Genomic DNA, 115,343 nt, shown 5'->3' on the forward strand with positions numbered 1-115,343 from the left:
AAGATGAGACTTATTTCTTTAAGGTGTTTCATGCTTGCTTTGCGAATAGACGTAAAACGATTTTAAATAATCTAGTGCATAATTTAGGCCCAAAAGAAAAAAAGCAAGAAATTGAGGCTGCTTTACAAGAAGCAGACGTTGACCCGAAGCGAAGAGGAGAGACACTTTCTTTAGAGGAGTTTGCCAAGCTGAGTGATGCATTGTTAAAAAGATTAGCGTAATCTTCGCACATTAGCCCTCCTTTCCACATATTTTAAGTGGAGAGGAGGCGTGACAATGAAGCTGAAAAAAGGGGATCTAGTGGCTCGCCCTTCATATCAATGTGATTTGTTGTTTAGGGTAGTGGAATTGTATTCAGACTATGTTGAACTAGTTGGAGAAGATATGCGTTTAATTGCTGATGCGCCACTTGATGATGTCGTGCTCGTATCAGAGAAAGATCGATCAGAACACGAACAAAAAGCAAGGGAAATAGAGGAGAACTCCTATAAATTGTTTCGCCAAGATGCAAAGTTAATGAAACAACGAGGAGAGTATGAAGTAACGTCTGGTTATAAAAGTGAGATTGATTACTTTGAATTAAGAGGGCGCGTTCTCCACATTGATGGTGATCCTTTATATTTAAGAAAATGTACTGAGTTATATAATAAGTTGGGTGTACCCGTCTATGGTGTCCACCTCCACGAAAAAGAAATGCCAGAACAAATTGGTTCGTTGCTTGAAATGGTACAACCGGATATTGTCGTTGTAACGGGACATGATGCTTATTTAAAGGGAAAAGGGTCAGAAGATGATGCAAGATCGTACCGTCATACTAAATACTTTGCTGAGTGTGTTAGAATAGCGAGAAAGCATGCTTGGCATCGTGATGAACTTATTGTGTTTGCAGGTGCCTGCCAGTCGCATTTCGAAACATTAATAAAAGCCGGAGCCAATTTTGCTAGTTCACCTGATCGAATAAATATTCATGCCCTAGATCCGGTCTACATTGCTGCGAGGGTTAGTTTAACGTCGTTTATGGACCGTATAAGTCTTTCGGAAGTGTTACGGAATACGATTACAGGGGAAAAGGGCTTAGGTGGTATCGAGACAAAGGGTGTTATGAGACGCGGCATGCCGTTCAAATACGAAAAATAGAAGAGGGGAATTGAAAAGTTTGTGTGAAACTTTTCAATTCCCCTCTTTTTACTGTTTGTATAATTGTACAAAACAAAAAATACATAAAATTTCCCCTTTTTGGCATACTAATTTTGAACTGACGGGTATACTTTTATTTTTTTGTCATCAAATCCATTGACAAATTTCTTGTCCTCTTGATATAATTTTAAATTTGTTTGACGAAAAATGACGAATGTGGTATACTACATATAGTGAGGTGGGGTGTAGTAATGGCAAAAACGTTAATAGACATTAAGCGTGCATTAGATGCTAATGTTGGTAAAAGAATTACGATTAAAGCAAATGGTGGTCGTCGGAAAACGTCGGAGCGTTCTGGTCTGCTTGAAGAAACATACCCTTCAGTGTTTATCGTGAAATTGGATGAACAACAAAATGCATTTGAACGAGTTTCTTACAGTTATGCTGATATCCTAACGGAAACAGTAGAATTAATGCTTTGCGAAGAAGGCACAGATTCAACAGCATTAAAAGCGTAATGTATGGACTAGATATAGACACAGACATAACCTTCTGATGGAAAATCCTTCAGTGGGTTATATTTGTGTTCACCAAGTAAATACTAATGAAGCTAGGACATAACTAGAGTGTTTTATTGGAAATTTCAACCGTGATGACTTCAACGGGGCGGGTGCTATATGCACCTACCGTCATTACGTTCAAATTTTGTTAATAAAGATTCTTTTGTCCTGGCTTCATTTTTTTCTGTACACAATTAAAGGAGTTGTTGCGACATGAGTCGGAGAAGAAGAGGGATCATGTCTGATGAGTTCAAAGAAGAGCTGGCAAAAGAACTTGGCTTTTACGGTACGGTTCAACAAGAGGGTTGGGGCGGTATTCGTTCAAAAGATGCTGGAAACATGGTGAAGCGGGCCATTGAGCTAGCAGAGCAACAATTAGTTCGTGAACAGAAGCAAGCAAGGAAAATAAAGTAAACGGACAAAACCGGTGCTAAGATGCCCGGTTTTTTTAGTTTTCAAAAGGAAAGCGTTCGGAATTTATTAAATGATGTTTGTTTTGATAGACAATTGTTAATAGTGAAAGGTAAGAGAATAAATAGGTTGACGGGTTAACATGAGATGTTTGGTTGAAGTAGATTCAAACTTTCTGCTAATTTCCGCTCTCCGTTTGAGTGAGAAGAGGCATGAGTTAAGGAAGTGACCTTTTATAAGGTGGCTAGCAAGAAGCAAGTTTTTCTAAATCTATGGTATGTTTGTGAGACTAGTGATAAAATAGCGTAAGCAAATGGATGTATAGAAGGTGACGAGTGTGAAATGTTCTGTGAAAGCGCCGGCGAAAATTAATTTGTCGCTTGATGCGGTAAAAAAGCGAGATGATGGTTTTCATGAAGTAGAGATGATTATGACAATGGTAGATTTAGCTGACCGAATTGATCTCACAGACACAGATGACGGACAGATAACAGTGGATGTTTCTGAAGGATTTGTTCCTAATGATCAGCGAAATTTAGCATATCAAGCGGCTTCTTTGTTGAAAGAGCGCTTTCAAGTGGAGAGAGGCGTGCATATTTACATTACAAAAAGGATTCCTGTTGCGGCTGGTTTGGCAGGAGGAAGTAGTGATGCTGCTGCGACGTTGAAAGGCTTAAATCAATTATGGAATCTAGGGTTAAGTCTCGATGAGTTAGCCGAGATGGGCGCTCAAATTGGTTCAGATGTTTCATTTTGTGTCTATGGTGGAACAGCTCTAGCAACAGGAAGAGGAGAAATCATTAAACCGATTGCATCTCCACCGGCTTGTTGGGTTATATTAGCGAAGCCTCCAATTGGTGTATCTACAGCTGAGGTGTACAAGCGTCTGAGGGTAAATGATGTAGAGCATGCAAATACTCAAGCAATGGTACAAGCAATTGAACAACAGAGCTTTGTTGATATATGCAGTAATTTACATAATGTTCTTGAAACTGTAACGTTAGAAATGTACCCCGAAGTGAAACATATTAAAGATCAGATGATTCGATTTGGTGCTGATGGTGTATTGATGAGTGGAAGTGGGCCTACAGTGTTCGGGTTAGTTGAGCATGAGTCTCGCATGCATCGAATTTACAATGGTTTACGTGGATTTTGTCAGGATGTTTATGCGGTAAGACTAATTCGAACGAGAGACTCTTGATAAAAACCGAACAACCATGTTATATTTAATGAAAATATTCGGTTTTTTGGAGGTAGCATGAAAAAGCTAAAGCGTAGTGGACGTCTAGTAGATATGACCCATTTCTTACTCCAACATCCCCATGAAGTTATCTCTCTTACCCATTTTTCTGAGCGATATCAATCAGCGAAGTCATCAATTAGCGAAGATTTGGTGATTGTTAAGGAAATTTTTGAAGATGAAGGGTATGGATCCCTTCTTACTATTTCAGGAGCAAGTGGTGGGGTTAAATATATCCCACGTATACACCAAGAACAAGTAGAGAACTTTGTAAAGGATGTTATTGAACAAATAGCAGTACCTGAGCGTATTTTGCCAGGTGGATACTTATATATGATGGATTTGCTCGGCAATCCAAAGTTCATTCAAAGGCTAGGTCAAGTATTTGCTTCTGTGTTAGCTAATCAACAAATTGATGCAGTTATGACTGTTGCGACAAAAGGAATTCCTCTTGCTTATGCGGTCGGTCAATATTTAAATGTACCTGTTAGCATCGTACGAAGAGACCATTTAGTTACAGAAGGTTCGATGGTAAGCATTAATTATGTATCTGGATCGTCAAAACGTATTCAAACGATGACACTAGCTAGACGAAGCCTGGCACCTGGATCTCGAGTCTTTATCATCGATGACTTCATGAAAGCTGGTGGGACAATTAGAGGGATGATTGATCTCCTTGAAGAGTTTCAAGCTGAGTTAGTCGGAATTGGTGTGTTAGTTGAAACAATTGGAGTAGAGGAAAGGTTAATTGATGAGTATATGTCGATTACTCGTCTGTCCGAAGTTGATGTTCGAAATAAAACGATTAAAGTAGAACCAGGTAATGTGTTAGACTTATTAGAAAATATGAAACAGGGGGATTAACATGAAAACTGTTTATACAAAATCAGCACCAGATGCGATTGGACCATACTCACAAGGGATTGTCGTTAATAACCTTTTTTACAGCTCAGGACAAATTCCTCTTACAGCCGAAGGAGAGCTTGTAAACGGAACAGTAGAAGAACAAACTCATCAAGTATTTAAAAACTTAGAAGCGGTTCTAACTGAAGCAGGAGCATCTTTCGAAACAGTTGTAAAAGCCACAGTCTTTATTAAAAACATGGATGACTTTCCACGCATTAATGAAGTATATGGTCAATATTTTAGTGAACACAAACCGGCACGTTCTTGTGTAGAAGTAGCTAGATTGCCTAAAGATGTACTCGTTGAAATTGAAGTAATTGCTTTAGTTAAATAAAAAAAGTCTTATCTAAGGGTGATTTCAAAAGTAATTTTTATTGAAATCACCCTTAAGCTTTATCAATTTAAGCCTCTTCGGATACGAAAAAAACGTTTGAAAAAAAGATGACGCTTACACTTATGTAGGTATATGATTTAGCTGTGAAAGGATAATGGTTTCACTGTATCAGCCCAATCGTTTACAGCAACAATCTCTTCGTAAAAACCGCTTTTTTAATAAATAAAGAAAAAGTTGAAAAAATTTTTTGACTAAAGAAGGAATTATCATTCTTATAGAGAATTGATAATGTATGACAAACACAATTATTAGGTGGTGACCAGCATGCAAGTAACAGATGTGAGATTACGTCGAGTTAATACAGAAGGACGAATGAGAGCGATTGCCTCGATTACAATCGACCATGAATTTGTGGTACATGATATTCGTGTAATTGATGGGAATAACGGGTTATTCGTTGCAATGCCAAGTAAGAGAACACCAGATGGAGAATTCCGTGATATTGCACATCCGATCTCTTCTTCAACGAGAGAAAAAATTCAAAGTGCTGTATTAACAGAGTATGAAAAAGCCGGCGAATTCGAAGAAGTTGAATTCGAAGAAGCAGGAGCATCTTAATCGACGAGTTGGACTTTTTGTTTATTAAAAACAGATAAGTTATTGTAGGAATGTCAGAGAAGGATGTGTTGAAAGGGGTGTTTCTCCTTTCAACACATCCTTTTCTAGTTTTACTAGCTAGAACCTTTTATAAATATGTCAAAATGGTGTCATTGTATGAACATGTGAGATTTCCTTGAAATACCGGCAATTTTAAGATATATTCGTAAGGGAAAAAGGACTCTGGAGGGGAAAAATGAGCAATCGTTATGCGGTTATATTAGCAGCAGGTCAAGGGACAAGAATGAAATCTAAATTATATAAAGTTCTGCACCCAGTATGTGAGAAACCAATGGTTCAACATGTTGTTGACCAAGTTTCAAGCTTGGGTTTTGAAAAAAAGGTTGCGGTCGTTGGGTTTGGAGCTGAAACCGTTCAAGATCAATTAGGAGACCAAGTATCATATGTCATCCAAGAGGAGCAATTAGGAACCGGTCATGCAGTAATGCAAGCGGCAGACCTTTTAGCTGATAAGGAAGGAACAACTGTCGTACTTTGCGGCGATACCCCACTTTTGACAGCTGAAACAATTAACCGTTTACTTACTTGTCATTCGGCTGAAGGGGCAAAAGCAACTATTTTAACAGCTGTAGCTGAGGATCCAACGGGATACGGTAGAATCATTCGTAATGAAGAGGGACTTGTTTCGCGAATTGTTGAACATAAGGATGCAACAGAAGAAGAGCGTAACGTTCAAGAAATTAACACAGGAACTTATTGCTTTGATAATGCTGCTCTTTTCGCTGCTTTAAAACAGGTTGGAAATGACAATGCTCAAGGCGAATATTATCTTCCAGATGTAATTGAGATATTGAAAAATAATAGAGAAACAATTTCAGCCTATCAAACACCGATCTTTGATGAAACGATTGGAGTCAATGATCGTGTAGCACTAGCTGAAGCAGAAGTTATTATGAAGCGTCGAATCAATGAACATTGGATGAGACAAGGTGTTACAATTGTTGATCCGGTTAATACGTATATTTCTACAGAAGCAGAAATTGGTCGTGATACGGTAGTGTTACCTGGTACGTTCATTCAAGGTTCGACAATTATTGGAGAAGACTGTGTAATTGGTCCACATTCTGAAATAAAAGATAGCAAAATTGGTCGTGAATCATCAATAAAACAATCAGTAGTGTATAATAGTCAAGTTGGAGATAATGTAACTATTGGACCTTTTGCACATATTCGACCAGACTCGACTATAGGAAATGATGTAAGAATCGGGAATTTTGTTGAAACGAAAAAGGCAACTCTAGGTAATGGAAGCAAAGCATCTCATTTAAGTTATATTGGTGATGCCGATATTGGCGAGGATGTAAATTTTAGCTGTGGAGCGGTTACAGTAAATTATGACGGCAAAAATAAATTCCAAACCAAAATTGAAGATGGTGCTTTCATTGGTTGTAATGCAAACTTAATTGCGCCTGTTACTGTAGGAAAGAATGCTCTAGTAGCAGCAGGTTCGACAATTACAGATGATGTACCTGGAGAAGCACTTTCGATTGCACGAGCAAGACAGACTAATAAAACAGACTATTTAAAGAAAAAATAAGGCAATTAAATTACCGGAGGGAAAAAAAGTGGCTAAATACGGCGATCCAAGTTTAAAGGTTTTCACACTGAATTCTAATAAGGGGCTAGCTCATGAAATCACAGAACATATTGGCGTATCCATGGGGAAAAGCTCGGTTACTCGTTTTAGTGATGGTGAAGTACAAATTAATATTGAAGAGAGCATCCGTGGCTGTGATGTGTACTTGATTCAATCAACATCAGCACCAGCGAATGAGCATATTATGGAGCTCTTAATTATGATTGATGCATTAAAGCGAGCTTCCGCTAAGACGATTAATGTTGTAATGCCTTATTACGGCTATGCACGTCAAGACCGTAAAGCGCGTGCTCGTGAACCGATTACAGCAAAACTTGTAGCAAACTTAATTGAAACAGCGGGAGCAACGAGAGTCTTAACTTTAGACCTTCATGCAACGCAAATCCAAGGGTTCTTTGATATTCCGGTAGATCAATTAATGGGCGTGCCGATCTTAGCTGATTATTTCTCTCAAAAAGAATTAGATGATATTGTCATTGTGTCTCCTGACCATGGTGGAGTTGTACGTGCTCGTAAAATGGCTGACCGCCTAAAAGCTCCAATTGCAATTATTGACAAACGCCGACCAAAGCCAAATGTTTCTGAAGTTATGAATATTGTTGGTAACATTGAAGGGAAAACAGCGATTATTATTGATGATATCATTGATACTGCAGGTACGATTACACTTGCCGCTAATGCACTTGTAGAACATGGAGCAAAAGAAGTTTATGCATGCTGTACACACCCTGTCTTATCTGGACCAGCAATGGAACGCATTAACAATTCAAAAATCAAAGAGTTAGTCGTTACAAACTCAATTGTACTTGAAGACGAAAAGAAAAGTGAGAAAGTAACCGAACTATCCGTAGCGGCCTTACTCGGAGAAGCCATCATCCGCGTCCACGAACATCAATCTGTAAGTAAATTATTTGATTAAGATCTAAAGAAAAAAAGGTTGCACTTTACCTTTTTTTCTTTAGATCGAAGCAATGAGCGGATCCGCCGCAAACGAATTTAAGTCTTTTTTGGCGGTCTTCCCAAAAAGACGCGCGGCGAGAGAAGCCATTGCCACCAACCAAACATCAAGCACTGATAGAGTGTGAAGGTATGAGGAAAGGTTACAAAAAAAGGTTGCACTTTACCTTTTTTTCTTTAGATCGAAGCAATTTCTATTTCACTTCAAAAGGTTTAAAATTTCTCTATAAGGGAACATATGTATAGGGAGAACTTTAAAACTATTATGAGGTGATATTCATGGCTACAGTTTTAAAAGCTAGTCCAAGACAAGATTTAAGAGGATCTGCTACAAGGAAAATTCGCAAACAAGGTCTTGTTCCTGCGATTTTGTACGGAAATAAAATTGAAAGTCAGCCAGTTTCAGTAGAAGGAGCCGACTTCTTAAAGACAGTTCGCTCTGTAGGAAAGAATGGCTTGTTTTCTCTTGAGATAGCTGGAAAGAAAAATCATCAAGTAATGATTCATGACATTCAAATTGACCCTTTAAAGAATGAATATACACATATTGATTTCTTTGAGGTAGATATGACTTCGGAAATTGAAGCAAATGTACCAATTCGTTTAGAAGGGGAAGCTCCTGGATTAAAAGAAGGTGGCATGTTATCACACCTCCTTTATGAAATGAGTGTAAAATGTTTGCCAGCAGATATTCCTGAAGAAATTCAGGTTGATGTATCGAATTTGAATGTTGGTGATTCCATTCAGGTTGCTGATATTAGATCAAGTGTTTCTGTCGAAATTACAAATGAAGATGATGAAACAATTGTGACCGTTCAAATTCAAGCGGCTGAGCAAGAGAATGGTCAAGCTGGTGATGAAGAAGTAAGCGGAACAGAAGAAGCTGAAGGAACTGCAGAAGAATAAACTAGATAAAAGAGGGGGCGACTTAGTTGCCCTCTCTTTAAAAGCGTGAGGAGAGATTTGATGAAGCTGATTGTCGGACTTGGAAACCCGGGGCAAAAATATGCTGGTACAAGGCATAATGTCGGCTTTGATTGTATTGATTATTGTGCAGAGCATATGAATATACAATTAAATCAGTCAAAGTTTAAAGGGGTATATGGCCAGGGTGTAGTAAATGGTGAAAAAATCTATTTATTAAAGCCGCTCACTTATATGAATTTATCTGGAGAATCTGTAAGACCATTTATGGATTATTATAAAATTGATTTGAAAGACCTAGTAATTATTTATGATGATATGGATTTACCTGTAGGGAAAATTCGTTTAAGACAAAAGGGCAGTGCTGGGGGCATAACGGTATCAAATCACTCATACAACACTTAGGAACTGCTGAATTCAATAGAATTCGAATTGGAGTGGACCGTCCACAAAATGGAGAGTCAATCGTTAATTATGTACTAGGTAAATATCGCCCTGAGGAAGTTGAGCCCGTTCAAGATTCGATCATTCAATCAGCTAAAGCTGTAGAGGCATGGACTTCAAAGACGTTTCTTGAAGTTATGAATAATTTTAATTAGAATCGTATAGAGAACCTCTAACATGCTAACAATAATACTATTGATTATTAGCAAAAGGAGGCTTCTCGTTTGGCTATTCATTATCAGTGTCGTCATTGTAAAATGAAGATAGGTGAAATCGAACAACATCAAGATGCTATTTCATTAGGATTTGATCAATTAACGAGTCAAGAGCGTACTGATATGCTTACTTATGATTCAAACGGTGACATTCATGTTGATGCCATTTGTGAAGATTGTCATGAAGCTCTCGTGCGTAACCCAGATTTATATGAAATTGATAACGTTATACAATAACTTTCTGTTCGGAAAAAGCTTTGGTTGACGACCAAAGCGTTTTTCTGTTGTAAGATAGGTCAAAATCAGGTATACATGACAAAAATCCCTTTGTAGGGTTTGTTTTTGTTGTGCAGAAAACAAGCAGGAATCTAGTTCTTAAGTCAAGAATAGAGAGAAGAGTGAATGAATATTTATAGATGGTAAGAGGATTAGATGGTCCAAAATAGATTATCAACTGAATACATCGGTGAAGAATTAACAGGGGGAACAACATGTTAGGATTGCAACAATACTTACGTTCAAACGAAGAGATAAAAGCGTTTTCAAATAGTCTTGAAATGAATATGAAAGAGCAGCTTGTATCAGGATTAACAGGGTCTGCACGAACATTATTCATGTCATCTTTATACCGTGATATAAATAGACCAATGCTTGTCGTTACGCATAATTTATATCAAGCACAAAAGTTATATGATGATATTGTAAGTTTGTTAGGGGAAGAGAAGGTGCTTTTATATCCTGTAAATGAATTAATTTCTGCTGAGATCGCAATAGCTAGTCCTGAAATGAAGGCTCAGAGAATTGATGTCTTAAATAAGTTAGTTCAATCATTTAATGGGATCGTGATTGCGCCATTAGCTGGGGTCCGAAGGCAGCTTCCTCCAATTAGTGTATGGAAAGATGCACAAGTCGATCTTACAGTAGGGAATGATATTGGTAATATTGATTCGTTTCTGCAGAAGGTCATTATGATGGGATTTCAAAGGGTCGATATGGTTGCTTCTCCAGGTGATATTAGTGTGCGTGGAGGGATCATAGATGTGTATCCACTCACTGAACAGGATCCAATACGAATTGAACTTTTTGATACGGAAATTGATTCAATTCGGACTTTTGAAGTCGATAATCAACGTTCCAAGGAAGAACGGAAGTCAGTCATTATTGGCCCAGCACAAGAAGTCCTTTTACATAAGGAGCACTATGAAAGGGCAGCAAGCTTACTAGGAGAAGGGTTAACATCATCCTTGAAAAAGATGAAAGCAAAGCAATCAAAGGAAAAGTTGTCTCAGCATATTTCTTATGAAATAGGACAATTAAAGCAACATTCCGGCTTCCAAGGAATGTATAAGTATATGTCACTTTATTATGAGGGTGATCATTCCTTATTGTCTTATTTGTCAGATGACACGGTTATTATTATTGATGAAATTTCTCGTGTGAAAGAAATTGCTGATAATTTAGATAAAGAAGAAGCGGAATGGAATACAGCTTTACTTGAGCAAGGAGAAATTGTTCATAATGTGACAATGTCTGTGCCGGTATTTGAACATATGAAAGCAAAGATAAGTCCAATTATTTATCTTTCTTTGTTCTTAAAGCATGTTCCATCAACGAATCCGGAAAATGTTGTTAGTATTACATGTAAATCGATGCAACAATTCCATGGACAGATGCAGCTTCTAAAATCGGAAATTGAAAGATGGACAAAGAGCAACCAAGCTATCGTGTTTATAGCTGGGTCAAAAGAACGTGCAAAACGACTTTCTCTTAATTTAGAGGATGAAGAAATTGATACTCGCATTGTTGAACAAGCAACAGAATTAGTTGGCGGACAAGTTCAAATTATGGTTGGAAACTTGCAGTCTGGCTTTGAGCTAGCTTCAAGTAAACTTGTTGTGGTTACAGAAGAAGAAGTGTTTGCCAAGAAACAATCAAAGAGGCCGCAACGTAAGCAAGCGATCTCGAATGCTGAACGGATCAAAAGTTATTCAGAACTTAAAGTTGGCGATTTAATCGTTCATACAAACCATGGGATTGGGAAGTACCTAGGTGTAGAAACACTCGAAATTAACGGGTTGCATAAAGACTATTTGCATTTGCGTTATGCTGGTAATGATAAGCTATATGTTCCGGTAGAACAGATTGATCAAGTGCAAAAGTATGTTGGGTCTGAAGAAAAAGATCCAAAAATTTATGCACTTGGCGGAAATGATTGGAAGAAAGTGAAAAAGAAAGTTCAGTCATCGGTGGAGGATATTGCTGATGACTTGATTAAGCTCTATGCCGAGCGCGAAGCGAGTAAAGGATTTGCTTTCTCAAAGGATAGCAATCAACAAGGTGAGTTTGAATCCTCATTCCCTTATCAAGAAACCGAGGATCAAATTAGAGCGATCACTGAAATTAAAAAAGATATGGAACAAATTCGCCCAATGGATCGTTTGTTATGTGGGGATGTTGGTTATGGAAAAACAGAGGTTGCAATACGTGCTGCATTTAAAGCGATTATGGATGGCAAGCAAGTAGCAATCCTTGTTCCAACAACTATATTGGCACAACAACATTATGAAACGATTAAAGAACGCTTTACTGAACATCCAATTAATATTGGTGTTCTAAGTAGATTCCGTTCGAGAAAAGAACAGACGGAGACGTTAAAAGGAGTAAAAGCGGGTTCTGTTGATCTCATTGTAGGTACACATCGATTGCTTTCAAAAGATGTTGTTTTTAAAGATTTAGGCTTGTTGATTGTCGATGAAGAACAGCGGTTTGGTGTAACGCATAAAGAGAAGATTAAGCAACTAAAATCAAATATTGATGTACTAACACTAACAGCTACACCAATTCCTAGAACGTTGCATATGTCGATGCTTGGAGTAAGAGATCTCTCTGTTATTGAAACACCTCCAGAAAACCGTTTTCCTGTCCAAACCTATGTCGTTGAGTATAATGCGGCTCTTGTCCGGGAGGCGATTGAGCGTGAGATGACACGAGGTGGTCAAGTTTATTTCCTTTACAATCGTGTAGAAGATATTGAACGAATGACTGAGCAATTATCGATGCTCGTTCCAGATGCGCGGATCACATATGCACACGGACAGATGAACGAGCGTGAATTAGAAACGATCATGCTCGACTTCTTAGAAGGTAATAGTGATGTATTAGTAACTACTACAATTATCGAAACAGGTGTTGATATTCCAAACGTCAATACATTGATCATTTATGATGCAGATAAAATGGGTCTATCTCAACTATATCAAATACGTGGCCGTGTAGGTCGATCAAATCGGGTCGCTTATGCCTACTTTACGTACCAACGTGATAAGGTTTTAACAGAGGTAGCAGAAAAGCGTCTACAGGCAATTAAGGAATTTACAGAACTTGGCTCAGGGTTTAAGATTGCCATGCGTGACTTAACGATTCGTGGTGCAGGAAACTTATTAGGAGCACAGCAGCATGGATTTATTGAATCTGTAGGGTTTGACCTTTATTCACAAATGTTGAAAGAAGCCATTGAAGAGAGAAAAGGAGATAAGCCGAAAGAGCCGCCGTTCCAAGTGGAAATGGATGTGAAAATCGATGCTTATATCCCAGAGACGTATATTCAAGATGCTAAACAAAAAATTGAAATGTATAAAAGGTTTAAAGGGGCCGAGACAGTCGAAGATTTAACAGACTTAAAAGATGAAATGTTTGATCGGTTCGGAGAATACCCAAAACAAGTTGACTTTTTACTTCGTTTAACAGCGATTAAATTGTTAGCAAATCAAGAACGTGTTGAGCAAATTATTGAAACAAAAGATCAAGTTGACCTCATTTTAAGTTCAGAAACGTCACAACTGATGGATGGTGCTAAGTTATTTGAGTTGACTCATAAACTTGGCCGTGAAGTCATCCTTGGAACATCAGGTGAAAAAATAAAGTTCGCCATTAAAACAAAAACATTAAGTGATGAACAAGTATTAACATTTATTGAAAAGATTGTTGAATCTTTACGTAAGGGACGAAAATAATGATTAAAAGCCTCACTTTCTAATAAAAGGTTGAACTGGATTGTTCAGTTAACAAAACAAATTCATGGATTGGTGAATAGTTCTTTTTTTAATAAAGATACTATAGTTAAGAAAAGAAATGGTTATTTTCTTACCACTTACCATCAAGTGAATACATCATTAGAAAGTGAGGCAATACAGTATGAAAGCTACAGGTATCGTACGTCGTATTGATGATTTAGGACGGGTTGTTATCCCGAAGGAAATCAGAAGAACACTTCGAATCCGTGAAGGAGATCCGCTTGAGATTTTTGTCGATCGTGATGGCGAAGTGATCTTAAAGAAATATTCACCTATTTCTGAGTTAGGTGATTTTGCAAAAGAGTACGCCGAAGCCCTTTATGATAGTTTGAATCATTATGTACTCATTGCTGACCGTGATACATTTATCGCTGTTGCAGGAGCTTCTAAGAAAGAGTATTCGAATAAAGGCGTCGGTGAAATTGTTGAGAAATGTCTAGAAGAACGCAAGACGAAACTCGAAACAAACTCTGGTGAGTATAATTTGGTTGGAGACCATACAGATGAATTAAAAGGGTTCGTTGTGACCCCAATCATTGCGAATGGCGATCCAATCGGAGCAGTGGTCATCTTTAGTAAGGAAAAAGAATTGGCTGGTACCATTGAACAAAAGCTAGCTGAAACTGCAGCAAGTTTCTTAGCAAGACAAATGGAGCAATAATATACTTAGAGTACAAGGCTCGCCTCAATTAGGAGGACGGGCTTTTTGTTATTTGATGGCTAATTCGATAAAACGTTGATGAAGTTATGATAAGATATCTAAAGGAAAGGTAAGGGGTATTGTTATCATGCACGTATCTAATTTACAGAAGGGTAAGATCCTTAAGGGGATAGCTCTTCTCTCAATGGTTGCCATCGTGGCAAAAATATTAAGTGCTGCTTATCGTATTCCGTATCAGAATATGGCAGGCGATCTTGGCTTTTATGTGTATCAACAAGTTTATCCATTTTACGGCATTGTTATTGTATTAGCTATGTATGGTTTTCCAGTTGTTTTGTCAAAGCAGCGGGCAGAATTATTAGCTAGAGGAATGGAGCGAGAAGCTAAACAAGTTCTCAGTTTATTCTTTTATGGGTTAATGTTTTTTTCAATTGTTGTTTGGGCTCTATTATTTTTCTTTGCTGAAGTTATAGCGACAATGATGGGTGATATGTGGTTAGAGTCTCCTATTAAGGCAATGAGTTATATTGTTTTGTTATTGCCTTTTTTAAGTGTTGGGAGAGGTTTTCATCAAGGTGAGGGAAACCTCATCCCTACAGCTATTTCACATGTAGCGGAACAATTCATTCGAGTATTGTTTATTCTAGGTCTTACATACTTATTCGTACAAGCTGGGTCAGACGCCTATAAAATTGGATCGGGAGCCGCCTATGGGTCCGTTATAGGAGCAGCTGCTGGGGTCATCATTTTACTATTGCTTACAAGAGCACGATGGTTAAGACAACTGATTCACCCTTTTAAACTAGATTTCTTTAAATTAATAAAAGGCAATCTAGACTTATTCAAACAGAGTTTGTTTATTTGCTTAAGTGCATTGCTTGTTAACTTGTTTCAATTAGTTGATGCTTTTTCCGTTGTGAGATTAATGCAATCAATGGGGGTTGAACAGATTATTGCCTTTGAAACGAAGGGAGTCTATGACCGAAGTCAACCTCTTATACAGTTAGGTACGATCCTTACGACCACACTTGCTTTAGCATTAGTGCCAATGTTATCAAAGGCACTCATTGAAGGAGAATTAGAACTAGCCTCGCGCTATCAGAGTCTTTCATACCGCTTAGCATTTTTAGTAGGTGGTGCTGCAACGGTAGGACTTATGATCATCCTTAAACCAACGAATCATATGTTATTTACAGATACAGCAGGTACGGATGTTTTAACAGTTATGAGTATGGCTATCTTATTGTTATCGTCCTTTACTACGATGGCTGCAGTATTACAAGGTTATAACTATGCTTATTTACCTGCTATTGCTGTTGCTCTAGGATTTGTGATAAAAGTAATAAGTAATATTTTTCTCATTCCATTTTATGGTACATTGGGAGCGGCTTGGTCGACCGTTCTAGCTACATTGGTTATGGTTGTGTTTTTATTACTAAGTTTTAAAAGGACAAGTCACTTGTATCTTGGTAAGCTTACTTCCTATATGCGAATTAGTGGTTTGTTACTAATAATGGCAGTTGTCGTATTCCTTTGGAAGTATGGTGTTACGATCGGTTTTGCAGATGGAACTAGAGGAGCTGATACATTTATTGCCCTTTCCTCTGTAACAGTTGGCGGGTTAGTGACAGTCATTTTTTTATTTCTTCTTCCAATCTTTACAGAAGAGGAATGGAGCTCGATTCCAAAGTTAAATAAAATCAGAGCGAAAGTAAGATTCTTTCTATTGAGAGGGTAGGTGAAACAATGAGGGTTATTATAGTAGGGTTAGGAGCGGGCGATCTCGAACAGCTCCCATTAGGTGTATACCGTCATTTGTTAAAACAGAAAATGGTATATGTCCGAACGGAAGATCACCCGGTCATTTCAGAGTTAAAACATGAAGGAGTGTCTTTCCAATCGTTTGATGCGACATATGAAAGCTTTGATCAATTCGAAGAGGTCTATCAATCGATTGTTGCTGAAATCATTGAAATGTCAAAGCAAGAAGAGATCACCTATGCAGTCCCTGGTCATCCGTTTGTTGCTGAAAGAACGATTCAATTATTAGTAGAAGCGAGTGAACGTAAGGAAGTAGAATTGTCATTTTTAGGAGGTCAAAGTTTCCTTGATGAAATGTATACTTCCCTTCGAATTGATCCAATCGAGGGTTGCCAAATCATTGATGGAACAGCTTTTAACCGCGATGAATTAGAATTAAAACATCATATCATTATTGTTCAAGTGTATGATGAGATGATTGCTTCTGAGGTGAAATTAACGTTGATGGAGCGCCTGCCAGATGATTATGAAGTGACGATTGCAACGGCAGTAGGATCCAGTAAGGAGCAATTGACAAAAGTACCCCTCTATGAACTTGATCGCGTAACAACATTAAATAATTTAACGGCTGTATATGTGCCACCGGTTCGAGAACAAGAACTTTTATATGGAGAATTTACAAAGTTACGTGAAGTTATTGCGACATTACGTGGACCAAACGGTTGTCCATGGGATCAAAAGCAAACTCATCAATCGTTGAAAAAATACTTTATCGAAGAAGTTTACGAAGTTCTTGAAGCTATTGATGAAGGCGACGACGATCATTTAATTGAAGAGCTTGGTGATGTTCTTTTACAAATTATGCTGCACTCACAAATTGGGGAAGATGAAGGTTATTTTACGATTCGCGATGTAATCTTTTCAATTACAGAGAAGATGATTCGAAGGCACCCACATGTGTTTGGAGAAGTCACAGTGAATGATGCTGATGAGGTTGTAACAAATTGGGACGAGATTAAGAAGCAGGAAAAAGGAAACTCTGAGAAACAATCTATTCTAGCTTCGATTCCAAAAGGATTACCAGCATTAATGGAAGCTTTCAAATTACAGAAGAAAGCGGCAAAGGTTGGCTTTGATTGGAATGATGCCGAACCAATGTGGGAAAAGCTGAATGAGGAAATTGGAGAGTTTAAAGAGGAAATTGTAGCAGGAAATAAAGAAGATATGAAGAAAGAATTAGGCGATATCCTTTTTGTAATGGTAAATCTTGCTCGATATTATGAAATTGATGCAGAAGAAGCACTCGTTTGTACGAACCGAAAGTTTCAAAGACGCTTTCAATTTATTGAAGAGACGGTAAGAGAAGAAGGTAAAGTTTTAACTGAGCTTTCATTAGAGAAGTTAGACGAGATATGGGAAAGGGCTAAGCTGGAAGAAAAAAGAAGTTGAGGTGTTACTTATGCGTTTAGATAAATTTTTGAAAGTTTCACGATTAATTAAACGCCGAACATTGGCAAAAGAAGTTTGTGATCAAGGAAGAATTACCATTAATGGTCAGGTCGCCAAAGCTGGATCAGCTGTAAAAGCTGGTGACGAGTTAGTTATTCGTTTTGGACAAAAGTTGGTCACTGTAAAAATTGAAGAAGTGAAAGACATTGTTCGAAAGGAAGAAGCTGGAACGATGTATACAATTGTTAGTGAAGCACCGGTCTCTTAACAAACGCCAAACTTTCCAGGCTTGTTCTATTTTAGGGCCAACCTTCATAGACTGCTATGAAAGCATATGGAGGAGGGACTTAAGATGGATCAGCATTATGAATTTGGAACGCCAATGGGGCGTGAAAGAAAATCAAACGACCACGATGTTATCCTAAAAGGCAGGCGACATTTAGATATTACAGGTGTCAAACAAGTAGAGAGCTTTGATAATGAGGAGTTTTTGTTAGAGACAGTCATGGGTTTTTTATCTGTACGTGGTCAAAACTTGCACATGAAAAATTTAAATGTTGAGCAAGGAATCGTCTCCATTGAAGGGAAAGTGTTTGATTTAATTTATCTAGATCAGAACCAACAAGATAAATCAAAGGGTTTCTTTGGGAAGTTATTTAAGTGACGCTGACAGTCCAATTTTATACGATGGTATCAATGGCTGCGATGGGAATCTATATTGGTGCAGCTATTGATACATATGGGCGTTTTACGCGGAAGAGAACTTCCTTCAATTGGCTCCTTGCGTGCAATGATGTGCTCTTTTGGCTCGTACAGGCTCTAGTCGTCTTTTATGTATTGATGCAGGCAAATAATGGAGAAATTCGCTTTTATATATTCTTGGCACTCATTTGTGGGTATGCAGCTTATCAAGCGTTGTTTAAAAACTTTTATCAAAAGTTGCTAGAACGTTTAATTATTAGAACTATTCAGACCTATCGGGTAACCGTAAAGTTAATTTTCATTTTATTAATAAACCCGATTAAGTACTTGTTGAAAGTCCTCTATTCCTTATGTATGATGGTATTAACAGCTTGTTTTACCGTCTTACTTTTCTTGTTTAAACTCATTTGGAGACCAGTAAAGTGGTTAGGTGTTCTTTTATTTAAATGGACAGGGATTGACAAGCTTATAAATAAATATAAACCCATTTTTAATAAAATAAAGGAATTCATTCAATCAATGAGGAAAAAGAAAGAATAAGGAGGGATAAAGGATGGTCACAAATCAAACTTCTAGGGTTAGAGAAATGGATAAAGCATATATTAAGCAACGGGAACAAGAACTTGAGCGAGAAAAGAGAAAACGTCGTGGATTGTTTCGAAGGCTTGTTGCATTGGCTATTATCATCTTAATTTTAGGAAGTGCGAGCATTGTGACGCTTTATGCCCAAACAAGTTCTCTAGAGGGGAAAAAGGAAGAAAAGCAAGCTTTAGAGGAACGATTAGAGCAGTTGAAATTAGAGGAAAAACGATTGCAACAAGACATTGAAAATTACAATGATCTTGACTATATCGCTGAGATTGCCAGAAGGGATTACTATCTCACTAAACCTGGTGAAACATTGTTTAAATTACCTGATTCACAGTCAAATTGACACCTTTTTTCCGATTCGGGTATAATAATATAAAAACGAACATTTTTGAGATTTCTTAAGGAGGATCTATTTTTTCATGTCAATCGAAGTAGGCAGCAAGTTGCAGGGTAAGGTTACTGGAATCACTCACTTTGGTGCATTTGTGGAGCTGCCGGGTGGTTCTACAGGCCTTGTACACATTAGTGAAGTCGCTGATAATTATGTTAAGGACATTAACGAAATATTAAAGGTTGGGGACGAAGTAACGGTTAAAGTAGTAAATGTTGAGAATGATGGGAAGATCGGTCTTTCAATTCGTAAAGCTGTAGATCGTCCTGTACAAGAAAGACCAGCTAGACCTAGCAGACCTGAACGTTCAGATCGTCCAGATCGTCCAAGTCGCCCGTACAATAATTCGCAACGTCCGAACCGTCCACAAGGCGGTGGTCGTGGAGCGAGACCTAACCAAGCACGTCCGTCTCTATCTTTTGAAGACAAAATGAGTCGCTTCTTAAAAGACAGTGAGGAGCGCATTTCTACATTGAAGCGTCAAACAGAATCTAAACGTGGGGGTCGAGGCGCTCGCCGAGGATAACTTGCTGTTCTATTACGAAGGCATTCTAAAAAAGGTTAGACATATTGTCTAGCCTTTTTTTATAGTAAAAACATATTGACGCCACTTGAAATAAGTAGTATATTATTTCTTGTCGCATTTATTATGGCGGTGTAGCTCAGCTGGCTAGAGCGTACGGTTCATACCCGTGAGGTCGTGGGTTCGACTCCCTCCGCCGCTACCATACATAATGACAAAACTACTTTGATTTGAAAGTAGTTTTTTTACTTATTTTCTCCTTCTATTCCTCTACCCAAAAAAATTATATCTATTCCAACTTTTCATCATCAACTTTCACCATAGTATGCAATAATCCCCCATGAATAGTAGGAGAATGTCGGCTGTTTTTTACATTCTATAGCTATTGGTACCTATTAGAGACGAATATAGTCGAACATTTCTTTCAAGGTGCTTTGTGATTTTGACAAAAACTGTATGTCCTTCTGTTTATAATGAACTCACCGAATAAAACTAGGGTGGTGGATGTTGATGATTCAGAAGTATGCAAAAGAATGGACGGCGACTGGTGAGGAGCAATCTGCATTTCGGACGAAATGGACAAGCTTCACAAAAAGGGGAATGGAAAAAGTCTCGTCATTAACACGTGTTGCATTTTTTCAATATGGACTCATGATTGCCATCATCGGATTCTTACTTGGGAGAGCGATGATCTTATCTGAGCTCACACCATTTATCTTACCATTTTTGGCAGCGGTTTATATGTTGAAGCGGGAACGAGCTGGTATTGCGGCCCTTTCATTACTTGCAGGTGCGGCAACGGGTTATCATGGTCAAATACTTTTTGTTTTTGCAGCGATAATTGTATATGTACTTATCCAGAAAATTGTAAAGAAATATGTATATGATCTAGCAAAGGCATTGCCATATGTCGTATTTAGTGCAAGTATAACAACGCGACTTGGAATTGTCTTTTTTAGCGAAGGAACCGTTACTAGCTATGCTTTAATGATGGCGACAGTAGAAGCAGGCTTAAGCTTTATTTTAACAATGATTTTCGTCCAAAGTGTTCCGATTGTCACCTCACGGAAGCTACAGCAACCACTCCGTAATGAGGAGATCGTTTGTTTAATCATTTTACTTGCCTCTGTTATGACTGGAACGGTTGGCTGGATGATTTATGATATGACAGTTGAACATGTATTAGCTCGATACTTAGTTATCGCTTTTGCCTTTGTTGGAGGTGCTGCAATAGGTTCAACAGTTGGAGTAGTAACAGGGTTAATTCTAAGTTTAGCGAGTGTTGCTAGTTTATATCAAATGAGTTTATTAGCATTTGCCGGTCTTTTAGGAGGGCTCTTAAAAGAAGGGAAGAAAATGGGCGTCGGTATAGGGCTTTTAGTCGGTACTTTATTAATTGGCTTATATGGTGAAGGTGCAACAGAAGTATCTGTAACATTAATGGAATCAATGTTAGCGATTTTGATTTTCTTTTTAACACCGAAAAGTGTTTTTAGTAATCTAGCAAGATATATACCTGGAACCGTTGAGTATTCAAAAGAACAGCAGCAATATTTAAGGAAAATAAGAGATTTAACGGCGGGAAGAGTTGAGCAGTTTTCCACGTTGTTTCAAACCTTGTCCAACAGTTTTCAAACACCAATTATGCAAACAAATAATGAAGATGATGAGACAGAAGTAGATTATTTCCTAAGCAATGTTACGGAAAAGACATGCCAAACGTGCTTTAAGAAGGAGCGGTGCTGGGTTCAGAACTTCTCTAAAACATATGACTCAATGCATAAAATCATGACACAAACGGAAGATTACGGTGGAGTTAAGGATCAAATTTTAATGAATGAATGGAAGAAGCATTGTATAAAGCCAGACAAAGTCATTAAAGCAATTGAGCAAGAACATAATCAACATCAAGCGAACCAAAAGCTTAAGAAACAAGTCATGGAAAGTAGAAGGCTTGTTGCTGATCAGCTATTGGGTGTATCACGTGTGATGGGTGATTTTGCAAAGGAAATACAGAAGGAAAAAGAAGCTCACCATTATCAAGAGGATCAAATGCTTGAAGCTCTAAGAGGAGTAGGACTAGAAATAGGCCATATCGATATTTACAGTCTTGAAAAGGGAAATCTTGAAATTGAAATGAGTTTGTCTGCAAATAATAAGCATGGGCAGGCGGAAAAAATCATTGCACCGATGTTATCGGATTTAGTAAAAGAGACTGTTGTCGTCAAAAAAGAGGAATTTTCTTTTTACCCAAATGGGTATAGTCATATTTCCTTTGGTTCAGCGAAACAATTTGTTATAGATACAGGTGTGGCGCATGTTGCAAAAGGAGGAGCTTATGTTTCAGGTGATTGTTACTCTACGATTGAGCTTGGGACTGGTAAATATGCCATAGCGATAAGTGATGGAATGGGGAATGGTGAACGAGCTCATCTAGAAAGCAATGAAACTTTGCAACTGCTTCAAAAAGTATTGCAATCGGGCATTGAAGAGACAGTAGCGATAAAGTCCGTTAATTCAGTACTGTCGTTACGTACTACAGATGAGATCTTTTCTACCCTCGATTTAGCGATGATCGATCTTCAAGATGCAACTACTAGATTTTTGAAAATAGGTTCGATTCCTAGTTTTATTAAACGGGGCAATCAAGTCAGTAAAGTAGAGGCAAGCAATCTTCCTATGGGAATGATTCAAGAATTTGAAGTTGATGTTGTCAGCGAACAGTTAAAAGCAGGCGATCTTCTCATTATGATGAGTGATGGCATTTATGATGCCCCTAGACATGTTGAGAATAAGGAAGCTTGGATGAAACGACTACTGACAGAGATAAATACAGATGACCCTCAAGAAATAGCGGACCTAATTCTAGAGAAAATAATTCGAGATGAACAAGGCTCAATTGAAGATGATATGACAGTTGTTGTCGCTAAAGTAAAGCGAAATACACCAAAATGGTCAGCAATTCCAATCTACAAAAATCCAAAAATAGGGCGTAAGAAAGAAAAAAGAAAGGCAAGTTCATAATGTATTTTCATTTGGATTGCGTAAAGGGCAGAATGGGCCCTTTATGCAATTTATTTTTTTTTACACTCTTGATCTTAAAAAACGGATAAAAACCTTCATAACAATCAATCATAATTCGGTTTATTTTCGAAGGGGGAAATCGTTCGACAAATAGTTATGAGACGTATAAAACCTCTAAAGCTCGTGAATGATGGTAACAATTAAATTACTTTGGAGGGGACGCGTAATGAGTAAAGGAACTTTGAAGCAGATTTTGTTATTGACGGATGGGCATTCAAATCAAGGTGAGGATCCGGTTGCAATTGCGGCCTTGGCGAGGGAGCAAGGAATAACGGTAAATGTAATTGGTGTAGTGGATGGAGATCATTTAAATGAAAAAGGAATTGAAGAAATAGAATCGATTGCGATGTCTGGTGGAGGAGTAAGTCAGGTCGTTTACGCAAAGCAATTAGCACAAACAGTGCAAATGGTAACTAGAAAGGCTATGACGCAAACAATTCATGGTGTGGTCAACAAGGAACTCACACAAATTTTAGGGCAAAATCATGAAATTGAAGATCTTTCACCGGCTAAAAGAGGGCAAGTCATGGAAGTTGTCGACGAGTTAGGAGAAACAATGAATTTAGATGTTCTTATTCTCGTCGATACGAGTGCAAGCATGAGAAATAAACTACCGATGGTTCAAGAAGCATTAACTGATTTATCTATTAGTCTTACTTCTAGAATGGGAGCTAATCGGTTTGCTTTATATTCTTTCCCAGGCAAGAAAAAAGACATTGATAAGTTGCTTGATTGGACACCACAACTTAATTCTCTTACAGGAATTTTTCAAAAGCTATCTTCTGGTGGGATTACACCAACTGGCCCAGCATTGCAGGTAGCAATTGAGAAATTCCAAAAGTCAGGGGCGAGAAGGAGACTGATGGCTGGTGATGAAGAACAGCTATTCGAAGAGTCAGGAATGTAAGCTAGAATCAGGTAGTAAAATTGTTGGGAAATGGCATAGTCACCCTTATAAAATTGTCAGAACTCTTGGAGCAGGAGCGACAGGCACTGTTTATTTAGCTGAATCAGCTCATGGATTGGTTGCCGTTAAGGTTGGTACAGACAGTATGTCAATTACATCAGAGGTGAATGTTCTCAAGCATTTCTCGAAGGTTCAAGGACAAGTTCTTGGACCTTCTTTGTTAGATGTTGATGATTTAGTTACACAAGGCGATACTTACCCATTTTATGTAATGGAATATTTGAAGGGAGAGCCGTTTATTTTTTATATGCAAAATCGTGGCCGCGAGTGGTTGGGGATTTTAATGATCCAACTTCTTGGTGATTTACAACGGCTGCATACGGCAGGTTGGGTTTTTGGTGATTTGAAGCCAGATAATGTACTTGTTACAGGCCCCCAGCAAAAATAAGATGGCTTGATGTTGGCGGGACAACACTAATAGGACGTTCAATCAAAGAGTATACTGAGTTTTTTGATCGTGGCTACTGGGGGTTGGGCTCAAGAAAAGCGGAACCGAGTTATGATTTATTTGCCGTTGCCATGGTGATGATCAATTGTGCTTACCCAAGAAGGTTTGAAAAGCAAGGCGAGAAACCGTTAGCTTTTCTTAAGCAGAAAATTGAACAAGAATCATTATTGTTACCGTATCGCGATGTAATTATGAATGCTCTTCAAGGAAAATATGAAAATGCTGCTAGTATGCGGGAACAGATGGTGAAGGCTGTTTCGAAAAGTTCGACCTACAAGCATATCCCACAAAAGAAAGATAAGGATCAAAAGCCAGTCAAGAATGCAAAGAAAAATAAAAAGCAAAGAATAACAAAAAAAGAAAGGAAATCTTCCTACTTTGTTGAAATCTTCCTACTATCCTCTTTTCTTCTATTAGTATATATCCTATACTTATTTGGACAAATGATGTAGGAATATTAAGTTGGTTCTAGGTAATGGAGAGGTTGCAATGAATGCTGATCGTATGATGGATATATGTTTACTTGCTGGTGAGATTATGCTGACGTATGGAGCAGAAACATACCGAGTCGAGGAAACACTAGAGCGAATGGCCAAATCTGCTGACTTTAAAAATGTCCATAGTTTCGTTACGACAACTGGTATCTTTCTTTCCTTTGAAGAGGAGGGGAAGGGGGATGTAATGCAGATGATTCGAGTCGATGACCGAATGCAAGATTTGAATAAAGTAACACTTGTGAATCAAGTCTCAAGAGAGTTTGTGAATGGGGAAGTCTCTGGCAATCAAGCACTAGAGAAGTTAAAAGAAATATCAAAAGCACCTCCTAACTATTCTACCCTGTTGCTTCATTTTTCCTCTGGCGTAGCTGGGGGAGCATTCTCCTATATCTTTGGTGGAAACATTTACGATACTATTCCAGCATTTATTGCGGGTTTTGTTGCGAGCTGGGGATTGTGACACTGCAAGAGTATACGAATGTGAAGTTCTTTGCCGAGTTCATGTCAGCTTTTCTCGGTGGTACTGTAGCGATCCTTCTAGTCTTATTAGGACTAGGCGAAAACCTTGATCAAGTAATTATAGGAACACTAATGCCGCTCGTACCTGGTATTCCACTTACGAATGCTGTAAGGGACTTAATGTCGGGTGACCTCATAGCAGGAGTGGCAAGAGGTGCAGAGGCAGTGATAACAGCTTTATCAATTGCTACAGGTATTGCTCTAGCTATAGCCTTATTTCTTTAAGATAAACATTCGTTAGAGCGTAGTAGTTCCGGTGCAGTTAGTAATTTATGCACATAGGAGGAAGTAAATTGATTATTGAACTTTTCTTTTGTTTTATTGCAACAGTAGCATTTGGTGTTATTTTTAATGTCCCTAGACGGGTTCTGTGGATCGGTGGTGCCATCGGGGCGCTTGCTTGGTTCATTTATTCCACTTTGCCGAACTATGGCATGTCAGATGTATTTGCGACAGCGGTTGCTTCCCTCGTCTGTGCTACCCTTTCACACTTTCTTGCAAGGAAATATCGGGTGCCTGTTACGACATTCAGCATTCCAGCAATTATTCCATTAGTACCTGGTAGTAGAGCTTACTTTACAATGGTTGCTTTTGTGGACGGAGATTATATAAGTGGTCTCCAATTTGGAATTGAAACAATGCTTCGAGCTGGTGGCATAGCTGCAGGACTTGTGTTTGCGTTATCGATTTTTTCCATAGGTAAGGGAGGGATTGGTCAACGATATGAAAGCAGACGTACATAACTTTCTAGTAAAGCATCAGCTGATTGTAAAAGGAGATACGGTTTACGTTGCTGTTTCTGGAGGTCCTGATTCAATGGCATTGCTACACTATATGCAACAGAACAGAAACATCTATGGGATTGACGTGATCGCTTGTCATGTGAACCATCAACTTCGGGGCTCAGAGTCTGAACAAGATGCAGATTATGTAAGGCGATTTTGTGAAGAATATGAAATAGAGTACATAGAGAAACGAATTGATGTAAAAGAGTATGCAAAGAAGCACCAAGTTGGTACTCAAGTAGCAGCTAGAGAACTGAGATACCGCTGGTTTGAGGAAGTACTTAAGAACCCAACTGATAAATTGGTAACTGGTCATCATGGAGATGATCAAGTTGAGACGATGCTAATGAAAATGGTAAGAGGGAGTATCCCACTACATACATATGGAATACCTGTCAAACGGAAATTAGGCAATGGGTTGATTATTCGACCACTTTTAGGAATAACGAAAGCAAAAATAGAGCAATATTGTATAGAAGCAACTATTAATCCAAGGCGTGACTCCAGTAATCAATCTACAGTTTACACTCGGAATCGATTCCGACAAGACGTTTTGCCTTTATTGAAAAAGGAAAATCATAATCTTCATCTTCATATGCAGAGACAAAACGAATGGGCGCAAGACGATCATCAGATGTTGATGGATTTAGCAAAAGAGAAGCTAAGTGCAATTATTACAAAAAAAAGTGAACGAAACGTTACAATTTCTACGAAAGCATTTCTAAGTATAGGCGTTGCTTTACAAAGAAGGGTGATTCATCTAATATTAAATTATCTTTACGGAAAATATTCCCCATTCATTACGTCTATACATATTGAACAAGTACTAAACATGTTAGAGCGCGAAAAAACATCTTCAGAGCTACATTTAATGAATTCATTAATCGTAAGAAGAGATTATGATCTTTGTCATTTTTCACTAGGTCCATTGAATAAGATGACAGTACAAGCTCAAATTCTTAATGTCCCAGGCAAGGTAAGTGTCGGCTCTTGGGAGTTAGAATCCTTTGTAACAGAGCAATTAGATCTGAAAGAAGATCATCATCAGATCATCTTAGATTATGAGGAAATGAATGAACCACTTGTTGTTCGTACAAAGCAGCCACATGATTACATAGCTGCTAGAGGCATGGTTGGAACGAAAAAAGTGGGTCGGTTGTTTATCGACCGTAAGATCTCTAAGCAAGAGCGTGAACATTGGCCAATCCTGATTAATGCTAAGGGAGAGGTGCTTTGGGTACCATTGTTACATAGATCAAGGATCGCTAACTTAAATCGTCATACGAAGAAGGTTGTCGTAATATCGTGTAAACGTCGTGATGGTTGATTGAATTTTTTAGGAGGTTTATTCATTGATTAGAGACGAGATTCAAGAGGTTTTAATTTCTGAGGAACAGATTCAGGAGAAGTGTAGAGAGCTAGGGAAACAAATTACAGAAGAGTATGACGGGAAATTCCCGCTTGTAATTGGTGTATTAAAAGGCGCTATGCCATTCATGGGTGATTTAACAAAACGGATCGATACCCATATTGAAATGGATTTCATGGACGTCTCTAGCTATGGATCTGGAATGGTATCATCAGGAGAAGTGAAAATTTTAAAAGACTTAGACACTTCAGTAGAGGGTCGAGATGTTTTAATTTTAGAGGATATCATTGATAGCGGTCTTACACTTAGCTACCTTGTGAAGCTTTTCCACTATCGTAAAGCAAAATCAGTTAAAATTGTAACGCTATTAGATAAGCCGGATGGACGAAAAGTTGATTTAGTCCCTGACATGGCAGGCTTTATTGTTCCAGATGCGTTCGTTGTTGGTTATGGGTTAGATTATGCGGAAAGATATCGTAACTTACCTTACATCGGAGTATTAAAACCAGAGATTTATGAGAGTTAATGTTTGTGAACAAAAGTACAGTTGTGATACGATAAACAAAGCTCTATTGTCGTGGGAGGAGGTCAAGAATGAATCGTATATTCCGTAATACCATTTTTTATCTACTCATCTTTCTTGTAATTATTGGTATTGTAAATGTTTTTAGTTCGGATCAGACGGAAACTGAAAGTGTTACATTTACTGAATTGACCGAAAGACTTGAACAAGGAGAGGTACGTGAACTCTCTGTTAAACCAGTTCGTCAAGTTTATTTAGTACGGGGACAATTCACAAACCAAGACGAAGGTGAGTTTTTTGAAACATACGTATTAAAAAGTGAGCAAACCGCAGAGTTGTTAGCTAACGCTCAAGGCCCAGGTGGAACGCCTCTTGGTGTTGATGTTCAACCTGCTGATGAAACAAGTGGCTGGGTTACGTTCTTTACGTCAATCATTCCGTTTATTATTATCTTTATTTTATTCTTCTTCTTATTAAGCCAAGCTCAAGGTGGCGGAAGCCGTGTAATGAACTTTGGTAAAAGTAAGGCGAAGATGGTTAATGAGGATAAGAAGAAAGCGAAATTTAAAGATGTGGCTGGTGCCGATGAAGAAAAGCAAGAACTTGTTGAGGTTGTTGAATTCTTAAAGGATCCTCGCAAATTCTCTGCAATTGGTGCACGTATTCCAAAGGGTGTCCTTCTTGTTGGACCTCCAGGAACAGGTAAGACATTGCTTGCACGAGCGGTTGCCGGAGAGGCAGGAGTACCATTCTTCTCAATCAGTGGTTCTGATTTCGTTGAGATGTTTGTTGGGGTCGGTGCATCACGTGTACGTGATCTATTTGAGAATGCTAAGAAAAATGCTCCTTGTATTATCTTTATCGATGAGATTGATGCAGTAGGTCGTCAGCGTGGAGCAGGTCTTGGTGGTGGACATGACGAACGTGAGCAAACGTTAAACCAATTGTTAGTTGAGATGGATGGTTTCAGTGCGAACGAAGGAATCATCATTATCGCAGCGACAAACCGTGCTGATATCTTAGATCCAGCGTTACTACGTCCAGGTCGTTTTGACCGTCAGATTCAAGTGAACCGCCCTGATGTTATCGGACGTGAAGCTGTATTAAAAGTTCACGCTCGAAATAAGCCGTTAGATGACGATGTTAATCTTAAGGCAATTGCTGAGCGGACACCTGGTTTCTCTGGTGCTGATTTAGAGAACCTCCTAAATGAGGCTGCTTTAATTGCTGCAAGAGGCAATAAGACAAAAGTGAACATGATTCATGTTGAAGAAGCCATTGACCGTGTTATTGCAGGTCCTGCCAAGAAAAGCCGTGTTATTTCTCCAAAAGAGAAAAACATCGTTGCTTGGCATGAAGCAGGTCATACGGTAGTGGGTGTGAAGCTCGAGAGTGCTGATATGGTTCATAAAGTCACGATCGTTCCAAGAGGGATGGCTGGCGGATATGCCGTTATGCTTCCGAAAGAAGATCGTTACTTCATGACTAAGCCTGAACTTCTAGACAAAATTGTTGGATTGCTTGGTGGCCGCGTTGCTGAGGAAATTCAATTTGGCGAAGTGAGCACAGGCGCGCATAATGACTTCCAACGTGCAACAGGGATCGCCCGTAAAATGGTTACGGAGTATGGTATGAGTGAAAAGCTTGGACCAATGCAGTTTGGTTCAGGAAATTCTGGTGGCCAAGTATTTTTAGGTCGCGATATTCAAAATGAACAGAATTATAGTGATGCATTTGCTCACGAGATTGATCTTGAAGTACAACGCATTATTAAGGATAGCTATGAGCGTTGTAAGCAAATTCTTACTGAAAATAAAGCGAGCTTAGATCTAGTTGCTGAAACGTTATTGAAATTAGAAACGCTTGATGCAGAACAGATTAAATCGCTTATTAACGAAGGAAAGTTGCCTGAAAATCATCATACAACAAAGCATTTAGAGGAGAATGGTTCAGAGCAAGATCTAAAAGTGAACATTCATTCTAAAAAGGCTGAGGATGGAGTAGTAGAAGATTCAGAAGTGAAGACTGAAGAACAACCTTCATCAGATGAAAAAAAGAAAGAAGAATAAATACTTTTGGGGGATGTCGTTTGTCGACATCCCTTTATATATGGAAAGAGAAAGCTATAAAGCGTATGACATGGAATATGATGAAAATTGTTTTATAATGGACAAGTCGCTTTCGGTAAATCGATAGAGGGGATAACATATGATATTAGTAGCTGATGTTGGCAATTCAAACATTATGCTAGGGGTGTATGAAGAAAAAGAATTGAAATATCATTGGCGTGTTGCTACTAGCCGACAAAAGACAGAAGACGAATGGGCAATGATGATTAAAGGCTTATTTACTCATGAGAATCTAACTTTTGATGCAATTGAAGGAATTATTATTTCCTCTGTTGTTCCACCGATTATGTTTGCATTAGAACAGATGTGTAGAAAGTACTTTGATATAAAACCAATGATCATTGGTCCTGGGATTAAGACAGGGCTTAATGTGAAATACGATAATCCACGAGATGTGGGGGCTGACCGAATTGTAAATGCGGTAGCAGCAATTGAACTCTATGGTGCACCTCTTGTTATCGTTGACTTTGGAACGGCGACTACTTACTGTTACATTAATGAACATAAGCAGTATATGGGGGAGCAATTGCTCCTGGAATTTCAATTTCAACAGAGGCATTATATACGAGAGCATCCAAGCTCCCAAGAATAGAAATTGCTAAGCCGAAAAAAGTTTTTGGGACAAATACGGTTCATGCAATGCAAGCTGGCATATTCTATGGGTATGTCGGGCAAGTTGATGGCATTGTTAATAGAATGAAGGATTTATCTGACAAGACGCCAACGATAATCGCAACAGGTGGACTTGCATCCTTGATTGCGTCTGAAACGGAAACCATTGATGTAGTTGAGCCGTTTCTAACATTAAAAGGTTTACAGATGATTTACGAAAAAAATTCAAAGTGAGAGGGATATAAAATGGGAGATTATTTAGTAAAAGCAACCGCATTTAACGGAAAAGTACGAGCGTATTCACTTGTTGCAACAGACATGGTTAATGAAGCAGTAAGGCGCCAAGGAACATGGCCAACTGCATCAGCAGCTTTAGGACGTGCAATGATGGCTAGTACAATGATGGCTACAATGTTAAAAGGTGATTCTAAACTAACGGTAAGAATTGAAGGGCAAGGTCCAATCGGAGCGATTATTGTTGATGCCAATACGAAAGGAGAAACAAGAGGCTATGTATCAAATCCCCAAGTTCACTTTGATCTAAATAGTCAAGGTAAATTAGATGTTGCGCGAGCAGTTGGTACAAATGGTCATCTATCTGTAGTAAAAGATTTAGGGATGAAAGAGAACTTCACTGGAAGTGTCCCATTAGTATCAGGTGAACTAGGTGAAGATTTCACTTATTACTTTGCATCCTCTGAACAAACACCTTCCTCGGTAGGTGTTGGCGTTCTAGTTAATCCTGATAATACAATTCTTGCAGCTGGAGGCTTTATTATTCAACTTATGCCAGGAGCTGATGATGCTGTTATTGAAGAGATTGAAAAACGACTTTCTTCCATTCCGCCAATCTCAAAATTAGTAGAAGCAGGAATGCCGCCAGAAGAGATGATTTATGCGCTATTAGGAGATGACAATGTCAAAATTCTTGATACACAGTCGATTACGTTTGCGTGCCGCTGTTCAAAAGAACGAATTGAAAGTGCCATTATTAGTTTAGGAAAGGCTGAGATCCAATCAATGATTGATGAAGATGGTGGCGCCGAGACACATTGTTCATTCTGTAATGAAGAATATAAGCTCACGAAAGAGGAGTTAGAAAACCTTCTTGAAAAAAGCAAATAAATTTTGGTAATTTCGTCATGTATTAATTGACTTATCAGAAAACGTTTGATACTATAATCTTAATAAAACCAATGAAATTACTAGGGATTGAGGGGGCGTTTTTTGTGAAAGTAGTTAATTCAATTACTGAGCTTATCGGACAAACACCATTAGTGAAGTTAAATCGTCTTGTAACAGATAAACATGCAGATGTTTATTTAAAATTAGAATATATGAACCCAGGAAGCAGTGTTAAGGATCGTATCGCTTTAGCGATGATTGAAGCTGCTGAAAAAGCAGGGAAGTTGAAACCTGGTGTGAAAATTGTTGAGCCAACAAGTGGAAACACAGGAATTGGTCTTGCGATGGTTGCCGCAGCAAAAGGGTATGAGGCAACGTTAGTAATGCCTGAGACAATGAGTATGGAGCGTCGTAACCTTCTACGTGCTTACGGAGCAGAGTTAGTTCTTACACCAGGACCAGAGGGAATGGGTGGAGCGATTCGTAAAGCGACGGAACTTGCGAAACAAGAAGGCTACTTCATGCCACAACAATTCGAAAACGAAGCGAATCCAGAAATTCACCGCAACACAACAGGCAAAGAATTACTTGAACAAGTAGATGGTCAAATCGATGGATTTGTATCAGGAATCGGAACGGGTGGAACGATTACTGGTGCTGGTGGCTATTTAAAGGAGCATTTCCCGAATTTGCATATTGCAGCGGTTGAGCCAAAAGATTCACCAGTATTATCAGGTGGAAACCCTGGGCCTCATAAAATTCAAGGAATTGGGGCAGGTTTTGTTCCTAGTATTTTAAATACAGAAATATATGATGAAGTGATTCAAGTTGCAAACGATGAAGCATTTGAATATGCACGTCGTGCGGCGAAAGAAGAAGGAATTCTAGGTGGTATCTCTTCAGGTGCAGCTATTTCAGCAGCTTTACAACTAGCTGAAAAATTAGGACCTGGGAAGAAAGTCGTTGCCATTATTCCTTCAAATGGAGAGCGTTACTTAAGTACTCCACTTTACCAATTCGAAGATTAATTAAATATTTTGAAGAAGAGAGTAACTTAAGGTCAGTCGACCTTAAGTTGCTCTTTTTTGTTAAGTAAAGATAGCAAAAAAGCTATAGATTTTATTCTGTTTTCTATGTTGAATGGGTTTTCGATACTGGGGAAAGCTAAAGAATGATTAGAAGATGAAGGGAGTATGGTTGGTAGTGAGTGAAAATGTAACCATTTTGCTTAGAACGATCGTAGTGTTTGTCATCATTCTAACGTTTTTTAGGTTTATGGGTAAGAAGGAGCTAGGAGAATTAAGTTTACTAGATATTATTGTTTCTTTAATGATTGCGGAATTAGCAGTAATTGCTATTGAGAATCCTGGCGTATCAATGATAAGAGGGCTTGCGCCAATCTTTTTATTAATCTTTATTCAAGTTACATTAACCTTCTTTAGTTTAAAGCATCAGAAATTCCGTGACATTATTGAAGGAAGGCCCGTTATGATAATAGAAAATGGAAAAATGAATCAGAAAAATATGAGGCGTCAACGTTACAATATCGACGATGTCTTATTTCAATTACGTGAAAAAGGGATATCAGATATTAGAGAAGTTGATTATGCTATGCTTGAAAGGTCTGGGAACTTGTCGATCTTTAAAAAGGATGAGACCACTTCTATATTCACACTACCTCTAATCCAAGACGGCGTTATTCAAGATGAGCATTTAGTCATAATAAAGAAAACAAAAGAATGGTTGCTAAGTGAATTAAGAAAGTTGGGATACGACCGAATTAAAGATATCTTTTATTGTAGTTACATGGAGGGTGAATTTTTCATAGAAGAAAGAGATAAAAAGTATGTACAGCACTAAAGCATAAGCGACGCAGTCATTGTGTTGTTTTTCTATTATAATCTCATGTAGAATAGGGAAAAAGAATGGAAACGGAAGTGAGTATGTTGCAACAGAAGAAGGAAACGAACAGAACGAGTGCAGTTAGGTCATGTAAGTTCGATGAAAAAAAATGGTTTGCACGTTATTTGCATTTATCGGCTGAAGAACCCCAACATGTTTTGTTAGAAAGTGGACGAGGGGGGCGCTATAGCATTATTGGCTTAAGGCCATTTGCGACGATAAGTGGAAAAGAAGAAGTGTTAACAATTGAACAGGATGGAAGAACAGTAGAGAAGAAAGGGCCGCTTCTTGCTAGTTTAAAAGAAACACTTGCACCATACTCGCAATCTACAATTGAAGGGCTCCCTCCATTTCAAGGTGGAGCAATAGGATATTTCTCTTATGATATAGTTAGGGAAATTGAAAAGCTACCTCCACTAGCTAAAGATGATTTAGCGTTGCCTGATGTATATTTCCTCTTGTTTAATGATGTGTTTATTTATGATCATCTAGAGAACAAATTGTGGATCATTGTCAATGGTGAATATGAAAAAAAGAAAGAGCTAGAACAAAAAGCACAAGATTATATGGAATCATGGGAACAAGCTCAAGAAGAGCCGTTACTTCGAGATTCCGTATTAAAGGGATCTGACGATAAGACAGCTTCTTTATCAGACGATGACTTTTGTAAAGCTGTTGAAAAGATTCAGCAATACATAGCAGCAGGTGATGTCTTCCAAGTTAATTTATCTGTGAGACAGTCTAGAGATTTAACGGTAGACCCAATTAAAGTCTATGAAGCTCTTCGAAAAATCAATCCGTCTCCGTATATGAGTTATTTCCATACTCCTTCTTTTCAATTTGTTAGTGCTTCGCCAGAATTACTTGTAAAGAAAAACGGAACAGAACTAAGTACTAGACCAATCGCAGGTACTCGTTCAAGAGGGAAAAGTGAAGAAGAAGATGAGCAATTAGCGAATACATTAATAAACAATGAAAAAGAACGTGCAGAGCATGTGATGCTAGTTGACTTGGAGCGTAATGATCTAGGTAGAGTATCTGCCTATGGGACAGTTGAAGTCGATGAACTTATGGTTATTGAAAAGTATTCACATGTTATGCATATTGTATCAAATGTAAAAGGGACGCTTGCAGAAGAAAAAGACTTATACGATGTCATTCGTGCAACTTTTCCTGGAGGAACCATAACCGGAGCTCCTAAAGTAAGGACGATGGAAATAATAGAAGAGCTTGAACCTGTAAGACGAGGCATTTATACTGGATCTATAGGATGGATTGGCTTCAATGAAAATATGGAGCTAAATATTGCAATCCGGACGATGGTTTGTAAGGGTGGACAAGCCCATGTGCAAGCTGGTGCTGGAATTGTCATTGATTCCATTCCATCGAATGAATATAAAGAATCATTGAAAAAAGCAAGAGCGCTTTGGCACGCATTAGAGCAAAGCGAAGAAGAGATGAGAAACAGAACAGTTAGCTTGAGCTGAGGAGGAGAAAAAAATGATATTAATGATTGATAACTATGATTCGTTTACGTATAACTTGGTGCAATATCTAGGGGAAATGGGACAGGAGTTGGTCGTTAAGCGTAATGATCAAATTACGATTGAGGAGATTGAACAATTAAATCCTGATTTTCTAATGATCTCTCCAGGACCTTGCAGCCCAAATGAGGCGGGAATTAGTTTGCAAGCAATCGAGTATTTTGCTGGGAAATTGCCGATCTTTGGAGTTTGTTTAGGGCATCAATCAATTGCTCAAGTATTCGGAGGAGATGTTATTCGAGCAGATCGTTTAATGCATGGAAAAACGTCTGATGTTACTCATAATGGTGAGACTATTTTCGAAGGATTATCCTCACCTCTAACAGTTACCAGATACCATTCTTTAATTGTTAAAAAAGAAACGTTACCTGATAGTCTCGTTATCACAGCTGAAACGGATGAAGGGGAGATCATGGCATTGCGTCACCGTGACCTTCCAATAGAAGGAGTCCAATTTCATCCAGAATCAATTATGACTTCTGAAGGCAAACAGCTTCTTCGTAATTTCATCGATAAGTATGGCAAGGAGAAGACAGCGTGTACGTCTATGTAAATGGCGCTATTGTTGAAAAAGACCAGGCAATGGTGTCTGCTTTTGACCATGGTTATATGTATGGTATTGGTCTTTTTGAAACTTTTCGCGTTGATAATGGTCATCCGTTTCTCTTGGATGACCATTTTCAGCGTTTAAAAGCGAGTCTAAAAGAAGTTGGAATTGAGTGGTCAATGTCAAAAGAGGAAGTTCTTGCTGTGTTACATAAGCTTCTTGACGCAAATCAATTAAGAGATGCTTATGTAAGGTGGAATGTGTCTGCTGGTATTCATGACCTTGGTTTGTATAGTGGAGGATATACAGAGCCTACAACCATTGTTTATATGAAGCCTCTTCCAAAAGGAATGCTACTTAAAAAAGATGCGGTGGTTCTTCAGATGAACCGTAACTCACCTGAAGGAAGTTTTCGTTTCAAATCGCATCATTTTCTAAATAATGTTTTGGCAAAACGTGAATTAGGCGAAGCTACAAATGTAGAAGGTGTTTTTCTAACAGAGGCAGGATTTGTTGCGGAAGGAATTGTTTCAAATGTCTTTTGGGTTAAAGATGGAATCGTTTATACACCTGATATTAATACAGGCATTTTAGATGGAGTGACACGAAACTTTGTTTTGGCTTTATTACATAAAAAAGCAATTCCGTACCAAATTGGTTATTATTCAAAAGATGAGTTGTTGAATGCTGATGAGGCGTTTGTTACAAATTCAATACAAGAAATCGTTACATTGCAATCAATAAATGGTCATTCATATAAGGGGAGTTCACTTGCAGCTAAATTGAAACGAGACTTTGACTTTTACAAAAGAGAACAACTTTGGAGCCGATCGGAGGTTATGGAGGAAGACTATGAGTAAGATAAAAATGGTGGAACGTTTGTTCGAAGACATTAATAAGAGAACGCTAATTATGGGCATTTTAAATATAACACCGGATTCATTTTCTGACGGTGGGAAGTTTAATGAGCTAGAGGTTGCTGTTGCGCGGGCGAAGCAAATGGTTGAGGATGGAGCTGATATTATCGATATTGGCGGAGAATCAACAAGGCCTGGTTTCACACCTGTAGTAGCGGAAGAGGAAATTCGTCGAGTTGTTCCGGTTATAGAAGCGGTAGCAAGTGAGGTAAATGTTCCAATTTCAATTGATACTTATAAGGCCGAGGTAGGAAAACGTGCTTTAGAAGCCGGTGCTAGTATTTTGAACGACGTTTGGGGTGCTAAATGGGATAAGGAGATGGCTCAAGTAGCGGCTGAGTCTAATGCACCTATTATTTTGACGCATAATCGCCATAAAGAGGAATACATCGACTTAATGAATGATGTTATTTCTGACTTGAACGAGAGCATTGACCTTTGTCTACAGGCAGGAGTGAAGAAGGAGAATATAATTCTTGATCCTGGTATTGGATTTGCAAAAACCTATGAAGAAAACATGGACGTTATGAGAAACTTAGAACAGATTGTTGGCATTGGTTATCCTGTACTCCTTGGTACATCAAGAAAGAGTGTCGTAGCTAAAACACTTAACTTACCTGTAGATGAAAGAGTGGAAGGTACAGGAGCGACTGTGTGCTATGGTATTATGAAGGGATGTCAAATGATGAGGGTCCATGATGTTAAAGAAATGTCACGAATGGCTAAAATGATGGATGCTTTGCTACGGAAAGGAGACCAACCAAATGGATAAAATCTATTTGAATCAGATGGCCTTTTTTGGATATCATGGTGTGTTTCAAGAAGAGCAAAAATTAGGTCAACGATTTATAGTTGATGTTACTCTTTGTTTAGATTTATCTCGTGCTGGTTCGAAAGATGATTTAGAAGAAACGATTAATTATGGCGAAGTATATGGGAAAGTCAAAGAAATTGTAGAAGGTAAGCCTTATAAATTGGTTGAGGCGGTAGCCGAGAACATTGCAGCTGTATTGTTGCGAGACTTTCCATTGTTAAATCAGTGTACCGTTAAAGTAATTAAACCAGACCCGCCAATACCAGGTCATTATCAATCTGTGGCGGTAGAGTTGGTGAGGGATCGCACATGAATCATGATGTATATATCGCTTTAGGGTCTAATATTGGAGATCGTTATGATCATTTGAAGACAGCTATTCATCTTCTTGATCAACATGAGAGGATATCAGTTGAAAAGCAATCATCAATCTATGAAACCGAGCCAGTAGGCTATGTGAATCAGCAAGCTTTTTTGAACATGGTCATCTACGTAAAGACCGATTTATCACCTAGGGAATTATTGGATGTAACGCAAGCAATTGAGACGCGGTGTGGGCGCAAACGTGATATTAGGTGGGGACCAAGAACTATAGATCTTGACATTTTGCTGTTTGACCAAGAAAATATGGTGATGGAGACCCTTTCGATACCTCATCCTAGAATGTGGGAGCGTGCATTTGTGATGATTCCTTTAATGGAATTGCAACCAATGCTCAAAGCACCTCACTCTGATAAATCATTAGAAGAGATATACAAAGCACTACCAGATAAAGAAGGGGTACGGAAATGGAATCCAGGAATAGTGGAAGAAGAATTCGAGCCTATCGCAAGCTTAAAGGCTATACACAAGAAGAATTTGCAAGACAGATAGGGATGTCTGTTTCGTTACTTGGTGAGGTCGAAAGAGGAAATCGACTAGCCAGTGAACCGGCAATCGAGCGAATGGCTACGGTATTAAATATAAGCAAGGAAGAATTAACAGTGTAACGTTCGATAATTTGGAGGTGAAGAAAATGTTGAAGATCGGAAACATTGAGATGAAGAATCAAGTTGTTTTAGCGCCTATGGCAGGTGTGTGTAATCCTGCATTCAGATTAATTGCTAAAGAATTCGGAGCAGGTTTAGTATGTGCAGAAATGGTGAGTGACAAAGCTATTTTGCATAAAAATCAAAAATCATTAAGTATGCTTTATGTTGATGAACGTGAGAAACCGTTAAGCCTACAAATCTTTGGTGGAGAACGTGAGACGCTTGTAGAAGCAGCGAAGTTTGTAGATAAACATACAAATGCTGACATCATTGATATTAATATGGGATGTCCGGTTCCTAAGATTACAAAATGTGATGCTGGAGCTAAATGGTTGTTAGATCCTAATAAAATCTATGAGATGGTCGCTGCAACTGTTGATGCAGTTAATAAACCAGTTACGGTAAAAATGCGGATCGGTTGGGATTCAGATCATATATATGCTATTGAGAATGCTCGTGCAGTTGAACGTGCAGGAGGAAGTGCAGTAGCTGTGCATGGACGTACGCGCGTTCAAATGTATGAAGGTGTTGCAGATTGGAACATCATTAAAGAAGTTAAGGATGCCGTCGGTATTCCTGTAATTGGTAACGGGGATGTGAAGACGCCTCAAGATGCCCGCCGTATGTTAGATGAGACGGGGGTAGATGGAGTGATGATTGGAAGAGCGGCCTTAGGTAATCCTTGGATGCTCTATCAAACTATCCAATATCTTGAGAATGGTGTGCAACCATCTGAACCGACTCCAAGGGAAAAAATTGATGTATGTATGCTCCACTTAGACCGTTTAATTAAATTAAAGGGTGAAAATGTTGCTGTACGTGAGATGAGAAAGCATGCAGCTTGGTATCTTAAAGGAATGCGTGGAAATGGGCGCGTTCGAGATAAGGTTAATAGTTTTGAGACAAGAAACGATGTGGTTAGCACATTATATACTTTTGTTGATGAAATAGAAGCTAGTATGGTTGAAGAATCAAGTGCAGTTTGACTTTTTTGACTGACTTCACTATAATGCGTGTGTGATTAGTATGCTGCCAGTGTGTGTCACTGGCAGTTTTTCTACATAGAGACAGTTGACAGGTTCGTAAAATTTATAATAGAGGAGATGTTGATAAAGATGACTCAAGAGCTCGAGTTGAATGATCAGCTAGCTGTAAGAAGAGAAAAGTTAAGTCAGTTACAAGAACAAGGGATGGATCCATTTGGCGGCCGCTTTGAACGTTCACATACAGCGAAAGAAATGAATGAAGCTTTTGGAGAAGAAACAAAAGAGGTATTAGAAGAAGCGGGTAATCAAGTAACTTTTGCAGGACGTATTATGACTAAGCGCGGAAAAGGAAAAGCCGGCTTTGCTCATGTACAAGATTTAACGGGACAAGTTCAAATTTATGTGCGTCTTGATGCCGTCGGAGAAGAACAATACCAAATTTTCAACACGATTGATATTGGAGATATCGTCGGTGTAACAGGTACAGCGTTTAAAACAAAAGTTGGCGAATTATCTATTAAAGTAACAGAATTTCAATTATTATCAAAATCTCTTCGTCCTTTGCCTGATAAATTCCATGGTTTAAAAGACGTTGAGCAGCGCTACCGTCAACGTTATGTTGATTTGATCATGAACCCAGAAGTGCGTGATACATTTGTTATGCGTAGTCGGATCTTACAATCTATGCGCCGTTATCTTGATTCAAAAGGGTATTTAGAAGTAGAAACACCAACTATGCATTCAATTGCTGGAGGTGCATCTGCTCGTCCGTTTGTTACACACCATAATGCGCTTGATATGACTCTATATATGCGTATTGCAATTGAACTCCATTTAAAGCGTCTAATTGTAGGTGGCTTAGAAAAGGTTTATGAAATTGGTCGAGTATTTCGTAATGAAGGTGTGTCAACGAGACATAACCCAGAGTTTACAATGATTGAGTTGTATGAAGCTTATGCAGATTATCAAGACATTATGAAGCTTACTGAAGAATTAGTAGCGCACATAGCTAGAGAAGTACTTGGCACAACGACAGTAACTTATGGAGACTATGAGGTAGATTTAGAGCCAAAATGGAAAAGAGTCCACATGGTTGATGCAATTAAAGAGAAAACAGGTGTAGACTTCTGGAAGGAGATGTCTGATGAGGAGGCTCGCTCAATCGCGAAAGAGCATAATGTGCCTGTTAAAGAAACAATGACGTATGGTCATGTTGTGAATGAATTCTTTGAACATTTTGTTGAAGAGGATTTAATTCAACCGACATTTATTTACGGCCATCCTCTTGCGATTTCACCTCTTGCAAAAAAGAATCCAGAGGACCCACGTTTCACCGATCGCTTTGAATTGTTCATTGTAGGTAGAGAACATGCTAATGCATTTACTGAGTTAAATGATCCAATAGATCAACGTCAACGTTTTGAACAACAATTAGTTGAACGTGAACAAGGTGATGATGAAGCTCATATGATGGATGAGGATTTTGTAGAAGCGCTTGAATATGGTATGCCTCCTACTGGTGGATTAGGAATCGGGATTGATCGATTAGTCATGTTGTTAACGAATGCTCCTTCAATTAGGGACGTTCTGTTATTCCCGCAAATGCGTCACCGTGAGCAAGGAGAGTAACAATATAGTAGGGAAAAGAGGCTAACAATAGAGTTAGGCCTCTTTTTTTAAAATTAGTTTTTTTGAAAAGGATTTTTTTAAGAAAAAGTGTTGCATTTAAGTTTTTTAGATGGTATATTATTTCTTGTCGCCAAGAACGACAACGACTTTTAAAAAACATATTGACAAACCTACTGAGGTTTGGTAAGATGTGAAAGTCGTCATCAAACGACAAAAAAGTTCTTTGAAAACTGAACAAAAGCCAAGCGAAAGAGATACATGATATCTCGTCAATTTTAAGTGATTTTGTAAAATCACAATGAAGTATCGTTAGCGATACGATTTGAGCACAAATCAAACACTTTTATGGAGAGTTTGATCCTGGCTCAGGACGAACGCTGGCGGCGTGCCTAATACATGCAAGTCGAGCGGACTGATTAAGAGCTTGCTCTTATGACGTTAGCGGCGGACGGGTGAGTAACACGTGGGCAACCTGCCCTGTAGACTGGGATAACATCGAGAAATCGGTGCTAATACCGGATAACATCTGAGACCTCATGGTCTTAGACTAAAAGATGGCTCCGGCTATCACTACAGGATGGGCCCGCGGCGCATTAGCTAGTTGGTAAGGTAATGGCTTACCAAGGCGACGATGCGTAGCCGACCTGAGAGGGTGATCGGCCACACTGGGACTGAGATACGGCCCAGACTCCTACGGGAGGCAGCAGTAGGGAATCTTCCGCAATGGACGAAAGTCTGACGGAGCAACGCCGCGTGAGTGATGAAGGATTTCGGTTCGTAAAGCTCTGTTGTTAGGGAAGAACAAGTATCGTTCGAATAGGGCGGTACCTTGACGGTACCTAACCAGAAAGCCACGGCTAACTACGTGCCAGCAGCCGCGGTAATACGTAGGTGGCAAGCGTTGTCCGGAATTATTGGGCGTAAAGCGCGCGCAGGCGGTCTTTTAAGTCTGATGTGAAAGCCCACGGCTCAACCGTGGAGGGTCATTGGAAACTGGGAGACTTGAGTACAGAAGAGGAGAGTGGAATTCCACGTGTAGCGGTGAAATGCGTAGATATGTGGAGGAACACCAGTGGCGAAGGCGACTCTCTGGTCTGTAACTGACGCTGAGGCGCGAAAGCGTGGGGAGCAAACAGGATTAGATACCCTGGTAGTCCACGCCGTAAACGATGAGTGCTAGGTGTTAGGGGTTTCGATGCCCTTAGTGCCGAAGTTAACACATTAAGCACTCCGCCTGGGGAGTACGACCGCAAGGTTGAAACTCAAAGGAATTGACGGGGGCCCGCACAAGCAGTGGAGCATGTGGTTTAATTCGAAGCAACGCGAAGAACCTTACCAGGTCTTGACATCCTTTGACCACCCTAGAGATAGGGCTTTCCCCTTCGGGGACAAAGTGACAGGTGGTGCATGGTTGTCGTCAGCTCGTGTCGTGAGATGTTGGGTTAAGTCCCGCAACGAGCGCAACCCTTGATCTTAGTTGCCAGCATTTAGTTGGGCACTCTAAGGTGACTGCCGGTGACAAACCGGAGGAAGGTGGGGATGACGTCAAATCATCATGCCCCTTATGACCTGGGCTACACACGTGCTACAATGGATGGTACAAAGAGCAGCAAAACCGCGAGGTCGAGCCAATCTCATAAAGCCATTCTCAGTTCGGATTGTAGGCTGCAACTCGCCTACATGAAGCCGGAATTGCTAGTAATCGCGGATCAGCATGCCGCGGTGAATACGTTCCCGGGCCTTGTACACACCGCCCGTCACACCACGAGAGTTTGTAACACCCGAAGTCGGTGGAGTAACCCTTTTGGGAGCTAGCCGCCTAAGGTGGGACAGATGATTGGGGTGAAGTCGTAACAAGGTAGCCGTATCGGAAGGTGCGGCTGGATCACCTCCTTTCTATGGAGTAATACTCTAGTCGATATATGGTTTTAGAACCATATAACGCTTTGGTCTTTTGTTCAGTTTTGAAGGAACTCCCTTCAATTAATAGAAACTAACTTTGTAAGAAAAAAGTTAGTGACTTTGGTTCTTTGAAAACTAGATAATGCAATAGAAACAATGTTAGTTTTATCGGTATCTTATTTATAAGAGAAGATCAAACGAGCATGTCAAGAATTCAAGTGATTTTTGAAAAATCACATCCGAAATACCTTTTTTAATTTGGTTAAGTTAGAAAGGGCGCACGGTGGATGCCTTGGCACTAGGAGCCTAAGAAGGACGCGACGAACGGCGAAACGCCTCGGGGAGCTGTAAGTAAGCTTTGATCCGAGGATATCCGAATGGGGGAACCCACCATCCGTAATGGGATGGTACCCATACCTGAATACATAGGGTATGAGGAGGCAGACCTGGGGAACTGAAACATCTAAGTACCCAGAGGAAGAGAAAGCAAATGCGATTTCCCAAGTAGCGGCGAGCGAAACGGAAACAGCCCAAACCAAGAGGCTTGCCTCTTGGGGTTGTAGGACGTCTCATACGGAGTTACAAAAGACGAACATAGGTGAAGCGATCTGGAAAGATCCGCAGTATAAGGTAACAGCCCTGTAGCCGAAATGCCCGTCTCTCCGAGACGTATCCTGAGTACGGCGGGACACGTGAAACCCCGTCGGAATCCGGGAGGACCATCTCCCAAGGCTAAATACTCCCTAGTGACCGATAGTGAACCAGTACCGTGAGGGAAAGGTGAAAAGCACCCCGGAAGGGGAGTGAAAGAGATCCTGAAACCGTGTGCCTACAACTAGTTGGAGCCCATTTACGGGTGACAGCGTGCCTTTTGTAGAATGAACCGGCGAGTTACGATCCCGTGCAAGGTTAAGCTGAATAGGCGGAGCCGCAGCGAAAGCGAGTCTGAATAGGGCGCATTAGTACGTGGTCGTAGACCCGAAACCGTGTGATCTACCCATGTCCAGGGTGAAGTTCAGGTAACACTGAATGGAGGCCCGAACCCACGCACGTTGAAAAGTGCGGGGATGAGGTGTGGGTAGGGGTGAAATGCCAATCGAACTCGGAAATAGCTGGTTCTCCCCGAAATAGCTTTAGGGCTAGCCTCGAGGGAAGAGTATTGGAGGTAGAGCACTGATTGGACTAGGGGTCCCCACAGGATTACCGAATTCAGTCAAACTCCGAATGCCAAATACTTATCCTCGGGAGTCAGACTGCGAGTGCTAAGATCCGTAGTCAAGAGGGAAACAGCCCAGACCATCAGCTAAGGTCCCAAAGTATACGTTAAGTGGAAAAGGATGTGGAGTTGCCCAGACAACCAGGATGTTGGCTTAGAAGCAGCCACCATTTAAAGAGTGCGTAATAGCTCACTGGTCGAGTGACTCTGCGCCGAAAATGTACCGGGGCTAAACGTATCACCGAAGCTATGGATTGACACCTTCTGGTGTCAGTGGTAGGGGAGCGTTCTAAGTGCAGCGAAGTCAGACCGAGAGGACTGGTGGAGCGCTTAGAAGTGAGAATGCCGGTATGAGTAGCGAAAAGAGGGGTGAGAATCCCCTCCGTCGAAAGCCCAAGGTTTCCTGAGGAAGGCTCGTCCGCTCAGGGTCAGTCGGGACCTAAGCCGAGGCCGAAAGGCGTAGGCGATGGACAACAGGTTGAAATTCCTGTACCACCTCCTCACCGTTTGAGCAATGGGGGGACGCAGAAAGGTAGGGTAAGCGCGCTGATGGATATGCGCGTCCAAGCAGTTAGGCTGGAAAGTAGGCAAATCCGCTTTCCATAAAAGCTGAGCTGTGATGGCGAGGGAAATATTAGTACCGAAGTTCCTGATCCTACACTGCCTAGAAAAGCCTCTAGCGAGGTGAGAGGTGCCCGTACCGCAAACCGACACAGGTAGGCGAGAAGAGAATTCTAAGACGCTCGGGAGAACTCTCGTTAAGGAACTCGGCAAAATGACCCCGTAACTTCGGGAGAAGGGGTGCTCTATTAGGGTGCAAGCCCGAGAGAGCCGCAGTGAAAAGATCCAAGCGACTGTTTAGCAAAAACACAGGTCTCTGCGAAGCCGCAAGGCGAAGTATAGGGGCTGACACCTGCCCGGTGCTGGAAGGTTAAGAGGAGGGGTTATCCTTTGGGAGAAGCTCTGAATTGAAGCCCCAGTAAACGGCGGCCGTAACTATAACGGTCCTAAGGTAGCGAAATTCCTTGTCGGGTAAGTTCCGACCCGCACGAATGGTGTAACGATTTGGATACTGTCTCAACGAGAGACCCGGTGAAATTATAGTACCTGTGAAGATGCAGGTTACCCGCGACAGGACGGAAAGACCCCATGGAGCTTTACTGTAGCTTGATATTGGATGTTGGTACAGTTTGTACAGGATAGGTAGGAGCCTTGGAAGCGTGAGCGCCAGCTTACGTGGAGGCGTCGGTGGGATACTACCCTGACTGTGCTGACATTCTAACCTCGAGCCGTGATCCGGTTCAGGGACAGTGTCAGGTGGGCAGTTTGACTGGGGCGGTCGCCTCCTAAACAGTAACGGAGGCGCCCAAAGGTTCCCTCAGAATGGTTGGAAATCATTCGTAGAGTGCAAAGGCAAAAGGGAGCTTGACTGCGAGACCTACAAGTCGAGCAGGGACGAAAGTCGGGCTTAGTGATCCGGTGGTTCCGCATGGAAGGGCCATCGCTCAACGGATAAAAGCTACCCTGGGGATAACAGGCTTATCTCCCCCAAGAGTCCACATCGACGGGGAGGTTTGGCACCTCGATGTCGGCTCATCGCATCCTGGGGCTGAAGTAGGTCCCAAGGGTTGGGCTGTTCGCCCATTAAAGCGGTACGCGAGCTGGGTTCAGAACGTCGTGAGACAGTTCGGTCCCTATCCGTCGCGGGCGTAGGAAATTTGAGAGGAGCTGTCCTTAGTACGAGAGGACCGGGATGGACACACCGCTGGTGTACCAGTTGTTCCGCCAGGAGCATAGCTGGGTAGCTACGTGTGGACGGGATAAGTGCTGAAAGCATCTAAGCATGAAGCCCCCCTCAAGATGAGATTTCCCATGGAGTTAATCCAGTAAGACCCCTTAGAGATGATGAGGTTGATAGGTCTGGTGTGGAAGCGTGGCGACACGTGGAGCTGACAGATACTAATCGGTCGAGGACTTATCCAATATATTCTTGAGTTTCTATTACGCATTATCTAGTTTTGAGAGAACCATTCTCTTAAATAGTCTGGTGGCGATAGCGAAGAGGTCACACCCGTTCCCATGCCGAACACGGTCGTTAAGCTCTTCTGCGCCGATGGTAGTTGGGGGCTTCCCCCTGTGAGAGTAGGACGTTGCCAGGCAGATAAAAGACAATCCACTGGGTTGTCTTTTTTAATATGCATAAACATCATGCTCAAGGCGCAGAAGAGCGCTGTTTCGAAGAAACAGCATCTTCTCCGAATAAGCCGATGGAGCATCGTGAGTATGCTTCAAACATGACAATATTGTTTCATCTGATAATGCCATCCTTGATCCGAATGTATGAGGAGGTTATGTTCTTCTGGTAAGCCCTCTAGAGCGTTCTCTAACATATCCGAAACAAGTGAAAATGTTGGTCTTAATCCGATTGAATATGTGATGATTTCTTCGTTAAATAAATCTAATATAGGCGATAAATAAAGCTTTTCACCAAATAATTTAAACTCTGTTATATCCGTTACCCACTTCTGATTTGGGGTATCCGCTGTAAATTGACGGTCTAAATAATTTGGCGCTGTTTTACCTACAGTACCTTTATAAGATTTATATTTTTTCATTAGTACTAGGCATTTTAGTCCAAGCTCTTTCATGATACGTTGAACCTTTTTATGATTCACTTTTTGTCCACGATTTGCCAGCTCATCACGAATACGGCGGTAACCGTAACGCCCTTCGTGTTCCTCATAAATAGACTTAATTTCAGCTTTCAAATTACCATCTGAATCTATACGATTCATTCGCTTCACTAAATCATAGTATGTACTGCGGGGAATATCAGCTAGTTTCACGAGTGCCTTCACCGGGTATTTATGCCTTAACTCATAGACTACTTGCGCTTTGTCTTGTTTGGTGATTTTTCCTTGTTTTGAACTAAGGCATTCAACTTTTTTAGATACTCATTCTCCATCTCCAATTGTTGAATACGCGCTTCAAGTGCCTCTACTGATCCCCTAACTGGTGCTGTTTTGGGTTGTTTATTGGATTTCTCTTTCATGCATGGACGCCCCTTGTATCTAGGTTCAAGGGCTTCTACACCACTAATCTCTAACTTTTTCTGCCAATCATAAACCATTGTATAGCTAGAGATCTTAAAGAGAGCTGCGGTATCCATTAATGACGCACCCGATTGAACCATGTAATTTAGTACGTCTAGTTTAAAGGAAGCGGGATAATTTGTATAGGAATTACAAAATCCTTCTTCTCCATGTAATTCATATAATTTCAGCCAATATTGAAATTGGGCTCTCGTAACACCTACTTCTTTTGCATATTCTTTTTGTGAAATGGTATCGGAATTAAACCCATGAATAATTGATAACTTTTTATCAGGTGTATATTTACTCATAAAAAAACTGCACCCCTCATTGTTAGTTGTGTCTAACAATTGGGGTGCAGTTCATAATGGAATGCTTTTTTCTGCACATGTAGAGGGCGCAGAAGAGCTCTGATCGTGAATAAACTTCATTGAAAGTGCATCATGTCCCCTGGTCATGGAGCACCAGGACATTGCTAGGCGGGTAAAGCACAATCAAATTGATTGTGCTTTTTTGTAGTGTGCCCGGCATGTCTAACAGCTAGGTGGTGTAAGTCCACTACAGGCTTGGCAGTGGGAACTGTTAGCGAATGGCAAGGGTGTCTAGGGTGACCTAGAATCTGAAGGAAGCCGGACGCAAAATCTCGGGACAACGAACAGAAACTGGATATAAGGCTGGCTGGGGACGGACGAGTTTCCTATACAAAACGAAGTCCAACACTGCCCGAATCTCCTACAGTAAATCCAGTGTCTACGAGAGGAAAGCGGTTAGACTTACCCGGGGAGGTCTTACCGGGGTTTTCGAGATGAAGAAATTTCATAAGAAAACAACGAGTTCAGTGATGAGCTTGTGAACGGTAAGAAGTCAGCAGAGGTCATAGTAGTCCAGTGGATGAAGGACCGAACAATAAGAATCTTGGAACTAACGGAGGTGAGAAGTATGCATCGACCACAGAAAACATCAAAAGATGGCTACCTGCTAGAACATAAGGTGGAACCTGAACATAAAGCGGAAGCGTGCAGTATACTTCACGCTGAACCTAGAAGAAGAGATGGTGAAAGTTCAGAATTGATCAGCGAGATTATTGATCGAGATAACCTCAATAGGGCTTATAAAAGAGTCAAGAAGAACAAAGGAAAACCTGGGATAGACGGAATGACGGTAGACAAATTGCCACTATTCTTAGCCGAAGAGAGAAGGTCTCTTGTGCTTTCCATTAAAGATGGAACGTATCAACCACAACCCGTTAAGCGGGTTGAAATTCCGAAGCAGGATGGTTCAAAAAGAAAGCTAGGAATTCCCACGGTCAAAGACCGACTTGTCCAACAAGCGATTCTTCAAGTAATTGAAAAATGGATCAACCCCCATTTCTCCGAAAACAGTTTTGGCTTCCGCCCAAACCGAAGTGCTCACGACGCAATCGGAAAAGCAAAACAGTACTATGAAGAGAGATACCGATACGTGGTAGACATTGATATGAAGCAGTACTTCGATACAGTCAACCATGATAAACTCATGTATCATGTAGAGGAATTTATTCAGGACCCAATAGTGCTTAAGCTAATTCGTAAATTCCTGCGAAGTGGCATTATGATTGGTGAAAAATATGAGCCAAGCGAGGTTGGAACTCCTCAAGGAGGAAATCTATCACCGCTTCTTAGTAACGCCTATCTTCACCAACTGGACCTAGAACTAGAAAGGCGTGGTCATAAGTTTATCCGCTACGCAGATGACTGTAACATTTACGTGAAAAGCCAAAGGGCTGGAGAGAGAGTATTAAAAAGCATTACAAAATTTCTTGAAGAAAAACTAAAGCTAACGGTGAATAAGGAGAAGAGTGAAGTTGGTAAACCGACGAAACGGAAGTTTCTAGGGTTCTGTATACATCCAACAAGAAATGGAGCACAAGTCCGTCCGCATACTAAGGCGAAAAAGAGCCTCGAAGAAAAAGTAAGAAAACTAACTTCCCGCAAACGACCAGGAGAGATCCGTGAGATCATCAAGGAGGTCAACCAAGTAACTAGGGGGTGGATCAACTATTATGGGGTTGGTCTTGTGAAAACCTATGTTCAAGAAATTGATCGTTGGATACGTCGAAGGATTAGACAAATAATCTGGAAAAGGTGGAAGAAGGTTAAAACTCGCTTTAAAAGTCTTATCAAACTAAAAATCCCCAAACAAAAGGCTTGGGAGTGGGCAAACACTCGGAAAGGCTACTGGCATATTTCAAATAGTTTCATCTTAAATACCGCGATAGCAAATCATCTTCTTGAACGAATTGGATTACTCAATCTTACTCAACTATATTCCTCGATAAATTCTAAACACACTTAACTTATTGAACCGCCGTATACGGACCCGTACGTACGGTGGTGTGAGAGGTCGGAGGCTAAACACCTCCTCCTACTCGATTAAAAAAAGATCCCTCAAGTCAGAAGGAATTATATCTAATAATATGGGTTTGTTCAATTCCCAAAGGAGACCGACCAAGCCTCTTACAAAGATGAAGCATAAGCATTCAAGAGGCATCTCCTTTTCTAATTTAACAAACTTAATTATTAATACATTAGTATTTATGTTTCAATAAGCATAAAAAAGGATATAGTCCTCTAGAGACAAAATCATTCTCAACAATAATTAGAGGAGGAGAAAAGATGCTGCAACCAAACGGACTCCAACAATTAAAAGATCAGTATGCATGTGATAAAGGTGTTTTAACTATTTATTTAAATACTGACCAGACGAGTAATGATCAACAAAAGGGAGAATGGAAAATAAGGCTAAAAAATGGTTTGAAGAAATTGGAGCAATATATAGAACGTATGAACGCTAACCAAATTCAGACATTTAAAAAGCTAAAGAAAAATGCTTTGAAAGAGATTGAAAACTTACAGCTGCAATTACCTAAAAGTTTTGTTTTAGTTGCTTCAGAAAAGGGTGGTTTATATTTAAAAGAGTTAAGGATACAAGTAGAAAATGAATTTCAATGGGATAAGGAACCGAAATTCTTACAGTTGGAGAACTTACAAAAGAGGTATCCACAAGAAGGAATTTTGCTTATTCAAAAAGAAAATATATATATGATTGAAACAAGTTTGGGAGAAGTAAACGAAGAGACTCTCTATAGTCTGGAGTTAGAAAGTGCAGATTGGAAGCCATATGAGGGTAATGCAGCTCGTGATAGAATGGCTTCAAGTGCCAATCACCGCGATAAGTATGACCAGAGATTTGAGGCTAATCAAATTAGATGGCTGAAGCAACTTGCATCTGATTTAGAACAGCAAGGGGTAAAAAGAGGTTGGAAGCATGTATATTTGCTTGGTGAAAAAGAATTAGTAACTGAATTTGAGAAACAAGTCAAATTGATAAATAAAACAAAAATTAATAAAAATTATACTAATTTGACATCGATGGAAATTCTGAATCAATTATTAGTATCATAAACTAAAGGGGGCGTCTTTAAAGGTCTATTTTTGATCTTTTAAAGACGCCCTCGAAAGCAATGAGCAGACGGAGTAAAAAACTCGATCTTTAATTTTATAATATTCTCTACTCTGATGTTATGTACTCTATAAGCCTGGTTATACTAGATGAATGCATACATATTGCACTTTTTAAGAAGAGAGCATATAATATTTACAAAGTCAAAGAAAGTCAAAGTCAAACGAGGAGGGAGGGCGAAGCTTGAGGAATATTTCAGACATCATTGAGGAGTACCTGAAAGCAACGATTAAAAATAGTGGTAATGATCCATTAGAAATTAAACGTAGTGAGATTGCAAAGAAGTTTCAATGTGTGCCTTCACAAATCAATTACGTCATTCAAACACGTTTTACTCTTGAAAAGGGCTATCAAGTAGAAAGCAAAAGAGGTGGTGGAGGATATATTCGCATTATTAAAGTCAGTCCCCATGATCATTTAGACTTACTTGACCAAATGATAAAAATCACAGGAAAAAATATTGATCAGAATACAGCTGAGAATATTATTTTGCGTTTATATGAAGAAAATGCAGTTACAAAAAGAGAAGCGAATCTCATGTTAAGTGTAATGGATCGAACACTCTATAATGCTGAAGTAACTCACCGTGATGAGGTTAGATCTAATATTTTAAGAGCGATGTTACAAACATTAAAATATAAAGAATTATCATAGAGGGGAGGAGTTTTGTTGATTTGTCAGGAATGTAATAAAAGACAAGCAAGTTTGCATTTTGCCAAAATCATTAATGGTGAAAAAACTGAGTTTCATATTTGTGAGCAATGTGCGAAGGAAAAAGGAGAGTATTTTCCTGGTGCAAACAGTTTCTCCATCCACCAACTTTTATCAGGGCTGCTTAATTTTGAACAACCAATAAAAAAAGAAAACGAACAAACTTCGGTAAAGAAGCTTGAATGCGAAAAGTGTGGAATGACTTATGAGCAGTTTACTCAAGTTGGACGCTTTGGATGTGCTGATTGTTATAAGAGCTTTGATTCAAAGTTAGAGCCAATATTGAAAAGAGTCCATAGTGGCAACCATACACATGCAGGAAAGCTCCCTGAGAGAATAGGCGGAGGAATTCAAATTCAAAGGCAAATAGAGACTTTAAAACAAGAGCTGAAAGGGTTAATTGAGCTGGAAGAGTTTGAAAAAGCTGCGGAACTTAGGGATCAAATTCGTCTATTAGAAAAACAAAAGAATGAACAAGAGGAGGGCTGATAAGATGTCACTCCAACAATTTATTTCAGAAGCATTAAGTCCTTGGATGAAAAAAGATGGGCCAGATTCGGATATTGTCCTAAGTAGCCGAATAAGATTAGCTAGAAACCTGAAAGAATATAAATTTCCTTTAATCGCTTCGATGGAAGAGTCATATGCAACGAGCAAGCATGTTGGTGAAGCCTTAACACAAGAAGAGTTTCATTCAATTGGATCTCTTGAGTGGCTACGTATCGATGATATGAAGACAAATGAGAAAAGGGTTCTAGTTGAAAAACATTTAATAAGCCCTCATTTAGCGGATCAGTCAAAGCATGGGGCAGTTTTACTTGATAAAGATGAAGCTGTCAGCATTATGATCAATGAAGAGGATCATATTCGAATTCAATGTTTATTGCCAGGTTTCCAATTAGGAAAGGGATTAGACAAAGCGAATCAAATCGATGATTGGATTGAGCAACGCTTGACATATGCATTTGATGAAAAGAGAGGCTATCTTACAAGCTGTCCCACAAATGTTGGGACAGGTTTACGAGCATCTGTGATGATGCATTTACCAGCACTTGCTATGACTCAACAATTAAATCGTATTTTACCAGCAATTAATCAATTAGGGTTAGTTGTTAGAGGAATTTACGGTGAAGGTAGCGAAGCTTTAGGTAACCTGTTCCAAATCTCGAACCAATTGACACTTGGCAAATCAGAGGAGGACATTGTTGAAGATTTAAGAGGGGTAGTATTACAGCTCATTCAGCAAGAACGGACAGCCAGAGAGAATCTGCTAGATCAATCAAGGTTGCAATTGGAAGATCGTGTTCATCGTTCTTTTGGAATTTTAGCGCATAGCCGTTTAATTGAATCAAAAGAAGCGACTCAACGTTTATCTAATGTGAGACTTGGAATTGATTTAGGGTTGATTAAAGGTCTTTCAGGTAACATTTTAAATGAGTTAATGATTTTAACTCAGCCTGGATTTTTGCAGCAATATGCAGGAGAGGTTTTATCGCCTGAGTTGCGAGATGAAAGAAGGGCAACCTTGATAAGGGAAAGATTGAAATTAGAGGAAGAAACCAACGAATAATCTGGAGGTGGACGTTTTATGATGTTTGGACGTTTTACAGAGAGAGCTCAAAAGGTATTGGCATTAGCACAAGAGGAAGCAGTTCGTTTAGGTCACAATAATATTGGGACAGAGCATATTTTACTTGGACTTATTAGAGAGGGAGAAGGAATTGCTGCTAAAGCCCTTCAAGCTCTTGGACTTGGTTCTGAGAAAATACAAAAAGAAGTAGAAACTTTGATTGGTAAGGGGCAAGAAGGTTCTAAAACTATTCATTATACTCCTAGAGCAAAAAAAGTAATTGAGTTATCAATGGATGAAGCTCGTAAGCTAGGACACTCTTATGTGGGGACTGAACATATCCTTCTTGGTTTAATTCGTGAAGGAGAAGGCGTGGCAGCGCGCGTACTTAATAACTTAGGTGTAAGCTTAAACAAAGCACGTCAGCAAGTGTTACAACTTCTAGGGAGCAATGAAGTGGGTAGTTCATCTGGGCAAAGTACTGGATCAAGCAATGCTAATACGCCAACACTTGATAGCTTAGCACGTGACTTAACAGCAGTTGCAAGAGAAGAATCTCTTGATCCTGTTATTGGTCGTAGCAAAGAGATTGAAAGAGTAATACAAGTACTAAGCCGTCGTACAAAAAACAACCCTGTTTTAATAGGTGAGCCTGGGGTTGGTAAAACGGCAATTGCGGAAGGATTAGCTCAAGCAATTATTGCCAATGAAGTACCTGAAACGTTACGTAATAAGCGTGTTATGACCCTTGATATGGGTACAGTAGTGGCAGGGACTAAATATCGTGGTGAGTTTGAGGACCGTTTAAAGAAGGTAATGGATGAAATTCGTCAAGCAGGAAATGTCATTCTTTTCATTGATGAGCTTCATACGTTAATTGGTGCCGGTGGTGCTGAAGGTGCTATTGATGCATCAAATATTCTTAAACCATCGTTAGCGCGTGGCGAGCTTCAATGTATTGGTGCCACGACCCTTGATGAGTACCGTAAATATATCGAGAAGGATGCTGCGCTAGAACGACGTTTCCAACCTATTCAAGTCAATGAACCAACTCTTGACGAATCAGTTCAAATCTTAAGAGGTCTTCGTGATCGTTATGAAGCACATCATCGTGTAACGATTACAGATGATGCCATTGAAGCAGCTGTTAAGCTTTCAGATCGCTACATTTCAGATCGTTTCCTACCAGATAAAGCAATTGATTTAATTGATGAAGCGGGTTCGAAAGTTCGCTTGAAATCGTATACTGCACCGCCTAACTTAAAAGAGTTAGAACAGCGCCTCGATGAGACAAGAAAAGAGAAGGATGCTGCAGTCCAGAGTCAGGAGTTTGAAAAAGCAGCTTCTCTACGTGATTCAGAGCAACGTCTACGTGAAGAGCTTGAAGAAATGAAGAATGAATGGAAAAAGAAACAAGGGCAAGAAGATACAGAAGTAACAAGTGAGGATATCGCCCAAGTTGTTGCGAGCTGGACTGGAGTTCCTGTTTCAAAACTAGCAGAAGAAGAAACAGATCGTTTATTAAAAATGGAAGAAATCCTTCATGAGCGTGTAGTTGGCCAAGAAGAAGCTGTTAAATCGATTTCTAAAGCTGTTCGTCGAGCTCGTGCAGGGCTTAAGGATCCAAAGCGTCCAATCGGATCGTTTATTTTCCTAGGACCAACAGGGGTAGGGAAAACAGAACTTGCTAGAGCTGTTGCTGAAACACTGTTTGGTGATGAAGATTCAGTGATCCGTATTGATATGTCTGAGTATATGGAAAAGCATACGACAAGCCGACTTGTAGGTTCTCCTCCAGGGTATGTAGGACATGATGATGGGGGTCAATTAACAGAAAAGGTTCGTCGCAAACCATATTCAGTAATTTTGCTTGATGAAATTGAAAAAGCACACCCTGAAGTTTTCAATATCTTGCTTCAAGTGTTAGAGGATGGCCGCTTAACAGACTCAAAAGGTAGAACAGTTGACTTCCGTAACACGGCAATTATTATGACGTCAAATGTCGGTGCGAGTACGTTAAAACGAAATAAATTCCTAGGTTTTAATACTGAGGGAGAAGGTCAAGAATACAGAGATATGAAAGATAAGGTAATGGAAGAATTAAAACGTAGCTTCCGTCCAGAATTCCTTAATCGTATTGATGAATTAATTGTCTTCCACTCCTTAGAGAAAAAGCACATCCGTGAAATTATTACATTAATGGCTGATCAGTTAAAAACTCGTTTATTTGAGCAAGGAATTGAGTTTGAATTATCAGAAGCGGCAAAAGATAAAATCACTGATCTTGGCTTTGATCCAGAGTACGGAGCTCGTCCATTACGCCGTGCTCTTCAAAAACAAGTAGAAGATCGCTTGTCGGAAGAATTACTTAAAGGGACCATTGCCAAAGGACAAAAAGCGATTATCGACGTTAAAGATGGAGAACTATACGTAGAAGCTGTAAATGCAAAAGAAAATCTACAAGTATAGGATTAACAAGGTCGAATTTTAGTTTCTACTACACAGAAAAGCCGGGAGATAGTCATAATCTCTCGGCTTTTTGCCATATACTATCTAGAAGTGCGACCTTTCTTCTTTACTTTGATACAATAGAGACATAGAAATTAGAAGAAGGAAGTGAGTCGATGGCCAAAAAGAAAACAAAATTTGTTTGTCAGGAATGCGGATATGAATCTGCAAAGTGGATGGGGAAATGTCCAGGGTGTCAAAGTTGGAACTCGATGGTTGAAGAGTTCGAACCGTCAGCAAAGCAAGCAAGTAGAAGCTATGTGACATCAGCAACTACTGGATCAAAGCCTCAATCAATTGTTTCTGTGCAAAGTGAGACGGAACCAAGAATTAGCACGACGATGATGGAATTAGATCGTGTACTTGGTGGTGGGATTGTCCCTGGATCTCTAGTACTTGTAGGAGGAGATCCTGGTATTGGAAAATCAACGCTTTTATTGCAGTTGTCATCAAAATTAGCAGAAACAAAACACAGGGTGTTATATATATCTGGTGAGGAATCAGTCAAACAAACGAAATTGCGATCGGAGCGTTTGGGTGTATCATCAGCCGAACTTTATGTATTAGCTGAGACTGATATTTCTTTTATTGAGCGGGCGATAGATGAGGTTCAGCCGACACTAGTTGTCATCGATTCGATTCAAACCGTGTATCAAGAGGAAATTACTTCGGCGCCTGGTAGTGTCGCCCAAGTTCGAGAGTGTACAGCGGCATTTATGAGGATTGCTAAAACAAAAGGAATTGCCATTTTTATTGTGGGGCATGTAACAAAGCAAGGGTCAATTGCAGGCCCTAAATTACTCGAACATATGGTTGATTCAGTTCTTTACTTTGAGGGAGAACGCCATCATACGTATCGGATTTTGAGAGCGGTAAAAAATAGATTTGGTTCGACGAATGAAATGGGTATATTTGAGATGAAAGAAGTAGGGTTAGAAGAGGTATTAAATCCATCTGAAATTTTCCTTGAAGAACGTTCTCAAGGCGCTGCTGGCTCAATTGTCGTTGCATCGATGGAAGGAACAAGACCTGTTCTTGTAGAATTACAAGCATTGATCTCACCAACTAGTTTCGGGAACCCAAGGAGAATGGCTACTGGTGTTGATCATAACCGTGTATCACTGTTAATGGCTGTACTTGAGAAACGGGTTGGATTGTTGTTACAAAATCAAGATGCTTATATTAATGTAGCTGGGGGAATTAGGTTAGATGAACCGGCAATCGATTTGGCTATTGCATTAAGTATTGCTTCGAGTTTTAGAAATCAATTGACAAGCCCAACCGATGTTGCAATCGGAGAAGTAGGATTAACAGGAGAAATCAGACGCGTCTCACGAATTGAGCAGAGAGTGAATGAAGCGGCTAAACTTGGATTTAAAAGGGTCATTATTCCTGAGAAAAATTTAGGTGGTTGGACGTATCCAAAGGAAATTCAAGTTATCGGTGTGCCGACATTAGAGAGAGCGCTTGAAGTAGGATTAGGAGGATAAAAATGAATGATGGAAAAAAACGGCATGCTTTTATTCAAAATGTCTTAAAGCTAGTTGCTCCAGGGACTGATTTAAGAGCAGGTATTGATAATGTTCTTCGAGCGAAAACAGGTGGCTTAATTGTTATAGGTTATGATAATGCGATGATGCCGATTGTTGATGGGGGCTTTTTTATTAATTGCGATTTCTCACCTGCCTATTTGTATGAGTTAGCAAAGATGGATGGAGCCATTATCTTAAGTGAGGATGGCAAAAGAATTTTATATGCGAATACACAGCTCGTACCGAATAATGGAATTGCTTCAAATGAAACGGGTATTCGTCATCGAACGGCAGAACGTGTCGCAAAGCAAACCGGTAATTTAGTCGTTTCAATCTCCCAAAGGAGAAATGTTATTACGCTGTATCAAGGAGACTACCGCTACTCACTCAAAGACATTGGAGTGATCTTAACAAAAGCCAATCAGGCAATTCAAACATTGGAAAAGTACAAAGTCGTCCTTGACCAAGGAATTACGAATTTAGGGGCTTTAGAGTTTGAGCAGCTAGTTACTTTCCATGAAGTAACGCAAGTTCTTCATCGTGTGCAAATGGTCCTTCGTATTAAACGTGAAATCTTAAATTATATTAATGAACTAGGTAACGAAGGTCGTCTTATTACCATGCAATTAAATGAACTTGTTGCTAATACAGAAAAAGAAGCCATTCTTTTAATCAAGGATTATGTCAAAGATCCAAATCAAAACGCGAGTGAGATTTTAAAAGATTTAACGAAAACGCAAACCGAAGAATTACTTGATGAACAAGAGATTGTTAAGGTACTAGGTTATAGTAAGAATATTAATATTCAAGAGCAGGCTGTTTCTCCAAGAGGTTACCGAATTTTATATCGAATTCCAAGACTGCCACTAACGATTATCGAAAATGTTATAGAGAAATACGGGAATTTAACAAACATTTTATTTGCAAGTACGGAAGAACTCGATGAAGTAGAAGGAGTCGGCGAACACCGAGCGAAAATGATCAAAGACGGCTTAACACGCATACAAGAACAGCTGTTCGTAGATCGGCATATTTAGTAGTTTGCATTGACGTAAGGAATAAATAGCGTTATAATAAAAAGTTTTCTGAATTGACAAAAATTTACCCGTTTGATACGTTAAAAAGACTATATGGAATAATCTTGAGATTTTATGTGAAATGTAGTTAGGTAGGTTTCAATTTTACATTCTTGTCTATAATAATAAAAGGGAGGTGAATATGGATATGCTAAAGCGAATAGTACAGCTTTTCTTCGTTCTAGTTGGAGGAACTTTAGGATTTCTCTATCTTCCAGAACTAATCCATATTATTAATTTAGGTGAAGTTCCTAACTGGGTTACAAGTTCATATGCCGGAGCAGTGTTTGGTGCTATTATTTTATTTTTTGCAACATTTTGGCTAGCTGATTATATTGTTAACTTAATGAAGATTATGGAAGAGGCTATTGTGCGTGCCCCAGTAACGGATGTGTTGTTTGGAACGATGGGTCTAATTGTAGGTTTAATTGTAGCATATTTAATAGGAATTCCTTTAAATGCTATCAATATACCTGTTGTAAGTACAGTTCTACCAATTTTTGTGACGATCTTTGTTGGATATTTTGGTTTTCAGATTGGTTTTAAGAAGCGTGATGAACTTATTAATTTATTTACCATAACTCGTAATTTAGGCAAGAAGAAAGAAGAGGAAGATCTAGAAAAGCAAGATGCGGCTTTTGGAAAACAATTAAAGATTCTCGATACAAGTGTAATTATTGATGGCCGAATCGCAGATATTTGTAAGACTGGTTTTCTAGAAGGTACCCTTGTTATACCAGGATTTGTTTTAGAAGAGTTGCAGCATATTGCAGATTCATCTGATGTGCTTAAGAGAAATCGAGGTCGTCGTGGATTAGATATTCTTAATAAAATTCAAAAGGAACTACCGACCAATGTTGAAATTTATGAAGGAGATTTTGAAGACATATCTGAAGTAGATAGTAAGTTGGTCAAATTAGCAAAGCTTTCTCAAGGAATTGTTGTTACTAACGATTTTAACCTTAATAAAGTGTGTGAACTGCAAGGTGTTTCTGTATTAAATATTAATGATTTAGCTAATGCTGTTAAGCCGGTAGTATTACCTGGAGAAGAACTGAAGGTACAGGTTATAAAAGATGGAAAAGAGCAGCATCAAGGCGTTGCTTATCTAGATGATGGCACGATGATTGTCGTAGAAGGTGGTCGTGACTACATTGGAAAGCATATTGATGTTGTTGTCACAAGTGTCTTGCAAACAAGTGCTGGCCGGATGATTTTTGCAAAACCGAAGCTATTAGAAAAGGCATTATAATTCTTTTATTCAAGCGCTCGATTCCATTATGGATAGTGCGCTTCTCTTTTGTCCAAAAAAGAAAGTATGAAAAGTACAAGCGTGACTAAGACAAACATATGTAACTAGGTGGAAGAACATGCTAAAATAATGAGGGTTTAATGAGAGAAAGTGAACGATTGATTTTGGGATGACCAAATAGGAGAGGCTGACATGAACTATAGTGTTGTAATTCCAGCAGCGGGACAAGGAAAACGTATGAGAGCCGGGAAAAACAAACAATTTCTTGAACTTAGGGGAGAGCCCTTAATTATTCACACACTTCGATTATTTGATGAAGATGCATCGTGTGAACAAATTGTCCTTGTTGCCAACCAAGATGAAATAGAAACAATGAGAGAGTTAGTGAAACAGTACGGAATCTCGAAGGTTTCAGCGATTCTAAAAGGAGGCAAAGAGAGGCAAGACAGTGTAAGACATGGAATTGAATGTCTAACAGAAGATCAGATTGTGCTCGTACATGATGGGGCACGTCCTTTTATTACTCATGAAGTAATCAGCAGACTCGTTACAAATGCAATGAAACATGGTGCTGCCATTGTAGCTGTCCCAGTAAAAGACACAATTAAACGAGTAAAAGAAGGCCTTGTAATGGAAACTCAAAAAAGAGAAGAGTTATGGTCTGTACAAACGCCACAAGCGTTTAAATGGTCTCTTATAAGTGAGGCACACCAAAAAGCGTGTGAACATAATGTAATAGGAACAGATGATGCTAGTTTAGTGGAGTGGCTAGGACATGAAGTTTCGATCGTGGAAGGGGATTATCAAAATATCAAACTGACGACCCCTGATGATCTGCTTTTTGCAGAGGCAATTTTAACAGAGAGAGAAAGGAAACGATGATAATGAGAATTGGACAAGGATTTGATGTACATCAATTAGTGGAAGGAAGACCTCTTATTCTAGGGGAATCACAATCCCTTATGAAAAAGGATTATTAGGGCATTCAGATGCTGATGTATTATTACATACGATTACAGATGCAGCACTAGGAGCAATAGGTGAAGGCGATATCGGTAAACACTTCCCAGATACTGACCCTGAGTTTAAAGATGCTGATTCAGCAAAGCTTCTAACTCATGTTTGGGAGCTTGTAAAAGAAAAAGGATTTAAGTTAGGCAATATTGACTGTACCATCATTGCTCAACAACCGAAAATGGCCCCACATATCGAAACAATCAGAACTCGAATAGCGGAACTCCTTGAAGCCGACATTAGCCAAGTCAATGTCAAAGCCACGACAACCGAAAAATTAGGCTTCACAGGAAGAGGAGAAGGAATCGCTTCACAAGCAGTGATTTTATTAGTCGAATCATAAAAAAGGTCGCACTTTACTTTTTTTATGATTCGACGAAGCGATAGCGAAGCCGTTGCATCTTTTAAGTCTTTTGGGTGCCTTTCTCAAAAGACGCGCAACGAGAGAAGCATCGCCTCAAATAAATAAAAAAGGTCGCACTTTACTTTTTTTATGATTCGACGGGAACTAGCTTGACCGAAAAAGCGAGAATGCTAAAATAGATTAAGGAAAAATGCATATGAATATGCTAGAAACGGAAGGTGTTAGTATGGGAAGTGATGTTCGTGTAAGGTTCGCGCCAAGTCCAACAGGACATTTACATATCGGTGGTGCTCGTTCTGCATTATTTAATTACCTATTTGCAAAAAGCCAAGGAGGTAAATTTATTTTACGAATTGAGGATACAGATCAGGCTCGCAATGTTGGCCAAGCGAAAGAGAAATTGTTAGATAGTTTGAAGTGGCTTGGTATGGAGTGGGACGAGAGTATCGATGTTGGCGGTGAGTATGGTCCATATAGCTGTATGGAGCGCCTTGGTTTGTATAAGGAATATATTAGTCAGCTTCTTGAAACAGGAAAAGCGTACTATTGCTATATGACTGAAGATGAATTAGAGGCTGAACGTGAAGAACAAAGATCACGTGGGGAAACACCAAAGTATAGTGGACGCGACCGTGATCTAACAGAAGAACAGCGCCAATCCTATGAAGCAAAGGGGTTAAAGCCTGTCGTACGTTTTCGAGTACCTGAAGGAAAAGATATTAAGATCGATGATGCTGTCCGCGGAGAAGTAACGTTTGAGTCAGACGGCATTGGCGATTTTGTCATTGCTCGAAAAGATGGTGTTCCGATGTACAATTTTGCCGTCGTAATTGATGACCATCTAATGAAGATTTCTCATGTTATTCGTGGAGAAGAGCATTTATCGAATACGCCTAGACAAGTGTTGCTTTACGAGGCATTTGGCTGGGATGTACCACGTTTTGCTCACGCATCGCTTATTTTAAATCCAGATCGTCAAAAAATGAGTAAGCGTGATGAGTCTATTATTCAATTTGTTGAACAATATAAAGAGCTTGGTTATATGCCAGAAGCCTTAGTGAACTTCCTTGCCTTATTAGGATGGTCTCCAGTTGGAGAAGAAGAGATCTTCTCGATGCAGCAATTAGGGGAACAATTTTCACTAGAACGTGTATCCAAAGCACCAGCTGTTTTTGACACAGAAAAGCTGGCTTGGATGAACAATCAATACTTAAAACAAGCGGACCTTGATACAGTCGTTGATCTTGCCCTGCCACACTTAATTCAGGCTGGGAAATTGCCGGAAGATTTGTCGGTTGACCAAAAAGAGTGGGCACGTAAGTTAATTAGCTTGTATCAAGAACAAATGCAATATGGTGCGGAAATTGTTGAGTTAACAGAACTTTTCTTTAAGCCAGAAATTGAGTATAATGAGGAAGCGCAGGATGTATTAAAGGAAGAGCAAGTGCCTGAGGTGCTGATTTATTTTGAACAACAACTTGAAAGCACTGATGAGTTCACGGCAGCAACGATTAAAGCAGCAATGAAAGCAACACAAAAAGCAACTGGTCACAAAGGGAAGAAACTTTTTATGCCGATCCGTGTGGCGACAACTGGTCAAACACATGGCCGTTCGCTAGAGGATTCAATTGAACTTCTTGGGAAGGATATTGTTATTGCACGCTTGAAAAAAGTTGTAAACAATTAAGGAACCCTTAAGTTTGTTAGCATAGGATATAATAAGATTTTAAAAAGATATCGCGTTGAGAGGGAAAAGTAGAAGAGTGTTTGCCTTACAGAGAGGACCATCTTGGCTGGAAATGGTTCAGGACACACTTTTTGAATATGCACCCTTGAGCCTTTTTCCGAAAAGTTTTGAGTAGGGAAAAGCGGATAGCTCCGTTAAAAGCAAAGAGATTAGCAGATATTTTTACTGCTAGAAAACAGAGTGGAACCGCGCGTTGACGCCTCTGTGCATGTACATGCACAGAGGCGTTTTTTTTCTGAAGCGTATGAATTGGTTTCAAAAAAAGGGGGAAGAGGAGAAGATGGGAATAAGATTTCGCACATTATTAAATGATGTCGATGTAGTGTTTGAACAAGATCCTGCAGCCCGGAGCCGTTTAGAAGTCATCTTCACCTACTCCGGTGTTCATGCTATTTGGGCTCATAGATTAGCCCACTGGTTTTGGAAACGTAAGTTGTTCTTTATTGCTAGGGGAATTTCACAAATTAGTCGCTTTTTCACAGGGATTGAGATCCATCCGGGAGCAGTTATTGGCCAACGGCTTTTTATTGACCATGGAATGGGTGTCGTCATAGGGGAAACTTGTGAAATCGGAGATAATGTAACCATTTATCAAGGAGTAACTCTTGGGGGGACAGGGAAAGAAAAAGGCAAGCGTCACCCCACGGTTGAAGACAATGTACTTATCGCCTCGGGAGCTAAAATACTAGGTTCATTTAAAATTGGGGAAAATTCTCGTATAGGTGCTGGGTCAGTTGTGCTGAAAGAAGTACCACCAAACTCAACGGTTGTAGGCATACCAGGTAAAATTGTTGTCCAAGATGGTGTGAAAGTGGAGCATGGACTAAACCACCACATTCTTCCTGATCCAATTGCTGATAAATTAAAGGAACTTGAAGAAGAAATAAAAGCATTAAAAGCGTTAAAGCTAGAGGAAGAACAAAGAGAAAAATCTTACTCACGAGAGTAGCTTCTTGCATATGGTAAGAGTGAAAAAAGTAAGAAGGAGTCATGTAAATGTCTATTCATGTATATAACAGTCTCACAAAAAAGAAGGAAAGATTCATACCAATTGAAGAAGGTAAAGTAAAGATGTATGTATGCGGGCCAACCGTATATAACTATATTCATATTGGAAATGCTAGACCACCTATTGTATATGATATGGTTCGAAGATATTTAGAGTATAGAGGATATGATGTTACCTTTATTTCTAACTTTACGGATGTTGACGATAAAATTATTCGAGCAGCCAATGAATTGGGTGAAGATGTGTTTGCTGTTGCGGATCGCTTTATTGAAGCCTATCACAAAGATACATGTGCATTAGGTGTAAAGGAAGCCGATATCCACCCACGTGTAACAGAAACGATCCCAGAGATTATTGATTTTATCTCAGCGTTAATAAAAAAAGGTTTTGCATATGAAGCAAAAGGTGATGTTTACTTTAGAACGAGAAAATTTGATAGATATGGAAAGCTTTCCTCTCAATCCATTGAAGACTTACGTTCGGGTGCTCGAATTGAGGTAGACGAAAGAAAAGAAGATTCCCTTGATTTCGTTCTATGGAAAGCGGCCAAAGAAGGAGAAATATCTTGGGGAAGTCCTTGGGGAGAGGGGCGACCGGGCTGGCATATTGAATGTTCCGCAATGGTAAAGAAATATTTAGGTGATACAATCGATATTCATGCAGGCGGGCAAGACTTAACATTCCCTCATCATGAAAATGAAATTGCCCAATCGGAAGCTTTAACTGAAAAACCAATGGCAAATTATTGGCTTCATAATGGATTTATTAATATTGATAATGAAAAGATGTCGAAATCACTCGGAAATTTTGTTTTAGCAAATGAGATCATTCGACAACATTCAGCAGAAGTCGTTCGATTTTTTATGCTGACAGCACATTATCGTAGTCCTATTAATTTTAGTGATGAGTTACTTGAGGGAGCAAAGAGTGGGCTTGAACGATTAAAAACAGCCGTTTCCAGCTTAGAATATCGTCTTGGCGAATCAGCTGACTTTGGTGAGCAGGGAGATTGGTTAGAGAAGATCAGTCAGTTAAAGCAGAAGTTTATTGAGGAAATGGATGACGATTTTAATAGTGCTAACGGTATTGCAGTATTGTTCGACTTAGCTAAAGAAGCGAACCGTTACTTAAGAGAAGATAAATCAAATAAGGAAGTGCTTGAGCGTTTTTTACAGCAATTCGATGAGTTTGCTACTGTGTTAGGTATTACCGTGCGTGAACAAAAAGAATTGCTAGATGATGAGATTGAGCAATTGATTGAAAAGCGTAACCAAGCTAGAAAAGACAAAGACTTTGCATTAGCGGATCAAATTCGGGATGACTTAAAAGAGCAAGGAATTATTCTTGAAGATACTGCTCAAGGTGTTCGTTGGAAGCGAGGCTAATGAAATGAAGATCATTGAAGCCTCTACTAAAGATTTGAAACAATTAAATGCCTTAGCATTAGCCTATATGGGAGACACGGTGCTCGATATGTATGTCCGCTATTACCTTATAGCACAAGGAACTGTCAGGCCGCACCGTCTCCATGTTGAGGCAACAAAATATGTCTCTGCCAAAGCGCAAGCTGCGATCATGGGTAAGTTATTAGAAGATGAATTTTTAACTGAAGAAGAGATTGCAATATTTAAAAGAGGGCGCAATGCAAAGTCAGGTTCCATTCCGAAAAATACGGATTTAAATACGTATCGGTATTCAACAGGGTTTGAAGCGATGTTAGGGTATCACTATTTCCAAGGGGAGCAAGAAAGATTAGATGAAATTATGAAAAAAGCTGTTTCTATAGTAGAAGGGAGGAAAGGGCAATGAGTAAAGGTGGTAAAGAAGAGTTTATTGTAGGGAAAAACCCTATCATTGAGGCATTAAAATCAGGACATTCCATTAATAAAATTTGGGTTGCAGAAGGATCTCAAAAAGGACAAATGTCAAAGGTTGTTCAATTAGCAAAAGAAAATGGGGTGCTGATTCAACAAGCTCCAAAGAAGAAACTCGAGCAGCTAGTTGATACCGATAATCACCAAGGTGTGGTCGCTTCAGTTGCAGCATATGAGTATGCAGAAATAGAAGATTTGTTTGCTGCGGCGGACAAGCGTGGGGAGCAGCCGTTTTTCTTAGTATTAGATGAAGTAGAGGACCCTCATAACCTTGGATCAATCCTACGTACTGCTGATGCTGTTGGTGCTCATGGGGTGATTATCCCTAAAAGAAGAGCTGTCGGATTAACGCAAACAGTAGCAAAATCCTCAACAGGTGCAATTGAATATGTTCCTGTCGTTCGAGTAACGAATTTAGCTAGGACAATGGATGATTTGAAAAAAAGAGGAATTTGGTTTGCAGGAACAGATGCGAAAGGTACGGATGATTATCGAAAAGCCTCCTTTGATCTACCAATTGGCTTAGTTATTGGTAGTGAAGGGAAAGGAATTAGCCGTTTGGTAAAAGAGAAGTGCGACTTTCTTGTTCAAATTCCAATGATTGGGCACGTTACATCGTTAAATGCCTCAGTTGCAGCAAGTTTGCTGATGTATGAAGTTTTTCGGAGACGCCAAGAAGCAGGCAGTGAGTAACGATGAAAGATATTTTGCTCGTGGATGGCTATAACATGATTGGGGCCTGGCCAGAGCTACGACAACTAAAGGATAAAGATTTAGGTTTAGCTCGTGATCGGTTAGTTGAAATTATGGCAGAGTATCAAGCCTACACAGGGTATAAAGTTAAAGTAGTCTTTGATGCTCATATGGTTGAAGGAATTGGAAAGAAGTATCATAACCATCGAGTTGATGTGATCTATACGAGAAAGAACGAAACTGCGGATGAACGCATTGAAAAGTTAGTTCACCTTTTAAAAAGAATTGATAGGCGTATCCATGTAGCAACATCCGATTTTACAGAACAATCTCTTACCTTTGGAAGTGGAGCTTTAAGAAAATCTGCAAGGGAGCTTCTAATTGAGACTACAACTACAGAAAAAGGTATCGACATAGAAGTACAAAAAACGCAAAAGAAGAAAAATTCGACAAAGATTCCGCTTACAGACGAGATTGCTGAAATTTTTGAAAAATGGCGTCGAGAGCGTTGATGCGTGGTTGACCAGCTGGAAATCTGTGCTATATAATGACTTTAATAAATCTGGACAACAGCCAAGGTCGGAGGGATTGTCGTGAGCATGGACCTTCAAGAAACGAAATTAAAGCCGGTGTATGAAACAGTGGATGATGATGAATTGGTCGTTCTTGTAAGAAATGGTGATAGTGGAGCATTAGAGTTTTTAATCAACAAGTATAAGAACTTTGTTCGTGCTAAGGCAAGATCTTATTTTCTCATTGGTGCAGATCATGAGGATATTGTTCAAGAGGGAATGATAGGACTTTACAAAGCTGTTCGAGACTACAATGGGGACAAGCTGTCGTCCTTCAAGGCTTTTGCGGAGCTATGTATAACAAGGCAAATCATTACAGCTATTAAGACAGCAACGAGACAGAAGCATATTCCACTCAATTCTTATGTATCATTGGACAAGCCGTTGTATGATGAGGAGTCGGATCGCACATTGCTCGATGTTATTTGCGGAACACGTGTAACGGATCCAGAGGAATTACTAATTAATCAAGAAGAATTTGCCGATATTGAATTGAAGATGGGAGAACTTCTTAGTGACTTAGAGCGTCAAGTTTTAATGCTCTATTTAGACGGCAGATCGTACCAAGAGATTTCAATTGATCTTAATAGACATGTTAAGTCGATTGATAACGCCTTGCAACGAGTGAAAAGAAAGCTAGAACGCTATGTCGAATTGAAGGGCGTTTCATTAACATAATATGATATTAGAATAACTCATGTACTATAACAGGCATTGGATAACGATGTGAAGTCTGGTACTTGAGTTATTTTCTTTTTGACACATTTTACCCTGTGTGATAGATTTAGATAGTATGTACATGTAAGGCTGGAGGTGCGATGTGCGAAGTAAAGTTGTGCTAGCATGTGAAGTTTGCCGGTCGAGAAATTATTCAACGCAAAAGAACAAACAAACGACTAGTGAGCGGGTTGAGATGAAGAAGTTTTGCAAGGCTTGTAATGAGCATACACTTCATCGTGAAACGAAGTAGAGTTTAAGTGTTTTTTGCGTTTTTTTATCGGACGAGCTCCGGTTAATTACTAAACGATAACAAGGATTCGAATAGATTGGGACAGTTTTGTCTATATTGATTGATGCTGGGGGTGTCTGTTTTGGCTGGCGGAGTGAGAAATATCGGAAAGTTTTTTCAAGATGTTGTAAAAGAGATGAAGCGTGTATCATGGCCAAACCGTAAAGAGTTAACGAGGTATACATGGATAGTTGTTGGTACAGTCGCATTCATGTCTGTTTTCTTTTTTCTAGTGGATTATGGAATTTCGACACTTCTTCGTTTCTTAAACTAATTGATTCAATAAATGAGTGATAGATGTTAATAGCGCTATTACGAAGGAGGGAAGGACAAACGTCCTATTAAGTTATGGAAAAAAATTGGTATGTTGTTCATACGTATTCAGGTTACGAGAATAAGGTTAAGACAAATCTAGAAAAGCGTCTTGAGTCAATGGATATGACAGATAAGATCTTTCGTGTTCTAGTTCCTGTCGAAGAAGAAACAGAAGTTAAAAATGGCAAAAGTAAGTCAGTAACTAAAAAAGTGTTCCCGGGCTATGTCATCGTCGAAATGATTATGACAGATGATTCTTGGTATGTTGTTCGAAATACACCAGGAGTAACAGGCTTTGTTGGTTCGGCTGGAGCAGGTTCGAAGCCAACGGCGCTTCTGCCAGAAGAAGTAGAAGCAATCTTGAAACAAATGGGTGTAGAACAACCTCGAGCGGATATTGACTTTGAAGTGAATGAATCTGTGAAAGTAAAAGAGGGTCCTTTTGCAAACTTTGTTGGTTCGATTGAAGAAATTCAATTGGATAAACAAAAGCTTAAGGTGCACGTAAATATGTTTGGCCGAGAAACGCCGGTAGAATTAGATTTTAATCAAGTAGAAAAGATTTAATTCGAAAAAAACTTGCTATCTTTTGTTGAAAGTGATAGAATCTTCATGGTTGACAAATGGTTTCATTAAATTGAACCATCGGGTGCTTCACTGCATCCGTTTTTTTGAGTGGGAGGGTGAAAATTTATCACCCGGATACCACATCACGGACTTTAAGGAGGTGTGTCACGTGGCTAAAAAGGTTATTAAAATGGTTAAGTTACAAATCCCTGCTGGGAAAGCTAATCCAGCGCCACCAGTTGGTCCTGCATTAGGTCAAGCAGGTGTAAATATCATGGGATTTTGTAAGGAATTCAACGCTCGTACTTCTGATCAAGCAGGTCTTATCATTCCAGTTGAGATTACTGTTTTTGAAGATCGTTCGTTTACATTCATCACGAAAACTCCACCTGCTGCTGTTCTTCTAAAGAAAGCTGCTGGGATTGAGTCAGGTTCTGGAGAGCCTAATGTTAAAAAGGTTGCTACAGTAAAGCGTGATAAAGTACGCGAGATTGCTGAGACAAAAATGCCAGACCTTAACGCAGCTAATGTTGAATCAGCTATGCGTATGGTAGAAGGTACTGCTCGCAGCATGGGTATTGTGATTGAAGATTAATTGTTTTGTTTTTTTCGGAGGTTGCGATGAGGAGATACCCTCTTTACCTATAATTTAGGTTCGCAACCTTTAATAGTGGGAGGTATTACCGCTAAAACCACATTCGAGGAGGAAATAGCATGGCTAAGAAAAGTAAAAAATATGTAGATGCTCTTAAACTTGTTGATCGTGATACAGCGTATCAAGTAGAAGAAGCAATTGAATTAGTAAAAAAGACAGCGACAGCTAAATTCGATGAAACTGTTGAAGTGGCTGTTCGTCTTGGGGTAGACCCTAAGAAAGCTGACCAACAAATTCGTGGTGCAGTTGTTCTTCCAAACGGTACAGGTAAAACACAACGTGTTCTTGTATTCGCAAAAGGAGAAAAAGCAAAAGAAGCTGAAGCAGCTGGAGCTGACTTCGTAGGTGATGAGGATTTCATCAACAAAATCAACCAAGGTTGGTTCGAGTTTGATGTAATCGTAGCAACACCAGATATGATGGCTCAAGTTGGTAAGCTTGGTCGTGTTCTTGGACCAAAAGGCTTAATGCCAAACCCGAAAACTGGTACAGTTACATTTGATGTGACAAAGGCTGTTAATGAAATCAAAGCTGGTAAAGTTGAATACCGCGTTGATAAAGCTGGTAACATCCACGTACCAATTGGTAAAGTTTCTTTTGAAACAGAAAAGCTTGTTGAAAACTTTAAAACAATCATTGAAACTCTTGTTAAGGTTAAACCTGCAGCTGCAAAAGGTACTTACATGAAGAATGTAGCCGTTGCATCTACAATGGGACCTGGAGTACGTGTTAACGCAACTGCTCTTGCAAGATAATAAAATGATTGACATATAGGTTTTGTGTGTGTATACTCATAGAAGTGTCTTACACAAGACGCATTAAATTGAATGTCATACCGTAGACAGTAGGTGTGGATCTAAACACTTAATTTCCTACCGAGGTAAGCGATAGATACAGTGAACTGTAACTCTATGCCCTCATGTCTACATGAGGGCTTTTTATATGCTTCTTTTAACGGTATGGTACGAAAACCATAGGAGGTGTAAGGATGAGCGTATTAGAACAAAAAAAGCAAGTTGTTTCTGACATTGCTGCGAAACTACGTGATAGCAAAGCAACTGTTGTTGTTGACTACCGTGGATTGAATGTTTCTGAAGTTACAGAACTTCGTAAACAACTTCGTGAAGCTGGTGTTGAGTTCAAAGTATACAAAAATACTTTAACTCGTCGTGCAACTGCTGAAGCTGAACTAACAGAACTTAATGAGCAACTTGTAGGACCTACTGCAATTGCATTCAGTGCTGAAGATGTTATTGCTCCTGCTAAAGTACTTAATGAATTTGCTAAAAAACACGAAGCTCTTGAAATCAAAGCTGGTGTTATCGAAGGACAAGTTGCGTCTGTTGCTGAAGTAAAAGCTCTTGCTGAACTTCCATCACGCGAAGGACTTCTTTCAATGCTTGCGAATGTACTTCAAGCTCCAGTTCGTCAATTTGCTTTGGTTACAAAAGCTGTTGCAGAGCAAAAAGAAGAGCAAGGTGCTTAATCGTAAATCGATTATTGTGGCTTGATTCAAATAGAAAGCCTACCTTTACGTTGTGTGCGTAAACTAATAATAAAATTAAAACAAAAAATAGGAGGATTTAAAAATGACTAAAGAACAAATCATTGAAGCGGTTAAAGAAATGACTGTTTTAGAACTTAACGACTTAGTAAAAGCAATCGAAGAAGAATTTGGTGTAACTGCTGCTGCTCCTGTAGCTGTAGCTGCTGCTGGTGGCGACGCTGGTGCTGCTGAGCAAACTGAATTTGATGTAATCCTAACATCTGCTGGTGGTTCAAAAATCAACGTAATCAAAGTTGTTCGTGAAATCACTGGTCTTGGTCTTAAAGAAGCAAAAGCTCTAGTTGATGGCGCTCCAGCTCCAATCAAAGAGGGTGCTTCTAAAGAAGAAGCTGAAGAAGCAAAAGCTAAGTTAGAAGAAGCAGGAGCTTCTGTAGAAGTTAAGTAATAGATTTCTAATCAAAGAGGATTCGCTTATGAGCGGGTCCTTTTTTATTTGATGTTTCATTGGTCTATACTAACTATAGGAAAGACGTCGAAGGAGTGATTCTGTGTCAGATCATTATTATACGGAAAACCCAGGAGTTGAAAGTGAAGAAAGAGAATGGAGTTTTACGTTAAGAGGAGAAACGTTCTCTTTTTGTTCAGACCGTGGAGTTTTTTCTAAGAAGGAAGTCGACTTTGGAAGTCGATTATTAATAGAAGTTTTTAGATTACCTGATATCAATGGGCCTATTTTAGATATTGGCTGTGGATATGGACCGATTGGTCTGGCGCTCGCCAAAGATGACGGAGGACGTATTGTTCATATGGTTGATGTTAATGAGCGAGCTCTAGAATTATCTAGACGCAATGCAGAAAAGAATAACATCTCTAATATCATTGTTTATAAAAGTGATCGTTTGGAAGAGGTTGTTGAAAAACAATTTGCTGCGATTGTAACCAATCCACCGATTCGCGCAGGTAAACAGGTGGTTCATTCAATCTTTGAACAAGCGTTTGAACATTTAGCTGATAAAGGAGAGCTTTGGGTTGTTATTCAAAAGAAACAAGGAGCGCCTTCTGCAATCGAAAAGTTAAAAAGTCATTTCAATGAAGTGGAAGTTGTAGAAAAGAAAAAAGGTTATTTCATTATTAAAGCAAAAAAGATTTGACCTAGCTTGGCTTTTGTGATATTGTTATTTAATGCGTATGACTACCTATTTTTAGATCGTTATTAGTTAAAAAGTCAAGTAGAAATTTTTGAATAATAATGTTTAATAGTGGTTATACTGGAATAATCGATGGAGTTTGTGAAAATAGGTTCTACTATTTTCTAGTTAAGAGAAAGAAATCGAGCTTTCTTTTAACATGCGTACATATTTTTTGTGCGAGTTCTGCTTAATCTATAAAAATGTTTAAATCTAGTTTGATGTGATGGCAGTCATCTAGAGAAAGCATTTTTAGATACTATAACGCGAGATTTGAGGGGTGAATCAGTTGACAGGTCAACTAGTTCAGTATGGACGCCACCGCCAGCGGAGAAGCTATGCAAGGATTAACGAAGTTTTGGAGCTGCCGAATTTAATTGAGATTCAAACAGCATCCTATCAGTGGTTTCTTGATGAGGGCCTACGAGAAATGTTCCAAGATATTTCTCCAATTCAAGACTTTACAGGAAACTTAGTTTTAGAATTTATTGATTATAGTCTTGGAGAACCAAAATATCCAGTAGATGAATCAAAAGAACGTGATGTGACATATGCAGCACCGCTTCGTGTCAAAGTTCGTTTGATCAATAAGGAAACTGGCGAAGTAAAAGAGCAAGAAGTATTTATGGGAGATTTCCCGTTAATGACTGAGACGGGTACGTTTGTAATCAACGGAGCCGAGCGTGTAATTGTTTCTCAGCTTGTTCGATCTCCGAGTGTATATTACAGTCAAAAAACTGATAAAAACGGTAAAAAGGGTTTTACTGCTACTGTTATTCCAAACCGTGGTGCGTGGTTGGAGCTTGAAACAGATGCTAAAGATATCGTTTACGTTCGAATTGACCGCACACGAAAAATACCAGTGACGGTTCTTTTGCGCGCGTTAGGTTTTGGATCTGATCAAGAGATCATTGATTTATTAGGTGAAGATGAATATCTTCGTAATTCGTTAGAAAAAGACAATACCGATGGAACAGAGAAAGCGTTGTTAGAAATTTACGAGCGCCTTCGCCCTGGTGAACCTCCTACGGTTGAAAATGCAAAGAGCTTGTTAGATTCCCGTTTCTTTGATCCTAAACGTTATGACTTAGCGAATGTTGGTCGTTATAAGATTAATAAGAAGCTTCATATTAAAAATCGATTGTTTAACCAACGCTTAGCTGAAACGTTAGTAGATCCAGAAACAGGAGAAGTGATTGCTGAAGAAGGCACATTACTTGATCGCCGTACTCTTGATCGAATCCTACCTTACATTGAAAATAATGTAGGCTTCCGTCATGTGAATGCATCAGGTGGTGTCGTTGAAGATGAAGACATCGAATTACAATCGATTAAGATTTATGCTCCAAATGATCAAGAGGGCGAACGTACAATTCGTGTAATCGGAAATGCAATGGTTGATCGCTCGGTGAAACATATTACACCTGCTGATATTATTGCTTCTATTAACTATTTCTTCAATCTACTGCATGGTGTTGGAGATACCGATGACATTGATCACCTTGGAAACCGTCGTCTTCGTTCCGTTGGTGAGTTATTGCAAAACCAATTCCGTATTGGTTTGTCTCGTATGGAGCGTGTAGTTCGTGAGCGGATGTCAATTCAAGACCCGAATATGATTACGCCACAAGCGTTAATCAATATTCGTCCTGTTATTGCATCGATTAAAGAGTTCTTTGGTAGCTCGCAGCTTTCACAGTTCATGGATCAGACAAACCCACTAGCAGAGTTAACGCATAAACGTCGTTTATCAGCACTAGGACCAGGTGGTTTAACACGTGAACGTGCAGGATTTGAAGTTCGTGACGTTCACTACTCTCACTACGGTCGTATGTGTCCGATTGAAACGCCAGAGGGCCCGAACATCGGGTTAATTAACTCGTTATCTTCTTATGCAAAAGTAAATGAATTTGGATTTATGGAAACTCCATATCGTCGTGTTGACCCTGAGACAGGGAAAGTTACGTCGCAAATTGATTACTTAACAGCTGATGAAGAGGATAACTATGTAGTTGCCCAAGCGAATGCCCGCTTAGCTGAAGACGGTTCATTCATCGATGACAATATTATTGCTCGTTTCCGTGGTGAAAACACAGTTGTGCCACGTGAGCGTTTAGATTATATGGATGTATCACCAAAGCAAGTTGTCTCTGCTGCGACTTCTTGTATTCCTTTCTTAGAGAATGATGACTCCAACCGTGCTTTAATGGGGGCGAACATGCAACGTCAAGCGGTACCATTGTTGGTTCCTGAAGCTCCAATTGTTGGAACAGGTATGGAGCATGTATCTGCAAAAGACTCAGGTGCTGCGATTGTATCGAAGTCAAAAGGGATCGTTGAACGTGTAACAGCTAAAGAAATTTGGGTTCGCCGCCTTGAAGAAGTCGATGGCAAAGAAGTAAAAGGTGACTTAGATAAATACAAACTACAAAAATTCATCCGTTCTAACCAAGGAACAAGTTATAACCAACGTCCAATTGTGGCTGAAGGGAACGTTGTATCTAAACGTGAAATTCTAGCTGATGGTCCTTCAATGGAACTTGGCGAAATGGCTTTAGGCCGTAACGTAATGGTAGGATTTATGACTTGGGACGGTTATAACTATGAGGATGCGATCATTTTAAGTGAGCGTCTTGTAAAGGATGATGTATACACATCTGTTCATATTGAAGAATATGAGTCAGAAGCTCGTGACACAAAGCTTGGACCTGAAGAGATTACTCGTGATATCCCGAACGTTGGGGAAGACGCTCTTAAAAACCTTGATGAGCGTGGTATTATCCGTGTAGGTGCAGAAGTAAAAGACGGTGATATTCTTGTTGGGAAAGTTACACCTAAAGGGGTTACGGAATTAACAGCTGAAGAACGTCTATTACACGCAATCTTCGGAGAAAAAGCTCGTGAAGTACGTGATACTTCACTACGTGCTCCGCATGGTGGAGATGGTATTGTCCTTGATGTTAAGATCTTCAACCGTGAAGATGGAGATGAGTTACCACCAGGTGTGAACCAACTCGTTCGTGTCTATATCGTTCAAAAACGTAAGATTCACGAAGGGGATAAAATGGCTGGACGTCATGGTAACAAAGGGGTTATCTCTAGAATTCTTCCTGAAGAAGATATGCCTTACTTACCTGACGGAACACCAATCGATATCATGTTAAACCCTCTAGGGGTACCTTCTCGTATGAATATCGGTCAGGTATTAGAGTTGCACTTAGGTATGGCTGCTCGTAAGCTAGGCATACATGTCGCTTCTCCTGTATTTGATGGTGCAAACGAAGAAGATGTATGGGGTACTTTAGAAGAAGCCGGTATGGCCCGTGATGGAAAGACGATCCTTTATGATGGTCGTACAGGGGAGCCGTTTGATAACCGAGTATCTGTAGGGATCATGTACATGATCAAACTTGCTCACATGGTAGATGATAAGTTACATGCTCGTTCAACTGGACCTTACTCACTTGTTACACAACAACCACTTGGAGGTAAAGCTCAATTTGGTGGTCAGCGTTTTGGTGAGATGGAGGTTTGGGCACTTGAAGCTTATGGAGCTGCCTATACACTGCAGGAAATCTTAACTGTTAAGTCGGATGACGTTGTCGGACGTGTTAAGACGTACGAAGCGATTGTAAAAGGCGAAAATGTACCTGAGCCAGGTGTACCAGAATCATTTAAAGTATTAATTAAAGAGCTTCAGTCACTAGGTATGGATGTGAAGATGCTCTCAAGCAATGAAGAAGAAATTGAAATGAGAGAACTTGATGACGAAGATGATCAGACGAGTGAAAAGCTGAATCTAAACTTTGAATCAAGTGAATCGAACGTATAATAAGCTGTGGGGGCTAGTGTTGCTAGTTCCCTCATGCTGTCTTGCAATAGAAGTAATAGAGGTTAATTAAAAATCCTCAATAGCATTTGAACCATCCTCGTTACTCTGATTTAGAGTGAAACTAGATTAGATATAAGCTTGATTCATTGTTCCTCTTTATCAGGCATTTTTTTATTCACGAGCTCAATAGACATGGAAACGAAAAGGGAGGTTAGCCCCTTGATAGATGTAAATAATTTCGAATATATGAAAATTGGTCTTGCTTCACCAAACAAAATCCGTTCTTGGTCAAGAGGGGAAGTTAAGAAACCTGAAACAATCAACTATCGTACACTAAAACCAGAAAAAGATGGCCTTTTCTGTGAACGTATTTTCGGTCCGACAAAAGACTGGGAATGTCATTGTGGAAAGTATAAGCGCGTTCGCTACAAAGGTGTTGTTTGTGATCGCTGTGGAGTGGAAGTGACTCGTGCGAAAGTACGTCGTGAGCGTATGGGGCATATTGAACTTGCTGCACCGGTATCACATATTTGGTACTTTAAAGGAATTCCAAGTCGTATGGGGCTTGTTCTTGACATGTCTCCACGTTCACTTGAAGAAGTTATCTACTTTGCTTCATATGTTGTAACAGACCCAGGTGACACACCACTTGAAAAGAAACAACTCTTATCAGAGAAAGAATATCGTACATATCGAGATAAGTATGGACGTTCTTTTAATGCACAAATGGGTGCAGAAGCCATTCGCAAATTGCTTGCTGATATTGATTTAGAGAAGGAAGTTGGATTACTTAAAGAGGAATTAGTTACAGCTCAAGGCCAACGCCGTACACGTGCAATTAAGCGCCTTGAAGTGTTAGAAGCATTCCGTAATTCTGGTAATGAGCCATCATGGATGATTCTCGATGTCCTGCCGGTAATTCCGCCAGAGCTTCGTCCAATGGTTCAGTTAGATGGTGGTCGATTTGCTACGTCTGACTTGAATGATTTATATCGTCGTGTGATCAACCGTAATAATCGCTTGAAGCGTCTACTAGATTTAGGTGCTCCAAACATTATTGTTCAAAATGAAAAACGTATGCTTCAAGAAGCAGTTGATGCATTAATTGATAACGGTCGTCGTGGGCGTCCAGTTACAGGACCGGGAAACCGTCCACTAAAATCACTTTCTCATATGCTAAAAGGGAAACAAGGTCGTTTCCGTCAAAACTTACTTGGTAAACGTGTTGACTATTCAGGTCGTTCGGTTATCGTAGTAGGTCCAAACTTAAAGATGTTCCAATGCGGGCTTCCGAAAGAAATGGCCCTTGAGTTATTCAAGCCGTTTGTTATGAAGGAGCTTGTAAGCAAAGGACTTGCACACAACATTAAGAGTGCAAAACGAAAGGTCGAGCGAGTTCAACCGGAAGTTTGGGATGTATTAGAAGAGGTTATTCGTGAGCACCCGGTATTATTAAACCGTGCACCAACTCTTCACCGCTTAGGAATTCAAGCGTTCGAACCGACGCTAGTAGAAGGTCGTGCCATTAAGCTTCATCCGCTAGTATGTACAGCATATAATGCTGACTTTGATGGTGACCAAATGGCGGTTCACGTACCTCTTTCTGCGGAAGCTCAAGCGGAAGCACGTATTTTAATGCTTGCTGCACAAAACATTTTGAATCCAAAAGACGGAAAACCAGTTGTTACTCCTTCACAGGATATGGTACTTGGTAACTACTACTTAACGTTGGAGCGTAAGGATGCTAAAGGTGAAGGTTCAATCTTTAAAGATACGAATGAAGCGTTAATTGCTTACCAAAACGGATATGTTCATTTGCATAGTCGTGTAGCAATTCCAGTCGCTTCTTTAAACAAGCCGACATTCCGTGAAGATCAGAATGATAAATTGTTATTAACGACAGTTGGTAAGTTGATTTTTAACGAGATTTTACCGGAAACATTCCCGTATATTAATGAACCAACGTCTTATAACTTAGAACAAAAAACACCTGAGAAATACATTGTTTCAAGTTCGACAGATGTACGTAAGCATTTTGAAGAAAATGATCTAGTACTTCCATTTAAAAAAGGTTTCTTAGGAAACGTTATTGCAGAAGTATTTAAGAAGTTTGCAATTGCTGAAACTTCAAAAATGTTAGACCGGATGAAAGAACTAGGCTTTAAATATTCTACTCGTGCCGGTATTACTGTTGGGGTTGCGGACATCGTTGTATTAGCTGAGAAGAAAGAAATTCTTGAATCAGCTGAACTAAAAGTTGAAAAAATCCTTAAACAGTTCCGTCGGGGTTTAATCACAGAAGAAGAGCGTTATGATCGTGTTATCTCTGTATGGAGTGAAGCGAAGGATGTTATTCAAAATAAATTAATGGGTACACTTGATCGCAGTAACCCAATCTTTATGATGAGTGACTCTGGAGCCCGTGGTAACGCATCGAACTTTACACAACTTGCTGGTATGCGTGGTTTGATGGCTAACCCATCTGGACGGATCATTGAACTTCCGATTAAATCAAGTTTCCGTGAGGGACTAACGGTACTCGAGTACTTTATTTCGACACACGGTGCTCGTAAAGGTCTTGCCGATACTGCACTTAAGACTGCCGATTCAGGTTACTTAACGCGTCGTCTTGTTGACGTAGCGCAAGATGTCATTGTTCGTTCTGATGATTGTGGAACAGACCGTGGTTTAGCGGTTCAAGCCATTAAAGAAGGCAATGAAATCATTGAGAACTTATACGATCGTCTTGTAGGCCGTGTCGTATTTAAGACGCTTAAGCACCCAGAAACAGGCGAAGTACTAATTAGAAAGAATGAATTAATTCACGAAGATATTGCTAAGGCAATTGTTGAAGCTGGTGTTGAAGAGGTAACGATTCGTTCGGTATTTACTTGTGATACTCGTCACGGTGTATGTAAGAAGTGCTATGGCCGTAACTTGGCAACAGGTAGTGATGTTGAGGTTGGAGAAGCGGTTGGTATTATCGCGGCTCAATCTATCGGAGAACCAGGAACACAGCTTACAATGCGTACTTTCCATACAGGTGGGGTAGCAGGGGACGATATCACTCAAGGTCTTCCGCGTATCCAAGAATTGTTTGAAGCGCGTAATCCTAAAGGTCAAGCGGTTATTTCTGAGATTGACGGGGAAGTCGTTGATTTCAAAGAAGGAGATAAGCGTGAGGTTACTATTAGAAGTGAAATGGAAACAAAGACTTATGCCATTCCATATGGTGCTCGTCTAAAAGTTTCTGTAGGTGATTTTGTTAACTTTGGAGAGCCAATCACTGAAGGTTCGATTGATCCTAAGGAACTTCTAAAAGTAAAAGGGATGAGCGGGGTACAAGAATACTTACTTCGTGAAGTACAAAAAGTTTATCGTATGCAAGGGGTAGAAATTGGAGATAAGCACGTAGAGGTTATGGTTCGCCAAATGCTTCGCAAAGTGCGTGTTGTTGATGCTGGAGAAACAAACGTACTACCAGGATCTCTAATTGAAATTCAACAATTTAACGATGAAAATAAAACGGTACTTCTTGAAGGAAAACGTCCTGCCACTGGTAAACCAGTTTTACTAGGGATTACAAAAGCGTCTCTTGAAACAGATTCATTCTTATCTGCTGCTTCATTCCAAGAAACAACACGCGTGTTGACGGATGCTGCAATTAAAGGTAAGCGTGATGAACTACTTGGTTTGAAAGAGAATGTAATCATCGGGAAACTTGTTCCTGCTGGTACTGGGATGCCACGTTACCGTCACTTAAATATTACTTCTGATTATGATAATCAGGTGGATCCAGAAGCAGTTGATCAACCTGTTGCAGAAGGTGCATTAACTCACGAATAATTATTTGGTTGCAATAGTTGACAGTGAGTGATTAGGATGATAATATATCCTAGTGTGCCTGAGAAAACCTGTTGCTTTGGAGGATGAATAATGTCTTATGATAAAGTGCTACAGGCAAAAGACCTAGTAATAGGTACGAAACAAACGCTTAAGGCGCTTGATGAAGGTCATGTTTCTGAGGTGATTATTGCTAAGGATGCTGAATTCCGAGTGATATACAAAGTTGAAGCATTAGCAAAAGCCAAGGACATACCACTTTTATATGTTGACTCGATGAAACAGCTTGGAAAAGCTTGTGGAATTGAAGTTGGCGCTGCCACTGTTGCTTTAAGGAAGTAAATAAATGTTTTTGCCACTCGGTGTGATCCGTTTGGCAAAAACTTTCCTTTTGCCAAAAGATGAACCACCAGGACCAGTGGTCTTAATTAACTGAATGAGAGGAGGAAATACAATGCCTACAATTAACCAATTAATTCGTAAAGGACGCGTTGCAAAAGTTAAGAAGTCAGATTCTCCTGCACTTAACAAAGGTTTTAACAGCTTCAAAAAGTCTCAAACAAACCTTTCTTCACCACAAAAGCGTGGAGTTTGTACTCGTGTTGGTACAATGACACCGAAGAAGCCGAACTCAGCTCTTCGTAAATATGCTCGTGTACGTTTAACGAACCAAATTGAAGTTACTGCTTACATCCCAGGTATCGGACACAACTTACAAGAACACAGTGTAGTTCTTATCCGTGGTGGACGTGTAAAAGACTTACCGGGGTACGTTACCATATCGTTCGTGGTGCTCTTGATACGGCTGGTGTTCAAAACCGTATGCAAGGTCGTTCTAAATATGGTACAAAGCGTCCAAAAGATAAAAAGTAATCTAACAATCGTTGAAAGGAGGGAAAATTATGCCTCGTAAAGGACCAGTCGCTCGTCGCGATGTATTACCAGATCCAATTTATAAGTCTAAGCTTGTTACACGTTTAATCAACCGTATTATGGAGGATGGAAAACGTGGTAAAGCACAAACAATTCTTTACAATGCATTTGAAATTGTAAAAGAACGCAGTGGAAATGATCCTATGGAAGTTTTCGATCAAGCGCTTAAGAACATTATGCCTGTTCTTGAAGTTAAAGCTCGTCGTGTCGGTGGTGCTAACTACCAAGTACCGATCGAAGTTAAGCCTGAGCGTCGTACTACTTTAGGTCTTCGTTGGTTAGTGAACTATTCACGTCTTCGTGGTGAGAAGACAATGGAAGAGCGTCTAGCTAATGAAATCTTAGATGCTGCAAATAACACAGGTGCTTCTGTTAAGAAGCGTGAAGATACACACAAAATGGCAGAAGCGAACAAAGCATTCGCTCACTACCGTTGGTAAAATTATAATCCTACTAAATAAATTGATTGAATCAGGAAGGAGAAATACCCTATGGCAAGAGAGTTCTCCTTGAAAGATACACGTAATATCGGTATCATGGCTCACATTGATGCCGGTAAAACAACAACAACTGAACGTGTACTTTTCTATACTGGACGTATCCACAAAATTGGTGAAACTCATGAAGGTGCATCTCAAATGGACTGGATGGCACAGGAACAAGAGCGTGGAATCACGATCACTTCTGCTGCTACAACAGCTGCATGGAAAGGTCACCGCATTAACATCATCGATACACCTGGACACGTAGACTTCACAGTTGAAGTAGAACGTTCATTACGTGTATTGGACGGAGCTGTAGCAGTACTTGATGCTCAATCTGGTGTTGAGCCTCAAACAGAAACAGTTTGGCGCCAAGCAACAACTTATGGTGTACCACGTGTTGTTTTCGTAAACAAAATGGACAAAACAGGTGCGGATTTCTTGTACTCTGTTGGTACACTTCGCGATCGTTTACAAGCGAACGCACATCCAATCCAATTACCGATTGGTGCTGAAGATAACTTCGAAGGTATCATTGATTTAATCGACATGGTTGCTTACTTCTATGAAGATGATCTTGGAACTCGTACAGATGCTAAAGAAATCCCTGCTGAATACAAGGATAAAGCTGAAGAGTTGCATAATGAACTTATTGAAGCAGTAGCTGAACTTGATGAAGAATTAATGATGAAGTACCTTGAGGGTGAAGAATTAACGAAGGAAGAAATTAAAGCTGCAATCCGTAAAGGAACTTGTAACGTTGAATTCTATCCTGTAATTTGTGGTTCGGCATTTAAGAACAAAGGTGTTCAACTTATGCTTGACGCTGTTCTTGACTACCTACCATCACCTGTTGATGTACCTGCAATCAAAGGTATTGTTCCTGGAACTGAAGAAGAAGTAACACGCGAATCTAGCGATGAAGGTCCTTTCTCTGCTTTAGCATTTAAAGTTATGACTGACCCTTATGTTGGAAAGCTTACATTCTTCCGTGTGTACTCTGGTACACTCGATTCGGGTTCATATGTTAGAAACTCAACAAAAGACAAGCGTGAGCGTATCGGACGTATCCTACAAATGCATGCAAACTCTCGTGAAGAGATCTCAACAGTTTACGCTGGGGATATCGCTGCTGCAGTAGGTTTGAAAGATACTACAACTGGAGATACTCTATGTGATGAAAAGAATCTTGTAATTCTTGAGTCTATGGAATTCCCAGAGCCAGTTATCTCTTTATCTGTTGAGCCGAAATCTAAGGCTGACCAAGATAAAATGGGTATGGCGCTTGCTAAGCTTGCAGAGGAAGATCCAACTTTCCGTACGGAGACTAACGAAGAAACTGGACAAACAATCATTTCTGGTATGGGTGAGCTTCACCTAGACATCATTGTTGACCGTATGAAGCGTGAGTTCAAAGTAGAAGCAAACGTTGGTGCGCCTCAAGTATCTTATCGTGAAACAATTCGTCAAACTGCACAAGTTGAAGGAAAATTCGTTCGTCAATCAGGTGGACGTGGACAATTTGGACACGTTTGGGTTGAGTTCTCTCCTAATGAAGAGGGCGCTGGATTTGAATTTGAAAATGCAGTTGTCGGTGGATCTGTTCCACGTGAGTACATCGGTTCAGTTGAACAAGGTATCGAAGAAGCACTTCAAAATGGTATGATCGCTGGTTACCCAGTTATCGATATCAAAGCGAAGTTGTACGACGGTTCATACCACGATGTCGATTCAAGTGAGATGGCGTTTAAGATTGCTGCATCAATGGCACTTAAAAACGCTAAATCAAAGTGTGCTCCTGTTTTACTTGAGCCACTAATGAAAGTTGAAGTTGTTGTACCTGAAGAGTACATGGGAGACGTAATGGGTGACGTTACAGCTCGTCGTGGACGCGTTGAAGGTATGGAAGCTCGTGGTAATGCTCAAATCGTTAAAGCATTTGTTCCACTTGCTGAAATGTTTGGTTATGCAACTTCACTTCGTTCTCGTACACAAGGACGCGGAACATACTCAATGGTATTTGATCATTATGAAGAAGTACCTAAGAGTGTTGCTGAAGAAATTATTAAAAAGCAAACTGGCCAATAATAATTTCGCTTAATAATTGTTTCGAGAATTAATTTGTTGTAAGCTAAGAAAGGTGTTATTCTTGTATGGGTATTACACCTTTCTTACCCATAAAAATACTTAATATATACTTATGTTCAATTAAGGGAGGAAATGAATAATGGCTAAAGAAAAATTCGACCGTTCCAAAACGCATGCCAATATTGGTACTATTGGACACGTTGACCACGGTAAAACAACTTTAACTGCTGCAATCACTACTGTACTTGCTAAGCGCTCTGGTAAAGGTAACGCAATGGCATATGACGCTATCGATGGTGCTCCAGAAGAGCGTGAGCGTGGAATCACTATCTCAACTGCACACGTTGAGTATGAAACTGACAACCGTCACTATGCACACGTTGACTGCCCAGGACACGCTGACTATGTTAAAAACATGATCACTGGTGCTGCACAAATGGATGGAGGTATCTTAGTAGTATCTGCTGCTGATGGTCCTATGCCACAAACTCGTGAGCACATCCTATTATCTCGTCAAGTAGGTGTACCTTACCTTGTTGTATTCTTAAACAAATGTGACATGGTAGACGACGAAGAACTTCTTGAGTTAGTAGAAATGGAAGTTCGTGACCTTCTTTCTGAGTATGACTTCCCTGGTGACGATGTTCCAGTTATCCAAGGTTCTGCTCTTAAAGCACTAGAAGGAGATGCTCAGTGGGAAGAAAAAATCATCGAGCTTATGGATGCTGTTGATAGCTACATCCCAACTCCAGAACGTGATAAAGAAAAGCCATTCATGATGCCAGTTGAGGATGTATTCTCAATCACTGGTCGTGGTACAGTTGCTACTGGTCGTGTTGAGCGTGGACAACTTAACGTTGGTGACACAATCGACATCATCGGTATCACTGAAGAGCCTAAGTCAACTACTTGTACTGGAGTAGAAATGTTCCGTAAGCTTCTTGACTATGCTGAAGCTGGAGACAACATCGGTGCACTTCTTCGTGGGGTTGCTCGTGATGAAGTACAACGTGGTCAAGTACTTGCTAAGCCAGGTACAATCACTCCACACACAAACTTCAAAGCTGAAGTTTATGTTCTTTCAAAAGAAGAAGGCGGACGTCACACGCCATTCTTTACTAACTACCGTCCTCAGTTCTACTTCCGTACAACTGACGTAACTGGAATTGTTCAACTTCCAGAAGGCGTTGAGATGGTAATGCCTGGAGACAACATCGAGATGACTGTTGAGCTTATCGCTCCAATCGCTATCGAAGAAGGTACTAAATTCTCTATCCGTGAGGGTGGACGTACTGTTGGTGCCGGCGTTGTTGCTTCAATCCAAAAATAATTAATGTATTGATAAGAACCACCTTGAATATTTCAAGGTGGTTCTTTTTTAGTATTTTATAGCGTTTTTTGCTCTCTCGTTGTTAATCTCGTTAGAGCAAGCATACATAAAGGTGCGAAGATCGTCATTATTCCAATTGTGGTAAAGGCAATTCCCCAGTTAAAACGGTCAAGAAGAATTCCAAAAAGTAAGGGAGCGAAAATGGTTGCGCCAAAACCCAGTACTGATTGTATTCCTAATGCAATACCTAATAGTTCAGGATCCGTTACCTCTGTAATTGCTGTGTTATAGATCGGCGAATCAGCTACAATTGCAAATCCATAAATGAAGGCTAGTAGAATCATGAGGGAAATCGGTATAAAAGTTAACCAACCAATCGATATTGTGCCTAATATACTAATGATTAGAAAGTAGGTAGCTGTTTGTGTTCGTCCAAACCGGTCAGATATAGTTCCACCAATGTAAGTTGCAATACCGCCAATGATAATAATAAATGCACCAAGTGCATTTCCTAATTGGATTGCTAACTGATTTTCATAACCGTTAGTTAAAAAATAAAAGACTAAAAAAGGTCCAATCCATGACCACATAGCATAAAGTTCCCAACAGTGTCCTGTATAACCAGCATTAATGAGTAAATTTCTTTTTTTAAACACACCTTTGGCCTTCTCAAATGTCAGTCTTTGACCCTCTAATCTCACAATAGGTGGAATTTTCACAAAGGAAATGATAATGGCTGCAATGAGACTTAAGAAAGAAGTAATACCAATAACACCTTTCCAGCCGAGTGTATTAATAAAGAGTGCAGAAATAAATAAAGAACTGCCTGAGCCAATAACTAATGACCCCACATATATACCTAAGGCCCGTCCTCTTTTTTCGGGAGGAAAAAGTTCAGCTACCATTTTCATACCAGGTACATAAATTCCTGCAACACCAATGCCGGACAGCGTACGTAGAAAAAGCGCAGACCAAAAACCATCAGCCCAGAAGGCAAAAGAAAGGCCTGCGACTCCTGCAAGACAAGCACCAAAGATAAAAGAATATTTAGGGTTATAAGCAGTTATTAAAAAACTATAAAAAATGACAGCTAAAACATAACCAATATGAAAGAACGCAAGAATTAGACCTGATTCACTAGCAGTTAAATTCCAAGCTTCTTCTATAACAGGAATAATAGAAGAGTAATTGAACCAAACTTGCATAACAAAAAATTGAGCAAGTGATAGTAACCAAAGAATTTGGTTTGAACGTTTCATTATAACCTCCGCTTCGTTTCTTTTATAATGTATAAGTTTAGCAGATAGAATGAATGTCAGCATTTACTAATGTATAGAAAGAATAAAAAGCGTTAAAGACATTGCTTTTTAATATAAAGGGCTATATAATAGAAAAAGTGTGATCAGCCGAATATTTCACTTGCGCTGTTTTGATAAAACGTGTATAATGTGGAATGTTGGTCATTGACAGCGATGATGCGGAAGGTTGCTGACACACCCGGCCCCATTGCCATGGCAGGGTGTAGGAAATTTTCGCGGAGTATGTCTGTTTATAAAATGGACGAAAAAGGAGGGGCTATAATGGCAAAGCAAAAGATTCGCATTCGTTTAAAAGCATACGATCATAGAGTTCTTGATCAGTCTGCAGAAAAGATTGTAGAAACAGCAAAACGTTCAGGTGCAAGTGTTTCGGGACCGATTCCACTTCCTACTGAAAAGTCTGTATACACGATCCTTCGTGCGGTTCACAAGTACAAAGATTCTCGTGAGCAGTTCGAAATGCGTACTCATAAACGCCTTATTGACATCGTGAATCCAACTCCACAAACAGTGGACGCGTTAATGCGTTTGGATTTACCATCTGGTGTCGATATCGAAATTAAGCTTTAATTTTAAATTAACCAATAAATAATGACTTTCATTATTATGATATGAAAATGGCAAACAAAATATGAATTATATTAGGAGGTGTAACGGATGACCAAAGGAATCTTAGGTAGAAAAATTGGCATGACACAAATCTTTGCTGAAAATGGTGAAGTAATCCCAGTAACAGTAATCGAAGCTGAACCAAACGTGGTACTTCAAAAGAAAACTGTTGACTCTGACGGTTACGAAGCAGTTCAAATCGGATTTGCTGACCAAAAGAAAGCAAACACAAACAAGCCAGCTGAAGGCCATGCTGCGAAAGCTAACACGGCTCCTAAGCGCTTCATCAAGGAAATCCGTAACGTAAATCTTGACGAGTATGAAGTAGGTCAAGAAGTTAAGGTAGATACATTTGCTGCAGGTGATGTAGTTGACGTAACAGGAACATCTAAAGGGAAAGGTTTCCAAGGTGCTATCAAGCGTCATAACCAATCTCGTGGACCAATGTCTCACGGTTCTCGTTACCACCGTCGCCCAGGTTCAATGGGTCCTGTTGCTCCTAACCGCGTTTTCAAAGGTAAATTATTACCTGGACGTATGGGTGGAGAAACAATTACAGTTCAAAACTTAGAAATCGTAAAAGTGGATGCTGAGCGTAATCTTCTTTTAGTTAAAGGAAATGTTCCTGGAGCTAAAAAGAGCTATGTAGAAATCCAAAGTGCGGTAAAAGTAAAATAAAGAATTTTAGAAAGGAGGACACATCATGCCGAAAGTAGCTTTATTTAACCAAACAGGTTCTCAAGTTGGAGACATCGAATTAGCTGATTCAGTGTTTGGTATTGAACCAAATACAAGTGTGCTTCATGACGCTGTAGTAATGCAACAAGCATCTCTTCGTCAAGGAACACATAAAACAAAAGGACGTTCTGAAGTACGTGGTGGTGGTCGTAAGCCATGGCGTCAAAAAGGAACTGGTCGTGCTCGTCAAGGATCGATCCGTTCACCACAATGGGTTGGTGGTGGAGTCGTATTCGGACCAACTCCTCGTAGCTATAGCTACAAGTTACCTAAAAAAGTTCGTCGCTTAGCTATTAAATCTGCTTTATCTAGCAAAGTTCAAGCGGAAGAAGTAGTAGTATTAGACAACCTATCATTTGAAGCACCTAAGACAAAAGAAATGGCTGCAGTTCTTTCAGGCCTTTCTGTTGATCGTAAGGCGTTAGTTGTAACTGCTGATTATAACGAAGCGGTTGCTCTTTCTGCGCGTAACCTACCAGGAGTAACATTCGTTACAGCTGAGAGTGTAAACGTGCTTGATGTGCTTAAGCATGATAAGCTTGTTATTACGAAAGATGCCGTTGAAAAGGTAGAGGAGGTGCTTGCGTAATGTCAAACGCTCGTGATATCATTAAGCGCCCTGTGATTACTGAACGTTCAACTGATCTAATGAGTGATAAAAGATATACATTCGAAGTGGATGTACGTGCTAATAAAACTCAAATCAAAGATGCAATTGAAGAAATCTTTGAAGTGAAAGTCGATAGAGTAAACACAATGAACTACAAAGGTAAATCAAAGCGTTTTGGTCGTTACACGGGTTACACAGCTCGTCGTAAAAAGGCTATCGTTACATTATCACCTGAGAGCAAAGAATTAGAGTTCTTTGAAGGTGTTTAATAAATAGTAGAGAAGGAGGGAACTTAAATGGCGATTAAGAAGTATAAACCGACCAGTGCCGGTCGTCGTGGAATGTCAGTTCTTGATTTCGCTGAAATCACAACTGATAAACCGGAAAAATCGTTACTTGCGCCTTTACACAAAAAAGGTGGACGTAACAACCAAGGTAAATTAACTGTACGTCATCAAGGTGGCGGACACAAACGTCAATACCGTGTGATTGACTTCAAACGTAACAAAGATGGTATTCCAGGCCGCGTTGCTACGATCGAATACGATCCAAACCGTTCTGCTAACATCGCATTAATCAACTATGTTGATGGTGAAAAACGTTACATCTTAGCTCCAAAAGGACTTAAAGTTGATATGATGATTGAGTCTGGTGCTAATGCGGATATCAAAGTTGGTAATGCATTACCACTTCAAAACATCCCAGTCGGTACTGTGATTCACAATATCGAACTCAAGCCTGGAAAAGGTGGACAATTAGTTCGTTCTGCTGGAACTGAAGCTCAGTTACTTGGTAAAGAAGGAGATTATGCTCTTGTTCGTTTGAACTCTGGTGAGACTCGCTATATCTTAGCTACTTGCCGTGCTACAATCGGTCAAGTTGGAAATCTTGAGCATGAACTAGTTAATATCGGTAAAGCGGGTCGTTCTCGTTGGTTAGGCAAACGCCCAACTGTTCGTGGATCTGTAATGAACCCGAATGATCACCCGCACGGTGGTGGTGAAGGCCGTTCTCCTATCGGACGTAAATCACCAATGTCACCTTGGGGTAAACCAACTCTTGGTTACAAAACTCGTAAGAAAAACAAAGCGTCTGACAAGTATATTGTACGTCGTCGTAAAAAATAACGGGATTGTACTGCGGTTCTCAAATAGAACCGTAGCTCAATCACGAAGGGAGGTTTTCTCATGGGTCGTAGTTTGAAAAAGGGACCTTTTGTCGATGATCATCTTATGAAGAAAGTTGAAGCAATGAACGAAACTGATGATAAGAGAGTTATCAAAACTTGGTCTCGTCGTTCAACGATTTTTCCTGAGTTCATTGGTCACACTATTGCTGTTTATGATGGCCGTAAGCACGTGCCTGTATACGTATCTGAGGACATGGTTGGTCACAAACTTGGTGAGTTCGCACCAACTCGTACGTATAAAGGTCATGCAGCTGATGATAAGAAAACAAGACGTTAAATTGTGAGTAAGAGAGGAGGTCAATCCTATGCAAGCTAAAGCAGTAGCAAAACAAGTTCGTATTGCTCCTCGTAAAGTTCGCTTGGTTATTGATTTGATTCGTGGTAAGCAAGTTGGTGAGGCGATCGCTATTTTACGTCACACACCTAAAGCTGCTTCACCAGTTGTGGAAAAGCTTTTAAACTCTGCAATCGCGAACGCAGAACATAACTATGAAATGGAGCCAAACAACCTTGTGATTAGTGAGGCTTTTGTTGATGAAGGTGTTACTTTGAAACGTTTCCGTCCACGTGCGATGGGTCGTGCAAGCCGTATTAACAAACGTACTAGTCATATTACATTAGTTGTAACAGAAAAGAAGGAGGGATAAAGCGTGGGTCAAAAAGTTAATCCGGTTGGACTTCGTGTTGGTGTCATTCGTGACTGGGAGTCAAAATGGTACGCTGATAAAGATTATGCAGATTTACTACACGAAGATATTAAAGTTCGTGAGTATATTGAAAAACGTTTAAAAGACGCTTCTGTCTCTAAAGTAGAGATCGAACGTGCTGCAAACCGTGTAAACATTACAATTTCTACTGCTAAGCCAGGAATGGTGATCGGAAAAGGCGGTTCAGAAGTTGAAGCGCTACGTAAAGCATTAAATGAATTAACAGGCAAGCGAGTTCACATCAACATCTTTGAAATCAAGCAAGCTGACCTTGATGCAAAGTTAGTTGCTGAAAACATTGCTCGTCAATTAGAAAATCGTATTTCGTTCCGCCGTGCTATGAAGCAAGCAATCCAACGTACAATGCGTGCAGGTGCTCAAGGTATTAAAACTCAAGTATCTGGTCGTCTTGGTGGTGCTGATATCGCTCGTGCAGAACATTATAGCGAAGGAACTGTTCCACTTCACACACTTCGTGCTGATATTGATTATGGTACAGCTGAAGCTGATACAACTTACGGTAAATTAGGTGTTAAAATCTGGATTTATCGTGGTGAAGTCCTTCCAACGAAAGGAACGAAAAAAGAGGAAGGAGGCAACTAATTATGTTAATGCCAAAACGTGTTAAATATCGTCGTGAACACCGTGGAAACATGCGCGGACGTGCGAAAGGCGGTACTGAAGTACATTTCGGTGAGTTCGGTTTACAAGCTACTGAAGCTTCTTGGATTACAAACCGTCAAATCGAATCTGCTCGTATTGCAATGACTCGTTACATGAAGCGTGGTGGTAAAGTTTGGATTAAGATTTTCCCTTCTAAACCATACACTGCTAAACCATTAGAAGTTCGAATGGGTTCTGGTAAAGGGGCACCTGAAGGATGGGTAGCTGTTGTCAAACCTGGTAAAGTAATGTTTGAAATTGCTGGTGTTTCAGAAGAAGTTGCTCGTGAAGCTTTACGTCTAGCTTCTCATAAATTACCGGTGAAATGTAAGTTTGTAAAACGCGAAGAAGTGGGTGGTGACGCAAATGAAAGCTAATGATATTCGTAACTTAACCACTGCTGAAATTGAGCAAAAAACGAAATCACTTAAAGAAGAATTATTTAACCTTCGCTTTCAACTAGCGACTGGTCAATTGGATAATCCAGCCCGTATTCGTGAAGTTCGTAAAGCAATTGCGCGTACGAAAACAGTATTGCGTGAACGTGAGCTTGGAATTAACAACGGCTAAAAAGGAGGTTTGCGAAAATGGAACGCAACCAACGTAAAGTTTACAGAGGACGTGTTGTTTCTGACAAGATGGATAAAACGATTTCTGTTCTTGTTGAAACTTATAAAAAAGATCGTCTTTACGGCAAGCGTGTTAAGTACTCTAAAAAGTACAAAGCCCATGATGAAAACAATAGCGCCAAAATCGGCGATATCGTAGAAATTATGGAAACTCGTCCGCTATCAAAAGACAAACGTTTCCGCTTAGTTGAAATTGTAGAAGAAGCGGTAATTATCTAATAGAATTCCTGATCTGAAGGGAGGTAAGTTTGTATGATTCAACAAGAATCCCGTTTAAAAGTTGCAGATAACTCTGGTGCTCGTGAGGTACTTTGTATCAAAGTTTTAGGTGGATCTGGTCGTAAAACAGCTAATATTGGTGATGTAATTGTTTGTTCGGTAAAACAAGCAACACCAGGTGGCGTTGTCAAGAAAGGTGACGTTGTTAAAGCTGTTATCGTACGTACGAAGAGCGGAGCTCGTCGTAACGATGGTTCATATATTAAGTTTGATGAAAATGCTGCTGTTATCATCCGTGATGACAAGAGCCCTCGTGGAACTCGTATTTTCGGACCTGTTGCTCGTGAACTTCGTGAAAACCAATTCATGAAAATTGTTTCTCTTGCTCCAGAAGTTCTTTAATAGAAGATTATCGAAAGGCCCTGTTAAGGAGGTGCGAACATGGCAAAGATGCATGTCAAAAAAGGTGACACAGTAAAAGTCATCTCTGGAAAAGATAAAGGGAAACAAGGTGTAATCCTTGAGGCATTCCCGAAGAAGAATCGTGTACTTGTTGAAGGTGTTAACATCGTGAAGAAACATGCTAAACCTTCTCAAGATAATCCACAAGGTGGAATCTTGAATATCGAAGCACCTATTCATTCTTCCAACGTTATGCCTATCGACCCTAAGTCTGGCGAACCAACTCGTGTAGGTTATAAAGTAGAGAACGGTAAAAAGGTACGTATTGCTAAGAAGTCTGGCGAAGCTTTAGATAAGTAGTCAGGTGTGAAAGGAGGTCAATCGCATGAGTCGATTAAAAGAAAAGTATTCAAGTGAAATCGTTCCTTCTCTAGTTGAGAAGTTTAACTATTCATCTGTAATGGCTGTGCCTAAGCTTGAAAAAATCGTTGTTAACATGGGTGTTGGTGACGCTGTTTCAAACGCGAAAGCATTAGATAAAGCTGTTGAAGAACTAGCTACTATTACAGGTCAAAAGCCTTTAGTTACTAAAGCAAAGAAATCTATCGCAGGATTCAAATTACGTGAAGGTATGCCAATCGGAGCTAAAGTTACACTACGTGGCGAGCGTATGTTTGAATTTCTTGATAAATTAATTACTGTATCACTTCCGCGTGTACGTGACTTCCGTGGTGTTTCTAAAAAAGCATTTGACGGTCGCGGTAACTACACACTAGGTGTTAAAGAGCAATTAATTTTCCCTGAGATTGATTATGATAAAGTTGATAAAGTTCGTGGAATGGACATTGTTCTTGTAACAACTGCTAAAACGGACGAAGAAGCACGTGAACTATTAACTCAAATGGGAATGCCATTTCAAAAATAATCAAAGTCGTATCGAAGAGGAGGGAAAACGTTGGCGAAGAAATCTATGATTGCAAAGCAAAAACGCACACAAAAGTATAAAGTACAAGAATATACTCGTTGTGAACGTTGCGGTCGTCCTCATTCAGTTTTGCGTAAGTTTAAACTTTGCAGAATTTGCTTCAGAGAACTTGCTTACAAAGGGCAAATTCCTGGTGTGAAAAAAGCTAGTTGGTAATCCCAAGAACGGGAAGGAGGTAAATAATAATGGTCATGACAGATCCAATTGCAGATATGCTTACTCGTATTCGTAATGCAAATACAGTACGCCACGAGAAATTAGAATTGCCTGCTTCAAAGGTGAAGAAGGAAATCGCAGAAATTCTTAAGCGTGAAGGTTTCATCCGTGATTACGAGTACATCGAAGATAATAAGCAAGGTGTAATCCGCATCTTCTTAAAATATGGTACTACAAATGAGCGTGTTATTACAGGTCTTAAACGTATTTCGAAGCCTGGACTACGCGTATATGCAAAAGCTAACGAACTTCCAAGAGTTCTAGGTGGATTAGGTATTGCATTAGTTTCAACATCGAATGGTGTAATGACAGATAAGGATGCACGTCAACAACAAGTGGGCGGCGAAGTATTAGCGTACGTTTGGTAATACAATCCTTAAAATGAACGGAGGTGTACAAGAATGTCTCGTATTGGTAAAAAACCAGTAGAAGTTCCAAGTGGAGTTACATTAACTCTAGATGGTACTTTACTTACTGTTAAAGGTCCTAAAGGTGAGCTTAAGCGTAACCTTCACGAGGATATGAAAATTGTAATCGAGGATAACCTAGTTACGGTTGAACGTCCTTCTGACAACAAGTTACACCGTGCACTACACGGTACAACTCGTAGTTTGATTAATAACATGGTTGAGGGTGTAACAAAAGGTTTCGAACGTGGATTAGAGCTAATCGGTGTCGGTTACCGTGCTACTAAATCTGGTCAAAAGCTTGTTCTTAACGTTGGTTACTCTCACCCAGTTGAGATCACTCCTGAACAAGGAATTGAGATTGAAGTTCCTTCTAACACTAAAGTAGTTGTTAAAGGTATTGATAAAGAGCGTGTTGGTGCTGTAGCATCTAACATCCGTTCTGTACGTTTACCAGAGCCTTACAAAGGTAAAGGTATCCGTTATGAAGGCGAATATGTTCGTCGTAAAGAAGGTAAAACAGGTAAATAATCACTAACTCACGGAAAGGAATGACGTTCAATGATTACGAAACGTAGCAAAAGCGTAGCTCGTAAAAAGCGCCATGCACATGTTCGTCGTACGATTACAGGAACACCTGAACGTCCTCGCCTAAATGTTTTCCGTTCATCTAAACACATCTACGCTCAATTAATTGATGATGTAAATGGTGTTACTCTTGCTTCTGCTTCTACTCTTGACTCAGAGGTAGCTGCAGATGCAACGAAAAAAGATGCGGCAAAAGCTGTAGGTGAACTCGTAGCTAAACGTGCGATCGAAAATGGACATAAAGTAGTTGTATTTGACCGTGGTGGTTATGTGTATCACGGAAGAGTAGCAACACTTGCTGATGCAGCTCGCGAAGCTGGATTGCAATTCTAAAGAAAAAAGGAGGGAAAACGAATGCGTCGTATTGACCCTAATACGTTGGAACTTGAAGAAAGAGTAGTAGCTGTCAATCGTGTTGCTAAAGTAGTTAAAGGTGGACGTCGTTTCCGCTTTGCTGCATTAGTTGTAGTTGGCGATAAAAATGGCCACGTTGGATTCGGTATGGGTAAAGCTCAAGAAGTACCAGAAGCGATCCGCAAGGCAGTAGAAGATGCAAAGAAAAACCTTATTGAAGTACCAGTTGTTGGTACAACAATTCCACATGAGATTGTTGGACACTTTGGTGCTGGTCGCGTTCTATTAAAGAATGCATCAGAAGGTACTGGAGTTATCGCTGGTGGACCAGTTCGTGCGGTATTAGAACTAGCTGGTGTTAATGATATTTTATCAAAATCTCTAGGTTCAAATAACCCAATCAACATGGTTCGTGCAACTATGGAAGGATTAAAGGGTTTAAAACGTGCTGAAGAGGTTGCAAAACTTCGCGGCAAATCCGTGGAAGAACTGTTAGGTTAAGGAGGGAAAGTAAATGGCTAAGAAATTAGAAATTACCCTCACTCGTAGTCTTATCGGGCGCCCGGAAGACCAACGCGTTACTGTGAATACACTTGGTCTACGTAAGATGCACCAAACTGTTGTTCAACAAGACAACGCTGCGATCCGCGGTATGGTAAACAAGGTATCTCACCTTGTAACTGTAAAAGAAATCGAAGCTTAATAAAGCTATTTATATAAACGAGGAGGTGTCGACATGAAACTTCATGAGTTGAAACCTGCAGAAGGATCACGTAAAGTACGTAACCGTGTAGGTCGTGGTATCGGTTCTGGTAACGGTAAAACAGCAGGAAAAGGACACAAAGGTCAAAACGCGCGTTCTGGCGGAGGTGTTCGTCCTGGTTTTGAGGGTGGTCAAAATCCTTTATACCGTCGTCTACCTAAACGTGGATTCACAAATCCAACTCGTAAGGAGTACACAGTAGTAAACCTTGATACTTTAAACCGTTTTGAAGCGGGTACTGAGGTTACACCTGAACTTCTTATTGAAACTGGAACTGTGAAAAACGTTAAGTTCGGAATCAAGATCCTAGGAAACGGTAAGCTTGAAAACAAGCTAACGGTTAAAGCACATAAGTTCTCAGCATCTGCAGTTGAAGCTATCGAAGCTGCTGGCGGAAAAACTGAGGTGATTTAATGTTCCGGACGATCTCCAACATTATTCGAGTGGGTGATTTACGCCAAAAGGTGATTTTCACCCTACTTATGCTCATTGTCTTTCGTATCGGAAGTTTTATCCCTGTTCCAGGTTCGAACAAGGATGTACTTAATTTCTATGATCAAGCGAATGCATTTGGGTTTTTAAATACGTTTGGTGGTGGAGCTTTAGGGAACTTTTCGATTTTTGCAATGGGGATAATGCCATATATTACTGCATCGATTGTTGTGCAGTTATTGCAAATGGATGTTGTTCCTAAATTTGCAGAATGGGCTAAGGAAGGGGAAGCTGGCCGACGTAAATTAGCTCAGTTTACCCGTTACGGAACAATTGTATTAGGTTTCATTCAAGCTTTAGGGATGTCAATTGGTTTCAATTCACTATTCCCTGGGCTAATCCCTAATCCAAGTGTTCCAACATATTTATTTATTGCGTTAGTATTAACTGCAGGTACGGCTTTTCTTATGTGGCTTGGTGAGCAAATCACTGCAAAGGGTGTAGGGAACGGAATTTCTATTATTATCTTTGCGGGTATTGCTGCGGGGATTCCTAATGGAATTAACCAGATCTATGTTCAGCAGATTGAAGGCGCGGGTGAGCAACTGTTTTTAAGTATTGTAACAGTGCTCCTTTTAGCTTTAGCAGTCCTTGCGATTGTAGTGGTTGTTATATTTGTTCAACAAGCTTTAAGAAAAGTTCCTGTACAATATGCTAAGCGATTAGTGGGAAGAAGCCCAGTTGGCGGTCAATCGACACATTTACCGTTAAAAGTAAATGCTGCTGGTGTTATCCCAGTTATCTTTGCACTTTCTCTTTTCATGTTCCCTCCAGTTGTTGCTGGTTTCTTTGGAACTGATAATCAGATTGCGGCTTGGGTGACAAGAACTTTTGATTATACACAACCGATCGGTATGATTGTGTATGCATTATTAATTATTGGATTCACGTACTTCTATACGTTTATCCAAGTTAATCCGGAAAAAATGGCTGAAAACCTTAAAAAACAAGGTGGCTACATTCCAGGCATTCGGCCCGGTAAGACAACACAGACTTACTTAACGCGCATTTTATATCGATTAACGTTTGTTGGAGCACTCTTCTTAGCTGTCATTTCTATTATTCCAGTATTCTTTACAGATTTATTGAATTTACCTCCAGCTGTTCAAATAGGGGGACTGGATTATTAATCGTTGTTGGTGTAGCATTAGACACGATGAAACAGATCGAAAGTCAGCTGATTAAACGTTCTTATAAAGGCTTTATTAAGTAATGAGGGGATCAGGGAAGGATTAACTTCCCGTTCGCCTTCTGTTGTTAAATCGGAGGATGGAGGGAGATTGGAATGAATTTAATTTTAATGGGTTTACCAGGTGCGGGTAAAGGTACTCAAGCTGAAAGAATTGTTGAGAATTACGGTATTCCTCACATTTCAACTGGAGATATGTTTCGCGCAGCTATTAAAGGGGAAACTGAGCTTGGTTTAAAAGCAAAGTCTTTTATGGATGCTGGGGAACTAGTTCCAGATGAAGTTACAATTGGTATTGTTCAAGAGCGTTTAGCTAAAGATGATTGTCAAAAAGGTTTCTTATTAGATGGTTTTCCTCGTACTGTTGCTCAAGCTGAAGCATTAGAGGAGTTACTAACTGGTATGGGACGCAAGATTGACTATGTTCTTAATGTTGATGTTCCTGAACAACTATTATTAGATCGACTTACTGGTCGTCGTGTTTCACCAACGTCTGGAAGAACATATCATGTTATCTTCAATCCTCCTAAACAAGAAGGAATTTGTGATGTAGATGGTAGTGAACTAATCCAGCGTGATGATGACAAGCCTGAAACAGTTAAAAAGCGTCTTGAAGTAAACCAAGCGCAAGCAAAACCTCTTGTAGATTTCTATACTGAGAAAGGCTACTTGCGTACGATTAACGGTGATCAAGACATCAATAAAGTATACGAAGATATTGACCAGCTCCTGAAAGGACTTCCTGCATGATCATTTGTAAGACTGAACGAGAATTAGAAATCATGCGAGAAGCTGGAAGAATTGTTGCACTAACGCATCAGTCGTTAAAGGAACATATTCAGCCTGGCATATCAACTAAAGAATTGGATGAGATCGCTGAAAAGTTGATTAAGGCGCATGGAGCAACTCCCTCATTCAAAGGCTATAATGGGTTTACAGGTAGCATTTGTGCTTCAGTAAATGAGGAATTAGTGCATGGTATTCCTGGGAAGCGAGTGCTTAAAGACGGTGATATCATTAGTGTTGATATCGGTGCATACTACAATGGATATCATGGAGATTCAGCTTGGACGTACGCTGTCGGCAATATTTCCGAAGAGGATCAAGCACTACTTGATGCAACGGAAGCATCCCTTTTTAAAGGGTTAGAGTTTGCTAAGGCAGGAAATCGTTTATCAGATATCTCTCATGCCATCCAATCTTATGCAGAGCCACTTGGTTTTTCAATTGTTCGTGAGTATGTTGGTCATGGAGTTGGGCAAGACTTGCATGAGGACCCTCAAATTCCTCATTATGGTCCCCCAGGAAAAGGACCAAGGCTTAAACCTGGAATGGTGTTAGCAATTGAACCGATGATTAATGCAGGAACACGTTATGTACGTACACTTTCTGATGATTGGACAGTTGTTACAGTTGATGGAAAGAATTGTGCACACTTTGAGCACACAGTTGCTATTACAGAATCAGGTTATGAAATCTTAACAAAAGCTTAATTGTAGGTGATGATGACAATGCAAGACTCTGGTCCAACCCCGGAGATTGGTCAAATTGTTCAATGTACAAAAGGGCGTGATCAAGGTCAATATTTCGTTATTATTGAATTGATTGATGACCGTTTTGTCAGAATTGCTGATGGTGATAAACGTAAGATTGACCGAGCGAAGAAGAAGAACATGAATCATCTTGAGCTTGTTGATTACATTGCTGAGGAAGTAAAGAGCAGCTTTATAGAAACAGGACGTGTTACTAATGGAAAGCTACGTTATGCAATAACAAACTTTCTTGAAAAACACTCTAATTTACTGAAGGAAGGTGACTGAACCTATGGCTAAAGAAGATGTTATTGAGGTGGAAGGTACGGTAATAGAGCCACTTCCTAATGCAATGTTTCGTGTTGAACTAGAAAATGGTCATAAGATTTTAGCCCACGTTTCTGGAAAGATTCGTATGCACTTCATTCGAATTCTTCCAGGTGATAAGGTGACTGTTGAATTATCTCCTTATGATCTAACACGTGGACGAATCACATATCGATACAAATAATTCGTTGCGAGAGCGACTAGCAAAATAATATATTTGTTTTGCTTAAATCTGATTAATGACTAATCAGTGCACTCCGTACTATATAGGAGGTTTAAAAGATGAAGGTAAGACCATCAGTCAAGCCTATTTGTGAAAAGTGTAAAGTTATCCGTCGTAAGGGTACGGTAATGGTTATTTGTGAAAACCCTAAGCATAAGCAAAAACAAGGTTAATATATAAGGAGGTGCTGCACATGGCACGTGTCGCAGGCGTCGATATTCCACGTGACAAACGCGTAGTTATTGCACTAACGTATGTTTATGGAATCGGTAAAGCTAAATCTTCTGAGATTTTAGCGAAAGCAGGTGTATCTGAAGATACTCGCGTTCGTGATCTTACAGAAGAAGAATTAGGACGTATCCGTGAAGCGGTAGAAGGATTCACAGTTGAAGGTGATCTTCGTCGTGAAGTTTCACTTAACATCAAACGTCTTATTGAGATTGGTTCATATCGAGGTATTCGCCACCGTCGTGGTTTACCAGTTCGTGGACAAAATTCTAAAAACAATGCTCGTACGCGTAAAGGTCCTCGTCGTACAGTAGCAAACAAGAAAAAGTAGTAAAGGAGGTAATATAAATAATGGCTAAGAAAACGAATACTCGTCCAAAGCGTCGTCAACGTAAAAATGTTGAAACTGGTGTTGCTCATATCCGTTCAACGTTTAACAACACGATTGTGACGATTACAGATACGCATGGTAACGCAATTTCTTGGGCAAGTGCTGGTGGATTAGGATTCAAAGGTTCTCGTAAGTCTACTCCATTTGCTGCACAAATGGCTGCTGAAACAGCTGGTAAAGCAGCTATGGAGCATGGCATGAAAACTGTAGAGGTTTCTGTAAAGGGACCTGGTGCAGGTCGTGAAGCTGCCATCCGTTCATTACAAGCTGTTGGTCTTGAAGTTAACATGATTAAAGATGTTACTCCAGTTCCTCATAACGGCTGCCGACCGCCAAAACGTCGTAGAGTATAACGGAATCAATCATTGTATAGATTTCCCTAAATTGTCAATACTGGATAGAGCGATAACAGTCCTGTTGGCAAAAATGGTGTAAAGCTTAGGAATTGCCTACTGGTTATCCGGTTAGGCAATCCTTGCAGTCTACCGGAGTTCGACGTTTTGAAGGAGGGTTTGTTTAATGATTGAAATTGAAAAGCCAAAAATTGAAGCGGTTGAAGTAAGTGAAGACGCAAAGTATGGAAAGTTTATCGTTGAACCATTAGAGCGTGGATATGGTACAACTTTAGGAAACTCCCTACGTCGTATTCTTCTATCCTCTTTGCCTGGCGCTGCTGTAACATCCGTGCAAATTGATTCAGTGTTACATGAGTTCTCAACAATTGAAGGTGTTGTAGAAGATGTAACAACAATCATTTTGAACTTAAAAAAACTCGCTCTCAAAATCTACTCAGATGAAGAGAAGACTCTTGAAATTGATATACAAGGGGAAGGGGTTGTAACAGCGAACGATATTACACATGACAGTGATGTTGAAGTTCTAAATCCAGATCTTCATATCGCAACACTTGCTAAAGGTGCGCATTTACATATGCGTTTAACTGCTAAGCGTGGTCGTGGGTATATACTTGCTGAGGGGAATAAAAATGAAGATCAACCGATTGGAGTTATCCCTATTGATTCCATTTACACACCGGTTTCACGTGTAAATTATCAAGTTGAGAATACACGCGTCGGTCAAGTAACCAACTATGACAAACTAACTCTTGATGTCTGGACTGACGGAAGCATTCGTCCTGAAGAAGCTGTTTCGTTAGGTGCGAAAATCTTAACTGAGCATTTAAACATCTTTGTTGGAATGACAGACCAAGCACAAAACGCTGAAATTATGGTTGAAAAAGAAGAAGATCAGAAAGAAAAAGTTCTAGAAATGACAATTGAGGAACTAGATCTATCTGTTCGTTCTTACAATTGCTTAAAGCGTGCAGGTATTAATACTGTTCAAGAACTTACCCATAAGTCTGAAGAAGACATGATGAAAGTTCGTAACCTTGGTCGTAAGTCACTTGAAGAAGTTCAAGAGAAGCTTGGAGAACTTGGACTAGGACTTCGTAAAGAAGAATAGTCGAGAAATCTGCCTTCTAATCGTTTATAATAGATTTTGTGCTCATTTATTTGGGCTGTTTAAAGGAGGGAAACAACATGGCATACGCAAAATTAGGACGTGATAGTGCTGGTCGTAAAGCATTATTTCGTGATCTTGCAACAGATCTAATTATCAATGAGCGTATCGAAACGACTGAAGCTAAAGCAAAAGAGCTTCGTTCAATCGTTGAGAAAATGATTACTCTTGGTAAGCGTGGAGATTTACATGCACGTCGTCAAGCTGCTTCATTCATTCGCAGAGAAGTTGCTGACGAAGAGTCAGGTCAAGACGCTATCCAAAAATTATTCTCTGATATCGCTACTCGTTATGAAGAGCGTCAAGGTGGTTATACTCGTATCCTTAAAGTAGGACCTCGTCGTGGTGACGGTGCTCCTATGGTTATTATCGAGCTTGTATAATTCAATCTGATTCATGAGTGAATAGATGAGACGACAAAGGGCAAATCAGATCTGAGCATATATGCTCTGACTCTGGGCCCTTTTTTGTTTACACTTTTTTAAGAAGAACATACAAAAGGCATGGTTTCCGCCTTTTGTATGTTCTTCGAAGCAATGAGCGGAACCGCTACATGTTTTAAAGGTATCAATGAGTGGTTTTCTCATAGATACCACGTAGCGAGAGAAGCCATTGCGAAGCTACAGAGCAAAGGCATGGTTTCCGCTTTTTGTATGTTCTTCGAAGCAATGAACGGAACCGCTACATGTTTTAACGGTATCTATGAATGGTTTTCTCATAGATACCGCGTAGCAGAGAAGCCATTTCAAAGCTACAAAGCAAAGGCATGGCTTCCGCCTTTTGTATGTTCTTCGAAGCAATGAGCGGAACGGCTACATGCTCTTTAGATCGATTACATATCACCAATGACTTTGAAATTGGCTCGTTTATTATTTAAATTCGCCTAGGATGCTACTACATGTCAAACCTTCAGGAGGGTTCTATGTCATCAATAATTGAACTCAATCAAGTTTGTTTCACCTATGATAATTCAGAGAAACCAGCGTTAAATGGTGTTGATTTAAATATATCCTCTCATGAGTGGGTAGCTGTATTAGGGAGAAATGGCTCTGGAAAATCTACTTTTGGAAGATTACTAAATGGGTTATTGATTCCAACGGCTGGTTCAGTATTAATAAATGGTCATTCGACTGCGGACGAAAAGTTGATTTGGTCTATTCGGACTTCTATTGGTATGGTTTTTCAAAATCCAGATCATCAATTTGTTGCAACAACGGTGAACGATGATCTTGCTTTTGGTTTGGAGAATTTAGGTTTGCCTCGGGAAGTGATGCAAGAGAGGATTGACAAATATGCAGATCTCATTGGAATTACACACCTTCTTGAAGCGGAACCCCATCGCTTATCAGGTGGACAAAAGCAAAGGGTAGCAATAGCAGGTGTTATGGCAATGGAGCCAGAAGTGATTATCTTTGACGAGTCGACGTCAATGCTCGATCCCGTCGGTAGAAATGAAGTGATGAATACGTTAAAGATGCTTCATGAACGAGGGATGACCATCATCTCAATCACACACGATATGGACGAAGCAATGCAAGCAGATCGGATATTAACCTTTCATAATGGAGAGGTCATAAAAGATTGTTCTCCTATTGAACTTTTTTCATCAGTTGATCTATTAAAAGAATTAGGGTTATCACTGCCTTTTTCTGTCGATTTGCAAAATGAGCTGCAAAAAAGAGGAGTTATCCTTTCCGACATATCTTTAACAGAAGAGGAGTTGATTGCAAAGTTATGGACATTGTATTCAATGAAGTAGAACATTGCTATATGCCTAATACACCATTTGAGAAATTAGCTCTTAAGGATATATCGATTAACATTCCATCTGGCTCCTTTACAGCGATTATTGGCCATACCGGTTCCGGGAAGTCTACGCTTATTCAACATATCAACGGTCTGTTACGCCCGACAAAAGGAAGCATACAAGTAGGGGCTTTTCATATCAAAGCTGGGGAGAAGAAAGTAGATTTAACAGGTTTGCGTAAGAAAGTTGGGCTTGTGTTTCAATACCCCGAGCATCAGCTATTTGAAGAAACTGTTGAAAAAGACATTTGCTTTGGTCCTATTAATTTCGGTCTTTCTGAAGAAAAGGCAGCAAAACGGGCACAAGAGCTTATTGAAGTAGTAGGTTTAGATCAAAGTTATTTACATAAATCCCCTTTCCACCTAAGTGGGGTCAAATGAGAAGGGTTGCTATTGCTGGAGTACTAGCAAGCCGACCATCAGTTCTTGTCTTAGATGAGCCCGCTGCAGGTCTTGATCCAGAAGGGCGAGATCAAATGATGGAGCTATTTTCAAACTATCATAGTGAAAATAAAACAACAACGATTCTTGTAACTCATCATATGGAAGTGGCCGCTAAGTACGCCGATCAAATTATTGTTATGCATAATGGTCAGATTGAGATGGCTGGTGGAAAAACGTTAATATTTGAACAAGCAGGGAAATTAGAAAGCATTGGGTTAGGGTTACCAAATACCGTTCATTTTTTGCAACAAATGAAAGAAACATTTCAGCTAAAGTCTGTTCCTGCTCATTTTGATGTTGCTGAGGCCGCCGATTTCATTGCTCAATTGCTCAAATCAAGGGAGGGGTAGTTAATGCTTCAAAATGTGATTATTGGGCAATACGTAGCTGCTCCGTCGTTTCTACATCGTTTAGATTCGCGTTCTAAATTAATCAGTGCTTTTTTACTTGTATTTATTATTTTTCTAGCAAACAATTGGTACGCTAATGGCTTAGTCATCTTATTTACTCTTTTTACGGTTCTCATCTCAAAGATTCCAATTTCATTTATTTATAAAGGAATAAGACCAATTTTGTGGCTTGTTTTATTTACGTTTATTCTTCATCTTTTTATGACAAGAGGTGGAGAAATAGTGTTTAACTTTGGCTTTTTGACGGTTTATGAAGAGGGGATTAGGCAAGGTCTGTTTATTGCGGTTCGGTTATTAACGATTATCATGCTCACGTCTCTTGTCACGTTAACGACGAAGCCGATTGATTTAACAGACGGGTTAGAAAGTTTATTTAATCCATTAAAGAAAATCGGTTTGCCTGCCCATGAATTAGCATTAATGATGTCAATTGCTTTAAGGTTTATCCCAACCTTTATGCAAGAAACAGAGAAGATTATGAAGGCACAAATGGCTCGTGGTGTTGATTTTACGACAGGTCCAATTGCCAAGCGAATTAAAGCTTTGCTACCCTTGCTGATCCCTTTATTTATTAGTGCGTTTAAGCGAGCTGAAGACTTAGCTCTAGCAATGGAGGCGAGAGGATACCGTGGGGGAGAAGGACGTACAAAGTATCGGTTATTAGTATGGAAATGGCAAGATACGAGTGTTATTTTCCTTTGTATGGTGTTTGGACTAATGATTTTCGTATTGAGGTACATCTAAAGGAGTGATGGTGTTGAAGCGAGTGGCATTGTGGGTAATGTATGACGGGACAGCTTTTTCAGGGTATCAAGTCCAGCCGGGAAAGCGTACAGTTCAATTAGAAGTTGAGAAGGCATTAAGAACTCTTCATAAAGGCACGGATGTACGTGTCCATGCTTCAGGAAGAACAGACACAGGTGTTCATGCTAGAGGACAAGTCCTTCATTTTGATTCGCCACTGATGATACCAACTGAAAGGTGGCCGAAAGCTATCAATTCCTGTTTGCCAGAGGATGTTCGTATTATTGAAGCATCATATGTCCAGGCCGATTTTCATTCAAGATATGCCGCAGTAAAGAAAGAATACCGCTATCGAGTATTTACTCCAAAACATCCGGATGTTTGGAGAAGAAATACTACGTTTCATTTTCCATATTCAATAGACTTTGAAAGAGTTAAAAAAGCGGCTTCGTACTTACTGGGAACTCATGATTTCAGCTCATTTTGTGCATCAAATACAGATGTACAAGATAAAGTGAGAACCCTTTATGAACTAGAGGTTTGCAAGCAAGGTGATGAAATTGTCTTTCGATTAGTAGGAAGTGGCTTTTTATATAACATGGTTCGCATCATTGTCGGTACATTGTTAGAAGTTGGGATAGGCAAAAGAGTACCAGATGAATTGGCTACCATTTTAGAGGCTGAAGACCGGACAAAGGCTGGTAAAACAGCACCTGGAAATGGGCTGTTTCTCTGGAAAGTATCCTATGAATATGAGATTTTCAGTGATGAATTTTAATCTGAACTTTTTTTCGAAAAAAAAGAAGCTATGACAACGACTCCTAGTGTAACAAGTTGTTGACATTGGCCTTTCAATATTATATGATGTTAGATGGTAATTCCAAAACCCACTAGCCCCGGGTTCGGAATGTTACAATAGACACTGGTTTTAAAAAATATCAATTGATTTTCAATTTACGGAGGGAAATTCATGCGTACAACATATATGGCAAAGCCAAACGAAGTTGAGCGTAAGTGGTATGTAGTCGACGCTGAAGGTCAAACGCTTGGTCGTTTAGCTTCAGAAGTTGCTTCTATTCTACGCGGTAAACACAAGCCAACTTTTACTCCTCACGTTGACACTGGTGATTTTGTAATCATCGTTAACGCTGAGAAAATTGAACTAACTGGTAACAAATTACAAGACAAGATCTACTACCGTCACTCTAACCACCCAGGTGGATTAAAGATGACTAAAGCTGCTGATATGCGTGCTAACAAGCCTGAGCGTATGCTTGAGCTTGCTATCAAAGGAATGCTTCCAAAGAACACGCTTGGACGCGCTCAAGGTATGAAACTTCATGTATATGCAGGACCAGAACACAAACATCAAGCTCAAAAACCAGAAGTTTACACACTTCGCGGTTAATCGATAGGAGGGTATTATTTTGGCACAAGTACAATATTATGGTACAGGTCGCCGTAAGCACTCAGTTGCTCGCGTTCGCCTATTGCCAGGTGACGGCCGTATCGTTATTAATGGTCGTGAATTAGACGAATATTTTGATCTTGAAACATTAAAGCTTATCGTTAAACAACCACTTGTTGAAACAGGTGTTGAAGGTCAATACGACGTTCATGTAAATGTTAACGGTGGTGGTTACACAGGACAAGCGGGTGCTATCCGTCATGGTGTTGCTCGTGCTCTACTTCAAGTAGATCCTGACAACCGTCCAGCATTAAAAACTGCTGGTTTCTTAACTCGTGATGCACGTATGAAAGAGCGTAAGAAATACGGTCTTAAAGCAGCACGTCGTGCACCTCAGTTCTCAAAACGTTAATATTGGCGTTTCAAAGACTCTCATCCATTTTGGGTGGGGGTCTTTTTTTATTTTGCACCTACTTAGTAGCAGAGATTCATCATTATACTTACATGTTGAAACACGCTAAAAGGGTAGATTACGGTCTGTTGATGACATACGGGTGAACATTGTCTTGTCAAGATGGTAAAAGATTCTCAATGGAACTTATTGAAAAAGCTTGCATAGATAAAGAATTGCGATTATGATATTCATATAATTTGTTTGGTAAACAAATTAATTAGGAGGTGTAAAAACGAAGGAAATAAAAGTATATACGAGCAATTGAAAGCGCTTCTTAATGAATGAATTAAAAAGATGAAAAGAATACTAACATAAAGAAGCTTATTATAAAAAGGTTTATATTAATGTTATCGGGAGGGTACATTGTGAAAAAGAACATAATTTTGCTACTTGCTATGTTCACAATGATTATGCTTGCTGGTTGCCAAGCCATTACAGGTGAATCTAGAGAATTAAAGCTAGCGCATAACCAATCACTTGATCATCCAATTCATCTTTCTTTGGTTGAGTTTGGAAGATTGGTAGAAGAGAAATCAAATAATGAGTTAACAGTGAAAATTTACGCTAATGGTCAGTTAGGAAGCGAGCGTGAAGTTATTGAATTAACGCAAACAGGTGCTGTAGACGTTGCTAAAGTAAGTGCAAGCGCACTGGAAGGGTTTGAGTCTGACTACTCAATTTTTAGTCTTCCTTACGTATTTGAAGACTATGAAGAATTTGAAATCGTGATGAATAATGACGAAATTACAGATCAACTTTATTATCAAACAGAGAACATTGGCTTTATCGGTTTAACTTATTATAATGCTGGAACAAGACATCTTTATACAAAAGATAAGGAAGTAACAAGCCTTGAAGAGATGCGAGGCTTAAAGGTGAGGGTACAGCCGAGTCAAACAAGTGTGAGAATGGTCGAAGCTTTAGGTGGGATTCCAACTCCTATGGCTTATGGAGAGGTTTATACAGCTCTTCAATCTGGTGTAATAGACGCAGCAGAAAATAATGAGACGGCTTTAGTTGGTAACAATCATGGGGAAGTTGCTAAATATTATATGTATACAGGACATCAGATTGTTCCTGATATGTTAATTATGAATGCAGAGCGTTTCGAACATTTAACAGATGAAGAAAAAGAAATAGTTAAAGAGGCAGCAGTAGAGTCAACAATGTATCATGAAGGTATTTGGACAGAAACAATTGAAGAGTTTACGGTGATTGCCAAAGAGAGAATGGGTGTTGAATTTGTCGATGTTGATAAGTCTATCTTTATTGAAGCCGTTCAACCGCTTCACAAAGAGTATGCTGCAAATGAAAAGACGAGAGATATTTATCAATTAATTAAAGGAGGGACTTTAAGTGAATAAACTTAAAGTGGTTTTAGATAAAACACTCATAACAAGCGCATCCCTTCTATTGATCTTAATGGTTATTTTCTCGGTTTGGCAAGTGTTGGCGAGGTATGTATTTAACATTTCTTCACCAGGGACAGAAGAATCGATTCGTTATCTGCTGATCTGGTTTGGGTTGTTAACGGCGGCTTATGTGTTTGGAGCAAAGAAGCATATAGCAATATTGTTTTTTAGAGAGAAATTTAGTCCAAGAACACAATTACTAATAGAACGAGTGACAGATGTATTAATCATCTTATTAGCTGCTATTCTAATGGTTTTTGGGGGAATAAAGATTGTACTTCTAACATCAGCACAAACAGCTGCTGCAACGGGCATATCATTAGGAGTAGTATATGCAGCGTTACCGGTAAGTGGAGTGTTTATTATCATCTATACAGTTATTAGCATGATGACAAAGAGAATCAACGAGAATGAGGAGGTGGGAGTATAATGACAGTCATCGCAGGGATTCTACTGTTTGCTAGCTTCTTCTTTCTTCTTTTATTTGGAGCACCAATTGCCATTGCGATTATTGTTAGTTCCATCTTAACATTCTTCTTAATCTTGCCGTTTGATGTGGCAATACTCACATCAGCACAAAGAATGGTTACTGGTATAGACAATTTTACAATGTTAGCAATTCCTTTGTTTGTACTATCTGGTATTATTATGAACAATGGCGGGATCGCTTTCAGGTTAGTTAATTTTGCAAAAGTGCTTGTTGGAAAATTACCTGGATCTTTAGCTCATACGAATGTAGTCGGAAATATGTTGTTTGGTTCCATCTCAGGATCAAGTGTTGCCTCGGCAGCAGCGATGGGGCGAATTATGACACCGATGCAAACAAATCAAGGCTATAAAAAAACCTATTCTGCTGCTGTTAATATTGCGTCAGCACCGACGGGATTGTTAATTCCGCCAAGTTCAATCTTGATCGTTTATTCATTAGTGAGTGGAGGTACATCGGTAGCGGCTTTATTCATGGCTGGATATATTCCAGGGATTCTTTGGGGACTAGCTGTTATGGTTGTTGCCTATTTTATGGCAAAAAAAGAAGGATATCCGGTATCTAAGCTACCTACTATAAAAGATGTCCTCTATATCGTAGCTAGTGCGGTTCCAAGTTTGTTGTTAATTATTATTGTAATTGGTGGTATTGTCGCAGGGATCTTCACCGCGACAGAAGGAGCCGCAGTAGCCGTAATCTATGCTACAGTTCTATCAATGATCTATAAAAGCATTAAAATTAAAGATGTTCCGGCCATCCTAAAAGAGACAATCGAAATTACAGGTATGATTCTTTTCTTAATTACAGCATCAGCACTATTTTCATTAGTCATGTCCTATATTGGGCTGCCTGAAGCTTTAAGTAGAGCGTTATTATCGATCACGGACCATCAGGTCGGTATTATTCTTATTATGCTTGCGATTCTCCTAGTAATTGGTACATTTATGGATATAACACCGGCAGTACTTATATTTACACCGATATTCTTACCTATATCGCAAACATTCGGAATTGACCCTGTTCATTTCGGTATGATCGTGTGTTTTGCATTATGTATTGGTAATATGACGCCTCCGGTAGGTAGTGCATTATTTGTAGGATGTAGTGTGGCTGATGTTCGTATTGAACATGTAATAAAAACATTGCTTCCATACTTTGCTGTCGTTATTATCGTCTTATTATTAGTAGCGTTTATCCCTCAAATCAGCCTATTCTTACCAAACTTATTTGGGGTATAGCGTAACGTATATATAGAACCATTTAGAATGGGGGCGCCTATAAGGTCAAAAAAAGACCTTGTGAGACGCCCTCTTTTGTTATTTATCAAGAAATAAGCGGTCATTTCTGACAAGTTTTCCACTGCATGTTGTGATATGAGATAGTCATACTAAAAGAAAGAACATACGAAAGGAGAGGAAGATAAATGAATGTAACTGTGCTATCTGATAAGCGGAGAGAGAAACAATGGAAGTTTGAACGCAGTATTCTAAAAAATTTATCTCTTAAAGAACTTAAAGCAAATGTTGAAGAGCATTTTCGGTCAGTTGTTCCGTTTCATTTTCTTTCCCACCCTTTTTTAATTGATCCTTGTATGGATATGGCAATAGACGCCTTTTTAGTAGGAGCTGAATACAGTAAATTTGGCTACTCAGGCGAAAATGAAACTGAAGTGAAAAGAAGATGTGATGATGAGTTGACGGAAATATCACATTGTATTTTCAACTTGCTCCAAGGGTGGTTAATCGACTCCGATTATTTGTTGGACTCTTTACAAGTTTCGACAGAAGCCTTTGTTGATCATTGGTGGACAAAGGGGTTTCGAGAAGGAGAAAAACGTTATCGGTTAAGATTGCATTAACGTGAGTAACGGTTTGAAAAGAGGATAAGTGACCATTGGCTAGCTAGACAATGTAAGTACTTTAAGAACATCTATAAAATCACTTCATAATCTTCTCCTTGTCCCAATATACATAGGAAGAGTGGACGAGGAGGGATGGAAGTGAACTTGATTAAGTGGTTAAAGGGCGGGGCGTTTGCATTAGGTGTCGTCAGTTTATTGTTTATTATCCAATATCAATTTATTAGCAATGATTCATGGTCGACATGGAATCTTCCTTTATCTGGTAAAGTTATTGTCCTAGATCCAGGGCATGGTGGAATTGACGGAGGGGCTGTTTCGAAAAAAGGTGTTCTTGAAAAGGAAATTACGTTATTAATTAGTATGCAGCTCAGGGATTACTTACAAGAAGCCGGAGCTCTCGTTTTAATGACAAGGGAAGATGACCATGACTTAGCAAATGCAGATACAAGGAAAATAAGGCAACGTAAAAATGAAGATTTAAGAAGAAGAGTTGATATTATTAATGATTCGGATGCAGATCTTTTTGTAAGCTTACATCTCAATGCCATTCCATCGCCAAAATGGAGCGGGGCACAGACTTTTTATAACCGTACATTACCTGAAAACGAAGAGCTTGCTAGATTTGTTCAAGATGAAGTTAGACGTAACTTAGAAAATACGAACCGACTTGCAAAGCCAATTCATAATGTATACCTTATAAAAAATGCTGAAATTCCAGGGGTGCTAATTGAAGCTGGATTTTTATCAAATCCTCATGAAGCAGATTTGCTTAGTACCGAAGACTATCAACAAAAAGTAGCAGCTTCAATTTATCAAGGGATTTTACGTTATTATACTGACGAGAAAATGCCTGAATAATAAATGCAACCGGATTCACGCTCTTTCAGTAACCTATGCTATACTAGGCATATAACTGAAAAAGGAAGGTGTCAGGATTGGTAACCGAAGCAGTAGTTCTTGAAGCTTTAAATCGGGTTAAAGACCGTGATTTAAATAAAAGCCTTGTTGAAACAGGGGGAGTAAGAGAAGTTAAAGTAAAAGATGGCAACGTCAGCGTGAAAATTGCACTTGCTAAAACAGGAACAGCTGAACAAATGGAAGTTCAACAAGAAGTTGTTAATGTTATTAAGGGTGAAGGGGCAAACTCAGTCGGACTTCGCTTTGAAGAGTTAACAGAGGAAGAGTTAGTGAAACTAGGTGGTGTAAATGAACCTTCGTTCCAAGGACCAGCACTTCTTGCTCCAAATAGTAAGACAACATTTATTGCGGTTACAAGTGGTAAAGGAGGCGTAGGGAAATCGACCGTATCGGTTAACTTAGCTACTTCTTTAGCGCGCCTAGGAAAAAAAGTTGGTATTATTGATGCTGATATTTATGGCTTCAGTGTTCCAGATATGATGGGAATTGAAGAACGACCAAAAGTAATTGCAGATCGTATTTATCCAGTTGAACGCTTTGGAGTAAAGGTAATCTCAATGGGGTTTTTCGTTGAAGACAATGCGCCAGTAATTTGGAGAGGTCCAATGCTTGGAAAAATGTTAAATCAATTTTTCACAGAGGTTGAATGGGGAGATCTCGACTATTTAGTGTTAGATTTACCTCCCGGAACAGGAGATGTAGCTCTTGATCTTCACACTATGCTTCCTCACTCTAAAGAAATTTTAGTTACAACACCTCATGCAACCGCAGCATTTGTTGCAGCTCGTGCAGGGACTATGGCTATAAAAACACACCATGAAATTTTAGGTGTCGTTGAAAACATGGCGTACTTTCAAAGTCGTGTATCGGGTGAGAAAGAATATGTTTTTGGAACTGGTGGCGGAGAGCGTTTAACTGAGGAATTAAAGACAGAACTACTTGGACAAATACCACTTGGTCAACCAGAAATAAATAAAGATGATTTTGCACCGTCCATTTATGCATCGGAACATCCAATCGGCGAAATCTATGAAGGAATTGCAAAACGCATTATTGAAAAGACACATTAAAAAAGAAAAAAGGGTGTCGTGAAGGGCTGATCTTACACGACATCCTTTTTCTTATGATGACTGTCCGCCACCACCACCTTCTTGACCGCCTTCACCTTCCTGTCCGCCGCCGCCCTGGGCTTGGTCTTGTTTCTCTAGTTGTTGTTGAGCAACTCTTTCTAGAACTTCATTAACTTTAGCTATGAAGAAAGGACTTTCGAAAGCTTCTGTCATAATGGTCATGACTTGTTGTCTATATTCTTTTGCTTTTAATGTTTCTAAAAGTGCTTGTTCCATTTCAGGATCTTGTAGAACGGTAATCATCATACTTTGATACTCGGGATCCTTCATTAAACCTTTAAGTAATTTTTCATTTTCGGTTTGCATGCTTTCTGCAAAGGTCTGAGCGAATTCAGGATCTTTCATCACGTCTTGCCAAAACTGTCTTCCTGCTTCTGACGTGAGGGTTTCTTGAATGGTTACTCTGACAAAGGCATTATCCATAACGATTTCCTTTTGTAATTCTTCATCTGTCATAATTTCTTGGATAGCTTGTTTTCCCTCGTCCGTTTTAAGCATATCGACCATCATTTTCTTTGTGCTTTCATAATCTGGAGTGTTTCCGCCACCGTTCTCAGCTTGCGCACAACTTGTAACAATGGTTAGGAGCATAGTAAGGATAAATACGAAAACAGTCTTTTTCATGCGTGTGGCCCCTTTCGGTCATTTTGTCATTAATTTGAGATATTTGTCGACGTTTTATACATGACAGAAAGAGAAAATCTAGCATTTTTTATTGGAGATTGATACAATCATGGAAGCAGAATTGAATTTTTGGAGGATTTGCCTGTGAACAGTCGGAAAGTCGTTTATTTATTTTTTACCACTTTATTAGTGGGAAGTATAAGTGGTACGATTGTCGGTTTTATTTTAGAGTTCAATGTTTACACAGAAGGCTCGTTTCTTAATATGTTGTTTGGGATTATTTGGATGATTGGAATTTCTGCAGCCTTTAGCTTGATTAGTCAAATGGGCTTTTTCGCTTATTTAACGGTTCATCGTTTCGGATTGGGGTTATTTAAATCACAAAAGCTTTGGAATTATGTTCAGCTTATTTTAATTGCATTTACCGTGTTTGATCTTATTTATTTCCGTTATGTTGCTTTTGCGGAAACAGGGGAAACGATTTGGGGATATATGGTGATGCCGTTGCTGCTTTTATTTTACGGAATAGTGATTGCTTTTATAAAAGCAAAAGGTACAAATAAAGGTGCGTTTATTCCTGCTCTCTTTTTTATCGTAGTTGTAACTACAATTGAGTGGGTTCCAGCATTAACTGTAAATGATCCAAAATGGTTATGGCTGTATTTCACACCTTTAATTACAGCAAATACGTGGCAACTATTGATCTTGCATCGTCTTAATAACCAATCTAAATAAAAAAATGAACGCCTTAGACTTTACTAAGGCGTTCATTTTTATTTAACCTCTTCATTTTTAGCTTTTGTACTTGCCATTAAATCTTCTACTGTTGTAAAGGAGTACCCTTTATCCCGAAGTTGATCAATAATGATTGGAAGGGCTTGATGAGTTTGTTTTACAGAATCAGATGCATGAAAGAGGATAATATCACCTGAATCAGCAGAAGAAACTACTTCATTCACAATCGCTTCGACTCCAGGGTTTTGATAGTCTTTTGAGTTAACACTCCAGTGGATAACAGAATAATTCTGTGCATCTGCAATTTTTAACACTTCTTTATTGAAAGATCCATTTGGAGGTCGCAATAAAGTAGGTCGCTCACCAGTTAGTTCGGTTAGTACTTGGCTACTTTGATTGAGGTCTTGTCTAATTTTATCAGATTCCCAGCCTGTATAATCTTTGTATTGATAGCCATGGCTGCCAATTGAATGACCTTTATCTTTAATTTCCTTGACTAAATCAGGATAACGTTCTGCCCAGGAAGCAGAAATAAAAAAGTTTGCATGATCTATCTCTTTTTGGTCTAGAATGTCTAAAATCGGCCTAATACGATTTTCCCCCCAGCTGATGTTAAAGGTTAAAGCAATTTGTTTATCATCTGTTTCGGCTTTATAAAAAGCTTGCGGTCCATCTGATGTAGAAAAAACAGCTATTTGAGATCGTTCTACATAAAGCAAACCAGCAGTGAAGAAGGCAGCGATTATGATAAGGGATAATTGCTTAACACGCTTTGCATGGAAAATCCAAAAAAAATTCATTGTGTCCCCTCCTTGTCCATCGTTATCATCAATTTATGGTTAGAAGTGGGAAGTTATGAATAAAATTGGATGAAAATGAAAATAATTTAAAAGCCTAAGGTTTTGGGATTGGTGAAAGTCATTGGTCTTTGATAGTTGTTCAGTCACGATAGTCGAGGTGGTAGGGTGTGTTAGGTGTTATCTTAAACAAAAAAGAAGTTCAAGAAGTAGAGTATATGTTAAAAAGAGAAATGGAAGAGTTACTTCTAGATATGTCTGATCCTCGTATTGATGAGGTCGTAAAAAAGGCAATGGAGGAAAAATATCAGATTGTCTTTAAGATTTATAAGCGCTTTGTACCCCCGAAAGAAACAATGAAATATGTTTTAAATAAGCGTAACACACAGTAGATTGTGTTACGCTTGAAAAAAATTCTCTTAATGTATTGACGTGTAACTTTAAATCGTGTTATATTTATTTCCGTCGCCGAGACAAGTTGTTAATTTACTTGTTGACATTCTTGTTCCGGTTGTGATAAATTATTAAAGTCGCTGTTGAGTGACAATGAGTTCTTTGAAAACTGAACAAAAGCCAAGCGAAAGAGATACATGATATCTCGTCAATTTTAAGTGATTTTGTAAAATCACAATTAAGTATCGTTAGCGATACGATTTGAGCACAAATCAAACACTTTTATGGAGAGTTTGATCCTGGCTCAGGACGAACGCTGGCGGCGTGCCTAATACATGCAAGTCGAGCGGACTGAATTAAGAGCTTGCTCTTAATTCAGTTAGCGGCGGACGGGTGAGTAACACGTGGGCAACCTGCCCTGTAGACTGGGATAACATCGAGAAATCGGTGCTAATACCGGATAATATCTGAGACCTCATGGTCTTAGACTAAAAGATGGCTCCGGCTATCACTGCAGGATGGGCCCGCGGCGCATTAGCTAGTTGGTAAGGTAATGGCTTACCAAGGCGACGATGCGTAGCCGACCTGAGAGGGTGATCGGCCACACTGGGACTGAGACACGGCCCAGACTCCTACGGGAGGCAGCAGTAGGGAATCTTCCGCAATGGACGAAAGTCTGACGGAGCAACGCCGCGTGAGTGATGAAGGATTTCGGTTCGTAAAGCTCTGTTGTTAGGGAAGAACAAGTATCGTTCGAATAGGGCGGTACCTTGACGGTACCTAACCAGAAAGCCACGGCTAACTACGTGCCAGCAGCCGCGGTAATACGTAGGTGGCAAGCGTTGTCCGGAATTATTGGGCGTAAAGCGCGCGCAGGCGGTCTTTTAAGTCTGATGTGAAAGCCCACGGCTCAACCGTGGAGGGTCATTGGAAACTGGGAGACTTGAGTACAGAAGAGGAGAGTGGAATTCCACGTGTAGCGGTGAAATGCGTAGATATGTGGAGGAACACCAGTGGCGAAGGCGACTCTCTGGTCTGTAACTGACGCTGAGGCGC

The 115,343-nt window shown here is 39.7% G+C and carries 118 protein-coding genes, 1 tRNA gene, 4 rRNA genes, 8 pseudogenes and 2 other annotated features (2 of these 133 cut by a window edge); of the genes and pseudogenes, 127 read left to right on the forward strand and 4 right to left on the reverse strand.

All coding sequences use genetic code 11. From position 1 onward, the window contains the following. The 48 genes and pseudogenes from rsmA to rrf all read left to right on the forward strand — a co-directional run. Positions 1-221, forward strand: partial view of a 16S rRNA (adenine(1518)-N(6)/adenine(1519)-N(6))-dimethyltransferase RsmA gene (gene rsmA, locus BkAM31D_RS00260; RefSeq protein ID WP_066159804.1) — the final stretch only. 655 nt of this gene lie to the left of the window's left edge; 221 of the gene's 876 nt are visible here — the last part of the coding sequence; its start codon lies beyond the left edge, outside the window; it ends in the stop codon at positions 219-221. A 55-nt stretch (positions 222-276) separates the two neighbouring features. Beyond that, positions 277-1,137 (forward strand): sporulation peptidase YabG, encoded by an 861-nt coding sequence (yabG, locus tag BkAM31D_RS00265; protein ID WP_066159802.1) that lies wholly within the window; start codon positions 277-279, stop codon positions 1,135-1,137. Positions 1,138-1,388: 251 nt separating this feature from the next. Next, positions 1,389-1,655: a biofilm formation stimulator Veg gene (veg, locus tag BkAM31D_RS00270; protein ID WP_066159799.1), complete on the forward strand. Its 267-nt coding sequence runs from the start codon at positions 1,389-1,391 to the stop codon at positions 1,653-1,655. A 255-nt stretch (positions 1,656-1,910) separates the two neighbouring features. Beyond that, a complete protein-coding gene (locus tag BkAM31D_RS00275) occupies positions 1,911-2,111 on the forward strand; it encodes a small, acid-soluble spore protein, alpha/beta type (protein WP_066159796.1) in 201 nt (66 codons plus the stop codon). Positions 2,112-2,445: 334 nt separating this feature from the next. Next, positions 2,446-3,309 (forward strand): 4-(cytidine 5'-diphospho)-2-C-methyl-D-erythritol kinase, encoded by an 864-nt coding sequence (gene ispE / locus BkAM31D_RS00280; protein WP_066159793.1) that lies wholly within the window; start codon positions 2,446-2,448, stop codon positions 3,307-3,309. 57 nt (positions 3,310-3,366) lie between these two features. After that, positions 3,367-4,212: a pur operon repressor gene (gene purR / locus BkAM31D_RS00285; protein WP_066159790.1), complete on the forward strand. Its 846-nt coding sequence runs from the start codon at positions 3,367-3,369 to the stop codon at positions 4,210-4,212. Position 4,213: 1 nt separating this feature from the next. Beyond that, positions 4,214-4,588 carry a RidA family protein gene (locus BkAM31D_RS00290; RefSeq protein WP_066159788.1) on the forward strand — a complete coding sequence of 125 codons (375 nt, stop codon included), beginning with the start codon at positions 4,214-4,216 and terminating at the stop codon, positions 4,586-4,588. A 324-nt stretch (positions 4,589-4,912) separates the two neighbouring features. Next, positions 4,913-5,206 (forward strand): septation regulator SpoVG, encoded by a 294-nt coding sequence (spoVG, locus tag BkAM31D_RS00295; protein ID WP_066159785.1) that lies wholly within the window; start codon positions 4,913-4,915, stop codon positions 5,204-5,206. 235 nt (positions 5,207-5,441) lie between these two features. Continuing rightward, positions 5,442-6,803 carry a bifunctional UDP-N-acetylglucosamine diphosphorylase/glucosamine-1-phosphate N-acetyltransferase GlmU gene (glmU, locus tag BkAM31D_RS00300; RefSeq protein ID WP_066159783.1) on the forward strand — a complete coding sequence of 454 codons (1,362 nt, stop codon included), beginning with the start codon at positions 5,442-5,444 and terminating at the stop codon, positions 6,801-6,803. Between the two features lie 28 nt (positions 6,804-6,831). Then, positions 6,832-7,782, forward strand: a complete 951-nt coding sequence (locus BkAM31D_RS00305; protein WP_066159780.1) for a ribose-phosphate diphosphokinase — start codon at positions 6,832-6,834, stop codon at positions 7,780-7,782. Positions 7,783-8,099: 317 nt separating this feature from the next. Further along, positions 8,100-8,726, forward strand: a complete 627-nt coding sequence (locus BkAM31D_RS00310) for a 50S ribosomal protein L25/general stress protein Ctc (protein ID WP_066159777.1) — start codon at positions 8,100-8,102, stop codon at positions 8,724-8,726. Positions 8,727-8,786: 60 nt separating this feature from the next. After that, positions 8,787-9,343: pseudogene (gene pth, locus BkAM31D_RS00315) on the forward strand (aminoacyl-tRNA hydrolase). 69 nt (positions 9,344-9,412) lie between these two features. Next, positions 9,413-9,640, forward strand: coding sequence for an anti-sigma-F factor Fin (gene fin, locus BkAM31D_RS00320; RefSeq protein ID WP_066159773.1), 228 nt, complete (start codon positions 9,413-9,415; stop codon positions 9,638-9,640). Positions 9,641-9,894: 254 nt separating this feature from the next. Further along, entirely contained in the window at positions 9,895-13,416 is a 3,522-nt protein-coding gene (gene mfd, locus BkAM31D_RS00325; protein WP_066159770.1) for a transcription-repair coupling factor, read from the forward strand. 181 nt (positions 13,417-13,597) lie between these two features. Next, positions 13,598-14,137 carry a stage V sporulation protein T gene (spoVT, locus tag BkAM31D_RS00330; protein ID WP_066159767.1) on the forward strand — a complete coding sequence of 180 codons (540 nt, stop codon included), beginning with the start codon at positions 13,598-13,600 and terminating at the stop codon, positions 14,135-14,137. 127 nt (positions 14,138-14,264) lie between these two features. Next, positions 14,265-15,875, forward strand: a complete 1,611-nt coding sequence (locus BkAM31D_RS00335) for a putative polysaccharide biosynthesis protein (protein WP_066159765.1) — start codon at positions 14,265-14,267, stop codon at positions 15,873-15,875. 8 nt (positions 15,876-15,883) lie between these two features. Continuing rightward, entirely contained in the window at positions 15,884-17,347 is a 1,464-nt protein-coding gene (gene yabN / locus BkAM31D_RS00340; RefSeq protein ID WP_066159761.1) for a bifunctional methyltransferase/pyrophosphohydrolase YabN, read from the forward strand. 10 nt (positions 17,348-17,357) lie between these two features. Then, positions 17,358-17,615, forward strand: a complete 258-nt coding sequence (locus tag BkAM31D_RS00345; protein WP_066159759.1) for an RNA-binding S4 domain-containing protein — start codon at positions 17,358-17,360, stop codon at positions 17,613-17,615. An 84-nt stretch (positions 17,616-17,699) separates the two neighbouring features. Then, positions 17,700-18,011 (forward strand): sporulation protein YabP, encoded by a 312-nt coding sequence (gene yabP, locus BkAM31D_RS00350; RefSeq protein ID WP_066159756.1) that lies wholly within the window; start codon positions 17,700-17,702, stop codon positions 18,009-18,011. Then, positions 18,008-18,589, forward strand: coding sequence for a spore cortex biosynthesis protein YabQ (gene yabQ / locus BkAM31D_RS00355; RefSeq protein ID WP_066159753.1), 582 nt, complete (start codon positions 18,008-18,010; stop codon positions 18,587-18,589). The genes yabP and yabQ overlap by 4 nt, the downstream gene beginning before the upstream one ends. A 13-nt stretch (positions 18,590-18,602) precedes the next feature. Continuing rightward, positions 18,603-18,983, forward strand: coding sequence for an FtsB family cell division protein (locus BkAM31D_RS00360; protein ID WP_066159751.1), 381 nt, complete (start codon positions 18,603-18,605; stop codon positions 18,981-18,983). Between the two features lie 76 nt (positions 18,984-19,059). Continuing rightward, on the forward strand, positions 19,060-19,557 hold the full coding sequence (locus BkAM31D_RS00365; protein ID WP_066159748.1) for a S1 domain-containing RNA-binding protein: 498 nt from the start codon (positions 19,060-19,062) through the stop codon (positions 19,555-19,557). 125 nt (positions 19,558-19,682) lie between these two features. Beyond that, a tRNA-Met gene (locus BkAM31D_RS00370) sits at positions 19,683-19,759 on the forward strand. A 305-nt stretch (positions 19,760-20,064) separates the two neighbouring features. Then, the gene (gene spoIIE, locus BkAM31D_RS00375) at positions 20,065-22,578 is read left to right on the forward strand and encodes a stage II sporulation protein E (RefSeq protein ID WP_066159745.1); all 2,514 of its coding nucleotides are present in this window, start codon (positions 20,065-20,067) and stop codon (positions 22,576-22,578) included. A 226-nt stretch (positions 22,579-22,804) separates the two neighbouring features. Further along, positions 22,805-23,545 carry a VWA domain-containing protein gene (locus tag BkAM31D_RS00380; RefSeq protein WP_066159742.1) on the forward strand — a complete coding sequence of 247 codons (741 nt, stop codon included), beginning with the start codon at positions 22,805-22,807 and terminating at the stop codon, positions 23,543-23,545. After that, entirely contained in the window at positions 23,511-23,993 is a 483-nt protein-coding gene (locus tag BkAM31D_RS24620; protein WP_306807467.1) for a phosphotransferase, read from the forward strand. Before BkAM31D_RS00380 ends, BkAM31D_RS24620 begins: the two co-directional genes overlap by 35 nt. 83 nt (positions 23,994-24,076) lie before the next feature. Further along, positions 24,077-24,505 (forward strand): hypothetical protein, encoded by a 429-nt coding sequence (locus tag BkAM31D_RS24625; RefSeq protein WP_306807426.1) that lies wholly within the window; start codon positions 24,077-24,079, stop codon positions 24,503-24,505. A 37-nt stretch (positions 24,506-24,542) separates the two neighbouring features. Further along, positions 24,543-25,294 (forward strand): annotated as a pseudogene (locus BkAM31D_RS24770) (threonine/serine exporter family protein). A 68-nt stretch (positions 25,295-25,362) separates the two neighbouring features. Further along, the gene (locus BkAM31D_RS00395) at positions 25,363-25,812 is read left to right on the forward strand and encodes a threonine/serine exporter family protein (RefSeq protein WP_066159734.1); all 450 of its coding nucleotides are present in this window, start codon (positions 25,363-25,365) and stop codon (positions 25,810-25,812) included. Further along, positions 25,793-27,181 carry a tRNA lysidine(34) synthetase TilS gene (gene tilS / locus BkAM31D_RS00400; RefSeq protein WP_066159729.1) on the forward strand — a complete coding sequence of 463 codons (1,389 nt, stop codon included), beginning with the start codon at positions 25,793-25,795 and terminating at the stop codon, positions 27,179-27,181. The genes BkAM31D_RS00395 and tilS overlap by 20 nt, the downstream gene beginning before the upstream one ends. Positions 27,182-27,209: 28 nt before the next feature. Further along, positions 27,210-27,749: a hypoxanthine phosphoribosyltransferase gene (gene hpt, locus BkAM31D_RS00405; RefSeq protein WP_084372486.1), complete on the forward strand. Its 540-nt coding sequence runs from the start codon at positions 27,210-27,212 to the stop codon at positions 27,747-27,749. 68 nt (positions 27,750-27,817) lie between these two features. Then, positions 27,818-29,815, forward strand: coding sequence for an ATP-dependent zinc metalloprotease FtsH (gene ftsH, locus BkAM31D_RS00410; protein WP_066159723.1), 1,998 nt, complete (start codon positions 27,818-27,820; stop codon positions 29,813-29,815). Positions 29,816-29,954: 139 nt separating this feature from the next. Next, a pseudogene (locus BkAM31D_RS00415) lies at positions 29,955-30,721 on the forward strand (type III pantothenate kinase). Between the two features lie 12 nt (positions 30,722-30,733). Further along, positions 30,734-31,612, forward strand: a complete 879-nt coding sequence (gene hslO, locus BkAM31D_RS00420; protein ID WP_066159717.1) for an Hsp33 family molecular chaperone HslO — start codon at positions 30,734-30,736, stop codon at positions 31,610-31,612. A gap of 104 nt (positions 31,613-31,716) precedes the next feature. Continuing rightward, complete coding sequence (cysK, locus tag BkAM31D_RS00425; protein ID WP_066159713.1) at positions 31,717-32,640, forward strand: cysteine synthase A; 924 nt, start codon at positions 31,717-31,719, stop codon at positions 32,638-32,640. 175 nt (positions 32,641-32,815) lie between these two features. Then, on the forward strand, positions 32,816-33,472 hold the full coding sequence (locus BkAM31D_RS00430; RefSeq protein WP_235820557.1) for a DUF421 domain-containing protein: 657 nt from the start codon (positions 32,816-32,818) through the stop codon (positions 33,470-33,472). Between the two features lie 83 nt (positions 33,473-33,555). Continuing rightward, positions 33,556-35,001: an aminodeoxychorismate synthase, component I gene (gene pabB, locus BkAM31D_RS00435; RefSeq protein ID WP_066159857.1), complete on the forward strand. Its 1,446-nt coding sequence runs from the start codon at positions 33,556-33,558 to the stop codon at positions 34,999-35,001. A 13-nt stretch (positions 35,002-35,014) separates the two neighbouring features. After that, positions 35,015-35,611, forward strand: coding sequence for an aminodeoxychorismate/anthranilate synthase component II (gene pabA / locus BkAM31D_RS00440; RefSeq protein WP_066159707.1), 597 nt, complete (start codon positions 35,015-35,017; stop codon positions 35,609-35,611). Next, complete coding sequence (pabC, locus tag BkAM31D_RS00445; protein ID WP_066159704.1) at positions 35,596-36,465, forward strand: aminodeoxychorismate lyase; 870 nt, start codon at positions 35,596-35,598, stop codon at positions 36,463-36,465. The genes pabA and pabC overlap by 16 nt, the downstream gene beginning before the upstream one ends. Then, positions 36,458-37,294: a dihydropteroate synthase gene (gene folP, locus BkAM31D_RS00450; RefSeq protein WP_066159701.1), complete on the forward strand. Its 837-nt coding sequence runs from the start codon at positions 36,458-36,460 to the stop codon at positions 37,292-37,294. The genes pabC and folP overlap by 8 nt, the downstream gene beginning before the upstream one ends. After that, a complete protein-coding gene (folB, locus tag BkAM31D_RS00455) occupies positions 37,287-37,649 on the forward strand; it encodes a dihydroneopterin aldolase (protein ID WP_066159698.1) in 363 nt (120 codons plus the stop codon). The genes folP and folB overlap by 8 nt, the downstream gene beginning before the upstream one ends. Continuing rightward, the gene (folK, locus tag BkAM31D_RS00460) at positions 37,646-38,209 is read left to right on the forward strand and encodes a 2-amino-4-hydroxy-6-hydroxymethyldihydropteridine diphosphokinase (RefSeq protein ID WP_066159694.1); all 564 of its coding nucleotides are present in this window, start codon (positions 37,646-37,648) and stop codon (positions 38,207-38,209) included. Before folB ends, folK begins: the two co-directional genes overlap by 4 nt. After that, positions 38,125-38,325 (forward strand): helix-turn-helix domain-containing protein, encoded by a 201-nt coding sequence (locus BkAM31D_RS00465; protein ID WP_084372484.1) that lies wholly within the window; start codon positions 38,125-38,127, stop codon positions 38,323-38,325. Before folK ends, BkAM31D_RS00465 begins: the two co-directional genes overlap by 85 nt. Before the next feature lie 26 nt (positions 38,326-38,351). Then, the gene (dusB, locus tag BkAM31D_RS00470; RefSeq protein ID WP_066159692.1) at positions 38,352-39,353 is read left to right on the forward strand and encodes a tRNA dihydrouridine synthase DusB; all 1,002 of its coding nucleotides are present in this window, start codon (positions 38,352-38,354) and stop codon (positions 39,351-39,353) included. 129 nt (positions 39,354-39,482) lie between these two features. Beyond that, positions 39,483-40,982 carry a lysine--tRNA ligase gene (lysS, locus tag BkAM31D_RS00475; protein WP_066159689.1) on the forward strand — a complete coding sequence of 500 codons (1,500 nt, stop codon included), beginning with the start codon at positions 39,483-39,485 and terminating at the stop codon, positions 40,980-40,982. Positions 40,983-41,324: 342 nt separating this feature from the next. Continuing rightward, a 16S ribosomal RNA gene (locus BkAM31D_RS00480) occupies positions 41,325-42,878 on the forward strand. 266 nt (positions 42,879-43,144) lie between these two features. Beyond that, positions 43,145-46,083: ribosomal RNA gene (locus BkAM31D_RS00485) — 23S ribosomal RNA — on the forward strand. Between the two features lie 60 nt (positions 46,084-46,143). After that, positions 46,144-46,259 (forward strand): 5S ribosomal RNA (gene rrf, locus BkAM31D_RS00490). Together the 16S, 23S and 5S rRNA genes form the textbook arrangement of a ribosomal RNA operon. A 135-nt stretch (positions 46,260-46,394) precedes the next feature. On the opposite strand, the pseudogene BkAM31D_RS23365 reads toward rrf, so the two are convergent. After that, positions 46,395-47,503 (reverse strand): annotated as a pseudogene (locus BkAM31D_RS23365) (IS3 family transposase); the annotation flags it as partial. A 628-nt stretch (positions 47,504-48,131) separates the two neighbouring features. Here BkAM31D_RS23365 and ltrA point away from each other — a divergent pair. The 33 genes and pseudogenes from ltrA (at position 48,132) to tuf (ending at position 84,363) form a co-directional block, all read left to right on the forward strand. Beyond that, the gene (gene ltrA, locus BkAM31D_RS00505) at positions 48,132-49,526 is read left to right on the forward strand and encodes a group II intron reverse transcriptase/maturase (RefSeq protein ID WP_085449709.1); all 1,395 of its coding nucleotides are present in this window, start codon (positions 48,132-48,134) and stop codon (positions 49,524-49,526) included. A 320-nt stretch (positions 49,527-49,846) separates the two neighbouring features. Further along, positions 49,847-50,635: a VLRF1 family aeRF1-type release factor gene (locus BkAM31D_RS00510; protein WP_066159478.1), complete on the forward strand. Its 789-nt coding sequence runs from the start codon at positions 49,847-49,849 to the stop codon at positions 50,633-50,635. Positions 50,636-50,876: 241 nt separating this feature from the next. Then, entirely contained in the window at positions 50,877-51,347 is a 471-nt protein-coding gene (locus BkAM31D_RS00515; RefSeq protein WP_066159481.1) for a CtsR family transcriptional regulator, read from the forward strand. 15 nt (positions 51,348-51,362) lie between these two features. Next, positions 51,363-51,893: a protein-arginine kinase activator protein McsA gene (gene mcsA / locus BkAM31D_RS00520; protein WP_066159483.1), complete on the forward strand. Its 531-nt coding sequence runs from the start codon at positions 51,363-51,365 to the stop codon at positions 51,891-51,893. 4 nt (positions 51,894-51,897) lie between these two features. Then, complete coding sequence (mcsB, locus tag BkAM31D_RS00525; RefSeq protein ID WP_066159485.1) at positions 51,898-52,974, forward strand: protein-arginine kinase McsB; 1,077 nt, start codon at positions 51,898-51,900, stop codon at positions 52,972-52,974. Positions 52,975-52,992: 18 nt separating this feature from the next. After that, positions 52,993-55,443, forward strand: a complete 2,451-nt coding sequence (clpC, locus tag BkAM31D_RS00530; protein ID WP_066159488.1) for an ATP-dependent protease ATP-binding subunit ClpC — start codon at positions 52,993-52,995, stop codon at positions 55,441-55,443. Positions 55,444-55,598: 155 nt separating this feature from the next. Continuing rightward, the gene (gene radA, locus BkAM31D_RS00535; protein ID WP_066159491.1) at positions 55,599-56,972 is read left to right on the forward strand and encodes a DNA repair protein RadA; all 1,374 of its coding nucleotides are present in this window, start codon (positions 55,599-55,601) and stop codon (positions 56,970-56,972) included. A gap of 2 nt (positions 56,973-56,974) precedes the next feature. Then, positions 56,975-58,051: a DNA integrity scanning diadenylate cyclase DisA gene (disA, locus tag BkAM31D_RS00540; protein WP_066159494.1), complete on the forward strand. Its 1,077-nt coding sequence runs from the start codon at positions 56,975-56,977 to the stop codon at positions 58,049-58,051. Positions 58,052-58,238: 187 nt separating this feature from the next. Next, a complete protein-coding gene (locus BkAM31D_RS00545) occupies positions 58,239-59,342 on the forward strand; it encodes a PIN/TRAM domain-containing protein (RefSeq protein ID WP_066159674.1) in 1,104 nt (367 codons plus the stop codon). 192 nt (positions 59,343-59,534) lie between these two features. After that, complete coding sequence (gene ispD, locus BkAM31D_RS00550; RefSeq protein WP_066159498.1) at positions 59,535-60,224, forward strand: 2-C-methyl-D-erythritol 4-phosphate cytidylyltransferase; 690 nt, start codon at positions 59,535-59,537, stop codon at positions 60,222-60,224. After that, a pseudogene (gene ispF / locus BkAM31D_RS00555) lies at positions 60,224-60,699 on the forward strand (2-C-methyl-D-erythritol 2,4-cyclodiphosphate synthase). The gene ispD and the pseudogene ispF overlap by 1 nt, the downstream one beginning before the upstream one ends. 247 nt (positions 60,700-60,946) lie before the next feature. Then, entirely contained in the window at positions 60,947-62,407 is a 1,461-nt protein-coding gene (gene gltX, locus BkAM31D_RS00560) for a glutamate--tRNA ligase (RefSeq protein ID WP_066159679.1), read from the forward strand. A 46-nt stretch (positions 62,408-62,453) separates the two neighbouring features. After that, positions 62,454-62,674: a binding site (T-box leader), on the forward strand. Between the two features lie 73 nt (positions 62,675-62,747). Next, positions 62,748-63,416: a serine O-acetyltransferase gene (gene cysE / locus BkAM31D_RS00565; protein ID WP_066159501.1), complete on the forward strand. Its 669-nt coding sequence runs from the start codon at positions 62,748-62,750 to the stop codon at positions 63,414-63,416. A gap of 47 nt (positions 63,417-63,463) precedes the next feature. After that, complete coding sequence (gene cysS, locus BkAM31D_RS00570; protein WP_066159504.1) at positions 63,464-64,861, forward strand: cysteine--tRNA ligase; 1,398 nt, start codon at positions 63,464-63,466, stop codon at positions 64,859-64,861. A 4-nt stretch (positions 64,862-64,865) separates the two neighbouring features. Beyond that, the gene (locus BkAM31D_RS00575) at positions 64,866-65,285 is read left to right on the forward strand and encodes a Mini-ribonuclease 3 (protein ID WP_066159507.1); all 420 of its coding nucleotides are present in this window, start codon (positions 64,866-64,868) and stop codon (positions 65,283-65,285) included. Then, on the forward strand, positions 65,282-66,043 hold the full coding sequence (rlmB, locus tag BkAM31D_RS00580; RefSeq protein WP_066159510.1) for a 23S rRNA (guanosine(2251)-2'-O)-methyltransferase RlmB: 762 nt from the start codon (positions 65,282-65,284) through the stop codon (positions 66,041-66,043). Before BkAM31D_RS00575 ends, rlmB begins: the two co-directional genes overlap by 4 nt. 2 nt (positions 66,044-66,045) lie before the next feature. Next, positions 66,046-66,555, forward strand: coding sequence for an NYN domain-containing protein (locus BkAM31D_RS00585; protein ID WP_066159513.1), 510 nt, complete (start codon positions 66,046-66,048; stop codon positions 66,553-66,555). Between the two features lie 81 nt (positions 66,556-66,636). Beyond that, positions 66,637-67,293 (forward strand): RNA polymerase sporulation sigma factor SigH, encoded by a 657-nt coding sequence (gene sigH, locus BkAM31D_RS00590; RefSeq protein ID WP_066159515.1) that lies wholly within the window; start codon positions 66,637-66,639, stop codon positions 67,291-67,293. Positions 67,294-67,450: 157 nt separating this feature from the next. Continuing rightward, the gene (gene rpmG, locus BkAM31D_RS00595; protein ID WP_371807191.1) at positions 67,451-67,585 is read left to right on the forward strand and encodes a 50S ribosomal protein L33; all 135 of its coding nucleotides are present in this window, start codon (positions 67,451-67,453) and stop codon (positions 67,583-67,585) included. 121 nt (positions 67,586-67,706) lie between these two features. Then, the gene (gene secE / locus BkAM31D_RS00600) at positions 67,707-67,898 is read left to right on the forward strand and encodes a preprotein translocase subunit SecE (protein ID WP_235820555.1); all 192 of its coding nucleotides are present in this window, start codon (positions 67,707-67,709) and stop codon (positions 67,896-67,898) included. Between the two features lie 74 nt (positions 67,899-67,972). Beyond that, positions 67,973-68,506, forward strand: coding sequence for a transcription termination/antitermination protein NusG (gene nusG, locus BkAM31D_RS00605; protein ID WP_066159518.1), 534 nt, complete (start codon positions 67,973-67,975; stop codon positions 68,504-68,506). Between the two features lie 169 nt (positions 68,507-68,675). Then, complete coding sequence (gene rplK, locus BkAM31D_RS00610; protein ID WP_066159521.1) at positions 68,676-69,101, forward strand: 50S ribosomal protein L11; 426 nt, start codon at positions 68,676-68,678, stop codon at positions 69,099-69,101. Between the two features lie 119 nt (positions 69,102-69,220). Then, positions 69,221-69,916 (forward strand): 50S ribosomal protein L1, encoded by a 696-nt coding sequence (gene rplA, locus BkAM31D_RS00615; protein WP_066159524.1) that lies wholly within the window; start codon positions 69,221-69,223, stop codon positions 69,914-69,916. Between the two features lie 62 nt (positions 69,917-69,978). Then, positions 69,979-70,111: a sequence feature (ribosomal protein L10 leader region), on the forward strand. Between the two features lie 38 nt (positions 70,112-70,149). Continuing rightward, positions 70,150-70,647, forward strand: a complete 498-nt coding sequence (rplJ, locus tag BkAM31D_RS00620) for a 50S ribosomal protein L10 (protein WP_066159527.1) — start codon at positions 70,150-70,152, stop codon at positions 70,645-70,647. Between the two features lie 103 nt (positions 70,648-70,750). Next, a complete protein-coding gene (gene rplL / locus BkAM31D_RS00625) occupies positions 70,751-71,113 on the forward strand; it encodes a 50S ribosomal protein L7/L12 (RefSeq protein WP_066159530.1) in 363 nt (120 codons plus the stop codon). A 103-nt stretch (positions 71,114-71,216) separates the two neighbouring features. Continuing rightward, a complete protein-coding gene (locus tag BkAM31D_RS00630) occupies positions 71,217-71,819 on the forward strand; it encodes a class I SAM-dependent methyltransferase (protein ID WP_066159535.1) in 603 nt (200 codons plus the stop codon). Between the two features lie 325 nt (positions 71,820-72,144). After that, on the forward strand, positions 72,145-75,687 hold the full coding sequence (rpoB, locus tag BkAM31D_RS00635) for a DNA-directed RNA polymerase subunit beta (protein ID WP_066159537.1): 3,543 nt from the start codon (positions 72,145-72,147) through the stop codon (positions 75,685-75,687). A 219-nt stretch (positions 75,688-75,906) separates the two neighbouring features. Then, positions 75,907-79,533, forward strand: coding sequence for a DNA-directed RNA polymerase subunit beta' (rpoC, locus tag BkAM31D_RS00640; protein WP_066159540.1), 3,627 nt, complete (start codon positions 75,907-75,909; stop codon positions 79,531-79,533). Positions 79,534-79,623: 90 nt separating this feature from the next. Beyond that, on the forward strand, positions 79,624-79,872 hold the full coding sequence (locus tag BkAM31D_RS00645; RefSeq protein ID WP_066159542.1) for a 50S ribosomal protein L7ae-like protein: 249 nt from the start codon (positions 79,624-79,626) through the stop codon (positions 79,870-79,872). A gap of 112 nt (positions 79,873-79,984) precedes the next feature. Then, a pseudogene (gene rpsL, locus BkAM31D_RS00650) lies at positions 79,985-80,403 on the forward strand (30S ribosomal protein S12). Positions 80,404-80,432: 29 nt separating this feature from the next. Further along, complete coding sequence (rpsG, locus tag BkAM31D_RS00655) at positions 80,433-80,903, forward strand: 30S ribosomal protein S7 (RefSeq protein ID WP_066159544.1); 471 nt, start codon at positions 80,433-80,435, stop codon at positions 80,901-80,903. Between the two features lie 51 nt (positions 80,904-80,954). Next, positions 80,955-83,033: an elongation factor G gene (fusA, locus tag BkAM31D_RS00660; RefSeq protein ID WP_066159547.1), complete on the forward strand. Its 2,079-nt coding sequence runs from the start codon at positions 80,955-80,957 to the stop codon at positions 83,031-83,033. A gap of 139 nt (positions 83,034-83,172) precedes the next feature. Continuing rightward, positions 83,173-84,363: an elongation factor Tu gene (tuf, locus tag BkAM31D_RS00665; protein WP_066159550.1), complete on the forward strand. Its 1,191-nt coding sequence runs from the start codon at positions 83,173-83,175 to the stop codon at positions 84,361-84,363. Positions 84,364-84,419: 56 nt separating this feature from the next. Here tuf and BkAM31D_RS00670 read toward each other — a convergent pair whose 3' ends face one another. Next, positions 84,420-85,622: an MFS transporter gene (locus BkAM31D_RS00670; protein ID WP_066159553.1), complete on the reverse strand. Its 1,203-nt coding sequence runs from the start codon at positions 85,620-85,622 to the stop codon at positions 84,420-84,422. 321 nt (positions 85,623-85,943) lie between these two features. On the opposite strand from BkAM31D_RS00670, the gene rpsJ reads away from it, so the two are divergent. The 43 genes and pseudogenes from rpsJ to salA all read left to right on the forward strand — a co-directional run bounded on the left by rpsJ (position 85,944) and on the right by salA (position 111,678). Further along, positions 85,944-86,252: a 30S ribosomal protein S10 gene (rpsJ, locus tag BkAM31D_RS00675; protein WP_017729599.1), complete on the forward strand. Its 309-nt coding sequence runs from the start codon at positions 85,944-85,946 to the stop codon at positions 86,250-86,252. Positions 86,253-86,339: 87 nt separating this feature from the next. Next, positions 86,340-86,969, forward strand: a complete 630-nt coding sequence (gene rplC / locus BkAM31D_RS00680; RefSeq protein WP_066159556.1) for a 50S ribosomal protein L3 — start codon at positions 86,340-86,342, stop codon at positions 86,967-86,969. A gap of 25 nt (positions 86,970-86,994) precedes the next feature. Continuing rightward, positions 86,995-87,618, forward strand: a complete 624-nt coding sequence (gene rplD, locus BkAM31D_RS00685; RefSeq protein ID WP_066159558.1) for a 50S ribosomal protein L4 — start codon at positions 86,995-86,997, stop codon at positions 87,616-87,618. After that, the gene (gene rplW / locus BkAM31D_RS00690) at positions 87,618-87,908 is read left to right on the forward strand and encodes a 50S ribosomal protein L23 (RefSeq protein ID WP_066159561.1); all 291 of its coding nucleotides are present in this window, start codon (positions 87,618-87,620) and stop codon (positions 87,906-87,908) included. Before rplD ends, rplW begins: the two co-directional genes overlap by 1 nt. A 27-nt stretch (positions 87,909-87,935) precedes the next feature. Continuing rightward, positions 87,936-88,766 (forward strand): 50S ribosomal protein L2, encoded by an 831-nt coding sequence (gene rplB / locus BkAM31D_RS00695; RefSeq protein ID WP_066159564.1) that lies wholly within the window; start codon positions 87,936-87,938, stop codon positions 88,764-88,766. Between the two features lie 60 nt (positions 88,767-88,826). Beyond that, complete coding sequence (gene rpsS / locus BkAM31D_RS00700; protein WP_066159568.1) at positions 88,827-89,105, forward strand: 30S ribosomal protein S19; 279 nt, start codon at positions 88,827-88,829, stop codon at positions 89,103-89,105. Between the two features lie 28 nt (positions 89,106-89,133). Next, positions 89,134-89,475 carry a 50S ribosomal protein L22 gene (gene rplV / locus BkAM31D_RS00705; protein WP_066159571.1) on the forward strand — a complete coding sequence of 114 codons (342 nt, stop codon included), beginning with the start codon at positions 89,134-89,136 and terminating at the stop codon, positions 89,473-89,475. A 3-nt stretch (positions 89,476-89,478) separates the two neighbouring features. Next, a complete protein-coding gene (gene rpsC, locus BkAM31D_RS00710) occupies positions 89,479-90,138 on the forward strand; it encodes a 30S ribosomal protein S3 (RefSeq protein WP_066159574.1) in 660 nt (219 codons plus the stop codon). Positions 90,139-90,140: 2 nt separating this feature from the next. Beyond that, positions 90,141-90,575 carry a 50S ribosomal protein L16 gene (gene rplP, locus BkAM31D_RS00715; protein ID WP_066159577.1) on the forward strand — a complete coding sequence of 145 codons (435 nt, stop codon included), beginning with the start codon at positions 90,141-90,143 and terminating at the stop codon, positions 90,573-90,575. Further along, positions 90,565-90,768 (forward strand): 50S ribosomal protein L29, encoded by a 204-nt coding sequence (gene rpmC / locus BkAM31D_RS00720; protein ID WP_066159580.1) that lies wholly within the window; start codon positions 90,565-90,567, stop codon positions 90,766-90,768. The genes rplP and rpmC overlap by 11 nt, the downstream gene beginning before the upstream one ends. Positions 90,769-90,785: 17 nt before the next feature. Then, a complete protein-coding gene (gene rpsQ, locus BkAM31D_RS00725) occupies positions 90,786-91,046 on the forward strand; it encodes a 30S ribosomal protein S17 (RefSeq protein ID WP_066159583.1) in 261 nt (86 codons plus the stop codon). A 33-nt stretch (positions 91,047-91,079) separates the two neighbouring features. Next, positions 91,080-91,448 carry a 50S ribosomal protein L14 gene (gene rplN / locus BkAM31D_RS00730; protein ID WP_066159585.1) on the forward strand — a complete coding sequence of 123 codons (369 nt, stop codon included), beginning with the start codon at positions 91,080-91,082 and terminating at the stop codon, positions 91,446-91,448. Between the two features lie 48 nt (positions 91,449-91,496). After that, positions 91,497-91,808 carry a 50S ribosomal protein L24 gene (gene rplX / locus BkAM31D_RS00735; protein WP_066159685.1) on the forward strand — a complete coding sequence of 104 codons (312 nt, stop codon included), beginning with the start codon at positions 91,497-91,499 and terminating at the stop codon, positions 91,806-91,808. A gap of 25 nt (positions 91,809-91,833) precedes the next feature. Next, a complete protein-coding gene (gene rplE / locus BkAM31D_RS00740) occupies positions 91,834-92,373 on the forward strand; it encodes a 50S ribosomal protein L5 (protein WP_066159588.1) in 540 nt (179 codons plus the stop codon). A gap of 30 nt (positions 92,374-92,403) precedes the next feature. Further along, positions 92,404-92,589 carry a type Z 30S ribosomal protein S14 gene (locus BkAM31D_RS00745; protein ID WP_066159591.1) on the forward strand — a complete coding sequence of 62 codons (186 nt, stop codon included), beginning with the start codon at positions 92,404-92,406 and terminating at the stop codon, positions 92,587-92,589. A 29-nt stretch (positions 92,590-92,618) separates the two neighbouring features. Further along, positions 92,619-93,017, forward strand: coding sequence for a 30S ribosomal protein S8 (rpsH, locus tag BkAM31D_RS00750; protein WP_066159595.1), 399 nt, complete (start codon positions 92,619-92,621; stop codon positions 93,015-93,017). A 33-nt stretch (positions 93,018-93,050) separates the two neighbouring features. Continuing rightward, positions 93,051-93,587 (forward strand): 50S ribosomal protein L6, encoded by a 537-nt coding sequence (gene rplF / locus BkAM31D_RS00755; RefSeq protein WP_066159598.1) that lies wholly within the window; start codon positions 93,051-93,053, stop codon positions 93,585-93,587. Between the two features lie 30 nt (positions 93,588-93,617). Then, complete coding sequence (rplR, locus tag BkAM31D_RS00760; RefSeq protein ID WP_066159601.1) at positions 93,618-93,977, forward strand: 50S ribosomal protein L18; 360 nt, start codon at positions 93,618-93,620, stop codon at positions 93,975-93,977. A 21-nt stretch (positions 93,978-93,998) separates the two neighbouring features. Further along, the gene (gene rpsE, locus BkAM31D_RS00765; RefSeq protein WP_066159603.1) at positions 93,999-94,499 is read left to right on the forward strand and encodes a 30S ribosomal protein S5; all 501 of its coding nucleotides are present in this window, start codon (positions 93,999-94,001) and stop codon (positions 94,497-94,499) included. Between the two features lie 13 nt (positions 94,500-94,512). Further along, positions 94,513-94,701: a 50S ribosomal protein L30 gene (gene rpmD, locus BkAM31D_RS00770; protein ID WP_066159606.1), complete on the forward strand. Its 189-nt coding sequence runs from the start codon at positions 94,513-94,515 to the stop codon at positions 94,699-94,701. Positions 94,702-94,734: 33 nt separating this feature from the next. Beyond that, positions 94,735-95,175 (forward strand): 50S ribosomal protein L15, encoded by a 441-nt coding sequence (gene rplO / locus BkAM31D_RS00775; protein ID WP_066159608.1) that lies wholly within the window; start codon positions 94,735-94,737, stop codon positions 95,173-95,175. Then, positions 95,175-96,466 (forward strand): annotated as a pseudogene (secY, locus tag BkAM31D_RS00780) (preprotein translocase subunit SecY). Before rplO ends, secY begins: the two are co-directional and overlap by 1 nt. A gap of 72 nt (positions 96,467-96,538) precedes the next feature. After that, positions 96,539-97,192 carry an adenylate kinase gene (locus BkAM31D_RS00785; RefSeq protein WP_066159613.1) on the forward strand — a complete coding sequence of 218 codons (654 nt, stop codon included), beginning with the start codon at positions 96,539-96,541 and terminating at the stop codon, positions 97,190-97,192. Next, positions 97,189-97,935 carry a type I methionyl aminopeptidase gene (gene map / locus BkAM31D_RS00790; RefSeq protein WP_066159616.1) on the forward strand — a complete coding sequence of 249 codons (747 nt, stop codon included), beginning with the start codon at positions 97,189-97,191 and terminating at the stop codon, positions 97,933-97,935. The genes BkAM31D_RS00785 and map overlap by 4 nt, the downstream gene beginning before the upstream one ends. Positions 97,936-97,953: 18 nt before the next feature. Next, positions 97,954-98,262 (forward strand): KOW domain-containing RNA-binding protein, encoded by a 309-nt coding sequence (locus BkAM31D_RS00795; protein WP_066159619.1) that lies wholly within the window; start codon positions 97,954-97,956, stop codon positions 98,260-98,262. Between the two features lie 4 nt (positions 98,263-98,266). Then, positions 98,267-98,485 carry a translation initiation factor IF-1 gene (gene infA / locus BkAM31D_RS00800; RefSeq protein ID WP_010896341.1) on the forward strand — a complete coding sequence of 73 codons (219 nt, stop codon included), beginning with the start codon at positions 98,267-98,269 and terminating at the stop codon, positions 98,483-98,485. A gap of 98 nt (positions 98,486-98,583) precedes the next feature. Further along, positions 98,584-98,697: a 50S ribosomal protein L36 gene (gene rpmJ, locus BkAM31D_RS00805; RefSeq protein ID WP_003322638.1), complete on the forward strand. Its 114-nt coding sequence runs from the start codon at positions 98,584-98,586 to the stop codon at positions 98,695-98,697. A 20-nt stretch (positions 98,698-98,717) separates the two neighbouring features. Further along, complete coding sequence (rpsM, locus tag BkAM31D_RS00810) at positions 98,718-99,083, forward strand: 30S ribosomal protein S13 (RefSeq protein WP_066159622.1); 366 nt, start codon at positions 98,718-98,720, stop codon at positions 99,081-99,083. 20 nt (positions 99,084-99,103) lie between these two features. Next, positions 99,104-99,496, forward strand: a complete 393-nt coding sequence (gene rpsK / locus BkAM31D_RS00815) for a 30S ribosomal protein S11 (RefSeq protein ID WP_035664773.1) — start codon at positions 99,104-99,106, stop codon at positions 99,494-99,496. 166 nt (positions 99,497-99,662) lie between these two features. Then, positions 99,663-100,607, forward strand: coding sequence for a DNA-directed RNA polymerase subunit alpha (locus tag BkAM31D_RS00820; protein ID WP_066159624.1), 945 nt, complete (start codon positions 99,663-99,665; stop codon positions 100,605-100,607). Between the two features lie 77 nt (positions 100,608-100,684). Next, entirely contained in the window at positions 100,685-101,047 is a 363-nt protein-coding gene (rplQ, locus tag BkAM31D_RS00825; RefSeq protein WP_066159627.1) for a 50S ribosomal protein L17, read from the forward strand. Positions 101,048-101,586: 539 nt separating this feature from the next. Then, the gene (locus tag BkAM31D_RS00835) at positions 101,587-102,423 is read left to right on the forward strand and encodes an energy-coupling factor transporter ATPase (RefSeq protein ID WP_066159632.1); all 837 of its coding nucleotides are present in this window, start codon (positions 101,587-101,589) and stop codon (positions 102,421-102,423) included. Continuing rightward, a pseudogene (locus tag BkAM31D_RS00840) lies at positions 102,399-103,264 on the forward strand (energy-coupling factor ABC transporter ATP-binding protein). Before BkAM31D_RS00835 ends, BkAM31D_RS00840 begins: the two are co-directional and overlap by 25 nt. A 3-nt stretch (positions 103,265-103,267) precedes the next feature. Further along, on the forward strand, positions 103,268-104,068 hold the full coding sequence (locus tag BkAM31D_RS00845; protein ID WP_066159635.1) for an energy-coupling factor transporter transmembrane component T family protein: 801 nt from the start codon (positions 103,268-103,270) through the stop codon (positions 104,066-104,068). 7 nt (positions 104,069-104,075) lie between these two features. Beyond that, a complete protein-coding gene (gene truA / locus BkAM31D_RS00850) occupies positions 104,076-104,846 on the forward strand; it encodes a tRNA pseudouridine(38-40) synthase TruA (protein WP_066159637.1) in 771 nt (256 codons plus the stop codon). 192 nt (positions 104,847-105,038) lie between these two features. Next, positions 105,039-105,476, forward strand: a complete 438-nt coding sequence (gene rplM / locus BkAM31D_RS00855) for a 50S ribosomal protein L13 (RefSeq protein WP_066159639.1) — start codon at positions 105,039-105,041, stop codon at positions 105,474-105,476. Between the two features lie 19 nt (positions 105,477-105,495). After that, positions 105,496-105,888, forward strand: a complete 393-nt coding sequence (gene rpsI, locus BkAM31D_RS00860; protein WP_066159642.1) for a 30S ribosomal protein S9 — start codon at positions 105,496-105,498, stop codon at positions 105,886-105,888. Between the two features lie 407 nt (positions 105,889-106,295). After that, the gene (locus BkAM31D_RS00865; RefSeq protein ID WP_235820556.1) at positions 106,296-107,294 is read left to right on the forward strand and encodes a TRAP transporter substrate-binding protein; all 999 of its coding nucleotides are present in this window, start codon (positions 106,296-106,298) and stop codon (positions 107,292-107,294) included. Continuing rightward, positions 107,287-107,772 (forward strand): TRAP transporter small permease, encoded by a 486-nt coding sequence (locus BkAM31D_RS00870; RefSeq protein ID WP_066159648.1) that lies wholly within the window; start codon positions 107,287-107,289, stop codon positions 107,770-107,772. The genes BkAM31D_RS00865 and BkAM31D_RS00870 overlap by 8 nt, the downstream gene beginning before the upstream one ends. Continuing rightward, positions 107,772-109,067 (forward strand): TRAP transporter large permease, encoded by a 1,296-nt coding sequence (locus tag BkAM31D_RS00875; RefSeq protein WP_066159650.1) that lies wholly within the window; start codon positions 107,772-107,774, stop codon positions 109,065-109,067. The genes BkAM31D_RS00870 and BkAM31D_RS00875 overlap by 1 nt, the downstream gene beginning before the upstream one ends. A 185-nt stretch (positions 109,068-109,252) precedes the next feature. Next, positions 109,253-109,687: a YbaK family protein gene (locus tag BkAM31D_RS00880; protein WP_066159653.1), complete on the forward strand. Its 435-nt coding sequence runs from the start codon at positions 109,253-109,255 to the stop codon at positions 109,685-109,687. Between the two features lie 147 nt (positions 109,688-109,834). After that, positions 109,835-110,548: an N-acetylmuramoyl-L-alanine amidase CwlD gene (gene cwlD, locus BkAM31D_RS00885; RefSeq protein WP_371807192.1), complete on the forward strand. Its 714-nt coding sequence runs from the start codon at positions 109,835-109,837 to the stop codon at positions 110,546-110,548. A gap of 77 nt (positions 110,549-110,625) precedes the next feature. After that, positions 110,626-111,678: an iron-sulfur carrier protein/transcriptional regulator SalA gene (gene salA, locus BkAM31D_RS00890; RefSeq protein ID WP_066159659.1), complete on the forward strand. Its 1,053-nt coding sequence runs from the start codon at positions 110,626-110,628 to the stop codon at positions 111,676-111,678. Between the two features lie 51 nt (positions 111,679-111,729). Here salA and gerD read toward each other — a convergent pair whose 3' ends face one another. After that, positions 111,730-112,362 carry a spore germination lipoprotein GerD gene (gene gerD / locus BkAM31D_RS00895; protein WP_066159661.1) on the reverse strand — a complete coding sequence of 211 codons (633 nt, stop codon included), beginning with the start codon at positions 112,360-112,362 and terminating at the stop codon, positions 111,730-111,732. Positions 112,363-112,506: 144 nt separating this feature from the next. On the opposite strand from gerD, the gene BkAM31D_RS00900 reads away from it, so the two are divergent. Beyond that, complete coding sequence (locus BkAM31D_RS00900) at positions 112,507-113,097, forward strand: KinB-signaling pathway activation protein (protein ID WP_066159664.1); 591 nt, start codon at positions 112,507-112,509, stop codon at positions 113,095-113,097. A gap of 38 nt (positions 113,098-113,135) precedes the next feature. Here BkAM31D_RS00900 and pdaB read toward each other — a convergent pair whose 3' ends face one another. Next, positions 113,136-113,897, reverse strand: coding sequence for a polysaccharide deacetylase family sporulation protein PdaB (pdaB, locus tag BkAM31D_RS00905; protein ID WP_066159668.1), 762 nt, complete (start codon positions 113,895-113,897; stop codon positions 113,136-113,138). A 167-nt stretch (positions 113,898-114,064) separates the two neighbouring features. Between pdaB and BkAM31D_RS00910 the strand changes: the two genes are divergently transcribed. Both BkAM31D_RS00910 and BkAM31D_RS00915 read left to right on the forward strand, forming a co-directional pair. After that, positions 114,065-114,286, forward strand: coding sequence for a hypothetical protein (locus BkAM31D_RS00910; RefSeq protein WP_066159671.1), 222 nt, complete (start codon positions 114,065-114,067; stop codon positions 114,284-114,286). Positions 114,287-114,568: 282 nt separating this feature from the next. Further along, positions 114,569-115,343: ribosomal RNA gene (locus BkAM31D_RS00915) — 16S ribosomal RNA — on the forward strand; it runs 782 nt beyond the window's last position.

Source organism: Halalkalibacter krulwichiae (assembly GCF_002109385.1).
In the GTDB taxonomy this organism is placed as follows: domain Bacteria; phylum Bacillota; class Bacilli; order Bacillales; family Bacillaceae_D; genus Halalkalibacter; species Halalkalibacter krulwichiae.

Bases quoted from the DNA above. Each gene is read 5' to 3' on its own strand.
- yabG (WP_066159802.1), top strand. From the start codon at position 277: ATGAAGCTGAAAAAAGGGGATCTAGTGGCTCGCCCTTCATATCAATGT.
- veg (WP_066159799.1), top strand. From the start codon at position 1,389: ATGGCAAAAACGTTAATAGACATTAAGCGTGCATTAGATGCTAATGTT.
- BkAM31D_RS00275 (WP_066159796.1), top strand. From the start codon at position 1,911: ATGAGTCGGAGAAGAAGAGGGATCATGTCTGATGAGTTCAAAGAAGAG.
- purR (WP_066159790.1), top strand. From the start codon at position 3,367: ATGAAAAAGCTAAAGCGTAGTGGACGTCTAGTAGATATGACCCATTTC.
- BkAM31D_RS00290 (WP_066159788.1), top strand. From the start codon at position 4,214: ATGAAAACTGTTTATACAAAATCAGCACCAGATGCGATTGGACCATAC.
- spoVG (WP_066159785.1), top strand. From the start codon at position 4,913: ATGCAAGTAACAGATGTGAGATTACGTCGAGTTAATACAGAAGGACGA.
- glmU (WP_066159783.1), top strand. From the start codon at position 5,442: ATGAGCAATCGTTATGCGGTTATATTAGCAGCAGGTCAAGGGACAAGA.
- BkAM31D_RS00310 (WP_066159777.1), top strand. From the start codon at position 8,100: ATGGCTACAGTTTTAAAAGCTAGTCCAAGACAAGATTTAAGAGGATCT.
- mfd (WP_066159770.1), top strand. From the start codon at position 9,895: ATGTTAGGATTGCAACAATACTTACGTTCAAACGAAGAGATAAAAGCG.
- spoVT (WP_066159767.1), top strand. From the start codon at position 13,598: ATGAAAGCTACAGGTATCGTACGTCGTATTGATGATTTAGGACGGGTT.
- BkAM31D_RS00335 (WP_066159765.1), top strand. From the start codon at position 14,265: ATGCACGTATCTAATTTACAGAAGGGTAAGATCCTTAAGGGGATAGCT.
- yabN (WP_066159761.1), top strand. From the start codon at position 15,884: ATGAGGGTTATTATAGTAGGGTTAGGAGCGGGCGATCTCGAACAGCTC.
- BkAM31D_RS00345 (WP_066159759.1), top strand. From the start codon at position 17,358: ATGCGTTTAGATAAATTTTTGAAAGTTTCACGATTAATTAAACGCCGA.
- yabP (WP_066159756.1), top strand. From the start codon at position 17,700: ATGGATCAGCATTATGAATTTGGAACGCCAATGGGGCGTGAAAGAAAA.
- BkAM31D_RS00360 (WP_066159751.1), top strand. From the start codon at position 18,603: ATGGTCACAAATCAAACTTCTAGGGTTAGAGAAATGGATAAAGCATAT.
- BkAM31D_RS00365 (WP_066159748.1), top strand. From the start codon at position 19,060: ATGTCAATCGAAGTAGGCAGCAAGTTGCAGGGTAAGGTTACTGGAATC.
- spoIIE (WP_066159745.1), top strand. From the start codon at position 20,065: ATGATTCAGAAGTATGCAAAAGAATGGACGGCGACTGGTGAGGAGCAA.
- BkAM31D_RS00380 (WP_066159742.1), top strand. From the start codon at position 22,805: ATGAGTAAAGGAACTTTGAAGCAGATTTTGTTATTGACGGATGGGCAT.
- BkAM31D_RS24620 (WP_306807467.1), top strand. From the start codon at position 23,511: ATGAAGAACAGCTATTCGAAGAGTCAGGAATGTAAGCTAGAATCAGGT.
- tilS (WP_066159729.1), top strand. From the start codon at position 25,793: ATGAAAGCAGACGTACATAACTTTCTAGTAAAGCATCAGCTGATTGTA.
- ftsH (WP_066159723.1), top strand. From the start codon at position 27,818: ATGAATCGTATATTCCGTAATACCATTTTTTATCTACTCATCTTTCTT.
- hslO (WP_066159717.1), top strand. From the start codon at position 30,734: ATGGGAGATTATTTAGTAAAAGCAACCGCATTTAACGGAAAAGTACGA.
- pabB (WP_066159857.1), top strand. From the start codon at position 33,556: ATGTTGCAACAGAAGAAGGAAACGAACAGAACGAGTGCAGTTAGGTCA.
- pabA (WP_066159707.1), top strand. From the start codon at position 35,015: ATGATATTAATGATTGATAACTATGATTCGTTTACGTATAACTTGGTG.
- folP (WP_066159701.1), top strand. From the start codon at position 36,458: ATGAGTAAGATAAAAATGGTGGAACGTTTGTTCGAAGACATTAATAAG.
- folB (WP_066159698.1), top strand. From the start codon at position 37,287: ATGGATAAAATCTATTTGAATCAGATGGCCTTTTTTGGATATCATGGT.
- folK (WP_066159694.1), top strand. From the start codon at position 37,646: ATGAATCATGATGTATATATCGCTTTAGGGTCTAATATTGGAGATCGT.
- BkAM31D_RS00465 (WP_084372484.1), top strand. From the start codon at position 38,125: ATGGAATCCAGGAATAGTGGAAGAAGAATTCGAGCCTATCGCAAGCTT.
- dusB (WP_066159692.1), top strand. From the start codon at position 38,352: ATGTTGAAGATCGGAAACATTGAGATGAAGAATCAAGTTGTTTTAGCG.
- lysS (WP_066159689.1), top strand. From the start codon at position 39,483: ATGACTCAAGAGCTCGAGTTGAATGATCAGCTAGCTGTAAGAAGAGAA.
- ltrA (WP_085449709.1), top strand. From the start codon at position 48,132: ATGCATCGACCACAGAAAACATCAAAAGATGGCTACCTGCTAGAACAT.
- BkAM31D_RS00510 (WP_066159478.1), top strand. From the start codon at position 49,847: ATGCTGCAACCAAACGGACTCCAACAATTAAAAGATCAGTATGCATGT.
- mcsB (WP_066159485.1), top strand. From the start codon at position 51,898: ATGTCACTCCAACAATTTATTTCAGAAGCATTAAGTCCTTGGATGAAA.
- clpC (WP_066159488.1), top strand. From the start codon at position 52,993: ATGATGTTTGGACGTTTTACAGAGAGAGCTCAAAAGGTATTGGCATTA.
- radA (WP_066159491.1), top strand. From the start codon at position 55,599: ATGGCCAAAAAGAAAACAAAATTTGTTTGTCAGGAATGCGGATATGAA.
- disA (WP_066159494.1), top strand. From the start codon at position 56,975: ATGAATGATGGAAAAAAACGGCATGCTTTTATTCAAAATGTCTTAAAG.
- BkAM31D_RS00545 (WP_066159674.1), top strand. From the start codon at position 58,239: ATGCTAAAGCGAATAGTACAGCTTTTCTTCGTTCTAGTTGGAGGAACT.
- ispD (WP_066159498.1), top strand. From the start codon at position 59,535: ATGAACTATAGTGTTGTAATTCCAGCAGCGGGACAAGGAAAACGTATG.
- gltX (WP_066159679.1), top strand. From the start codon at position 60,947: ATGGGAAGTGATGTTCGTGTAAGGTTCGCGCCAAGTCCAACAGGACAT.
- cysE (WP_066159501.1), top strand. From the start codon at position 62,748: ATGGGAATAAGATTTCGCACATTATTAAATGATGTCGATGTAGTGTTT.
- cysS (WP_066159504.1), top strand. From the start codon at position 63,464: ATGTCTATTCATGTATATAACAGTCTCACAAAAAAGAAGGAAAGATTC.
- BkAM31D_RS00575 (WP_066159507.1), top strand. From the start codon at position 64,866: ATGAAGATCATTGAAGCCTCTACTAAAGATTTGAAACAATTAAATGCC.
- rlmB (WP_066159510.1), top strand. From the start codon at position 65,282: ATGAGTAAAGGTGGTAAAGAAGAGTTTATTGTAGGGAAAAACCCTATC.
- BkAM31D_RS00585 (WP_066159513.1), top strand. From the start codon at position 66,046: ATGAAAGATATTTTGCTCGTGGATGGCTATAACATGATTGGGGCCTGG.
- nusG (WP_066159518.1), top strand. From the start codon at position 67,973: ATGGAAAAAAATTGGTATGTTGTTCATACGTATTCAGGTTACGAGAAT.
- rplA (WP_066159524.1), top strand. From the start codon at position 69,221: ATGGCTAAGAAAAGTAAAAAATATGTAGATGCTCTTAAACTTGTTGAT.
- rplJ (WP_066159527.1), top strand. From the start codon at position 70,150: ATGAGCGTATTAGAACAAAAAAAGCAAGTTGTTTCTGACATTGCTGCG.
- rplL (WP_066159530.1), top strand. From the start codon at position 70,751: ATGACTAAAGAACAAATCATTGAAGCGGTTAAAGAAATGACTGTTTTA.
- BkAM31D_RS00645 (WP_066159542.1), top strand. From the start codon at position 79,624: ATGTCTTATGATAAAGTGCTACAGGCAAAAGACCTAGTAATAGGTACG.
- rpsG (WP_066159544.1), top strand. From the start codon at position 80,433: ATGCCTCGTAAAGGACCAGTCGCTCGTCGCGATGTATTACCAGATCCA.
- fusA (WP_066159547.1), top strand. From the start codon at position 80,955: ATGGCAAGAGAGTTCTCCTTGAAAGATACACGTAATATCGGTATCATG.
- tuf (WP_066159550.1), top strand. From the start codon at position 83,173: ATGGCTAAAGAAAAATTCGACCGTTCCAAAACGCATGCCAATATTGGT.
- BkAM31D_RS00670 (WP_066159553.1), bottom strand. From the start codon at position 85,622: ATGAAACGTTCAAACCAAATTCTTTGGTTACTATCACTTGCTCAATTT.
- rpsJ (WP_017729599.1), top strand. From the start codon at position 85,944: ATGGCAAAGCAAAAGATTCGCATTCGTTTAAAAGCATACGATCATAGA.
- rplC (WP_066159556.1), top strand. From the start codon at position 86,340: ATGACCAAAGGAATCTTAGGTAGAAAAATTGGCATGACACAAATCTTT.
- rplD (WP_066159558.1), top strand. From the start codon at position 86,995: ATGCCGAAAGTAGCTTTATTTAACCAAACAGGTTCTCAAGTTGGAGAC.
- rplW (WP_066159561.1), top strand. From the start codon at position 87,618: ATGTCAAACGCTCGTGATATCATTAAGCGCCCTGTGATTACTGAACGT.
- rplB (WP_066159564.1), top strand. From the start codon at position 87,936: ATGGCGATTAAGAAGTATAAACCGACCAGTGCCGGTCGTCGTGGAATG.
- rpsS (WP_066159568.1), top strand. From the start codon at position 88,827: ATGGGTCGTAGTTTGAAAAAGGGACCTTTTGTCGATGATCATCTTATG.
- rplV (WP_066159571.1), top strand. From the start codon at position 89,134: ATGCAAGCTAAAGCAGTAGCAAAACAAGTTCGTATTGCTCCTCGTAAA.
- rplP (WP_066159577.1), top strand. From the start codon at position 90,141: ATGTTAATGCCAAAACGTGTTAAATATCGTCGTGAACACCGTGGAAAC.
- rpmC (WP_066159580.1), top strand. From the start codon at position 90,565: ATGAAAGCTAATGATATTCGTAACTTAACCACTGCTGAAATTGAGCAA.
- rpsQ (WP_066159583.1), top strand. From the start codon at position 90,786: ATGGAACGCAACCAACGTAAAGTTTACAGAGGACGTGTTGTTTCTGAC.
- rplN (WP_066159585.1), top strand. From the start codon at position 91,080: ATGATTCAACAAGAATCCCGTTTAAAAGTTGCAGATAACTCTGGTGCT.
- rplX (WP_066159685.1), top strand. From the start codon at position 91,497: ATGCATGTCAAAAAAGGTGACACAGTAAAAGTCATCTCTGGAAAAGAT.
- rplE (WP_066159588.1), top strand. From the start codon at position 91,834: ATGAGTCGATTAAAAGAAAAGTATTCAAGTGAAATCGTTCCTTCTCTA.
- rpsH (WP_066159595.1), top strand. From the start codon at position 92,619: ATGGTCATGACAGATCCAATTGCAGATATGCTTACTCGTATTCGTAAT.
- rplF (WP_066159598.1), top strand. From the start codon at position 93,051: ATGTCTCGTATTGGTAAAAAACCAGTAGAAGTTCCAAGTGGAGTTACA.
- rplR (WP_066159601.1), top strand. From the start codon at position 93,618: ATGATTACGAAACGTAGCAAAAGCGTAGCTCGTAAAAAGCGCCATGCA.
- rpsE (WP_066159603.1), top strand. From the start codon at position 93,999: ATGCGTCGTATTGACCCTAATACGTTGGAACTTGAAGAAAGAGTAGTA.
- rpmD (WP_066159606.1), top strand. From the start codon at position 94,513: ATGGCTAAGAAATTAGAAATTACCCTCACTCGTAGTCTTATCGGGCGC.
- rplO (WP_066159608.1), top strand. From the start codon at position 94,735: ATGAAACTTCATGAGTTGAAACCTGCAGAAGGATCACGTAAAGTACGT.
- BkAM31D_RS00785 (WP_066159613.1), top strand. From the start codon at position 96,539: ATGAATTTAATTTTAATGGGTTTACCAGGTGCGGGTAAAGGTACTCAA.
- map (WP_066159616.1), top strand. From the start codon at position 97,189: ATGATCATTTGTAAGACTGAACGAGAATTAGAAATCATGCGAGAAGCT.
- BkAM31D_RS00795 (WP_066159619.1), top strand. From the start codon at position 97,954: ATGCAAGACTCTGGTCCAACCCCGGAGATTGGTCAAATTGTTCAATGT.
- infA (WP_010896341.1), top strand. From the start codon at position 98,267: ATGGCTAAAGAAGATGTTATTGAGGTGGAAGGTACGGTAATAGAGCCA.
- rpmJ (WP_003322638.1), top strand. From the start codon at position 98,584: ATGAAGGTAAGACCATCAGTCAAGCCTATTTGTGAAAAGTGTAAAGTT.
- rpsM (WP_066159622.1), top strand. From the start codon at position 98,718: ATGGCACGTGTCGCAGGCGTCGATATTCCACGTGACAAACGCGTAGTT.
- rpsK (WP_035664773.1), top strand. From the start codon at position 99,104: ATGGCTAAGAAAACGAATACTCGTCCAAAGCGTCGTCAACGTAAAAAT.
- BkAM31D_RS00820 (WP_066159624.1), top strand. From the start codon at position 99,663: ATGATTGAAATTGAAAAGCCAAAAATTGAAGCGGTTGAAGTAAGTGAA.
- rplQ (WP_066159627.1), top strand. From the start codon at position 100,685: ATGGCATACGCAAAATTAGGACGTGATAGTGCTGGTCGTAAAGCATTA.
- BkAM31D_RS00835 (WP_066159632.1), top strand. From the start codon at position 101,587: ATGTCATCAATAATTGAACTCAATCAAGTTTGTTTCACCTATGATAAT.
- BkAM31D_RS00845 (WP_066159635.1), top strand. From the start codon at position 103,268: ATGCTTCAAAATGTGATTATTGGGCAATACGTAGCTGCTCCGTCGTTT.
- truA (WP_066159637.1), top strand. From the start codon at position 104,076: ATGGTGTTGAAGCGAGTGGCATTGTGGGTAATGTATGACGGGACAGCT.
- rplM (WP_066159639.1), top strand. From the start codon at position 105,039: ATGCGTACAACATATATGGCAAAGCCAAACGAAGTTGAGCGTAAGTGG.
- BkAM31D_RS00875 (WP_066159650.1), top strand. From the start codon at position 107,772: ATGACAGTCATCGCAGGGATTCTACTGTTTGCTAGCTTCTTCTTTCTT.
- BkAM31D_RS00880 (WP_066159653.1), top strand. From the start codon at position 109,253: ATGAATGTAACTGTGCTATCTGATAAGCGGAGAGAGAAACAATGGAAG.
- gerD (WP_066159661.1), bottom strand. From the start codon at position 112,362: ATGAAAAAGACTGTTTTCGTATTTATCCTTACTATGCTCCTAACCATT.
- pdaB (WP_066159668.1), bottom strand. From the start codon at position 113,897: ATGAATTTTTTTTGGATTTTCCATGCAAAGCGTGTTAAGCAATTATCC.